General features: G+C 42.5%; 101 protein-coding genes (1 of these 101 running past the window's edge). 77 read left to right on the forward strand and 24 right to left on the reverse strand.

Annotated features, from left to right (window positions below):
• The 6 genes from ACYUCY_RS16555 to ACYUCY_RS16580 all read left to right on the forward strand — a co-directional run.
• On the forward strand, nucleotides 1-577 hold a 577-nt coding region (locus tag ACYUCY_RS16555; protein ID WP_460227638.1), incomplete at its 5' end, for an RHS repeat-associated core domain-containing protein.
• Between the two features lie 442 nt (nucleotides 578-1,019).
• Complete coding sequence (locus tag ACYUCY_RS16560; protein ID WP_460227639.1) at nucleotides 1,020-1,727, forward strand: transposase; 708 nt, start codon at nucleotides 1,020-1,022, stop codon at nucleotides 1,725-1,727.
• A gap of 465 nt (nucleotides 1,728-2,192) precedes the next feature.
• Entirely contained in the window at nucleotides 2,193-3,218 is a 1,026-nt protein-coding gene (locus tag ACYUCY_RS16565) for a hypothetical protein (RefSeq protein WP_460227640.1), read from the forward strand.
• Nucleotides 3,219-3,318: 100 nt separating this feature from the next.
• On the forward strand, nucleotides 3,319-3,960 hold the full coding sequence (locus ACYUCY_RS16570; protein WP_460227641.1) for an HD domain-containing protein: 642 nt from the start codon (nucleotides 3,319-3,321) through the stop codon (nucleotides 3,958-3,960).
• A gap of 37 nt (nucleotides 3,961-3,997) precedes the next feature.
• Complete coding sequence (locus ACYUCY_RS16575) at nucleotides 3,998-4,483, forward strand: GNAT family N-acetyltransferase (protein ID WP_460227642.1); 486 nt, start codon at nucleotides 3,998-4,000, stop codon at nucleotides 4,481-4,483.
• A 42-nt stretch (nucleotides 4,484-4,525) separates the two neighbouring features.
• A complete protein-coding gene (locus ACYUCY_RS16580) occupies nucleotides 4,526-4,993 on the forward strand; it encodes a Cif family virulence factor (protein WP_460227643.1) in 468 nt (155 codons plus the stop codon).
• A 131-nt stretch (nucleotides 4,994-5,124) separates the two neighbouring features.
• Here ACYUCY_RS16580 and ACYUCY_RS16585 read toward each other — a convergent pair whose 3' ends face one another.
• A complete protein-coding gene (locus ACYUCY_RS16585) occupies nucleotides 5,125-5,586 on the reverse strand; it encodes a hypothetical protein (RefSeq protein ID WP_460227644.1) in 462 nt (153 codons plus the stop codon).
• Between the two features lie 534 nt (nucleotides 5,587-6,120).
• On the opposite strand from ACYUCY_RS16585, the gene ACYUCY_RS16590 reads away from it, so the two are divergent.
• Nucleotides 6,121-7,119 (forward strand): hypothetical protein, encoded by a 999-nt coding sequence (locus ACYUCY_RS16590; RefSeq protein ID WP_460227645.1) that lies wholly within the window; start codon nucleotides 6,121-6,123, stop codon nucleotides 7,117-7,119.
• 46 nt (nucleotides 7,120-7,165) lie between these two features.
• Here the strand turns inward: ACYUCY_RS16590 and ACYUCY_RS16595 are convergent, their stop codons facing one another.
• Both ACYUCY_RS16595 and ACYUCY_RS16600 read right to left on the reverse strand, forming a co-directional pair.
• On the reverse strand, nucleotides 7,166-9,106 hold the full coding sequence (locus tag ACYUCY_RS16595) for a M56 family metallopeptidase (RefSeq protein WP_460227646.1): 1,941 nt from the start codon (nucleotides 9,104-9,106) through the stop codon (nucleotides 7,166-7,168).
• Nucleotides 9,107-9,211: 105 nt separating this feature from the next.
• Nucleotides 9,212-9,607 carry a BlaI/MecI/CopY family transcriptional regulator gene (locus tag ACYUCY_RS16600; RefSeq protein WP_460227647.1) on the reverse strand — a complete coding sequence of 132 codons (396 nt, stop codon included), beginning with the start codon at nucleotides 9,605-9,607 and terminating at the stop codon, nucleotides 9,212-9,214.
• Between the two features lie 526 nt (nucleotides 9,608-10,133).
• Between ACYUCY_RS16600 and ACYUCY_RS16605 the strand changes: the two genes are divergently transcribed.
• The 13 genes from ACYUCY_RS16605 to ACYUCY_RS16665 all read left to right on the forward strand — a co-directional run bounded on the left by ACYUCY_RS16605 (nucleotide 10,134) and on the right by ACYUCY_RS16665 (nucleotide 21,734).
• Complete coding sequence (locus tag ACYUCY_RS16605; protein WP_460227648.1) at nucleotides 10,134-10,931, forward strand: DUF3450 domain-containing protein; 798 nt, start codon at nucleotides 10,134-10,136, stop codon at nucleotides 10,929-10,931.
• Nucleotides 10,932-10,985: 54 nt separating this feature from the next.
• On the forward strand, nucleotides 10,986-12,371 hold the full coding sequence (locus ACYUCY_RS16610; RefSeq protein WP_460227649.1) for a MotA/TolQ/ExbB proton channel family protein: 1,386 nt from the start codon (nucleotides 10,986-10,988) through the stop codon (nucleotides 12,369-12,371).
• Between the two features lie 5 nt (nucleotides 12,372-12,376).
• Nucleotides 12,377-12,925: a MotA/TolQ/ExbB proton channel family protein gene (locus ACYUCY_RS16615; RefSeq protein WP_460227650.1), complete on the forward strand. Its 549-nt coding sequence runs from the start codon at nucleotides 12,377-12,379 to the stop codon at nucleotides 12,923-12,925.
• A complete protein-coding gene (locus ACYUCY_RS16620) occupies nucleotides 12,922-13,368 on the forward strand; it encodes an ExbD/TolR family protein (RefSeq protein WP_460227651.1) in 447 nt (148 codons plus the stop codon). Before ACYUCY_RS16615 ends, ACYUCY_RS16620 begins: the two co-directional genes overlap by 4 nt.
• Before the next feature lie 27 nt (nucleotides 13,369-13,395).
• On the forward strand, nucleotides 13,396-13,803 hold the full coding sequence (locus ACYUCY_RS16625; RefSeq protein WP_460227652.1) for an ExbD/TolR family protein: 408 nt from the start codon (nucleotides 13,396-13,398) through the stop codon (nucleotides 13,801-13,803).
• Nucleotides 13,800-14,402 (forward strand): energy transducer TonB, encoded by a 603-nt coding sequence (locus tag ACYUCY_RS16630; RefSeq protein WP_460227653.1) that lies wholly within the window; start codon nucleotides 13,800-13,802, stop codon nucleotides 14,400-14,402. The genes ACYUCY_RS16625 and ACYUCY_RS16630 overlap by 4 nt, the downstream gene beginning before the upstream one ends.
• Before the next feature lie 22 nt (nucleotides 14,403-14,424).
• A complete protein-coding gene (locus ACYUCY_RS16635; protein WP_460227654.1) occupies nucleotides 14,425-15,783 on the forward strand; it encodes a hypothetical protein in 1,359 nt (452 codons plus the stop codon).
• Nucleotides 15,784-15,868: 85 nt separating this feature from the next.
• Nucleotides 15,869-17,446, forward strand: a complete 1,578-nt coding sequence (locus ACYUCY_RS16640) for a methyl-accepting chemotaxis protein (RefSeq protein WP_460227655.1) — start codon at nucleotides 15,869-15,871, stop codon at nucleotides 17,444-17,446.
• Between the two features lie 317 nt (nucleotides 17,447-17,763).
• On the forward strand, nucleotides 17,764-18,093 hold the full coding sequence (locus ACYUCY_RS16645; RefSeq protein WP_460227656.1) for a hypothetical protein: 330 nt from the start codon (nucleotides 17,764-17,766) through the stop codon (nucleotides 18,091-18,093).
• 115 nt (nucleotides 18,094-18,208) lie between these two features.
• The gene (gene pdxH, locus ACYUCY_RS16650) at nucleotides 18,209-18,850 is read left to right on the forward strand and encodes a pyridoxamine 5'-phosphate oxidase (protein ID WP_460227657.1); all 642 of its coding nucleotides are present in this window, start codon (nucleotides 18,209-18,211) and stop codon (nucleotides 18,848-18,850) included.
• 94 nt (nucleotides 18,851-18,944) lie between these two features.
• Nucleotides 18,945-19,925 carry an NAD(P)H-quinone oxidoreductase gene (locus ACYUCY_RS16655; protein ID WP_460227658.1) on the forward strand — a complete coding sequence of 327 codons (981 nt, stop codon included), beginning with the start codon at nucleotides 18,945-18,947 and terminating at the stop codon, nucleotides 19,923-19,925.
• A gap of 49 nt (nucleotides 19,926-19,974) precedes the next feature.
• Nucleotides 19,975-21,186 (forward strand): CaiB/BaiF CoA transferase family protein, encoded by a 1,212-nt coding sequence (locus ACYUCY_RS16660; RefSeq protein WP_460227659.1) that lies wholly within the window; start codon nucleotides 19,975-19,977, stop codon nucleotides 21,184-21,186.
• 47 nt (nucleotides 21,187-21,233) lie between these two features.
• Nucleotides 21,234-21,734: a shikimate kinase gene (locus ACYUCY_RS16665; protein ID WP_460227660.1), complete on the forward strand. Its 501-nt coding sequence runs from the start codon at nucleotides 21,234-21,236 to the stop codon at nucleotides 21,732-21,734.
• A 120-nt stretch (nucleotides 21,735-21,854) separates the two neighbouring features.
• Here the strand turns inward: ACYUCY_RS16665 and ACYUCY_RS16670 are convergent, their stop codons facing one another.
• On the reverse strand, nucleotides 21,855-22,325 hold the full coding sequence (locus tag ACYUCY_RS16670; protein WP_460227661.1) for an Lrp/AsnC family transcriptional regulator: 471 nt from the start codon (nucleotides 22,323-22,325) through the stop codon (nucleotides 21,855-21,857).
• A 287-nt stretch (nucleotides 22,326-22,612) separates the two neighbouring features.
• On the opposite strand from ACYUCY_RS16670, the gene ACYUCY_RS16675 reads away from it, so the two are divergent.
• Entirely contained in the window at nucleotides 22,613-23,803 is a 1,191-nt protein-coding gene (locus tag ACYUCY_RS16675) for an amino acid aminotransferase (protein ID WP_460227662.1), read from the forward strand.
• A gap of 25 nt (nucleotides 23,804-23,828) precedes the next feature.
• On the opposite strand, the gene ACYUCY_RS16680 is transcribed toward ACYUCY_RS16675, so the two are convergent.
• The 3 genes from ACYUCY_RS16680 to ACYUCY_RS16690 form a co-directional block, all read right to left on the reverse strand.
• Nucleotides 23,829-25,667: a putative bifunctional diguanylate cyclase/phosphodiesterase gene (locus ACYUCY_RS16680; protein ID WP_460227663.1), complete on the reverse strand. Its 1,839-nt coding sequence runs from the start codon at nucleotides 25,665-25,667 to the stop codon at nucleotides 23,829-23,831.
• 267 nt (nucleotides 25,668-25,934) lie between these two features.
• Complete coding sequence (gene greB, locus ACYUCY_RS16685) at nucleotides 25,935-26,456, reverse strand: transcription elongation factor GreB (protein ID WP_460227664.1); 522 nt, start codon at nucleotides 26,454-26,456, stop codon at nucleotides 25,935-25,937.
• Nucleotides 26,457-26,468: 12 nt separating this feature from the next.
• On the reverse strand, nucleotides 26,469-28,520 hold the full coding sequence (locus tag ACYUCY_RS16690; RefSeq protein WP_460227665.1) for a S9 family peptidase: 2,052 nt from the start codon (nucleotides 28,518-28,520) through the stop codon (nucleotides 26,469-26,471).
• Between the two features lie 111 nt (nucleotides 28,521-28,631).
• On the opposite strand from ACYUCY_RS16690, the gene tilS reads away from it, so the two are divergent.
• The 12 genes from tilS (at nucleotide 28,632) to rpoS (ending at nucleotide 41,278) form a co-directional block, all read left to right on the forward strand.
• Complete coding sequence (gene tilS, locus ACYUCY_RS16695; protein WP_460227666.1) at nucleotides 28,632-29,948, forward strand: tRNA lysidine(34) synthetase TilS; 1,317 nt, start codon at nucleotides 28,632-28,634, stop codon at nucleotides 29,946-29,948.
• A 468-nt stretch (nucleotides 29,949-30,416) separates the two neighbouring features.
• Entirely contained in the window at nucleotides 30,417-32,039 is a 1,623-nt protein-coding gene (locus tag ACYUCY_RS16700; protein ID WP_460227667.1) for a CTP synthase, read from the forward strand.
• 36 nt (nucleotides 32,040-32,075) lie between these two features.
• Nucleotides 32,076-32,930 carry a 3-deoxy-8-phosphooctulonate synthase gene (gene kdsA, locus ACYUCY_RS16705; protein WP_460227668.1) on the forward strand — a complete coding sequence of 285 codons (855 nt, stop codon included), beginning with the start codon at nucleotides 32,076-32,078 and terminating at the stop codon, nucleotides 32,928-32,930.
• Between the two features lie 84 nt (nucleotides 32,931-33,014).
• Nucleotides 33,015-34,304 carry a phosphopyruvate hydratase gene (gene eno, locus ACYUCY_RS16710; protein WP_460227669.1) on the forward strand — a complete coding sequence of 430 codons (1,290 nt, stop codon included), beginning with the start codon at nucleotides 33,015-33,017 and terminating at the stop codon, nucleotides 34,302-34,304.
• A gap of 55 nt (nucleotides 34,305-34,359) precedes the next feature.
• The gene (locus ACYUCY_RS16715; RefSeq protein WP_460227670.1) at nucleotides 34,360-34,713 is read left to right on the forward strand and encodes a septum formation initiator family protein; all 354 of its coding nucleotides are present in this window, start codon (nucleotides 34,360-34,362) and stop codon (nucleotides 34,711-34,713) included.
• Nucleotides 34,713-35,423 (forward strand): 2-C-methyl-D-erythritol 4-phosphate cytidylyltransferase, encoded by a 711-nt coding sequence (ispD, locus tag ACYUCY_RS16720; RefSeq protein WP_460227671.1) that lies wholly within the window; start codon nucleotides 34,713-34,715, stop codon nucleotides 35,421-35,423. Before ACYUCY_RS16715 ends, ispD begins: the two co-directional genes overlap by 1 nt.
• A 79-nt stretch (nucleotides 35,424-35,502) precedes the next feature.
• A complete protein-coding gene (gene ispF, locus ACYUCY_RS16725) occupies nucleotides 35,503-35,982 on the forward strand; it encodes a 2-C-methyl-D-erythritol 2,4-cyclodiphosphate synthase (protein WP_460227672.1) in 480 nt (159 codons plus the stop codon).
• An 83-nt stretch (nucleotides 35,983-36,065) separates the two neighbouring features.
• Nucleotides 36,066-37,037, forward strand: a complete 972-nt coding sequence (gene truD / locus ACYUCY_RS16730) for a tRNA pseudouridine(13) synthase TruD (protein ID WP_460227673.1) — start codon at nucleotides 36,066-36,068, stop codon at nucleotides 37,035-37,037.
• Nucleotides 37,038-37,361: 324 nt separating this feature from the next.
• Nucleotides 37,362-38,003, forward strand: coding sequence for a protein-L-isoaspartate(D-aspartate) O-methyltransferase (locus ACYUCY_RS16735; protein WP_460227862.1), 642 nt, complete (start codon nucleotides 37,362-37,364; stop codon nucleotides 38,001-38,003).
• A gap of 157 nt (nucleotides 38,004-38,160) precedes the next feature.
• The gene (locus ACYUCY_RS16740) at nucleotides 38,161-39,096 is read left to right on the forward strand and encodes a DUF368 domain-containing protein (protein ID WP_460227674.1); all 936 of its coding nucleotides are present in this window, start codon (nucleotides 38,161-38,163) and stop codon (nucleotides 39,094-39,096) included.
• 203 nt (nucleotides 39,097-39,299) lie between these two features.
• Nucleotides 39,300-40,052, forward strand: coding sequence for a peptidoglycan DD-metalloendopeptidase family protein (locus ACYUCY_RS16745; RefSeq protein WP_460227675.1), 753 nt, complete (start codon nucleotides 39,300-39,302; stop codon nucleotides 40,050-40,052).
• Nucleotides 40,053-40,240: 188 nt separating this feature from the next.
• Nucleotides 40,241-41,278 carry an RNA polymerase sigma factor RpoS gene (gene rpoS / locus ACYUCY_RS16750; RefSeq protein WP_460227676.1) on the forward strand — a complete coding sequence of 346 codons (1,038 nt, stop codon included), beginning with the start codon at nucleotides 40,241-40,243 and terminating at the stop codon, nucleotides 41,276-41,278.
• Between the two features lie 180 nt (nucleotides 41,279-41,458).
• On the opposite strand, the gene fdxA is transcribed toward rpoS, so the two are convergent.
• Entirely contained in the window at nucleotides 41,459-41,782 is a 324-nt protein-coding gene (gene fdxA, locus ACYUCY_RS16755; protein WP_460227677.1) for a ferredoxin FdxA, read from the reverse strand.
• 204 nt (nucleotides 41,783-41,986) lie between these two features.
• Nucleotides 41,987-44,644 (reverse strand): DNA mismatch repair protein MutS, encoded by a 2,658-nt coding sequence (gene mutS / locus ACYUCY_RS16760; protein WP_460227678.1) that lies wholly within the window; start codon nucleotides 44,642-44,644, stop codon nucleotides 41,987-41,989.
• Between the two features lie 337 nt (nucleotides 44,645-44,981).
• Here mutS and ACYUCY_RS16765 point away from each other — a divergent pair, with 337 nt between their 5' ends.
• The 6 genes from ACYUCY_RS16765 (at nucleotide 44,982) to ACYUCY_RS16790 (ending at nucleotide 49,027) form a co-directional block, all read left to right on the forward strand.
• On the forward strand, nucleotides 44,982-45,176 hold the full coding sequence (locus ACYUCY_RS16765) for a hypothetical protein (RefSeq protein ID WP_460227679.1): 195 nt from the start codon (nucleotides 44,982-44,984) through the stop codon (nucleotides 45,174-45,176).
• Between the two features lie 294 nt (nucleotides 45,177-45,470).
• Nucleotides 45,471-46,319 carry a BLUF domain-containing protein gene (locus ACYUCY_RS16770; protein ID WP_460227680.1) on the forward strand — a complete coding sequence of 283 codons (849 nt, stop codon included), beginning with the start codon at nucleotides 45,471-45,473 and terminating at the stop codon, nucleotides 46,317-46,319.
• 9 nt (nucleotides 46,320-46,328) lie between these two features.
• Nucleotides 46,329-46,931, forward strand: coding sequence for a GTP-binding protein (locus ACYUCY_RS16775; RefSeq protein ID WP_460227681.1), 603 nt, complete (start codon nucleotides 46,329-46,331; stop codon nucleotides 46,929-46,931).
• Nucleotides 46,918-47,313, forward strand: a complete 396-nt coding sequence (locus ACYUCY_RS16780) for a roadblock/LC7 domain-containing protein (protein ID WP_460227682.1) — start codon at nucleotides 46,918-46,920, stop codon at nucleotides 47,311-47,313. Before ACYUCY_RS16775 ends, ACYUCY_RS16780 begins: the two co-directional genes overlap by 14 nt.
• Before the next feature lie 271 nt (nucleotides 47,314-47,584).
• A complete protein-coding gene (locus ACYUCY_RS16785) occupies nucleotides 47,585-47,947 on the forward strand; it encodes a hypothetical protein (protein ID WP_460227683.1) in 363 nt (120 codons plus the stop codon).
• 105 nt (nucleotides 47,948-48,052) lie between these two features.
• The gene (locus tag ACYUCY_RS16790) at nucleotides 48,053-49,027 is read left to right on the forward strand and encodes a hypothetical protein (protein WP_460227684.1); all 975 of its coding nucleotides are present in this window, start codon (nucleotides 48,053-48,055) and stop codon (nucleotides 49,025-49,027) included.
• Nucleotides 49,028-49,277: 250 nt separating this feature from the next.
• On the opposite strand, the gene ACYUCY_RS16795 is transcribed toward ACYUCY_RS16790, so the two are convergent.
• On the reverse strand, nucleotides 49,278-51,959 hold the full coding sequence (locus ACYUCY_RS16795) for an ATP-binding protein (protein ID WP_460227685.1): 2,682 nt from the start codon (nucleotides 51,957-51,959) through the stop codon (nucleotides 49,278-49,280).
• Between the two features lie 15 nt (nucleotides 51,960-51,974).
• The gene (locus tag ACYUCY_RS16800; RefSeq protein WP_460227686.1) at nucleotides 51,975-53,264 is read right to left on the reverse strand and encodes an ABC transporter substrate-binding protein; all 1,290 of its coding nucleotides are present in this window, start codon (nucleotides 53,262-53,264) and stop codon (nucleotides 51,975-51,977) included.
• Between the two features lie 524 nt (nucleotides 53,265-53,788).
• Between ACYUCY_RS16800 and ACYUCY_RS16805 the strand changes: the two genes are divergently transcribed.
• The 5 genes from ACYUCY_RS16805 (at nucleotide 53,789) to ACYUCY_RS16825 (ending at nucleotide 58,165) form a co-directional block, all read left to right on the forward strand.
• On the forward strand, nucleotides 53,789-54,292 hold the full coding sequence (locus ACYUCY_RS16805; protein WP_460227687.1) for a CinA family protein: 504 nt from the start codon (nucleotides 53,789-53,791) through the stop codon (nucleotides 54,290-54,292).
• Nucleotides 54,293-54,431: 139 nt separating this feature from the next.
• Nucleotides 54,432-55,487, forward strand: a complete 1,056-nt coding sequence (gene recA, locus ACYUCY_RS16810; RefSeq protein ID WP_460227688.1) for a recombinase RecA — start codon at nucleotides 54,432-54,434, stop codon at nucleotides 55,485-55,487.
• Between the two features lie 11 nt (nucleotides 55,488-55,498).
• Nucleotides 55,499-56,053 carry a regulatory protein RecX gene (locus ACYUCY_RS16815; protein WP_460227689.1) on the forward strand — a complete coding sequence of 185 codons (555 nt, stop codon included), beginning with the start codon at nucleotides 55,499-55,501 and terminating at the stop codon, nucleotides 56,051-56,053.
• A 457-nt stretch (nucleotides 56,054-56,510) separates the two neighbouring features.
• Complete coding sequence (locus ACYUCY_RS16820; RefSeq protein ID WP_460227690.1) at nucleotides 56,511-57,041, forward strand: hypothetical protein; 531 nt, start codon at nucleotides 56,511-56,513, stop codon at nucleotides 57,039-57,041.
• A gap of 197 nt (nucleotides 57,042-57,238) precedes the next feature.
• Complete coding sequence (locus ACYUCY_RS16825) at nucleotides 57,239-58,165, forward strand: Csu type fimbrial protein (RefSeq protein WP_460227691.1); 927 nt, start codon at nucleotides 57,239-57,241, stop codon at nucleotides 58,163-58,165.
• A 7-nt stretch (nucleotides 58,166-58,172) separates the two neighbouring features.
• Here ACYUCY_RS16825 and ACYUCY_RS16830 read toward each other — a convergent pair whose 3' ends face one another.
• Complete coding sequence (locus ACYUCY_RS16830) at nucleotides 58,173-61,247, reverse strand: hypothetical protein (RefSeq protein WP_460227692.1); 3,075 nt, start codon at nucleotides 61,245-61,247, stop codon at nucleotides 58,173-58,175.
• Nucleotides 61,248-61,532: 285 nt separating this feature from the next.
• Here ACYUCY_RS16830 and leuB point away from each other — a divergent pair, with 285 nt between their 5' ends.
• The 16 genes from leuB to ACYUCY_RS16910 all read left to right on the forward strand — a co-directional run bounded on the left by leuB (nucleotide 61,533) and on the right by ACYUCY_RS16910 (nucleotide 82,701).
• The gene (gene leuB, locus ACYUCY_RS16835) at nucleotides 61,533-62,606 is read left to right on the forward strand and encodes a 3-isopropylmalate dehydrogenase (RefSeq protein ID WP_460227693.1); all 1,074 of its coding nucleotides are present in this window, start codon (nucleotides 61,533-61,535) and stop codon (nucleotides 62,604-62,606) included.
• 103 nt (nucleotides 62,607-62,709) lie between these two features.
• Nucleotides 62,710-63,816, forward strand: a complete 1,107-nt coding sequence (asd, locus tag ACYUCY_RS16840) for an aspartate-semialdehyde dehydrogenase (RefSeq protein ID WP_460227694.1) — start codon at nucleotides 62,710-62,712, stop codon at nucleotides 63,814-63,816.
• A 110-nt stretch (nucleotides 63,817-63,926) separates the two neighbouring features.
• The gene (locus tag ACYUCY_RS16845) at nucleotides 63,927-64,946 is read left to right on the forward strand and encodes an Asd/ArgC dimerization domain-containing protein (protein ID WP_460227695.1); all 1,020 of its coding nucleotides are present in this window, start codon (nucleotides 63,927-63,929) and stop codon (nucleotides 64,944-64,946) included.
• Between the two features lie 423 nt (nucleotides 64,947-65,369).
• Nucleotides 65,370-68,534 (forward strand): FimV/HubP family polar landmark protein, encoded by a 3,165-nt coding sequence (locus tag ACYUCY_RS16850; protein WP_460227696.1) that lies wholly within the window; start codon nucleotides 65,370-65,372, stop codon nucleotides 68,532-68,534.
• A gap of 249 nt (nucleotides 68,535-68,783) precedes the next feature.
• Nucleotides 68,784-69,644, forward strand: a complete 861-nt coding sequence (gene truA, locus ACYUCY_RS16855) for a tRNA pseudouridine(38-40) synthase TruA (protein WP_460227697.1) — start codon at nucleotides 68,784-68,786, stop codon at nucleotides 69,642-69,644.
• Between the two features lie 163 nt (nucleotides 69,645-69,807).
• Nucleotides 69,808-70,500 (forward strand): phosphoribosylanthranilate isomerase, encoded by a 693-nt coding sequence (locus tag ACYUCY_RS16860; RefSeq protein ID WP_460227698.1) that lies wholly within the window; start codon nucleotides 69,808-69,810, stop codon nucleotides 70,498-70,500.
• A gap of 65 nt (nucleotides 70,501-70,565) precedes the next feature.
• The gene (gene trpB, locus ACYUCY_RS16865; RefSeq protein ID WP_460227699.1) at nucleotides 70,566-71,783 is read left to right on the forward strand and encodes a tryptophan synthase subunit beta; all 1,218 of its coding nucleotides are present in this window, start codon (nucleotides 70,566-70,568) and stop codon (nucleotides 71,781-71,783) included.
• A 38-nt stretch (nucleotides 71,784-71,821) separates the two neighbouring features.
• Entirely contained in the window at nucleotides 71,822-72,628 is an 807-nt protein-coding gene (trpA, locus tag ACYUCY_RS16870; RefSeq protein ID WP_460227700.1) for a tryptophan synthase subunit alpha, read from the forward strand.
• Nucleotides 72,629-72,648: 20 nt separating this feature from the next.
• Nucleotides 72,649-73,974 carry a bifunctional tetrahydrofolate synthase/dihydrofolate synthase gene (folC, locus tag ACYUCY_RS16875; protein WP_460227701.1) on the forward strand — a complete coding sequence of 442 codons (1,326 nt, stop codon included), beginning with the start codon at nucleotides 72,649-72,651 and terminating at the stop codon, nucleotides 73,972-73,974.
• Nucleotides 73,975-74,022: 48 nt separating this feature from the next.
• Complete coding sequence (locus ACYUCY_RS16880) at nucleotides 74,023-74,649, forward strand: SPOR domain-containing protein (RefSeq protein WP_460227702.1); 627 nt, start codon at nucleotides 74,023-74,025, stop codon at nucleotides 74,647-74,649.
• Between the two features lie 152 nt (nucleotides 74,650-74,801).
• A complete protein-coding gene (locus tag ACYUCY_RS16885) occupies nucleotides 74,802-75,296 on the forward strand; it encodes a CvpA family protein (RefSeq protein ID WP_460227703.1) in 495 nt (164 codons plus the stop codon).
• Between the two features lie 72 nt (nucleotides 75,297-75,368).
• A complete protein-coding gene (gene purF, locus ACYUCY_RS16890) occupies nucleotides 75,369-76,904 on the forward strand; it encodes an amidophosphoribosyltransferase (RefSeq protein WP_460227704.1) in 1,536 nt (511 codons plus the stop codon).
• 108 nt (nucleotides 76,905-77,012) lie between these two features.
• The gene (locus tag ACYUCY_RS16895) at nucleotides 77,013-77,933 is read left to right on the forward strand and encodes an AAA family ATPase (protein ID WP_460227705.1); all 921 of its coding nucleotides are present in this window, start codon (nucleotides 77,013-77,015) and stop codon (nucleotides 77,931-77,933) included.
• Nucleotides 77,934-78,027: 94 nt separating this feature from the next.
• The gene (locus tag ACYUCY_RS16900; RefSeq protein ID WP_460227706.1) at nucleotides 78,028-79,038 is read left to right on the forward strand and encodes a DUF58 domain-containing protein; all 1,011 of its coding nucleotides are present in this window, start codon (nucleotides 78,028-78,030) and stop codon (nucleotides 79,036-79,038) included.
• 43 nt (nucleotides 79,039-79,081) lie between these two features.
• A complete protein-coding gene (locus ACYUCY_RS16905; RefSeq protein ID WP_460227707.1) occupies nucleotides 79,082-81,079 on the forward strand; it encodes a transglutaminase TgpA family protein in 1,998 nt (665 codons plus the stop codon).
• Between the two features lie 317 nt (nucleotides 81,080-81,396).
• Nucleotides 81,397-82,701, forward strand: coding sequence for an ammonium transporter (locus tag ACYUCY_RS16910; protein WP_460227708.1), 1,305 nt, complete (start codon nucleotides 81,397-81,399; stop codon nucleotides 82,699-82,701).
• A gap of 82 nt (nucleotides 82,702-82,783) precedes the next feature.
• Here ACYUCY_RS16910 and ggt read toward each other — a convergent pair whose 3' ends face one another.
• Nucleotides 82,784-84,490 carry a gamma-glutamyltransferase gene (gene ggt / locus ACYUCY_RS16915; protein WP_460227709.1) on the reverse strand — a complete coding sequence of 569 codons (1,707 nt, stop codon included), beginning with the start codon at nucleotides 84,488-84,490 and terminating at the stop codon, nucleotides 82,784-82,786.
• Between the two features lie 335 nt (nucleotides 84,491-84,825).
• Between ggt and ACYUCY_RS16920 the strand changes: the two genes are divergently transcribed.
• The 4 genes from ACYUCY_RS16920 (at nucleotide 84,826) to ACYUCY_RS16935 (ending at nucleotide 89,000) form a co-directional block, all read left to right on the forward strand.
• Nucleotides 84,826-85,221 (forward strand): response regulator, encoded by a 396-nt coding sequence (locus ACYUCY_RS16920; RefSeq protein WP_460227710.1) that lies wholly within the window; start codon nucleotides 84,826-84,828, stop codon nucleotides 85,219-85,221.
• Nucleotides 85,222-85,509: 288 nt separating this feature from the next.
• Nucleotides 85,510-85,758 (forward strand): OadG family protein, encoded by a 249-nt coding sequence (locus ACYUCY_RS16925; protein ID WP_460227711.1) that lies wholly within the window; start codon nucleotides 85,510-85,512, stop codon nucleotides 85,756-85,758.
• Between the two features lie 98 nt (nucleotides 85,759-85,856).
• On the forward strand, nucleotides 85,857-87,644 hold the full coding sequence (oadA, locus tag ACYUCY_RS16930) for a sodium-extruding oxaloacetate decarboxylase subunit alpha (RefSeq protein ID WP_460227712.1): 1,788 nt from the start codon (nucleotides 85,857-85,859) through the stop codon (nucleotides 87,642-87,644).
• A gap of 45 nt (nucleotides 87,645-87,689) precedes the next feature.
• Nucleotides 87,690-89,000 (forward strand): sodium ion-translocating decarboxylase subunit beta, encoded by a 1,311-nt coding sequence (locus ACYUCY_RS16935; RefSeq protein WP_460227713.1) that lies wholly within the window; start codon nucleotides 87,690-87,692, stop codon nucleotides 88,998-89,000.
• Between the two features lie 54 nt (nucleotides 89,001-89,054).
• Here the strand turns inward: ACYUCY_RS16935 and ACYUCY_RS16940 are convergent, their stop codons facing one another.
• Nucleotides 89,055-91,214, reverse strand: a complete 2,160-nt coding sequence (locus ACYUCY_RS16940) for an FdhF/YdeP family oxidoreductase (protein WP_460227714.1) — start codon at nucleotides 91,212-91,214, stop codon at nucleotides 89,055-89,057.
• 173 nt (nucleotides 91,215-91,387) lie between these two features.
• A complete protein-coding gene (locus tag ACYUCY_RS16945; RefSeq protein WP_460227715.1) occupies nucleotides 91,388-92,161 on the reverse strand; it encodes a ferredoxin--NADP reductase in 774 nt (257 codons plus the stop codon).
• A gap of 166 nt (nucleotides 92,162-92,327) precedes the next feature.
• Between ACYUCY_RS16945 and ACYUCY_RS16950 the strand changes: the two genes are divergently transcribed.
• From ACYUCY_RS16950 to ACYUCY_RS16970, 5 genes are all read left to right on the forward strand, one after another.
• Nucleotides 92,328-93,221, forward strand: coding sequence for a LysR substrate-binding domain-containing protein (locus ACYUCY_RS16950; protein ID WP_460227716.1), 894 nt, complete (start codon nucleotides 92,328-92,330; stop codon nucleotides 93,219-93,221).
• Nucleotides 93,222-93,295: 74 nt separating this feature from the next.
• Nucleotides 93,296-93,715: a copper resistance CopC family protein gene (locus ACYUCY_RS16955; protein ID WP_460227717.1), complete on the forward strand. Its 420-nt coding sequence runs from the start codon at nucleotides 93,296-93,298 to the stop codon at nucleotides 93,713-93,715.
• A gap of 100 nt (nucleotides 93,716-93,815) precedes the next feature.
• The gene (locus tag ACYUCY_RS16960; RefSeq protein ID WP_460227718.1) at nucleotides 93,816-95,672 is read left to right on the forward strand and encodes a cation:proton antiporter; all 1,857 of its coding nucleotides are present in this window, start codon (nucleotides 93,816-93,818) and stop codon (nucleotides 95,670-95,672) included.
• A gap of 21 nt (nucleotides 95,673-95,693) precedes the next feature.
• Nucleotides 95,694-95,876 (forward strand): CPXCG motif-containing cysteine-rich protein, encoded by a 183-nt coding sequence (locus tag ACYUCY_RS16965; protein WP_460227719.1) that lies wholly within the window; start codon nucleotides 95,694-95,696, stop codon nucleotides 95,874-95,876.
• A 270-nt stretch (nucleotides 95,877-96,146) separates the two neighbouring features.
• A complete protein-coding gene (locus ACYUCY_RS16970; RefSeq protein WP_460227720.1) occupies nucleotides 96,147-96,506 on the forward strand; it encodes a hypothetical protein in 360 nt (119 codons plus the stop codon).
• A gap of 48 nt (nucleotides 96,507-96,554) precedes the next feature.
• On the opposite strand, the gene ACYUCY_RS16975 is transcribed toward ACYUCY_RS16970, so the two are convergent.
• The 3 genes from ACYUCY_RS16975 to cmoA all read right to left on the reverse strand — a co-directional run bounded on the left by ACYUCY_RS16975 (nucleotide 96,555) and on the right by cmoA (nucleotide 99,359).
• Entirely contained in the window at nucleotides 96,555-97,223 is a 669-nt protein-coding gene (locus ACYUCY_RS16975; protein WP_460227721.1) for a hypothetical protein, read from the reverse strand.
• A 415-nt stretch (nucleotides 97,224-97,638) separates the two neighbouring features.
• Complete coding sequence (cmoB, locus tag ACYUCY_RS16980) at nucleotides 97,639-98,634, reverse strand: tRNA 5-methoxyuridine(34)/uridine 5-oxyacetic acid(34) synthase CmoB (RefSeq protein WP_460227722.1); 996 nt, start codon at nucleotides 98,632-98,634, stop codon at nucleotides 97,639-97,641.
• Nucleotides 98,631-99,359: a carboxy-S-adenosyl-L-methionine synthase CmoA gene (gene cmoA, locus ACYUCY_RS16985; protein WP_460227723.1), complete on the reverse strand. Its 729-nt coding sequence runs from the start codon at nucleotides 99,357-99,359 to the stop codon at nucleotides 98,631-98,633. The genes cmoB and cmoA overlap by 4 nt, the downstream gene beginning before the upstream one ends.
• 189 nt (nucleotides 99,360-99,548) lie before the next feature.
• On the opposite strand from cmoA, the gene ACYUCY_RS16990 reads away from it, so the two are divergent.
• The gene (locus ACYUCY_RS16990) at nucleotides 99,549-101,177 is read left to right on the forward strand and encodes a response regulator (protein ID WP_460227724.1); all 1,629 of its coding nucleotides are present in this window, start codon (nucleotides 99,549-99,551) and stop codon (nucleotides 101,175-101,177) included.
• Between the two features lie 75 nt (nucleotides 101,178-101,252).
• Nucleotides 101,253-101,954, forward strand: a complete 702-nt coding sequence (locus tag ACYUCY_RS16995) for a sensor histidine kinase (RefSeq protein ID WP_460227725.1) — start codon at nucleotides 101,253-101,255, stop codon at nucleotides 101,952-101,954.
• Between the two features lie 118 nt (nucleotides 101,955-102,072).
• Here the strand turns inward: ACYUCY_RS16995 and ACYUCY_RS17000 are convergent, their stop codons facing one another.
• Entirely contained in the window at nucleotides 102,073-104,991 is a 2,919-nt protein-coding gene (locus ACYUCY_RS17000; RefSeq protein ID WP_460227726.1) for an insulinase family protein, read from the reverse strand.
• A 208-nt stretch (nucleotides 104,992-105,199) separates the two neighbouring features.
• On the reverse strand, nucleotides 105,200-105,544 hold the full coding sequence (locus tag ACYUCY_RS17005; protein ID WP_460227727.1) for a GIY-YIG nuclease family protein: 345 nt from the start codon (nucleotides 105,542-105,544) through the stop codon (nucleotides 105,200-105,202).
• Nucleotides 105,545-105,633: 89 nt separating this feature from the next.
• On the opposite strand from ACYUCY_RS17005, the gene ACYUCY_RS17010 reads away from it, so the two are divergent.
• Nucleotides 105,634-105,951 carry a nucleotide pyrophosphohydrolase gene (locus ACYUCY_RS17010; protein ID WP_460227728.1) on the forward strand — a complete coding sequence of 106 codons (318 nt, stop codon included), beginning with the start codon at nucleotides 105,634-105,636 and terminating at the stop codon, nucleotides 105,949-105,951.
• A gap of 4 nt (nucleotides 105,952-105,955) precedes the next feature.
• On the forward strand, nucleotides 105,956-106,729 hold the full coding sequence (locus ACYUCY_RS17015) for a methyltransferase domain-containing protein (protein WP_460227729.1): 774 nt from the start codon (nucleotides 105,956-105,958) through the stop codon (nucleotides 106,727-106,729).
• A gap of 20 nt (nucleotides 106,730-106,749) precedes the next feature.
• Here the strand turns inward: ACYUCY_RS17015 and ACYUCY_RS17020 are convergent, their stop codons facing one another.
• Both ACYUCY_RS17020 and ACYUCY_RS17025 read right to left on the reverse strand, forming a co-directional pair.
• Nucleotides 106,750-107,457 (reverse strand): J domain-containing protein, encoded by a 708-nt coding sequence (locus tag ACYUCY_RS17020; RefSeq protein WP_460227730.1) that lies wholly within the window; start codon nucleotides 107,455-107,457, stop codon nucleotides 106,750-106,752.
• A gap of 11 nt (nucleotides 107,458-107,468) precedes the next feature.
• Nucleotides 107,469-109,448 carry a sensor domain-containing diguanylate cyclase gene (locus tag ACYUCY_RS17025; protein WP_460227731.1) on the reverse strand — a complete coding sequence of 660 codons (1,980 nt, stop codon included), beginning with the start codon at nucleotides 109,446-109,448 and terminating at the stop codon, nucleotides 107,469-107,471.
• 1,486 nt (nucleotides 109,449-110,934) lie between these two features.
• On the opposite strand from ACYUCY_RS17025, the gene ACYUCY_RS17030 reads away from it, so the two are divergent.
• From ACYUCY_RS17030 to ACYUCY_RS17045, 4 genes are all read left to right on the forward strand, one after another.
• Nucleotides 110,935-112,398 carry a GAT domain-containing protein gene (locus tag ACYUCY_RS17030; protein ID WP_460227732.1) on the forward strand — a complete coding sequence of 488 codons (1,464 nt, stop codon included), beginning with the start codon at nucleotides 110,935-110,937 and terminating at the stop codon, nucleotides 112,396-112,398.
• Complete coding sequence (locus tag ACYUCY_RS17035; RefSeq protein ID WP_460227733.1) at nucleotides 112,395-113,042, forward strand: VWA domain-containing protein; 648 nt, start codon at nucleotides 112,395-112,397, stop codon at nucleotides 113,040-113,042. Before ACYUCY_RS17030 ends, ACYUCY_RS17035 begins: the two co-directional genes overlap by 4 nt.
• 347 nt (nucleotides 113,043-113,389) lie before the next feature.
• Nucleotides 113,390-114,016, forward strand: a complete 627-nt coding sequence (locus ACYUCY_RS17040; RefSeq protein ID WP_460227734.1) for a TetR/AcrR family transcriptional regulator — start codon at nucleotides 113,390-113,392, stop codon at nucleotides 114,014-114,016.
• Between the two features lie 86 nt (nucleotides 114,017-114,102).
• A complete protein-coding gene (locus ACYUCY_RS17045) occupies nucleotides 114,103-114,714 on the forward strand; it encodes a DUF4823 domain-containing protein (RefSeq protein ID WP_460227735.1) in 612 nt (203 codons plus the stop codon).
• Nucleotides 114,715-114,771: 57 nt separating this feature from the next.
• Here ACYUCY_RS17045 and tusB read toward each other — a convergent pair whose 3' ends face one another.
• Together tusB and ACYUCY_RS17055 are read right to left on the reverse strand one after the other, a co-directional pair.
• Nucleotides 114,772-115,077 (reverse strand): sulfurtransferase complex subunit TusB, encoded by a 306-nt coding sequence (tusB, locus tag ACYUCY_RS17050; RefSeq protein ID WP_460227736.1) that lies wholly within the window; start codon nucleotides 115,075-115,077, stop codon nucleotides 114,772-114,774.
• 1 nt (nucleotide 115,078) lies between these two features.
• Nucleotides 115,079-115,343, reverse strand: the 3' portion of a protein-coding gene (locus ACYUCY_RS17055) for a hypothetical protein (RefSeq protein ID WP_460227737.1). Its footprint extends 62 nt past the window's final position; only the last 265 of its 327 coding nucleotides appear in the window; its start codon lies off the right edge, out of view — the gene reads right to left on this strand; its stop codon occupies nucleotides 115,079-115,081.

Raw genomic sequence — 115,343 nt, forward strand, 5'->3', positions numbered from 1 at the left:
AACGGGGCTGCATTACAATTATTTTCGGGATTATGATCCGGGGTTGGGGAGGTATGTTGAGAGTGATCCGATTGGGTTGATGGGGGGGATTAATACTTATGGGTATGTGGGGGGGAATCCGGTTGGGTTTGTAGATCCGTATGGATTGGATCGCGAAGTGATCGTTTGGGAAAACTTAGGGGTGAGACATCCTGCGTCTTGGTTTGGCCATGTATCAACAAGAGGAAAAAATGACGAGAATTACTCTTATGGTCCTTCGGGGTGGGATAAGACCTATAAGACCGCTGATGAATATATAAAACGACAAACAGAAAAAGTTGGACGTGGCGGTACGGGTTATGTAGTGTCTTTGACGCCGGAACAAGATAAGGTTTTTGATAAATGTATGGAAAAAGCAAAAAATAATGTTGGCAGCGATAAATACGGGGGACTGCTAAACAATTGCTCTACAGGAGTTCAAGCCTGTTTAGCGGTTGCGGGTGCCGGTTCACTTGGTGTTTCAACATTGCCGTCCTCTTTAGAGCTTCAGCTTAAAGTGAGTCCACTAGTAAATAGGATTAACACATACACCCCTTAAAATGATTGAGAAGGTCTGCAAATGAAAGTCAAATTATCTATATTTCTAGTTGTAATAATTTTTCTTTTGGTGGGCATATTTTTGCCGTACACTCCCGGTTCCAATGTGTATAAGTTTTCCAGCGAACAGATGGATTTAAACCGAGATGGTAACGTTTCTTGGTTAGAGGCCTTTTTTATTTGGGATTTGATGGAGAGAGAGATAATAATTAATAGTGAACCATGTATAGAGTATTCTGATTCAAAATCAGGTGTTCCACTATTTTTTGAATGTTCAGGCAAGATCACAAAAACGAATAATAAAAATAATCAGAGTAACTAATCAAGACACCCACTTTAAGGACACCCGAAAACGACGAAAATCAAAGGGTCAGAGTAATTGATTTTTTTCAATAGATAATTTTATTTTTATTTTTTCGCAAACAGCTAAAGGAAAGGATTCCATGGCTAGACTCCCTCGCTTATATGCACCTGGGTGCGCCCAACATATTATTCAACGTGGTAGTAATCGACAGGCATGTTTTTTCGATACTGCTGATTACACCGTCTATCTTGATAAGCTGCACGAATTTAGTGAAAAATTTGAAGTCGCCATTCACGCCTACGTTCTAATGACAAATCATGTTCATTTATTAGCGACGCCAGCTGATGAATTTTGCGTATCAAAGATGATGCAGTCGTTAGGGCGTTATTACGTTCGTTACGTGAATACGGTGTATCGGCGAACGGGGACGTTGTGGGAAGGGCGATACAAATCCACAATAGTGGACACGGAAAATTATATATTGACTGTGTATCGTTATATCGAACTGAATCCAGTGCGGGCTAACATGGTTGATCATGCGTCTAGCTATCCTTGGTCGAGTTTTCAAGCAAACGGTGTGGGAAAGCAAATTAATTTAATTTCACCGCATGAAACCTATGTCGCGTTGGGTAAAACTGATGAGGAGCGGCGGGCAACATATGTGGAGATGTTTAAGGGAAGAATGCCTGAAGTGACACTGTCAACTATTCGTGATTCAACAAATAAAGGTTGGGTGCTTGGTGAAGGAAAGTTTAAAGCGCAAATCGCAACGGCTGTAAATCGACGAATTAAATCGTTAGGAAAAGGGGGCGACAGGAAATCAAAGTACTTTAAAGCAAGTCGTTAGAAATCAATTACTCTGACCCCATGATTCGCTGCGGTGAAAGCGGCACTATCAAATGGACATGGCGAAATCGTAGCGCTATTGAGAAAACACGGCGCGCAATAGTCTCTTTATAATAGTCTCTTTATTGGTGCTTAAACCCTGGCTATAAGGCGGAGCGATGATTAAAAAACTTCCACAACAGGGCTTTCTGTAACGAATTTATAGCGCTCTATTCAGAATGAAAATACCTGAAATTTGAGTACCGTAAGATTCTGTTTCTAACTTAGATAAAGATTATTTAAGTAGATTCGTCGATAAGTCAACTTTACTGTTTCCTAACAAAATTCCCTGCTTCTTGCTGGACTTCACTTTCGAATAAAACTATCCTCGCTTCCAATTGCTCAGAGCTTAAAAATACTTTTTAACAAGCTTAGCCTTGATTTTTAGCCAGAATTAAAAAAATCGCCTTCGAATTGGAGACATAGAATGGCATCTTTTCGCCTAACGTCCACACACTTTTTACCAACAATAATTGTATTCGTTGCTACTTTTACGGTTCCTCTATCAGTACAAGCGCAAAAACTTTATGGCGATTACGAAGCACCACGTACTGCCTTTGGTCAGCCGGATATTGGCGGATTTTGGACTAACGTTACGATAACGCCATTGACGCGGCCGCGAGCACTGGGTGATCAATTAGTTTATAGCGCCGAAGAAGCTTCAGTAATTGAAGCGCGTGTTGAAGTGGAGGAGGCCGAAGCTAATCAAGCAACGGACCCGAATGCGCCAGCGGATTTTCAGCATGAAAGAACCGTTGCGCTGCGACCAGAGTTCGCGGCGGCGGGTGGCGCAACAGGTTTTTATAATCGCTTTTGGTTAGATCCAGGTTCGCATTTGATGCGCGTGGGTGGCGAACCACGAACGTCGATTTTGACTACCGAAAATGGGCAAATTCCACCACGGATTAACGGAGCAGTTCCGACTAGACGACGATACCCAGGTGGCTCTTTTGATAGCTATGAAGCGCGTGGTTTCGGTGAGCGTTGCATAATTGGCTTTGGTCGCAACGGAGGGCCACCGATGTTTGCGAATGGTTTTTATAATAATAATTATCAAATTGTGCAGTCAGCCGATCACGTGTTGATTCTTGTTGAGATGATTCACGACGCGCGAATTATTCGCCTCAATAGTAAACATCGAGAAGATAATGTCCGGCCTTGGTTCGGTGATTCTATTGGTTGGTGGGAGGGTAATACCCTTGTTGTAGAAACAACTCATATTCCTGAGAGCCAAGCTTATTATGGAGCGTGGGAAACCTTAACGGTGACAGAGCGTTTTACTCGTGTAGCTGAAGATCGATTGCATTATAGATTTGTGATCGAAGATCCGGCAACGTGGAGCGAAGCTTGGGGTGGTGAATACGAATTCTCTCCTATGGATGGGCAGATATACGAATACGCATGCCATGAGGGTAATTATGCCTTGCCCGGGATCTTAAAAGGTGGACAATAATTAGCGCGTAAAATTTACTTTCATTCCTCGTTATATTCTTGTAGCTTTTGTCGTTTCGAAGTTGGGCAATTTTACACACGATAGAGGCAGCATTCAGGGGATGGAAAGTAGTATTCAGTCAAATCTATATGAAGAAATGCTGGGGCATTGGCTTGAGCTTTTCCCCGCAATACCATCTGACATTCTGCAATCTGAATTTTCTTCGCTATTTGAAAAATACAGTGAAACGCATCGTCACTATCACACCCTTAAACATATTCGCGCTTGTTTAAAAGCACTTGATACCCATAAAAACCAAATAAACGATTCGTATTCCTTGGCCTTAGCGCTTTGGTTTCATGACGTTATATATAATCCGAAGAAAAATAATAACGAGGAACTCAGCGCAGTCTATGCTTGCACTGTATTGATTAAATTGGGTGTATCTAAAGATGTCGTAAAAAAAGTTAATGATTTAATTTTGTTAACGATACACCCTTCGCGGCCCAGTTCGAACGATGAGAAAATGCTTATTGATATTGACCTCGGTATTCTCGGAGCGGAACAGACGCTTTATCAATTCTATAGCGAGTGGATACGTTTGGAATATGCACACGTCCCCTTTTTTTTGTATAAACGAGGTCGAAAAAAGTTGCTTCGAGCGTTTCTGGATTTGGATTATCTTTATCATTCAGATTACTATCGAGAGCATTTTGAAAACCAAGCGCGTAGCAATATTCAAAATGAATTAGCCAAATTATAAATTATTTTTTACTTAGTAACTCTACAAGACCTTATTCATGATAGGCCAAAGAACTATTCAACTTCGAGAAGCGGTTTTCCCAAAAGACGAACAGGCACTTCATGATTTAATCCGTGAATATGTCGCCTGGCTTGATATCGATCTTTCTTATCAAGATTTCGAGAGTGAAATGTTGACTTTAAGTTCGCTGTTTACCTTGCCAAAGGGGCAATATACTTTCGCAATTGTCGACGACAGTATCGCCGGTGGTGTTGGTTTTCGTAGCATGGACAACTCAACCGCGGAAGTAAAACGTCTGTATGTAAGAGATGCTTATAAAGGCTTGGGTTTAGGAAAGTTGTTGATGGAAAACTTGCTCAATCGCTTGAGAAATCTCAATTATGAGCGTGTTGTTCTAGATGCTGTACCGCCAACCCATTTTTCTCAAGGTTTGTATAAAGCAATGGGTTTTTACGAGATTAGCCCGTATTTTAATAACCCGGTTGCTGGAACGAAATTTTTTCAGTTTAATTTATCTCCTTAAAAAATTAAATAACCCTTAATTATTACCAAGAAGGATTGCTTTATGAAATTTTTGTCTACGGCACTTGGGCTGCTACTTATTTTATCGGCTTGCAGTAGTTCATCTGATTTTGAACTCAATCAAGAAAATGTAAAAGCATTGATCGATAGCGTTGAGTTAGCGACTAAGAATAGGAACGCTGAGGGCGTTGTTTCTCACTTTACTGATGATGCAGTGATAAGCATAAATATGCCTAGCGACATGGGAGGCAACCAAGTTTGGAATCTTAGCGAATATAAAACCATGCTGGAAAAAGGTTGGGCTGTACCGGTGAGCTATACTCATGAACTTAAAGATATTGAAATTACTATTCACGATGCGAACAATGCTTTTGTCACCGATACGGTGGTGGAAGAAATTATTATGAATGGCAGTGTAGTTATGTCGACGCGAACAGATGAAGAAACGGTCGTTGTTGTTGAAGATGGGCGCGCAAAAATCAAAAGTGTAACTGGAAGAATGTCAATGTAGTGATAGTATGGTTAGCGAATTATTTATGTAGTATTTTTTAAGGAAGCTACATTAACTTAATGTAGATATAAAAAAGCTAATGCAGCTATAAAAACAGTAAAATACCCGATAATTCCTTAAGCAGAATAGACTTATTCCGACTCATTTTGTATCGTAGATTCCACGGTGTTGTGCTCATGCGCATCCGTATTCTTGTGGTTCATGTGCTCATGGCTTTCGTTATTCTCTCCATGTTTCATACCTTGGTGTCCCTTTCCTGAGTGCATTTTAGAGCCCATAGGTGAGGGTAGCTCGGTGTCATAAATATATGCAGCGATCTTTCTAACGTGTTCTGTGGTAAATGTTTGCGGCGGCATAAGGCCGAATTTTTTTACTGCGCCGTGCATTAAGGCTCTATCTTCTGATGGGTTGGCGACCCACTCTACAACATGTTCTATGAAGCTATCTCGCTCCGGGAAATTTTTTAAGAGATGACGTTTAACTGCGAAGAGTGGGGGCGCTGTTCTCTGTTTTCCAGGAGCGGTATGGCAATTACCACAAGTGTTTTCCAGAGCTTCTTCTATAGACGGTTCTGCCAAGGTAGTATTTGCCAATAGCATGAGACCAACAGGAATAATAAGACGAAAGTTGTTTATAAAATTCATAAGAAGCATCCTCTGTGTTTCCCCATTGTCCCATGCCTTGATAAGTTTTTTTTGACTTCGATCAACAGTCTAGTGCATGGATAAGATAAGTATTGATAAGGAGCCACTACAAAGGTGGCGTCGTGGGTGTAAATCCCTCGAGAAAAATTGGATGCTTGATTGTTAACGGTTAAGTTATGTTTGCGGCCTCTTGCGGTGCATAGCCTTGGCTACCTAAACCTGTTATTTTAGTGCAACTTACAATCACCCGTTGTCCGGTTTATGGAGTTTTAGTTTCGACAAGATAAATTACTGATTGTTAGGTCTGTTTGAAGTGAATCTTAGGCGCAATATCTCATCGTCGTTATTTGTATCGCTGATGATATTTGAAAATAAATATAATAACTCCCGTCTAGATCTATCACGCTTTGTGAAGAGTTATACATTGTTGATGCCAACCAAAAATAATACTAATAGTTAATCAATATGCTTGGAGTTAATCCCATGATAACAACGAAAATAAACACGTTTCGAAAACCCTTAAGTTATTTATCGGCGAGTTTTTTATTTGTTCTGCTCAGCGCTTGTAGTGCTGTCGATGATTCAAGTACGGCGGCTATAGACGCTGGTCAAAAATATGTAATGGCCACTCATTCATTTAATGTTTTTATTGGTCCCACACGATCACGTGATCCTGATTTTGTACCGACGCCAGGCCCACTGGCCGCGATGGCTGAAGAGCGGAATAAGGCGGGTCATGAAGCGTTGGCGGTACAAATGATAGGTGGCTCAACGCCTATGCAGCATTGGCAGCAAGGTGGTGGTGATGATTCAAAAAATATTGCAAAGGTCGCATTGCGAAAAGGTGGCGTTGATGTTTTTACGATGTCCCCCAATGCGGTAATGCCTGAACCAGCAATTGATTTGTTTGGTGATCTTGTTATCGAAACCAACCCCAACGCACGAATCATGGTGCAAAGCTCTTGGTCTGCATGGGATGGAAACGGTTCGACCGTTAGAGTTAATGGCGAGCGGCCAACACGACCTACGTTTAGTAATGAAGATCATGATAAAGCTGACGTTGCGACCTTGGATAATTGGCTTGCCAGTTTAGAAGCCCCCGGTGGCTATTTGGAAAAATTGCGTGGGCAGCTTACTGGTATTAATGAGCGCTCTGGTTCACAAATGACTTATGTCGTACCTTCTTCGGTAGCGGTTTACAACCTGCGAAAAGAAATTATAAAAGGCAAGGTAGCTGGAATCGAAAAGCAAAGTGAAATTTTTCGTGATGGTTTAGGACATCTAACAACGCCAGGTGTGAATCTTGTTACATACGTTTGGTTTGCCGCGATGTACAGAGAAAGTCCTGTAGGGATACAAGCCTTGGTTGATGCGGACGATCCAAATTCCGCAGCACGTGAATTGCTTTTGCAAAAAATTGCTTGGAATGCCGTTGTCGCTGAGCCAATGAGTGGAGTGAAAGGGACGCCTATTAAGTTGTAGGAAACGCTTAGAATAAAAATGGGCAATTCAATTGCCCATTTTTAAATTAACTTTCAAGAACGAATCGATAAATTTCCTGAATCCCTTTAACAGATACTGCTTTCCCGTCGATCATTTTCGGTTGATATTCGGATTTCTCCAGGGCCTTGATTACGTGCCGATCAAAAATTCCACTGGGTGATGCAGCGATGATCGTCGCCTGCATAACTTTTCCGTCCTCATCTACATCAAACTCAACAGTAACTTCGCCTTCGATTCCTCTTTGTCTAGCGATGGTTGGATAGCGAGGTGTTACCAGGTTACGGGGCTTTAAGCTCCTTGGTATAGGGCTCTCTTCTACTTGATCGCTTTTGGCATCAGCTTCTTCGGGTTGCATACTGAATTGCTGGGCAAGTGTGAGCCAAGGATTTTGAGCGCGGAGTTCTTTGGGCGGTGAAGGTTGCGGTACGTCGACACCCTCATTGTTCTCCGCTTGTTTTTGGCTTGGGTTTTGTGCGAGGGTAGATGATGCGACCGCCGTGTTTTCAACTTGCTTTGGTTGATTCACGCCTTGTAATTTTGCAACAAATTTATCGCTGGCAATTTTAAACGCTTCGGCGCTAGAAATATCGACGATTACTTGCGGGTTGTCTATGTGAACAAAGTGTTCGCTAATAGGAGAATCATGCAATTGTTCTACATTCTTTGCATCTATTAAGGTTCTGGCGTTTGGCGTTCTATATTTAACATCGGCTAAAACGAAGCCTGATTGATTTGTATTCTCGATTTTTTCTTGTTTTGAATAAATCGGCGGAAGCATAGGGGGGGAGAGTGGAGAATCATCTATGGTTTGCAGATTCGATAGCCGAGAGATATGTAAACTGCCGGTGGCAATATATGTTTTGGTAGCATCATTTTGAATTGGCACATTTACTTTTTGTCGATAGTTCGCCTGAATGCTCGTAAGAGGCAATAAGAAAAATAAGATTAAGGTCAAGGTAAGAAATAATGGTTTACCACTAACCGGTGTATGAATTCCCTTAGGATTCAGAATTGCCGTTATCCTGTTGGCGAGCTCGCTGCTTTTGCCGGTGATCGATAAGCTTGCGTAGTTTGAATGTTTGAAGCGACATAAGCCTTTAGCAACATTTAATAAATTTTCCGCATAATGGATTTTTTTCAAACCGGTGCTTAGCGCCATGTCGTCTGCGGCCGTTTCCGCACTACAATGTAAATAATCTAGGGTCTTCCACGTTAAGGGGTTGATCCAATAAATAGCGCACACACACCAAGCAAGTTGTTGAGTAAGCCAATCTCTTCGTTTTATATGCGCTAACTCATGTAGAACCGTACTTTTTATTAACTCTTCATCCCAATTTAATGCGGAAGTCGGAATGAGAATGACTGGATTTATTATTCCCCACGTCATTGGCGAGCGGATATGGCGACTGTGACGAAGTTGCACATTATTGGGCATCCAAAAGCGTATGCGATGAAAATTGATAACGCTGCACCAATTATTTTGATAGCTGCGTTCTGCGCAGATTGTCGTTAAGCAGACTCTAAGATTACTGAATAACACCTTGAGTAAAATCATCGCGCTAATAAACACATAAGCAAGGACACAGGTGACGAGTATATTTTGAAGATTGTTAAATACCCACGTCGTGAAACTAAAGTTCTGCCGAGTGCTAATGGTCTGGGTAGCAACAGCCGTTATGTTGATTTGTTCGTCACTAATTAGACTGGCGCCTTTGGCCAACGAAGAGGGCATCTCAAAAACAATATCGATGGAGGGGGCAATACTAGATACAAGGGGTAATAAAAGAGTTGCCAGCATAGCAACAGAAATAAAAACGTGTCGATTCGCGGCGGAACCTTTCAAAAATTTTAAAATAACTAAACAACACAGCAGGAGTACAAACGCCCTGAAGTTGAGAGAAGCGATAAGGAGTAAAAAATCCACCGCTGCTTCACTTTTCATCGTTGCCCCGAAAAGGTTTTCCATGGGAGTTACCTCCAATTATTCTCAAAACCAGTTAAGGTAGTTATTAACAAAGTTTCGAATGGCTATGGTTTTTATTATTGCCTGGTTTAAAAAAACCTAATGTGTTTATAACCCTTCTTTTTTAGCTTTCTCAATAATATTGCCCAATTGAGTTAATTCTTCTTCAGATATTTGATCTGACTGCATCCCCAGCATCGCGTTTACAGCGGCAACTCGCGAGCCACCGAAAAACGTATTAATTAGCCGATCCATTGCGGTTTGCTGCGCTTTATCCTGTTCCATCGTCGCGGAATACACATAACGAAAATTCTCTTCTCGATGTTTTATGTGTCCCTTATCTTTCAGAGTTGCCAGCATTGCTCGAACAGCTGAATTGCTCGGAGGGTTTGGTAGTCGTTCGCGGATCTCTTCTGCGGTGCTATCACCGTGGCGAAACAATATATCCATGATTTGGCGTTGCCGGCGGCTAAGTTGAGTGATGTGGTTCTGGCTTTGTGTCATAGGAGAGAGTCTGCTTTTGCTAATTTTTCGACTTTTTAGAACAAAATGATGGATATCACCGTTTCATTCCCCGTTATATAAGTAGCGTTCTGTTATTTTTATAGCAGAAAAGCATTGATGTCAACAAAATACATGAAAAATTAAACTATCAGTAAATAATTCTAATAAAAACAATAGTATACAAACCTAATTTTCACTCCACTTAGCCATTTCAGCTTGAAACCCCTTAACACAAGCAAACACAACACTTGACTTCATTACGTTAGGTGTTATTTTTATAGCAATTGTTATAAAAATAACATTGTGTTAATTAAGTAACAGCCGGCGCCTAGATTGTTTGATTTGTTGTTGGTGAGACGGCCACTTGGTTTAGATAAAACAGTCGGGAAAAGTCAGGGGATCTTACGAAAAGGGAGGTGTGCTTACAGGGATGTATAAATTTTTATTGAGAAATCACCAATTACTGCAATGTAAAAACGCTTGGCGAGTTTTACAACTCAACATAGCTACTTTAGAGGGTACGAATATGGATAAGAAAAACAGAGTATTAACCGCATCAATTCAAAAAAAACCTGTGAGAGTGTTTGTTGGATTTTGCTTGTGTCTATTTGCAGCCTTAAGTCAGGCGCAAAACGCTACCTTGGAGCAAATTAAAAACGTTGAAATAAAAAAAATCGATGAAGGCGCCAGAACACAACGTGAAATCGATCGGGTTGATGATGAACGTTTACAAATGGCCAATGAATATCAGTCGGCCCTTACTCAAATCTCTACTTTGGAAAAGTATAACGAGAGTTTACGTCAAACAATTATTAGTCAACAAAACGAAAAGCAAGCTTTACGAGATCAGTTTGGTCAAATTGCCAATTTGGAACGCAATATTGTTCCTATGATGGCAGATATGTTAGATGCGCTTGAAAACTTTATAGCGCTTGATTTGCCTTTTTTATTGGCAGAGCGAACATCGCGAGTTGAAAACTTAAGGACCCTGTTAACCAACGGCAATATATCAAATTCAGAAAAGTATCGAAGAATATTAGAGGCGTATCAAATTGAAAATGATTACGGTCGAACTATCGAAACTTACGACGCAACTTTAGATGGCAGTGAAGACGGCCAGCTTGTCAGTTTTCTAAAAGTAGGCCGCGTTGCCTATCTATATCAAACCATTGATGCGTCTGAGTCTTATCGCTGGTCCGCAGTAAACCAACAATGGCAGATGTTAGATCCGAGCTTTGACGAGGATATTCGATTGGGGATACGAATGGCCAACGAACAGGTTCCCTCAAATCTCCTCTTTGTTCCCGTTGCCGTACCCAATTAATTCACTAAAACTAATTCTGATCTGTATTTAATTAATTAGATCGAGGGCTTCACGATGACTAAAAAAATATCTAAGAAAAAACCGCTTATAAAAGTTGCGATAGCAAGTGCATGGCTTCTGACTTCTCTAAGTGCTTTCTCGCAAGAGCTATCTCCGGCGAAGAATTTGGAGGATTTATTATCGCGAGTGGTGGAAGGTCGAACACTTGCCAGCGAAATTAACCAAGAGCGCATGGATGTTTTTCTTAAACAGCGAAACGAACAAGCCAGGCTTCTTGAGTCAGCAAAAAGGGACGTCGAAAATGCTGACGCGCTTGGTGTCTCGTTGAAAGAAAGTATTGTTGAGAACAAACGTGAAATTGATCAGTTAGATCTTGAGTTGAAAAACAGTTTAGGAAATTTTGAGGAGCTATTTGGTGTAACGAGGCAAGTTGCGGCTGATACTCGAGCACAAATAAAAGGCTCATTAGTCAGTGCTCAATTTCCAGGTCGTAGCCAGGCTCTTGATGAGATCACTTCAAGTAAAGGACTGCCAAGTATTGAGCAGCTCCGTGCGTTATGGATTGTTTTGTTGCAAGAGCAAACCGAGCAGGGAAAGGTGACGCGTTTCAATACCTTGATTAGTAACGATAACGGGACGCCGGTGGAGAAAGACGTTATCCGAATTGGCCCTTTTGTAGCGATGTCAGAGGGAAAATTCCTCGTCATTGACGAAAGTTCCAGTCGATTGAGTCCGCTGTCTCGACAACCCGGGCGGGACTTTGTGAAATCTATCCAGCATTTAGGTTCGTCACATGCGGGTGAGATTGTTCGCGCGACTATCGATCCTTCTCGAGGGACGATTCTAAATTTACTTGTTGATTCTCCCAGTCTCGCTGAGCGCTTTAAGCAAGGTGGCATACCGGGCTATATCGTTTCTTGCTTGGCGCTTATTGGTTTGCTCATCGGGTTTCAGCGTTTATTCAGTTTATGGCTTATCGGATCACGCGTTCGAAAACAGATGAATAGTAAAACCATTACCAATAACAACCCCTTAGGCCGAGTGCTGCAAGCCTACGAAGACAACCCGAGTGTTGATGTAGAAACCTTGGAGTTAAAACTCAACGACGCAGTACTTAAAGAAGTTCCTCGCTTAGATCGTGGTTTAAATATTCTCAAAGTGTTAGCAGCGGTGGCGCCGCTGATGGGATTGTTGGGAACTGTTGTTGGCATGATTGTTACATTCCAAACCATCACCATGTGGGGAACCGGTGAGCCGAAGTTGATGGCGGGAGGAATATCCCAAGCCCTGGTGACAACGGTGCAAGGCTTGGTTGCCGCTATTCCCTTGTTGTTACTTCATAGCGTTACTAGCGGTCGCGCTCGTTCGGTACAGCAGGTATTGGAAGAGCAAAGTGCGGGTCTAGTAGCGAAGCGTGCAGAGCAGAATCAACGGGGGTAATCGTTATGATGGAGTTCATTAGTGCTTTTCATCCACTGTTGTTGTTCAAGGAAATTGAACATTTCCTTGAACAAGGTGGGGCAGTGTTGATCGTTATTATGATGACAACCTTCTTGCTGTGGTTACTAATCATCGAACGTCACTTCTATCTATGGCAGCGACAAAAACGAGTGAGCGGTAAAATTGTTTCTATTTGGAAAAATCGCAGCGATAAACACTCTTGGTTCGCTCATCAAATACGAACACGTTTATTGTCTATCGCGAAAGGAAAAGCAGAACAAAATTTATCAACAATCAAAGCTGTAGTAGCTATAGCACCACTCTTGGGTTTGCTTGGAACTGTAACGGGAATGATAGATGTTTTTGATGTTATGGCTTTTACCGGATCGAGTAATTCCCGTGCGATGGCCGCTGGCGTTTCAAAGGCGACCATTCCAACCATGGCGGGAATGGTAGTTTCGCTTTCAGGTTTGTTGTTTAGCGTTAGCTTGCAACGCCGAGCGCAACGGAATATCGCTGAACTAGAAAACAAACTTGTTTTGGAGGATAAATGATGCGTAAAAGCAAACTAAAAAAGCAAGGCGATGCAGATGTCGATGTCACTCCTTTGTTGGATATTGTTTTTATCATGTTGATCTTCTTTATTGTTTCATCCACTTTTATTCGCGAAGAGGGGCTCGACGTAACTAAACATCAAGATGACAAAAAGAAGGAGGAGATGTTGACCAATGCGAAGGCGATAATTGTAAAAGTTTGTGCAAATAACGAAATCATCGTCGATCAACGCAAAATCGATATTCGCTCCGTCCGTGCCAACGTCGAACGTAAATTAGCAGAAGATATTAACACCGTGGTCATTGTAGAGACTGAGTACCGTGCGCCAACTGGGTCGTTGGTAAAAGTCATGGACCAAGCGAGAGCCGCAAAAGCGAATCTCTCAATATCGCCGGTTTATATCTTATGCGATCCAAAAGAACAGCAGATCGTTCAACATTAAATCCAAACTGATAACGAGGTTTTTAACATGAATAGATCGCATGAAGTAGAAGAAGATGTTGAAGTAAATATGACATCAATGCTTGATATCGTATTTATCATGCTGATTTTTTTTATCGTCACTGCTGTATTTGTAAAAGAGAGTGGCGCTGATGTGCTCAGGCCTGAAGCGGATACAGCAAAGAATATTAAACGAATATCAACCGTTATCGGTGTGAATGAAGAAAGTGAAATATGGGTGAACAAGCGTCAAGTCGAGATCGAAGAAATACGCGCGATTGTATTGAAAGTAAAACAAGAAAATCCAAAAGGCAAGATAGTGATTAAGGCCGATCGGCAATCGGACTCTGGTGTCGTGGTAGCAATCGTCGAGCAATTAAATTTAATCGGCGTTGCAGGCGTATCAATAGCAACAGAAACAGGAGAGGGATCATGATTAATAAAGTTATTTGGCCTATTTTGGCGGCATCTTTCACCGCAGCATTGTTTTTGCTGATGAGTTACTTAATAACCCCATCAGGTGAAATTCCAACGACCGATGTCGATAACGTTATTGTTGAGATAACACGTAAACCACGCGACCTAATTCTCACTAATGAGCCGCCACCTTTGCCGGAAAAGCCGAGCCTGGAAAAGCTTCCGCCACCGCCGCCGATCATCAGAACGCAACCAACCTTAGATGACTATAAAAATAAATATATTGCAGAGATTCCTACGATAGGTGTTGGCGAACTGCCTACAGATGCAGGAGCAGGAGATCGGCATGCGACGCCGATAGTACGAATTCCCCCGCAGTACCCTCCAAACGCGTTAGAGAGAGGTATCGAAGGTTGGGTTCTGGTTGAATTTACAATAAGCATCGGCGGCACGGTAGAAGATATCGTTGTCGTTGATGGCGAGCCTCAAGGGGTTTTTGATAGAGAGGCAAAGCGGGCGCTAAAGCGTTGGAAATACCAGCCTAAAGTCATTGATGGTAAAGCAATGTCGCAATTGAATATGCGCGAAATTTTTAGATTTGAGATAAGCAACAGCTAAGTGACTTGAAAAGGACATAAATATGAAAACAAATAAACTGATGAAAAATAGTTTTTCTGAAAGACAAAGCTATTTATTTATTTTTACGTTTTTCTTGTTCCTGATGAGTTTTTCTGCGCAATCAGTGTCGCAGGTCTTATCAAATTCCGCCGTTAAGCCAATTACTAAAGCGCAAGAGATGATGAGTGAAGGAGAGTATTTTTTAGCCGCGGAAAGTTTGTCCGCTTTTTTGGCGAAAAATAGGCTAAAAGATTTCGATAGGGCGAAGGCCTTACAATTATTGGCAATTGTCTACATGAATTTAGATGACAATAAGAATGCGGTAGAAAAAATTGAACAAGCGCTGAGTCTGAATGCCTTGGAAAAAATATCCGCTTCACAGCTTAGACAGAACCTTTTTAGTTTGTACGCGATAATGGAAAATTATGAAGCAGCGGTTAAGCATCTTGATATTTGGTTCGCCGATCAAGAGATGCCTTCAACAGAGAACTATTTTTTAGCTGGCAGGATCTATGGTTTAAGCGAGGATTGGATAAAAGCATCCGAATTTGTAGAAAAGGGTTATGTGCTTTTAAAAAAAGATCAAAAAACTTCGTTAGAAAGATCTTGGTTAGAGTTAACGTTAACTGTGCGAATGCAACTGAATAAGCTCGAAATGGCAAGAATGCTGTTAGAAGAAATGATTTCTTACTGGCCTGGTCATTATTCATATTATCAACAGCTGAGTGGCATCTACCATAGCTTAAAGCAAGAGAAAGAAGCCTTCGCGATAATGAATATTGCCAAGCAGAACGGGCTAGTTAATAGTAAAAATGATCTTGAGCGTTTGGTGCAACTGCATCGGTATTTTGAAAATCCCTATACTGCCGCAAACATACTTCAAAAAACTATGCTTAGTGATGATTTCGAAGGAAATGAATCTTTTTTCGAAAGTCTCGCCAACACATGGATGCAAGCCAGAGAGTGGTCCGAGGCGGAATCAGCGCTTTTTCAAGCGGCAACATTATCCAATAAAGGCGAACACTGGTTGCGCTTGTGTCAAACCAACTTTCAACGAGCCAGTTTTGAAAATGCTTTGCAATATTGTGATGAAGCAATTGCCAAAGGCGGTTTGAAAAAGGAAGAATCTGTTGCTTGGTATCTGTTGGCGTTATCTAAGCAACATCTTGACGATAAAGATGGAGCGCATTATGCCTTTACAGAATGTGCCGCGTTGGAAACGACCAATTCGCCATGCAAAAATTGGTTGGACATCTATGCCAAGAATCAAGAAAAGCGTAAGCGCCAAGAAAAATTATTGCTCGAAGCGGAGATTGGCTCGAAGCGAGGTCAGCAAGATCAGAATGAACGGATCGAGAGCGCACTGAAAACAATGATCTAAAAACTTAGATAGCACGGCCTTATTCCAAAACTCCCTCGTTATACTAGGCGCTTTATAATAATGATGAATGAGAAAACTGGTTGTTTTGGCTAATAGCAGTCTATTCTTAGTTAAGGAGTATTCATTACTAATATGTGGAGCAGCTATTCTGAAACGAGTAAACGGTGATAATTTAGTTGATTTGGTCCTAAATTTCCGTAGTTACATTAATACGATATTGATGTGGGTAACCGTGGGCGCGTGGCTGATGTCTTTTGCCTACGCGACGGTTTACGGTACCTGGGGCCTGGCTGCTTTGTTAGGAGGTTTTTTAACACTGACGAGCTTTGTCGCAATACGATTGATAGATCGGCCCTTTTTAACGCCTTGTATACTTTCTGTTGTTTTTATGATGTTTGTTTCTTTGCACGTCCATCAATTACACGGAATGATTGAGGCACATTTTGGGTACTTTGTTTTATTAGCAGCTCTGTTTACTTATTTTTCTTGGCAACCTTTGGTTTGTGGTGCGGCGACCGCTGCCGTATTACATGTCGTGATTCACATGACGCAAAGTGCTGGGTACCCGGTTTATCTTTTCCCTGATCATATGCATTCCTGGACAATTGTCGCTTTGCACGCTTTCTATGTTGTCGTCGAAACCACGGTGTTAATTATCATGGTGAATTTGGCGAGAAAGTTATTAATTGTTGCTTCTGAAGTCGTTAAAGTGACCGAAAAAATGAAATCTAATGACGACCATATTGATTTATCAGTGCGTGCAAAATATCGAGGTAATGAAATTCTTGAGCATTTTAATTGGCTACTAGATAGGATTGAAAACGCGGTAAAAACCGCGGTCTCTGCGCAAAAAGAAGCTGATACGACGATGAATGATTTGGCCAGTAACAGCACGGAACTTATGCAGATATCTGATCAAACTCGCTCATCAATCGACGTTATTCATAGTTCGATGGATAACATTCATGACTCGTTTTTAGATGTTGCTAAACAAACGCAACGAGCGGCGGAATTAGCGAGCGAAACGGCTACTGCGCAAAGGCAAGGCGAAGTCGCGGTAAGAACCTCGCTAGAAGGTATTAACGATTTATCCCGGGTCTTGGGCGATACGGCGATAGCGATAGATGGGCTCGCGAAAGATTGTGAAGCGGTCACCGTAACACTGGTTGAGATTCAGGGGATTGCAGAACAAACTAATTTATTGGCGCTGAATGCTGCCATCGAGGCTGCACGAGCGGGCGAGCAGGGTAGAGGTTTTGCGGTGGTGGCGGATGAGGTGAGAGCTTTGTCGAAGCGTACTCATGATTCTACTGAGAATATAAAGTCCATTGTCGATCGCCTGGTATCTGGGTCGCTGAATACTGTCGATACGATGGGTGACTGTCGAGCGCGAGTTTTAGAAAACGTATCTCATTCTGAATCTGTGGAGCAGGTTTTTTCTCAAATTGCTTTGGCTATCGATGAAATAAATTCAATTAGCCATCAAATCGCCTCGGCTACCGAAGAGCAGACACGCACCTCAGAGTCCATAACCAGCCAAGCGTCAGGCGTAAACGAGCGAAGTCAGGCCGCCGTAACCATAGTTGGCAAAAATAACGATATGACGGAAAACCTTCAGAGTGCTTTTAACCGCTTGAAAGAGGCCTTAAGGCGATTTGCATAGTCTATTTTTTCTCTAAATAGTATGTTTTTACTCTAAAATGATGAGCGAATAAAACACTAGTCAGGGATATTTATTGGTATCACTATTCTTGAGTTCATAAAATAATCAAACTTTATGTTTTCAATTCCACGCTATTTTGCCTCTTAGAATCCCTCCGATATCACACATTGAAAAAAACCGACATCAATCCGCTTCACAGCTCACAATCCTGCTAATTCCATGTTATCCTCGGCGCTCGTTGGCTGTCACCAGCTCGTAAAAAAAACATCATAATAACCGAACATAAAATCAGTTCTTTTGAGACGTGGAGATTTAGAATGAAAACTTTTATCAAGGCATGTAGCTTATTTGCAGTCGCTTTATTATTCACCGCTTGTTCGAGCGCGCCTACTTTGCAAGAGCAGCTCATTGGCGCTTGGGAAGCCGATTTTCCTGGCGTTGGCCCAATTACTTTAATTTATAGCGAAACAGAAATTACCGCTGAAGGTTTTGGGATTTCCTTTCCTTACACTTTAGAAGGCGACAAGGTAAGTTTTGAAGCGCCGGGCCAGGGTTTAACCGTTTCAACAATCGTTATTGATGGCGATACCATGACACAAACAAACGAAGCTGATGGCCAAGCAGTTGAATTGAAGCGAAAAAATTAAGTAAAAAACATTACGAGATAAATTCGCTATCTCATTCGTTAATATGAAAGCGACAGTGCTTATAACACTGTCGCTTTTCTGCTTCTGGGCTTTTTTCAATGCGGCTTAGTTACTCATGAATATTGATCAATTAAGAAGAGAATACCAGCGCACGGGCTTGAGTGAAGATGATCTGGCTTCCGATCCTTTTGTACAGTTTAAAACATGGTTGCAGCAGGCCGTAGATTCTGGAATCCCAGATCCCACCGCTATGACCGTGGCTACTGTTGCAGAGAACGGACAACCTTCTCAACGAATTGTTTTGCTTAAGCAATTCGATGAAGCAGGGTTTGTGTTTTATACAAATTACGAAAGTCGTAAAGCATCTGAGTTATCTTTTAATCCGAAAGTGAGTTTGCACTTTCCTTGGCATGGAATTGATCGTCAAGTAAAACTCTGTGGTACGGCTGCAAAATTGTCAGCATTAGAGTCTTTAAAATATTTCACATCACGGCCTCGCGATAGTCAAATTGCGGCATCAATCTCTGCGCAAAGTAGACCGGTATCTTCCCGGCAAATTTTATTGCAGCAATTTAATGCGATGAAGGAAAAGTTAGCGGATAAAAAAATCCCGTTGCCGGATTTTTGGGGCGGTTATCGTGTTGTGCCTCATGAGATTGAATTTTGGCAGGGCAGGGAAAATCGTTTACATGATCGTTTTGTTTACAAACTTGGTGAAACCGAGGCGGTTTGGAAGATTCTGAGATTGTCTCCTTAGAATAAAGAACAGCTAACGCGATTTATCAGTATTAGTTTTTTTTACGTATAAATAAATTTCAAAAAACAATTTAATTTTTGGGAGTAGATAGGCCATGCGATTTGTTGACTTACCGTCCTACGGCGATCCGCAAGTGATGAAACTTGCGGAGTCGGACCGGCCTGTACCTGAAGCTGGCGAAGTTCTTGTTAAAGTTACGGCATGTGGTGTTAATCGGCCGGACATCGCACAGCGACGAGGAATTTATCCACCGCCACCGGGCGCAAGTCCCGTGATGGGATTAGAGTTGTCGGGTAAAGTCGTTGAATTAGGCGAAGGCGTAGACGGGAAATTGCTTGATCAACATGTTTGCGCTTTAGCGAATGGCGGTGCTTATGCCGAGTATGCCGTCGTACCCGCTTCGCAAACCATGCCGATTCCCAGCGGGCTTTCTATGATTGAAGCGGCCGCCTTGCCAGAAACATTTTTTACGGTATGGACAAATGTTTTTGATCGAGCTCGGCTTAAAGCCGGTGAGTCGATTCTCATTCATGGTGGTTCAAGCGGTATTGGTAGTACGGCAATACAGTTGGCAAAAGTTTTCGGTGCGAAGGTTTTTACCACAGCGGGTAGTGAAGAAAAGTGTGATTTTTGTAGAGAGATCGGTGCTGATCTCGCGATTAATTACCGAACTCAGGATTTTGAAAAAGAAATTCTGGCTGCAACTGATTCCAAAGGCGTGGACGTTGTTTTGGATATGGTTGGTGGTGATTATATCCAAAAGAACATTCAAGTCGCTGCAATTGATGGCAGAGTGGTGAGCATCGCTTTTTTAAATGGTTCTAAAAGTGAATTAAATTTGTTACCAATGATGTTAAAACGATTAACGATCACTGGGTCAACTTTGCGACCGCGATCAAAAGAAGATAAAGCGGCTATTGCCGACAGTTTAGTTAAGCAGGTTTGGCCGTTGATCGAAGCCGGAAAAATTTCCCCAAAAATCGATGCGGTATTTCCTATTGATCAAGTAATCGAAGCCCATACTTTGATGGAGTCGAGTCGTCATATGGGGAAAATTGTTTTAAGTTTCGAATAGTATGCGTTATTTAAAATTCGGGTAGAAAAATGATTGGAGATTATTAGGAATGTCGTCAGTTGCGAAACGACCTTTAGAAGGTATTCGAGTAATAGAATTAGGTCAATTATTGGCTGGCCCTTTTGCCGGATGTGTATTGGGGTATTTTGGTGCCGAAGTTATTAAGATTGAACCACCTAAAAGTGGTGATCCAATTCGAAATTGGCGGATACTAGAAGAAGGCGGGACATCTTTATGGTGGCGCAGTATTTCTCGAAACAAAAAATCAGTGACGCTAGATTTGCGCCAAGAGGAAGGCCGAGAATTAGTTAAAAAAATGTACGGCAACGCCGATGTTATTATCGAAAACTTTCGACCTGGCGTTGTTGAAAAGTGGGGACTGGGGCCAGAGGATGCAAAGAAAATAAACCCTGATATCGTTTTCGCTAGAATTTCTGGATACGGACAAACCGGCCCGTATAGTCAAAAACCAGGCTTTGCTTCAGTGTGCGAAGCTATTAGTGGTTTTCGATTCGTTACTGGTTTTCCTGGTGAAGCACCGGTGCGTTCGAATTTAAGTATCGGTGACACTATTGCTGGAATCCACGCAGCCTTGGGTGTCGTAATGGCACTTTATGCGCGGAAAGCGGGCAACACAGATACGGGGCAGGTAGTTGATGTCGCACTCTACGAATCAATGTTTAATTTATTAGAAGCCATCGTGCCGGAATACAGCGGCGCCGGGGTAGTTCGTCAGCCTTCTGGAACGACAATAACTGGTATTGTTCCTACGAATACCTATCGTTGTTCTGATGGAAAGTTTGTCGTCATTGGCGGTAATGGCGATTCGATTTTTCAGCGATTAATGGAAGCTGCTGGTCGATCGGATATGGGAACAGATTCTCGGATGGTAAATAATGCCGGCCGTGTTAAACATGAAGCGGAAATTGATGAAGTATTAGCTGAGTGGTGCGGACGATTTACTTCTCAGGAAATTATTTCTTTGTTGGAAGAAAAACGCGTACCCGTAGGACCTATCTATAGTGCGGAAGATATGTTTGCTGACCCGCATTTTAATGCCCGTGGTTTGTTCGAGCAGGTTGAAATCAACGGTAAGCCATTAAAAATTCCAGCTATCATGCCGAAGCTTGGCGATACGCCAGGGCGTACCGAATGGCCAGGTGGTGAGTTAGGAAGCCATAATGACGAAGTATTTTCTGGGCTGCTAAATTTAAGTGAAACCGAATTAAAAGATTTAAGAGATAAAGGTGTTATTGATTAGCGAGGGTTTGGAGGTGGGCTACAATTTAACGAGAAATCGAGTTCGCTATGCACCCTAACAATATTGTTTTAATTGGCATGCCTGGAGCCGGAAAAAGCACATTGGGTGTATTGCTGGCAAAAAAAACGAGTAAAAATTTTGTCGACACAGATTTACTTATCCAGCTAAAAAGTCAATCAAGCCTACAAGACATCGTCAATGATCTTGGCTACCTGAAGTTACGCGAGATAGAGGAGAGGGTTTTATTGTCCTTGGATTGTAATAATCATGTCATCGCAACTGGTGGTAGTGCTGTATACAGCGAAAAAGCGATGCAGCATCTTAGAAAAAATTCCCTCGTTGTTTATTTAAAAATATCTTTGCACGAATTAAAAATGCGTGTCCAAGATTATTCAACGCGAGGGATAGCGTGCAAACCTGGCGAAAATTTACAGGCACTATATCTTGAACGGCAAGGGCTCTACGAAAAATTTGCCGACATTACAATTTCTTGTGATAACAAAACCCCGGAGCAAGTGTTGATGGATATTGAGGCTGAAATAAATTAGGGCGTAAGTCTTTTGTTCAGTTTTTTTCTCTATTTATTGTTCGGCACTTATTGCTCGGCATTGAACGCCCTTCAAGTTATCGCCAATCAATTATCCCCCTTGCTTTTTACAGATTGAAATTTATAGAGGCAGTTGGGTTGTGTACTTAACCTGTTTCAATGCAAAAGTAGAATTTACTGAGGCGACATTGGGCAAGTGAACCAAGGTTTGTTTGAGAAACTTTTCATAGTGTTCTACATTTTCAACGACTATTTTCAGTAGATAATCTTTCTCGCCACTGGTGGCATAACATTCGACGATTTCAGGAACGTCCGCAACGGCGGTTTCAAAAGCGTTAAGCGAAGCTTCGTCATGGTGCTTGATGACGAGATAGGCATGTACCGTTACACCTAAATTGAGTATTTGCGGGTTCAGTAAAGTAACGCGGCTACGAATAACCCCCTCAGTCTCCAAACGTTTAATTCGTCTCCAGCAAGGTGTATGAGAAAGACCTACTTTTGCGCCGAGCTCAGCCATCGAAAAATCAGCATTCTCTTGCAAGGTTCGAAGAATATTAAGATCGTGATCGTCGAGATCAATATAAGGGGTCATGGATTAGTACTCGATATAAAATTTAGCGTCGCTGAAAAGTGCGAATAATGAGCAAGAACGCTGAGGCTGAAAGGGCTCAAGTCTTACAATTTTGGGATAGTGGCTTCGGTTTGATCCTAACAAAGCCTATGAATCGGAAAAATTGTCCTAATGTTAGGGCCTGAATGGGCTAACTTCAAGTTATCAGCCTGGGATCTTTCAAACTAATTGCTTTCGTATATAATCCGCCACCATTTTGGGCGGAAATTGCTCTCTGGCAGATTAATTCGACTCGTTTTGGAGAATCCATGTTTAATAATGCAAAGCCATTACCGGCAGATCCCATCTTGGGTGTCATGGCAGCTTGTGCGCGGGATACGAACCCTAAGAAGGTTGATCTCGGTGTTGGTGTATATAAAGAAAACTCTGGAAGCACCCCGATTTTCGCCAGCGTTAAAAGAGCCGAAGCTAATCTAATTGCCGAGCAACAGAGCAAAGCCTATATCGGTCCTGCAGGTTCGGCTGAATATAATCGTCTAATGACAACTTTTGTGTTTGGCGATCAACATACTGCAGTTAATGAAAACCGCATTGCTTCAGTACAAACTCCTGGCGGATGCGGGGCGTTGCGAGTTGGCGCTGAGCTGTTAAAGAGAATGCGACCCAGTTGTAAAGTCTGGTTGAGTAACCCTACCTGGGCTAACCACAATCCTCTGCTCGGCGATACGGGGATAGCTTTAGATACCTATCCTTATTACGATAAAGAAAATAATAGCGTGTTATTTGAAGACATGATTACTTGCTTGAAGACGATTCCGGCTGACGATGTGGTGTTGATCCATGGCTGTTGTCATAACCCTTCAGGCGCTGATCTGTCAGGTGAGCAATGGCAGGTGGTCGCGGATATCGCTAAGCAACAGGGGTTTCTAGTTTATATTGATTTAGCTTATCAAGGTTTCGGTAATGGTATTGAGGAAGACGCTTACGGAGTGAGACTGTTAGCTGAACAACTGCCAGAACTTATGGTTGCGAATTCTTGCTCGAAAAATTTTGGTTTGTACCGCGAGAGAACCGGTACATTATTTGTGATGACTGAGGATGAGACTCAGGCGCAAGCGGTTGCTTCATACATGCATAAAATTGCACGGGGTATCTATTCAATGCCCCCTGCACATGGCGCAGGAATAGTTGAGACTTTATTATCAGATCAGGAGTTGGTAACGGCGTGGCATCAAGAATTGGTTGATGTGCGACAACGTATAAAATCGTTACGGAAGTTATTGGCGGACGCCATCCAGAAAAATTCGGGCAATGATAGTTTTCGTTTTATCGAGAAACAGTGCGGTATGTTTTCTTACCTGGGTTTGACCACGGAGCAAGTGGTAACTCTACGAGAAAAATTTAGCATTTATATGACTAACGATAGTCGTGTGAATATCGCTGGACTTAAACCGGATAATATTGAATACGTCGCCGAGGCAATCGCATCAGTTATTTAGTGCGGATTAATTTATTTCGAGTGGGTTAGTTTCTGTAAGAGCTCGCTGTACTAGCGGGAGCGTTTTCATTTTTTTCGGGATCATTTTCGCTAAAAGACGCGTAAGTGTTTGAGCGAAATTGGCCAGAAAAGTTATTGTCTTTTTTTTGCGAAGCATTTGTTTCGAAATTGAAAAGGTATGACATTGCTTGCTCAGCAGGCAAAGGCTCACTAAAAAATAGCCCCTGAGCTAGGTCACACTGGTTGGCTTTCAAAAAATCAAGCTGTTGCTCCGTTTCGACTCCTTCAGCCACCACTATAAACTCTAGTTGTTTCGCTAGAAAGATAATGACCGAAGATATTTGCATGTCGCTTTCACTATCGGGAATATCTTTAATAAACTCTCTATCTATTTTAATGGTATCTACCGGGAGGTTTTTCAAATAACTTAATGAAGAGTATCCTGTTCCAAAATCATCGATTGCGATACTAACACCCAATTGCTTGATCTGATTAATGACTTCCATTCCCGCATTTAAATTTTCCATTAATAATGTTTCAGTGATTTCCAGCTCTAATCGACTTGGGTCAAAAGTGTATTTCTGTAAACAGGTTTTTAGAAAAGCCAGGAAGCTTGCATTAGAAAAGTGACTCAGCGATATGTTGACGGCAATACTAATGTCGGGGTTTTGGTCTTGAAGTAAGACTAATTGTTGACAGCTTTCTTCTAGAATATATTTGTCGAGCTGTTTGATTAGGCCGAGCTCTTCCATTGCTGGTATGAATTCTGCTGGTTCGACGATACCGCGCTCCGGATGCTGCCAACGAGCTAAGGATTCGAAGCCTCTGACTTGATTGTGCATATTTAATTTTGGTTGTAAAAAAAGTGTGAATTCTTTTTTTAGTAGGGCTCGCCGTATATCAGCTTCCATTGACAGGTTCGCATGTGCAGCATTTGCCATCGCGTTATCGAATAACTTGAATGTATTGCCGACATGAGATTTGGCAGCATACATCGCAATTTCAGCATTTTTAAGTACATCATTAAATGATTGGCTTTTAGTCGCGATGGCGACCCCAAGGCTACAACTAACCACGACTTGCTGACCATTTAAATCAATGGGCTTCAGAATAAGTTTAAGAATTTTTTGGCAGTGAAATTCAATTTCGGCCGGCGTTTTCATCCCGCGAAGAATTAATGCGAATTCGTCGCCGCCTAAGCGTGCGATTAAACCGAGATTGCGTGTTGCACTTTTTATTCTTAAGGCAATCTTTCCGAGTAACACATCCCCTAAGTGGTGTCCGACGCTGTCGTTTATACGTTTGAAATTATCTAAATCTAATATTGCTATTGCAAGTAAGCCATTTCGCAAATGCAAGTTTTCAAGATCTGTTTCAACTTCGTATTGAAATAAGTTTCTATTCGCCAAACCTGTTAATGAATCGAAAAGAGACAAGCGTTCCATTTCTCGTGTTCTTAGGGCAACATTCTTTTCAAGTGATTCGAGTTGGTAGCTGAGTGAAGTAATGACGTCGTCGAGGTGACCAATTTCATCAGGTAGGAAAGAACGTTTATTGCCTTTTAGTAACGACCGTGCTTCGGTGAATTGTTGCTGCCCTAAGAGCGGGAGAATTTGACTGATTCGTGCAATTTGTCGTGAGTGATAAAACGAAGCGGCTAAAAATACGAAGCTAAATACCACAACCATAACGGTGGCAGGGATCGCTAATTCGAGGCTATTGTCGAACAGCCACAGGAATATGGCAGCCACTAGTAAAAGTGACGTTACGATTGCTAAGAAGGACTTCCATTTAATACTTAGAAACGAGCTCGATCTAACTTGATCGGTCATGAGGTCTTTTAAACCAGGGCTCACGCCCTTCATTATCTTTTCTGGGAAATAAAATTTCGTGGCTTATCGTGACAGGGCTAGTCGCACAGCTAGGCACATTTCACTCCAACGATATTTTAATGATTATGTTTTTAATAAGTGTAGTTGAATATACGCGATTATTGATCATTTTTGAGCACTTGGTACCCATTTCTTACGCCATTCTTATCGGATATTCTTATAAGACCTTAGCAACTTATGCGCCTAGGTTTGAATGCTATAAAAAGCGCACTTGTTGAAGGCTTCGCTGGCAGCATGTAGTTAGTATTTGTAATCAATTTTTCGAATTTCAAATACGTTTTCGCCTTCAGGGGTTTTGATCACGACTTCGTCATCTATTTGTTTTCCGAGAAGAGCCTTGGCTAGGGGCGAATCCATACTGATTTTGCTTTCCTTAAGGTCAAACTCATCGGGGCCAACGATTTGATATTGCAGGGTTTTATTGGAATTGTTGTTTGTAGAACTGGGTATTTCTTCAATCGTTACATGCGCGCCAAAGAACACTTTTTCACGATTCCGAGGCAGATCCGACACAACCGTGAGTTCATCAAGTCGTTTGTTGAGGTAGCGAACCCGCCTATCAATTTCCGCGAGTCGCCTTTTGCCATAGATATAATCACCGTTCTCTGAGCGATCGCCATTTTTAGCGGCCTCGTGTACGGTCGCCGTTACCGTGGGCCTTTCAACCTTCCAGAGATGAACAAGCTCCGCTTGTAGCCGATCGGCACCGGCTTTGGTAATGTATTTTGAGCCGCGTGCCTGCGGTGGTCGCCATCGTCCCATATTTACTTCCCCTTACTGAGCCTTAAGGACTTCACTATGGGCAATGGGTATTTTTTCAATCGAGCCATCGACATCATAGCCAAATACTTGCGAGTAAAAATAGTACTCAGCTTCGATGGCGCGCTTAATATTTTCCGCCTGACGAAAACCATGTCCTTCTGTTTCAAATTGAATATAAGCATGGGGGATTTTTTTCTCGTCTAAAGCTGCAACCATTGTTTCCGCTTGATTCGGCGGAACCACTTTATCCTGCAAACCTTGTAAAAAAATAATTGGGCAATTTAATTTTTCAACAAAATTAATGGGTGAGCGTTCAAAATATGTTGTTTTGTCTTTTGGGTAGAGGCCCACAAGTGAGTCCATATATCGGCTTTCAAATTTATGGGTATCCATCGCTAAAGTTTCGAGATTGCCAATGCCGTAGTAACTGGCACCGGCTTTGAAAACGTCGTGAAATGTTAGAGCAGCTAATACTGTGTAACCACCCGCGCTCCCGCCTTTAATCGCGACCTTGTTACGGTCAATTTTATTTTCCTGAACTAAATAATTAACACACGCGACGGCATCTTCTACATCAACGATACCCCACTGGCCAATTAGTCGCTCGCGGTAATCTCGGCCATATCCGGTACTGCCGCCATAGTTGATGTCTACGATTGCGAAGCCGCGATTAGTCCAATATTGAATTTTTAAATTTAATGCGGAGCGTGTAGCGGTCGTTGGCCCACCATGACAAAGTACGATACAGGGTGGTAATTCATTCTCTGTCGCAGAATAATGTTGGTTTATAGGAGGATAGTAGAAGGCATAGCCGACCTTGCCGACATCTTCGTTTAGGTTCTTCACGGCAGCCGTAAGAGGAAACTGTATGCGTTCTGCAATCGATAATTCTTTCGCGTCAATTTCCAATTCGCTAGATTTATGAATTGTCGAAATTTTATTTTCTGTATCGATTTGATAGAGGGCGGGAAATTTCGTCGCAGAAGCAGCGACAAAAACCCCACCGAGGTCATTGGCTTGAACATAACTGATGTCATTAAAATCAGTATCGATAGTTTGAAAATCTACGTCACCGTTTTCGCCCAGCTCAATTGTCCCTAAGTGCCAAATACCCAAATGCGAGTAAGTGCAAATTATTTTATGTGCACTGATAAATCCAAAAGTTGATAAACCAAATACCCATTGCGGTGTCGCGAACTCGAGGTTTTTGTCTAAGACACAAGTAACGATGTTGTTCTGGAAACGATATAAATTTGTCCAATTATTTTTATCTGATAAAAAATACAGCGTTCCGTCTGGTGACCAGGTGGGTTGAAAAATAGATTCTTTAGTTCCACCAGCAACGAGTGTTGTTTCGCTAAGTTTACTTTCGGAATTAATGTTTGCTGTCCAGCATTCGCTGCCATCCCAAGGCATGTTTGGGTGATTCCAGGATATCCAACTAAGTTGCTTTCCGTTTGGCGAAAGCCGGGGGCTAGCATAAAAGTCGGCACCCTTACATAAAATTAATGGGGCGCAAAGCTCATCCGATTTGTTTGATGCATCGATTGAGACTAAATAGCTCGAAGGTTCTTGGGTTTCGCGATTGTCAGTATTTTCGTTTTCATTAGGTGATTCATGGTGTTCTTCACAGACCGCTATCACTCTTTCCCGCTGCTCGTCGTAGGTTAAATCCCCGTATCTGCATTTGGACACGGGAGTGAGAGCATGTGGGTATGGAGATTGACTGTCGAGGTCGATCCGGTATACACGTTGATCATCGGCTAAGACGAAATAAATTGTATTGTTGGCAACACAGTAACTGCCGCCACCGTATTCGTTTACCCGTGAGCGAACGTTAAGTGTTTGCGGTAGAATGTCGCACTTACTGCCGTCGGCTTTCAGCTGCACGATGGCGCTACGCCCTTTTTCGTGAGGGCGATTTTCTAGCCAATAGAGGTTGCTCCCGTCTTTGCGCGGTTCACTTAAGCTGACATTGTTGTCACTTAATAAGTCCGCGGTAATCGTTGATGGCCAGCTGCCATAGGGTTTTAAGGTCTTGATGTGGTTTGATGAGTCAGGCATGGGTGAAAATAGTGACCGTTATGAAATTGTTTGAATGTAGCTCGGCCACCTAGAATACGTAAAATCGAATTATATTCAATAAGAATTAGTAAACAGTACTTGGGTTAACAAGTGAATCTAGAAAAAAAATTCAAACAGAAAATAGAAAATCTGAACGCAGCACAACGTTTTTTAGTGGGTTTTAGCGGGGGCTTGGATTCTTCTGTTTTATTGTATTTGCTGAGTGCTTTGAAGTTATCGACACCTATTATTGCGATTCATGTTAATCACCAGCTATCGCCAAAGGCCGCTAGTTGGCAATTACACTGTGAGGAAGTTTGTGCAAAATTGGGTGTAGAGTTGATAACAGAGTCGGTGCAAGTCGAGTCCACAGGCGAAGGTTTGGAATCGGCAGCCAGACTGCAGCGTTATGGTGTTTTTGAAACATACATAGAGAGAGGCGATGTGTTAGTTCTAGGGCATCACTTAGATGATCAAATCGAAACGATGTTGTTTCGACTCATGCGTGGTACTGGCCCGAAAGGTTTAGCGGGTATCGCTGAACACCGATCTTTGGGAGATGGGCTGGTTGTCAGGCCGCTGCTCTCCGTTGCTAAAAATGAATTGCAGATTTACGCCAAACAAAATCAAATTACTTGGATTGAAGATGATAGTAACGATGAAAGTAAATTTGATCGAAATTATTTGCGCAACGAAGTTATTCCACTGTTAGAGAAACGCTGGCCTAATTTTTCTAAACGTTGGTTACAAACCGCAGAATTCTGTCGTGAAGAACATGCACTGTGCCGCACCATGGCAGAAGAGGATTTGGTTCGCGCAAATGAGTTGCAAGAGCGTTGGGGTTGCAGTATTCGTTTGCAGTCGCTAAATGAGATGAGTAAAGAGAGGCGTAACAATATCTTAAGAGCTTGGGTTGACAAGCACGGCTACCCACAATTAGAAGTTAAACATCTCGACGAGATTGATAAACAATTTTTTAATGCGGAATCAACCAAGGCTGAATTCACTTGGGGTAAGGCTAGTTTGCGTCGCTACAAACAAAAGTTGTACCTGACGCCGCCCGACTCGGAAGAAGCTCAGGCGAGAATAGGTAAACAGCCTTTAACGTGGAATTTAAGTGAAACGCTTTGTTTGCCGGATGGAAGCAAGTTGAATGCAAAGTTTGATGATGATTCTCCCGCAGACGATATCTTGGTAACTGTTCGTTGGCGCCGAGGCGGCGAGCGATGTAAGCCGCGGGGTAGAGGGCACTCGCAATCGATTAAAAAGCTACTCCAAGAATACGGGCTTGAACCGTGGCTACGTGAACGCGTTCCCCTAATTTACAGAGGAGAGGATTTAATCGCCGTGGGAGATTTATGGCTTTGTGATCTGGGTTTAGCGCCAATGGAAGCTAAAAATCTCAATTTTACCTGGCAGCTATTCTGAAAGATGGTCGAATGCGGCAGTGGCTGACATCGAAAACGCTTTGAATCTTTATCTGCCTTCTTTTTGTACACCTGTGAATTCTCCCTCCATGTCAGTTACTCCCCCAAATAGCACGACAATTAGCAATTCAACGCGTGGTGGCGGCATTAAAAGGTTTCTTTTTAGTGGTAATTACGCTGCTAAATCTGAGTATTAGAAGTAAGTTTCTAATTGAGGCGAACGAGGCTTTCTGGTACCCTGACGTCCCATCTTGAGGACACAAAAGCGGCGAAGAAATTTCGCAGTTATCCGTCGGATGATTCCGGATCTTACTTTCAGATTTTACCTCCGGGTTTGTAAGGCCGGGGTTGTAAGGATAGCTACTTCGAATCAGCGCTTTTCCACTCCAGTCAAATTAATGAATTGCATCGCCTATTTTGCATGTCGATTGTTCGGCTATTTTAATAATTTTTTGAATTAAGGGTCCAAATGACAAGGTATATTTTTGTGACTGGAGGAGTTGTTTCTTCGTTGGGGAAGGGCATAGCTTCAGCATCTTTGGGCGCTATTCTTGAAGCGCGCGGTCTGAATATCACCATTCTTAAATTAGATCCTTATATCAATGTTGATCCCGGTACGATGAGTCCGTTTCAGCACGGTGAAGTGTTTGTCACTCACGATGGTGCGGAGACAGATTTGGATCTTGGACATTACGAACGTTTTGTTCGAACTAAAATGACGCGGAGGAATAATTTTACAACCGGCCGTGTTTACGAAACAGTGTTAAGAAAAGAACGCCGTGGCGACTATTTAGGTGGCACCGTTCAAGTTATTCCGCATATTACCGATGAAATCAAACGACGGATTATTGAAGGTGGAAAAGATTTTGATGTCGCCTTAGTTGAAATTGGCGGCACGGTAGGGGATATTGAGTCGCAACCATTCCTGGAAGCAGTCCGGCAATTAAGAGTCGAACTAGGTGCTGGAAGAACGCAATTAATCCACCTCACCTTAGTCCCCTATATTTCCACGGCGGGGGAAACAAAAACTAAGCCTACGCAACACTCGGTAAAAGAGCTCCGCTCAATCGGCTTGCAGCCAGATATACTACTTTGCCGTTCCGAACAAACAATCGACGACGATTCCCGTAAGAAAATCGCCTCCTTCACCAACGTTGCCTATCGATCTGTTGTACCTCTTGCCGATGCGGGAACCATCTACGCAATTCCAAAATTATTAAATGAATATCATCTCGATGAAATTGTATTGGAAAACTTTGGCCTAGAAGCACCACCAGCAGATTTACATGAGTGGGATGAAGTTGTTGAAAGTAAATTGAATCCAAAGAACGAAGTGACTATCGCGATGGTCGGAAAATATATGGATTTATTGGATGCATATAAGTCGCTTAACGAAGCCTTAGAGCACGCCGGGATTCATACAAGGACAAAAGTTAATATTATTTATCTAAATGCAGAAGATGTTGAGCAGCAAGGTGTTGAAATTCTAAAAGGCGTTAATGGAATTCTCGTTCCTGGTGGTTTTGGTGAGCGCGGTTTGGACGGAAAATTAATGGCGGTCCGTTACGCTCGTGAAAATGGCGTTCCTTATCTCGGTATTTGTTTAGGCATGCAGGTTGCGGTCATTGAGTTTGCCCGGCACGTAATGAATTTAGATAAAGCTAACAGTACCGAATTTGATAAGAAAACGCCTGACCCAGTTATTGGCTTGATTACTGAGTGGATTGAGAAAGACGGCAGAGTTGAGTCTCGTGATGAAGCTTCTGATCTTGGTGGGACTATGCGATTGGGCGGCCAAGAGTGCCGATTGGTTTCTGGCGCCAAGGTTCAAAAGATATATGGAGATGATGTGATTGTCGAGAGGCATCGCCATCGTTATGAAGTCAATAATAATTATGTTGATCGATTGCAACAGGCAGGATTGAAAGTGGGTGGCTGGTCGGCTGACGATACCTTAGTTGAGGTTGTTGAAATAGAAGATCACCCCTGGTTCGTAGCTTGCCAGTTTCATCCAGAATTTACTTCCACACCGCGGGATGGGCATCCTTTGTTCACAAGTTTTGTGGAAGCGATGCTTAAAAACGCAGAGTAGTGTAATGATTTACCAACCATAACTGATTAATATTTAATGAATGATGCTAAAGAAATAAAAATTGGGAGCATAGCGACTTCCAATAAGTTGCCGTTTGTCCTCTATGGTGGAGTCAATGTACTCGAATCAAAAGAGTTCGCGCTCGAAGTCGCTGACCATTTTGTAAAAGTGTGTAGCGAGTTATCTATCCCTTATGTGTTTAAGGCTTCTTTTGATAAAGCCAATCGTTCTTCTGTACATTCATATCGCGGACCGGGTATGGAAAAAGGTTTGCAAATTTTGGCTGATGTGAAATCTACATACGGTGTTCCAATTATTACCGATGTCCATGAGCCCTGGCAGGCGCAGCCCACTGCAGAAATCTGTGATGTTATTCAGTTGCCGGCATTTTTAGCACGTCAAACTGATCTAGTGAAAGCAATGGCAGTGACCAATGCAGTTATTAATATTAAAAAGCCCCAGTTTATTAGCCCATCACAAACTGCCAACATCATCGAAAAATTCTTGGAGTGCGGTAACGATAAAGTGATGTTATGTGAACGAGGTAGCTGTTTTGGTTACGACAATTTGATTGTTGATATGCTCGGTTTTCGGGTGATGCAAGAAGCGAGTAAAGGTGCCCCGTTAATTTTCGACGTAACGCACGCGTTACAGTGTAGAGATCCTGGCGGTGCGGCTTCGGGTGGCCGTCGTCGGCAAACAGGTGACTTAGCGAAAGCCGCAATGGCCGTTGGTGTTGCAGGATTGTTTTTGGAAGCGCATCCAGATCCAGATAACGCTAAGTGTGATGGTCCTAGTGCGTTACCTTTGGAAAAATTAAAACCATTGCTGGAACAAGTTAAAGCGATAGATGATCTGACTAAGAAATTTGCTGATTTGGATATTGTTTAGTCGCGAATTTTTTGGAAGATTTATCAGCGTAAATTTTTTATTATTTTTTGTTTTCGATAAAGAAATATAGTTGGAGTAGATTAAATGACAAAGATTGTTGAAATTAAAGCTTTTGAAGTGCTTGATAGTCGTGGCAATCCGACAGTGAGCGCAGAAGTTATTTTAGAATCCGGGGCAATGGGTTCAGCATGTGCGCCATCAGGGGCTTCAACTGGATCGCGCGAGGCACTGGAGCTAAGAGACGGAGACAAATCTCGTTATTTAGGCAAAGGCGTTCTCACCGCGGTAAATAATATAAACACGACTATCAACGACCTACTTAAAGGGCAGGATGCATCTGATCAACGAACTATCGATAATCTGATGTTAAAAGCCGATGGTACAGAAAATAAGTCGTCCTTTGGTGCGAATGCTATTCTTGCCGTTTCGTTGGCAACGGCAAAGGCCGCCGCTATCGACAAAGGTATTCCACTTTATCAGCACATCGCTGAATTAAACGGCACGTCAGGGCAATATTCTCTTCCTGTGCCGATGATGAATATTATTAACGGCGGTGAACATGCTGATAATAATGTCGATATTCAAGAATTCATGATTCAACCCGTAAACGTTACCAGCTTTTCGGAAGCTTTGAGACAAGGCGCTGAAATTTTTCATCAGTTAAAGAAAGTATTGTCTGGTCGTGGTTTAAGTACTGCGGTTGGCGATGAAGGTGGTTTCGCACCTAATTTGCCGTCAAATGAAAGTGCGCTAGAAGTCATAGCCGAAGCCGTTGAGCTTGCTGGTTATAAACTTGGAACGGATATAACGCTTGCATTAGATTGCGCTGCGTCTGAGTTTTATAAAGAAGGAAAATATGATTTGGCTGGAGAAGGTAAAGTCTATTCGGCAGAACAGTTTTCAGATTATTTAGCAGGATTGGCCGAGAGTTATCCGATTTTATCCATTGAAGATGGCATGGATGAAAGTGATTGGGAAGGTTGGGCAACTCTAACTAAAAAAATTGGCGAAAGTGTTCAGCTGGTTGGTGATGATCTTTTCGTTACGAATACAAAAATATTGAAGCGCGGCATTGATGAAAAAATTGGAAATTCAATTTTGATTAAATTCAATCAGATCGGTTCTTTAAGTGAAACATTAGATGCGATTAAAATGGCAAAAGATGCTGGCTATACTGCAGTTATTTCACATCGATCTGGTGAAACCGAAGATACAACGATTGCCGATCTTGCAGTAGCGACCGCCGCGGGACAAATTAAAACCGGTTCGCTTTGTCGTTCTGATCGTGTGGCTAAATATAATCGTTTATTGCGTATTGAAGCAGAGTTGGGTGATAAAGCCATTTATCGCGGTCGCGCTGAATTTAAGGCGTAAACATTCGCGATAATTAGTTAGCAGAAAACGTTAAAAAGGAAACCGAGGCCTTCAGATGAAGTGGATAATCATAGCTCTAGTGATTTGTTTCGGTTTCCTGCAGTATCGTTTATGGGTTGGCGAAGGCAGCATCGCAGAGGTCGTAAACCTCAACCAGCAAATCACTCTACAACAATCTGAAATTGAACGATTGCAAGAGCAAAATAGAGTGTTGGCACTCGAAGTTAGCGAGTTAAAGACGGGGGTTCGAACCCTGGAAAGCCGCGCTCGAACCGAAATGGGTATGATCAAAGAGGGCGAAACGTTTATTTTGGTTCTCGACGACGAACAAAAACCTCGTAATTCAAAGTCCAAGATCGACCCCCAAAATCCCAATAAACTAACGCCCTCAAGCACTGCTAGTGAATAATGAATAAATCTCAACGGGTTTGGGCGATTGTACCCGCGGCAGGTATCGGCAGTAGGATGAAGGCCGACAAACCTAAACAATATTTAGAAATTGATAATAAAACAGTGCTCGAACACACTTTGTCTCGTTTGCTTCTCGTTCCATCCCTAGAAAAAATTTTTGTTGCTCTACAAGCCGACGATGTGATTTGGCCGTCCCTAGATATTAGCCGTCATCCAAAAATCGAGTCCGTTGCCGGAGGGGAAAGCCGACACCAGTCCGTGGCCAATTGTTTAAAGCAATGCCAAGGCCAGGCTTCAAGTAATGATTGGATTTTAGTTCATGATGCTGCGAGACCTTGCGTTAGTGGATTAAAAATCAAGGAACTTTTAAAACGCATAAAGGATCATCCTGTCGGCGGTATTCTCGCTTCACCGGCTAGTGATACCTTGAAACGAATTAACGCTGATTTCGAAATTATAGAAACCGTAGATCGCAGTTCTTTATATCGTGCACACACACCGCAAATCTTTCGTTACCAAATCCTTGTCGATGCTTTTGTGAATTTACAGCACAAAAAAATAACTCCAACTGATGAAGCTATGGCGGTAGAAGCGGATGGAAAAAAACCATTTGTCCTGGAAGACAGTAAAACCAATATTAAGATCACGGAATCCGAAGATTTGTATCTAGCGCAATTAATAATGGCTATGCAGCGCCAAGTTCACTGAGCTATGAATTTTTAAAAATTTCTAAGGCTCAATTTTTTATTGGACGAATGAATAAATAAATTAAAAAAAGCGAGTTCAAATGAGAGTAGGTCAAGGTTTTGATGTTCATAAATTCGGCCCAGGCGATAAGATTGTTATCGGAGGCGTGGTTATTCCTTTTGAAAAAGGTCTAATTGCCCACTCTGATGGTGATGTATTGCTTCATGCCATTTGTGATGCGTTGTTAGGTGCTGCAGGGCTTGGTGATATCGGCCAACATTTTCCCGATACCGACCCTCAGTTTCGCGACGTGAACAGCCGGACTTTATTGAGACTCGTTGTCGCTAAAATAAGGGCAGAAGGCTGGACTCCAGTGAATTGTGATAGCACGATCATTGCAGAAAAACCTTACATGGCTAGGCACATTCCTTTTATGCGCGAAAATTTGGCGGCGGATTTAAATTTAGAACTGAATGCCGTCAACGTGAAAGCCACGACTAGTGAAGGTCTAGGGTTTACCGGGCGGCAGGAAGGAATAGCCGCACAAGCTAGTGTCTTATTGACGGTCTTATCAACCTGAAATCGTTGAGCCGAAACCTCCCATCAAAATGTTTTCTCTATTTACAGAATAAAACTAATTTTAAATATTAATTTCGAGTTTAGATGACCCTCCCTATACGATTTCCTTTGAATTTTAATTTCGCTTACGGCGAGCCTGGTTGTTGTGCAGATTTTAGATCGAGTAATGCAGATTTTATTGTTGTTGAAGATCTAGGTTTTGCTCCTTTGGGCGAAGGCGAACATGTCTTTATTCAGGTGAGAAAGTCTGGTCAAAATACTCATTGGTTGGCAAGTCAGCTTGCTAGTTTTGCAAAGGTCTCTAGTAACGATATCGGCTATGCCGGTCGTAAAGATCGCCATGCAATAACAACGCAATGGTTTAGTGTTTATTTTCCCAAAAAACAGGTGCCAGATTGGACCCAGTTCAATATTGAAGGTGTGGAGTTGTTGCAAGCCACACGACATCAAAAAAAACTCAGACCGGGAGATCACGGCAACAATCGTTTTTCAATTACACTTCGAAATATATCTGATATAGATGAAGTAAAAGAACGATTGTTGAGAATAGAAAATGGCGTACCAAATTATTTTGGTGAGCAACGATTTGGTCGCGGTGGATCAAATTTGCAGATGGCTGAAAGTTTGTTAGTTGAACGTAAAGCTATAAAGCAAAGGAAACAAAGGGGTCTCGTTATTTCAGCGGCACGTTCTTACTTATTTAATCGAGTACTGTCGCAAAGGATAAGTGAGCACAATTGGGAATTATTACTGCCGGGTGAAGTAGAGTCGGAACCAAGCGGTCCATTATGGGGGAGGGGGCGTCCCCTCGTTACTGATGCGCAGTTCGACCTCGAATCTGATGCTTTGAAAAAACATTCCATTTGGTGTGAGGGCTTAGAGCATGTCGGTCTTCAGCAAGAAAGGCGTATTTTGAAGTGTTTGCCCAAAGACATAAATTTTGCTTGTAATGATCGATCGCTAGAGCTGTCTTTCACTCTGTTACCTGGCCAGTATGCAACCGCCGTTTTGCGAGAGCTTTGTAATCTGGAGGATAAATCTCTCGTGAATTTATAATAATGTCCTTGGTGGTAGCGCGGCGTGTGCTGGTGTGAGACGGATTGAGATTGTTTCGGCTTGCTAATGTATTAGTAAAGCCTGTGGTATAGTGGCGGCTTTGTTGAGTGCGTAGTTTTAATAAGGCATGGTGGAACTGGTAGTTCTAGTTGTTACTGAACTTGCGCAATTTAATTGTCGATTATATTAATAATACGTAACACTTTGTGTTAGAAAACTTTTTGTTCGGTTGTGTATGGTCGCTTTCGATGTAGTTATAGCGACTGTTTGAAAATATTTTGGGGAGTGAATCGCGTGAGCCAAATAAATATTGCCGGCGTCGGTATGACGTCAGAGCGAACTAGACTCCGCCTAATTAATCGCTTGCGGGAACAGGGCATAAGCAACAGTCAAGTTCTGGATATCATTCGAGAGACACCAAGACATATGTTTCTCGATGAAGCTTTGGCTCATCGCGCCTATGAAGATAGCGCCTTACCCATTGGCTACGGACAAACCTTATCTCAACCCTACATTGTCGCCAGGATGACAGAAGTGATTCTAGCGGCGACGAATAGTCCTAAAAAAGTTCTCGAAGTTGGTACCGGGTCCGGTTACCAAACCGCAATATTGGCGCAACTTCTTCCCGAGGTGTATAGCGTCGAACGAATTAAACCCCTGCAGGAAAAAGCGCGATCTCGTTTGCGTAAACTCGGCTTAAGAAATGTCTATTTAAATCACGCGGATGGTGGTTTTGGCTGGGCGGAAAAGGGGCCTTTTTCTGCGATAATTAGTACTGCTGCTCCGCGAGAAGTACCGGAAGAATTGTTAAAGCAGTTAGCGCCGGATGGAGCGCTGGTGATTCCTGTCGGTGATGTCACTCAGCAGTTAACCTTAGTTATTCGCGAAGGCGATAGTGATAATTTCATCTCAAAAATTTTGGAGCCAGTTAAGTTTGTACCATTATTATCTGGCCTAAGCCGTTAAACAAAATGCCACACTGTTATTTTAATAACTGGTTTTAACTGTCTATTTTATGATTGAATTTTTCGGCTCCTATTAAACCAATCCAATTCCGCAAAAATATTCTATTCGTAATGTTACGTGAGACCAGTTCAAATCTAAATTCAAGCCAAGGAAGCCTATGCTTGCCAATAAATTCCGTAAAACTATCCTCCTTTTTTTAAAGGGCATGGCTATGGGTGCAGCAGATTCTGTACCTGGCGTATCAGGTGGCACCATAGCGCTTATCTCAGGTATCTATCAGGAATTTCTCGACTCCCTGCGCAATATTAATTTTGTTGCACTAGGGCTGCTTTTTAAAAGCGGGCCTAAAGCGGCGTGGGCTCACATTAACGGAAATTTCTTGCTTACGCTGTTTGGAGGAATTCTTTTTAGTATTGTCAGTTTTTCTAAGTTGATTTTGTATTGCTTGGATCATTATCCAATATTGGTCTGGGCTTTTTTCTTTGGCTTGGTGTGCGCGTCGATTGTCTACATCCTTCGTCAAGTAAGTCACTGGCGCTGGCAAGAGATAATAGCTTTGTGTTGCGGCGTGTTAGTCGCTGTAGGTGTGACGCTAATAAGGCCGCCATCTTTACCCGGTGAGTGGTGGATTCTGATGATTGCGGCCTCGGTAGCCATTTGTGCGATGATCCTGCCTGGTATTTCGGGGATGTTTATATTGTTTCTATTCGGCTTGCACACGGTGATGTACCAAGCGATCGCGGAATTTAACTGGTTGTTGCTCGGAAGTTTCGCAGTTGGAGCGGGGGTGGGTCTACTGCTGTTCTCTCACCTCTTATCTTGGCTTCTACACCATTATTACAATTCGACGCTTGCAGTGTTGATTGGCTTTTTAATTGGATCCTTAAAGCTTCTTTGGCCTTGGCAGCATACTATTGTCAGTTCAGTCGATCGTCATGGCGACACAGTGCCACTGGTTAAAGAGTTGGTGTCTCCGTATGACTATGTAAGCCTGGTAGGGCAGGAACCGCAGATAATGTTTGCAGTCATAGCCGCTGTGTTTGGCTTTGTAATCGTCTTCATTTTGGAACTTTCTGCCGAAAAAAGTCAGTGATCCTTGGTGGACAAATCCAGAATTGTCAAAAATAAATTGGGTAAAGTCGGTAAAAGCGTTATTTGCGTCAAATTTTTGGACAAGTCGGAAAAAAACATTAGACGAATATTTCATATAAAAACATTACTTATTTATATATAAATATATCATTGGTTAAATATTCTACTTGTCGATAGCTGACTGATCAGGCATACGAAGAAAATATGAGCTTTAAGCGAACGAATAACGTGTTCAAGATCTTAACCACTTTTTGCTTGGTCAGTTGTGGTAGCCCACCCTACACAGCACCTCTAAGTAAGCTTGATCAACCCCCTAGTTACCGCATTCAAACCCACACGGTTGCGAGTGGCGAAACCCTTTATTCAATAGCCTGGCGATACAATTTAGACGCTAAAAAGCTAGCGCTAGTGAATAATATCGGTGAATCATTCACCATACACCCGGGGCAGCGTTTGAACCTTGATTTAACTCAAGTTCCAAGCCCTAAAATTCAGTCGACCGCGGTTAATAGCCCAGTCATTAATCGTTCAAGTAATCCTCCAAAAAAACCACCAGTCCCAATAAAACCACGTATTCAAAAAACTCGATTGGAATGGCAGTGGCCTGTTAATGGCACACTTCTCGCAACTTTCTCGGGGCCGCAGTCCTTAAATAACGGTATTGATATCGGCGCAAAAAAGGGGGAACCTGTTTTTGCTGCCGCTGCAGGTACCGTAGTTTATGCAGGAGACGGACTACGCGGCTACGGCAATTTATTAATACTGAAACATAACGATAACTACCTAAGTGCCTATGCGCATAATCAGCGACTTACTGTTGCTGAAGGGGATAGCGTTAAAGCTGGACAGAAAATTGCCGAAATAGGATCCAGTGGTACCAATAACGATAAGCTGCACTTTGAAATACGTCATGACGGTAAACCGGTCGATCCACTGCGGTTTCTACCTCGTCGATGAGAAAGCTAAGCTTGACTGCCATGAGTTTTTTTTGCGTTGCTGGAATTCGTGAAATTCCGGACAAGGGTTCGTGAAACCCTCAGTGTCATGAAAAATGCATGGACAGAGTCGAAATTGTAATTAGTTAGGTCGGATCAAAGTGATTCCCACCTCATACAAATAAACAGATTACTCACAGGGCTAACACCATGACAGTTCAAATGAGAGAAGCGCAAAGCTTTCAAGACGAAGATATTTGTATATTGCAAGAAATAGACGCAAGCGAAATTGAAGATATAAGCACAGATACAACGATCGAAACGAAGAAAACAGCAAGTATCAAAGACGAAGCGGACTCTCCGGAACCGGATACACGCTTTGTTGAAACAGAAGAAAAATTCCAGAAAAACCTCGACGCTACTCAGCTCTATCTAAACGAAATCGGATTCTCCCCTTTATTGAGTGCTGAAGAAGAAGTTTACTTCGCGCGCAGAGCTCTGAAAGGTGAAGAGGCTTCCCGTAAACGAATGATCGAGAGTAACTTACGTTTGGTAGTCAAGATTGCTCGACGTTACGTTAATCGTGGTTTGGCTTTGCTGGATCTTATTGAAGAAGGAAACCTCGGATTGATTCGCGCGGTTGAAAAATATGATCCAGAGCGAGGATTTAGATTTTCTACCTACGCAACCTGGTGGATTAGACAAACTGTTGAACGTGCGATCATGAATCAAACGCGAACGATTCGTTTACCTATTCATGTTGTAAAAGAGTTAAATGTTTATCTACGTGCTGCGCGAGAATTAACACAAAAGCTTGATCATGAGCCTAGCCCAGAAGAAATCGCAGATTTACTTGATAAACCTGTCGATGATGTAAAGCGGATGTTGGGTTTGAATGAAAGAGTTACCTCGGTTGATGTACCCATTGGTTCTTCATCCGATAAATCTTTAGTTGATACCATTCCAGACCGAAATGCTTCTGATCCAGAAACTTTATTGCAAGACAGCGATTTGAGCGAAAGCATTGATGGTTGGTTAGGTGAGTTATCTGAAAAGCAACGGGAAGTTGTGGCTAGACGATTTGGTCTGCGTGGATATGAGATGAGCACGTTGGAAGAAGTGGGCCGAGAAATTGGCTTAACTCGTGAACGAGTTCGTCAGATTCAAGTTGAAGCATTGAAACGTTTACGGGATATATTAGAGAAGCAAGGATTAAACGGTGAGTCTTTATTTGGCGTAATGTCATAACTAAAGGCTTAATAATAGTTTTGTTTGATTGAAGCTCACAAATTAAAGTCCAAGCTGCACCTGTAGAAGTAAAAAAGAGTTACGATTTAATATATTGTTTTATTTAATAAAATCGCTACAAATAAAAAAGCCGCATTTAAATGCGGCTTTTTTATTTTGTATTGGAGAATCGGAACGCGCTTATCTTTCTAAATACTGTAGTTTGTTTTCAACGCCATCCCATTCTTCAGCATCTGCGGGTGCTTCTTTTTTCTCTGTAATGTTTGGCCAAACCTCAGCTAATTCAGCATTTAATTCTAAGAATTCCGCTTGGTCGCTTGGTAACTCGTCTTCGGAAAAAATTGCGTTGGCAGGACACTCAGGTTCGCAAAGCGCACAATCAATGCACTCATCCGGATGAATAACTAAAAAGTTGGGGCCTTCATAAAAACAATCAACAGGGCAAACTTCCACGCAATCGGTGTGTTTGCACTTGATACAGTTATCTCCCACTACAAAGGTCATGTCTAAGGCTCCAATTTTTAAAGCGGACTAATCAAATTGCCGATCGAGTGATGACGAAACTACTTAATGGTAGGGCCGCGTTCGAATTGGCATGTCGAAAAATAGGGCCGCATTCTAGCAGAAATTTTTCCCGGTTAAAGGGCTACGCGCTTATATGCTTATAGCTGGAGTCTATTTTGACGATTTCCAAGGTTTGGGCCCGCCCTAGGGTTTGCTTTTCTTGAGAATGGCTTTCAGCTCGTAGAGCTTTTCCAGGGCCTGTTTTGGGCTCAGTTCGTCTGCATCTAGTGTCTCAAGAATTGAAACAGCTGGATGTGGAGCTGGCGCGGTAAACAGTTCGGACTGCTGTGGTGCTTGCGGGGAAGGCATTGTAGCTGGGCTAGGAGCGATCTTAGCGTTACGCTCTTCGTTGCCTTGGTTTTGACTTAGTTCTCGCCTGGAGAAGTCTTTGGCGCTCTCAGATTCCAGAATATGGAGTTGCTCTTGTGCTTTGGCTAGTACTCCAGAAGGAATTCCGGCGAGTTTGGCGACTTGGAGCCCGTAGCTTTGGTTCGCAGGGCCGTCGTTGACCTGGTGCAAGAAGACAATGTTGTCGTTATGTTCGGTCGCATCAAGATGGATATTAGCGATCCCAGGTATGCTGTCAGCTAAGCTGGTAATTTCGAAATAATGCGTGGCGAATAGAGTAAGCGCTTTGATTTCTTTGGCTAAGTAGTCTGCACAGGCCCAAGCAAGGGAAAGACCGTCGAAAGTGCTGGTGCCGCGGCCAATTTCATCGAGCAAAACTAAACTACGATCCGTTGCGTTATGTAATATATTTGCGGTTTCCGTCATTTCCACCATGAAGGTCGAGCGGCCACCAGCGAGATCATCTGAAGAACCAATACGCGTAAAAATTCTATCGACCATTCCAATAGTGGCCTTGCTCGCAGGAATATCGCTGCCGATATGTGCGAGTAAGGTCAGCAAGGCTGCTTGTCGCATATAGGTCGATTTACCGCCCATATTAGGACCGGTGATAATGAGCATGCGCCGCTCGGTGTCGAAAACCAAATCATTGGGTATGAACGCACTGTCAATGACTTGTTCGACAACGGGGTGGCGTCCCGCTTCGATAGTGATACCCGGTGCTTCGCTCAAGGTGGGTTGGCAAAACTTCATCGTGTAGGAGCGCTCTGCCAGATTTGTTAGTACATCAAGCTCTGAAACCGCTGCCGCAGAATCTTGTAAAACAACTAGATATTCGTTGAGTTTTTCAAGCAGTTCTTCGTAGAGCGCTTTTTCTCTCGATAGGGCACGGCTTTTCGCGGACAAAGCCTTGTCTTCAAATTCTTTTAATTCAGGCGTGATGTAGCGTTCCGAATTTTTAATGGTTTGTCGACGGATATATTCCACCGGTGCTTGAGCGGATTGTGCGCGAGAAATTTCAATATAATATCCGTGCACACGGTTGTAACCTACCTTTAAAGTTGAAATCCCCGTACGTTCTTTTTCTCGTGTTTCTAAATCAATTAGATACTGTCCGGCGTTCGAACTAATGTTGCGAAGTTCATCGAGTTCTGAATCATAACCTTCGGCAATAACGCCGCCATCGCGAATTAACACTGGTGGGGCTTCTATGATCGCTTTTTGTAATAAATCGACAAGCTCAGGAAAAGTCGAAATACTTTTCGCTAGCGTGTTGGACAAATTAGTATTTAACTCGGCGAGTAAATTCTGTAGTTGAGGATAAACCGCAATGGATGAGCACAAGCGCGATAAATCACGAGGTCGCGCCGAACGCAGAGCGAGACGACCAAGAATTCGTTCAAGATCACCAATATTTTTTAGTGCTTCATGAAAGGGTTCGAAGCGGTAGTTGTGTTTCAAATTCGAAATTATTTCTTGGCGATCTTGAAGTGTCGTTAGTTCCCTCAGTGGGCGATGTAGCCAACGTCGTAATAAGCGGCTGCCCATCACTGTGGCGCAATTATTCAGCACAGAAAATAAGGTGTTGTCTTCCTCTCCGGAAAGATTGGTATCTATTTCCAAATTTTTTCGCGTCGCCGCATCGAGGGTGACAGTTTGTGAGCGGTTTTCGTGAATTAATTTTCTAATGTGAGGCAGCTGAGCGCGCTGTGTTTCTTGCGTGTAGGCAAGTAGGCAACCTGCCGCACAAATTGCTACGGTTAAATGTTCGCAACCGAATCCTGATAAGTCTTTTGTTTGAAATTGTTGCGTGAGTAACTTGTTCGCCGTGTCTTTATCGTAATTCCATAGGGCTTGCTTACGAATTCCGCGACGCTTCAACAGTGGTTCAGTGGTTTGCCATTCGTCTGGGACCAAAATTTCGGCGGGATCCAGGCGCTGTATTTCCGCCATTAGACCATCATGCCCCTGGGTTTCTAGTACTTGAAAGCGACCACTGCCGACATCTAAGTGTGCTATGCCGTAAATATCATCATGACTGAAAATCGCGACCAGTAAATTGTCTTTACTTGCGTCGAGTAAAGCTTCATCGGTAAGTGTTCCCGGTGTAACAATGCGCATAACCTGCCGTTCGACGGGTCCCTTACTGCTTGCTGGGTCGCCAACTTGTTCACAGATCGCAATCGATTCACCTAAGCGTACTAGCTTAGCAAGATAGCCTTCAGCGGCGTGATAGGGGATCCCAGCCATTGGGATGGGTTCACCGTTCGATTTCCCTCTCGCGGTTAGCGTAATATCGAGAAGACGCGCCGCTTTTTTGGCATCGTCAAAAAATAATTCGTAAAAATCCCCCATACGATAAAAAAGGAGCTCATTAGGGTGCTCAGATTTTATGCGCAGGAACTGCTGCATCATTGGCGTGTGAGTTTCGGGAGATTTAACTTTTTGATTCATAACATTTTATTGTTTTGCTAACGGTGAAAAGGCAGCGGGGTATTCTACGGGAAGATGAGTTGAGACCCAAATAAATCACCAGCCTTAAAGATAAAAGTTTAACTCGAATGACTGGACCAGCACCTGACGGATATCGGCATTTTCTCCACCGAATCAGCCAGTGAGACTCCGCGACTAGCCTATTGAGAACACCCTTATGTACTGTGTTTATCTACCTAATTTTTAATATATTTTTAGATTTATCATTGTTGGGATATCCCCAGCGAACCCTCCACTATGCAAATTTCCCTTGACGGAGAATAGGCCCAGGCTGATGTTAAATTGCGCTGAGCCTTAAATGCAGATTGGGTTTCAAAAAAATGAGCTGGACGACAAAGCTATATGCGATCTTCCCGTTGGCGGCAATGAAATTGTGTTTCTCAAAAATCTCCAGTGTTGCACCAAAGGTAGAAAGTTTTGTCGAGAAGAGTTTTTGGCGTTAATTATTTTATTTACTTTTAGAATCGAAATCCTAGTCGATAAAACTGAATGAATGGATAAACAAGGTTGTTTTTTAATTTCGTGATTTTTACATTCAAAAAATAATAAAATTTTTATCTCCGTCTACCACTTAGTTATATCGCAGCTTAAAATTTATTTTTCGTTAGCGAGAAAATTTATAATTTCAATAACCAAACCGAATCATTATGTCGTTGAACCATTAAAAATAATCTTGAACATAAGCATGTCAAATTATTATTTACGCTATAGTGAATTAATAATTCCTGAAAAGCAGCCATTTATAAGCCAGTGGCATACAGAAATATTACTTCCAAGTTGTTAAATAATGAAAAGAGTTGCTTGTTTAAGTACCATTTTGCCCTCTGCGGATGAGTCCTCAGCTTCCTCAAATGTTATTGATATATATAATTTAACCGTCAACTATAACAGTGACCACAAAATTACTGGCTCTTTTTTAGTGTCAAATAATTTTGTTCTGCTGGTTATGGAGGGAGATTCGATTGAGGTTGGTCAAATAGTTTTCAAGATTCGCCAAGATAAACGGCTTAACGACTTTAGTTTTATTCACAAAAGTGAAATCTCCGAGCCTAAATTTAGTAGCTGGGGAATAAAAGTGTTACGAGAGGACTTAAAAGGGCAGTTGACATTTTTGAGAAAACTAAAATCGATTTTGAGAAGCGATCTTGATTTGAAATCAGAGTTAGACAGAGAGAGGATGAAGTGTTTCCTTCCTCCAAGTCAAACAAGCACAAAATCAGCAGAAGTTACATTGAAAAAAAAGCCTGTAAAAACAGAACCAACAGTGACGCTATCTGATGACACTTCAACACAGACATCGGAGTTTTCGGGTTATGCAATGTCGCTTAACAGTTGGCCCACACCAGGTTTGATCAAGCTTAACGGAGAGCTCATAAAAATTTGCGCGCGCCTCGTCCGGCGTCCACAGCCCTATGAGGAACTTTTGGCCTTGGGAATCTTTAGTTCAAACGGGATGCTCGATAAATATTTGAATGATCTGAATAAGTTGGGAATTCTTAAGAAACACCGAACCATAAGTAAACCAAATTTAGTTGGAATCAAGGGTGGCCCACCAAAACCAAAGCAATCTGCTGGTGTAGACCGTTTTAGCACGGTGTTAAAGAATTTCTTAAAAGCGTCAAAACATAGAAGTTAAAGGGTACTAATGGATCCTATTTATAAAAAGCTCGCAATTGTCGGTGAAGTCGGCGCAGGTAAGACTGAATTCATTCGTGTCATCAGTGAAATATCCCCGTTTGCAACCGAGGCGAGATCTTCTGTCGACATAGGGAAGGAATTTACCACAGTGGGAATTGACTACGGGAGATTGTCATTAGATAGCGATGTCGCTCTGGGCCTATATGGGTTACCTGGACAAAAACGCTTTTCAATGCTGTGGGAAATGGTCAAGAACGGTTTGTGGGGCCTGTTAATCCTAGTTAAGTACGGTGAAGATCTTAATGCCGATGCGATAGATACACTGCTTAACTTTTTTAAACCGATAGAAAATGATTTACCTGTAGTTGTTGGAATTAGCCACTGTGAAGAAGCTCCAGACGAAATTTTAGATGCTTTGTGTGGAAATGTGCAAACCATATTGTTCGAGCATGAGGTGATGGCGCCGGTTATTCCTGTAGATCCGAGAAATATTGAATCTTCGTTGGTGTTGTTGGACCTATTCAACGCCCTTAATAATTGTCCATGTAATGACGCAGAATTTTACGATCATCTAGCTTTTGAGGAAGAGGAAATCAATGGAAGACAATGAGTTACTCGTTCAAGGCTTGGTTGAGTTGTTCGATAGGTGGGCGGAAGAAGGCACTGGCATTGAAGTAATTTCTTTGTCGACTGCTGACGGTTTCCCTATCCATAATTATTCGCGCAATAAAAAATCATTTGACCCAGACACTATGGCAGCAGCGGCCAGTACCTTGTGTTCGGTTAGTAGCGCGATAACGCAACAAATTCTTTCGAAGGAGTTTAAAAGTACCTTCATCGAGGCTGATGAAGGAAATGTCTGTTTTGTACTTTTTAATATGAATAACAATGATTTTGTTCTGGCTATGTCGGCAGACAAAACTATAAATATTGCGAGTTTGCGCATTTCGATAAGCCGTTTGTCAGAAACGATAAAAGATATTGATTGTTGAATCGAAAAAGTACTATCAAATTTCAGATAGAAAAATATCGGTTTTTATTTTTTATTTTATTGGTATTCGTTTGTATAGATATTTAGGTTTTTAGACTATTTCATAATTTGTTAAAAAATAATTTATGATGTTTGACAATAGCTTCTAGACTAAATTGTGATGATCAGAAAAATCTGAACACTGCGTCTCGACTGATCTATTTGTTAGCCGTTATCGTTTGAGTCAGCAAACTAATTTCATCTTTTACAACTAATTTAAAAAGGGTAACATCATGACAATTAAACTTGAAAATCTTCAAAATATAGATGGATTTATTGGAGCTGCGGTGGTCGATTCCGAAAGTGGGATGTGCCTGGGTACCATCGGCGGTGGTTCCGGTATGAACCTCGAAATAGCCGCAGCGGGGAACTGTGAAGTAGTGCGAGCTAAACGCAAAACCATGACGAGTTTGAAGCTCAAAGATAGAATTGAAGACATTCTTATTACTTTAGGTAAGCATTATCACCTTATTCGTCCTTTGGAAACTAACGACGGGGTTTTCATTTATCTTGCCTTAAATCGCTCGCAAGCAAATCTAGCAATGGCACGTGCGCAGTTAAAAGAGTACGAAAAAACTGTTGATATTGCCGCTTAATTTAACCAAAGGCAGTAAAACCGCCTGCGTCGAGAAGGTGTTTTGTGTGTACCTGATCGGCGCAGGACTTTCCAGAAAACTGTTTTAAAGCGGAAGCTAGAGCGCATGTTAGCCGCGGTTGTAAGCGATTATAAAAATATTCACGAAGTCGTTAGTGCCTTTCAGTTAATCGGATTTCCTTTGCATAAAACATTAGTTTCGATGTTGAACGAGGATCCAGAGCATCAAAGACCGCGACGTGGTTGCGGGTTCACCCAAGCTGGTCGCTTTTTAGCGAAATTTATAAATAGTTCGCGCGGTCTAGGCGTTGACCAAGACCTGGCTTTGTTTTCGGAGGCTGGTCAAAATAATATTCTGGCGCTGATGAATGAAGCTCAAATCATATCGGGCCGCTCACCGCGAAGTATCAGTGAAATCCGGTGTGTACTGGGGCAAGCACCAATTCACAACTCTCTAAACCGAGCTTTGTTTTCTCAACTTTGCGCGCTCGAGAACTTGCCTCAAGAGTTGAGACTGGAAGAAAGCCGTCTTATTGTGAATTTGATACTGTCTATTCTAGGAAGTACGAAAATTCTTCAGGAGTCTCCAGCGCTACCATTTACTCCTGCGGATATTGCCGTCGGAACCTGTCCAGAAGCGGAACGATATTTCTTGGAATTTGCGGGAAATTACTTACGAAGGCAAGGACTTATTAATGTGCTTACGGATAACGCCGGCCAAGTTCTAATGGTGGAGAAAATAAACATCGGCGATTCACATTCGTGTATTACCGTTCGTGACCTAGTGATCAACAAGGTCGTCATTCCCGCCGGTAGTTTAGTGGGTGCTAAATACTCCTCAATGCCAATTTCGACAGAACTCTGCGCAGAATTAAAAGGCGCATGGGCACCAATCTCTATTTGTGATGGCTTTAAGTTTTTAAGGTTGACTACTTTATCGGTATCTCCGGCAAACAGATCTAGGGCCTTCAAAAACCATCTCTTAAGGCAGTTGGAGGGTAGCCCGTTCTTCGATCCTCTAAATACTAGGCTTTCTGATCTTGTCGATGTTGCTGAACTACAACGGCCAGCCAAAAACTAACATAAAATGTATGTGTTGAACGGTTGCGAGCTAAGTTATTAGAAAAAATTTGCCCAATATGTCTCAAATATAATTAGATAAATCGTTATGCAAGGCAGTTGTGTAGTAGTGAATAGTGTGTCGTAGGTTAGTATTAAATTCGAGTATTAAAAGAAATTACTCGGTTATGATATAGCGATGGTGTCGTCGCTATTGTGAAGTTTTTCGTTCCCATTTTAAAAATTGAGATTAAGTAGGCATTGATAAAGACCTACGAGTTTACATTTTCAGTTTTAGGTAAGTACTTATCCAAGCGGTTTATCAACTCACCTTCGTCGATAGGCTTGGTGAGATAATCATTCATCCCGGCTTGACCTGCTTTTTCATAGTCCTCTTTCATCGCGTTCGCACTCAGACCACAAATAGCGATATCAGTATAGCCAGCTGACCGAAGCTTTATTGTTGCCTCATAACCATCCATCACCGGCATTTGGATATCCATAAGGATTAAATCATAGTCTTGAAATTCAATAAATTTATCGACGGCTTGTTTTCCATCTTCTGCTAGATGGACTTCTATTCCAAAATCTTCCAGCATCGTACTAGCTACTAATTGATTTATTTCATTGTCTTCGACGAGTAATACGCGACCGGAGAATCGATTTTGATTGTTATTACATGCCCCAATATCCAACTTCGTATTTGTATTCTCATCTGTGTATGGAATATCAATTATATTTTTGAGAAAGTTATCTAATTCTTGTGGGGTATATGGATAGTATAAAGTTTTTTCATCACCTAGCAATTTGTTTTCGTCGATAGAATTCTTTTCGGATCTTGGAAGGATTACGCCAATATTTTTTTCAAATTTATTTAGTTTTTCTATAATAGATAGATAAATTTCTTTGGGTTTTTGATGAGGGGTATCTATTAATATCGTTTCTCGATTATTTAATATATTACTGTTTATATAGATTTCCGGCTCTATAATATCAGCGATTATTGCTTTCTCGCGCAATACATTGTTGTTAATCAAGCTGCTATCTACTTTTGAGAGATACTTGATTGCCACGGGCTGTGGAGAAATTGGCTTATGCAGTTTTTCTTTTTCAGTATTTTCAATCCTAAAGCGAACTTCAAATCGACTCCCGACATCTGGCTCGGAATCGACGGTGATCGAGCCACCCATTAATTCCGTTAGTTGTTTTACTATCGCCAAGCCCAAGCCGGTACCACCATACTTTCTACTGGTCGAGCCATCTGCTTGAGCAAAAGCATCAAATATCGTGTTGAGTTTGGTTTTGCTCATCCCGATACCCGTATCGCTCACCACAATTGTCAGATATTGATTTTTATCTTCAGTAGAATTGGAGTAATCGATAACAACTTTTACGCTCCCGAGCTCGGTAAATTTAATCGCATTGCTGCACAAATTAAGCATTACTTGGTTGATGCGCAAAGGATCTGAAATTATACGAGCTGGTACTTGGTCCATAACGTCAACGCGAAAGTCTAGTTTTTTGTCTTCGATATGTGTGTGCATTAACGCGATAAAACTACCAACTAGTTCGTCGATTTCGAACTCGATACTTTCGATATCGAGTTTTCCAGCTTCTATCTTTGAAAAATCTAGAATGTCGTTGATTACGCCCATGAGAATTTGACTAGAATAGGACACTTTTTCTAGGTAGCCGCGTTGTAAGGTATCTAGGTTTGTTTTCAGTGCGAGGTTTATCAACCCAACTATCCCGTTCATTGGTGTACGAATTTCGTGACTCATGTTAGCTAAAAACATACTTTTCGATTCTGCTGCAAGTTCGGCCCTGTCTTTTTCTTTCGCGAGTTCTTTGTTGAGCAGTTCTTGCTGTTTGAACATTGCGGTAGACTCTTCTAGCAAGCGAGTTGTTTGTTGGTTTTTAGCATGAAAAATACTTGCTGCTTTAGACAATTCTCCAATTTCATCATTTCGATTTCGTTCTGGAATCTTATCAATTTCCTCTTCATTTGAAAGACGATTAAATACATCGGTGATTTTTCTAATAGGTAAGATCACTCGACGTATTACGACAATCGCAATGAAAATTGCAATCAACATACATACCATGGCGACAATGTCGGTTAATTTTTGCGAGGTTTTAGCTGCTGACAATGAATCGAGAATTTGATCGTTCTGAATTTTCGAAACCCGCTGAGATAGTTCTTGGGTAAGATAGAAAAATTCGTTGGCTGATCCCGCCATAACGACATTAACTAGAAATATATAGCCCCGAGTTATCTGAGATAGTTTGATAACCTGCGACTGTAAATCGTTCGCCATAGGCAGCAATTCCGTATTTAGTCCTTCGTCGAAACTAATAACCTCAGCAAATTTCGAATGCCACTGATTAAATTCATTGATATTGAAATGGTCCGGTTGTATTAAATAGTTTTGATAGCTATTTTTTGCCTCACTTAAATAATATTTTGCTTCTAGCCAATCCCTAGAAGCGTTTTCTAAAATATTTTGGATCGTGGTGAAATTGTCGGCGATAAGGTGCTCTGTCAGTTGTCGCGTTTGGCTGCGGCCTGCTACCACACTTTCAAAATTACTTTTGTAATCCTTAAGGTGACCCCGCATACTTTTTATAATCGTTTGAAAATCGCTTGAATTATTCTCTAGTAGTGAGAGGTCAAATAGAGAAATTTTTTCTTCAACGCCGCGCATTAACTCTTGAAACTTAAGCCGTGCAGATTCGCTAGCGGTATCTTTATAAATCAATACATTCCGCTGTAAATCAAGAACGTCACGTTCAAGTTCATGAACTAAACGAACTTCGATTAAAGCGCTACTGGATTTTTGATAGCTAGCTACGATGGTTTGTTGACTGCTTCTTGTTAACGAAGTTTGAATGATCAGAATAATGACCATCGCCCCCATGACAACAAGTATCTGCGTTTTTAATGATTTAAACATTCTATAATTCTGTTGCTAACTGCTTATGAATTCATACCACTTTTGCAAGCTGTACTCGTAGGTTGGCATGACGGTATTCCAGACTGCGACATTACTAAAGCGCTTTTCGTAACTTCCACCGGTACGGATTTCTCCAGGTTTAACAGATATCTTTCCATCTGTTCCATGCAAGGCTTTCGTAGCAGCTTTTCCTTGGTACCAATAATCCCATTCTTCGGAGCTGAGATAATTCGCTGATCGTTCAGGGTTAGAGATGTAGTATCCCTGACGGGCAATAAATGCACCGGGCCAACCTGATAACCACCAATTCATATAGTCGTAAGCGGCGTCTTTTACACTGCCTTCGGTGGCCGAGGACATGCACATTACGCCATGCCAGCCTCGGTAACCCTCTTTCGGCGCAGCATAAACGACTGGGATATTTTCACCATTTAACGCTGATACCGCTGGTGAAAACATACTTTCGATCACCACGCGTTTTGATGACATAAAGCGGACTGATTCGGGCACAGATGTCCAAAATCCACTAAAGTGCCCAGCACTTTTAAACTCAGTTAATATTTTGAACAGCTTGTCTAGTTCGGCACGAGTTAATGAGCCGATATCTTCATACTCGACAAGGCCAAGAGTTTGCGTTGCAAGCACTAAGTCAAACAGCCCGATAGTCGGAGCGTTGACGACGGCGACCCGACCTGAATATTCTTTATTCAGTAACCATCCCCAGGATTCAGTTTGATATGGAATTCCTTTCTCAATTACATTGGAGTTGTAGCCGAACGAATCGACATTATGCACGTAGGGTAGAAAACTTATTTGTTCGGTCTCATCCGGGCCTAGTTCACCATTGGGCTGCACATTTAATAATTTGTATGGAGCATCTCCGGCGCCCAGTTTTGCGTTCGGGGTTAGTTTTCCAGTTTTTGTAAGAGAATTGATTTCCCCCCAATTTTGAATTCGGGATTTGTCTATCGCTTGAATTGAGCCAGATCGCCACAATACGTTGATACTGTTTGACCACTGCTCATAAAGATCAAATGAGGTCGGCGCCACCGACGCTTTCTGCAAAACCGCAGCGCTGCCGCCTGGCTCAAAAATCAACTCAATACCTAGATCTTGCATTGCTTGAGTGCGCAACTCTTCTTGCAGGGTGACATGAGTCCCAAGAACTCGAACTCGTGTTTTATTTCGTGCAAACACAAAGGGTGCCTTTACGGCGGCAGCTGCGCTAATCGCACTAATCGACAACGTTCTTAGTGTTTCTCGTTTTTGGGTATTAATCACGTTATTTTCTGGTGATTTCGGCATATAAAACTCTCACGAAGTAGCAATTCTTTATAAAAGTGTAGCGAATTGGGAATTTGCTCTAGGAACATTACGAGATAAGTTGAGGGGGTTGATAGAAGAGGGTGAATGGAAAAGATAGAAAAGCTTGAATTTCGTACAGACTCAATGGACAACGTCGAGATCTATTTCTGGGTCGACCGCCCGATGTCATTTGAGATGAAAGTGCTTAGTTGTCAGACCTAATGTTTTAGAAAATTGACCTTGAAAAAAGTGAGAATCCTATAGCAGAGAAGTGAGATTTAGGACTAAAGATGACGAAACCACATCGATCTAGAAATTGTTCAAAACAATAGGAGCTCGCATTTAAAGCACATGTCGCTAAAAATCCATGTAGCCAAATCGAGTAGAAATATTTCCCTCTTATTGCAGGTAACTCTATTTACACTAACGCTCTTCAAGCCATCACAAAAAATCGTTTGTAACTTACCTTGGTACCGCCTTAATGCTCTTGCACTTACCGGTTTGCTCGAATACCTTATAGCACCATGTCCTCCCCTCAAAAGATCCTTCATCTTGTTGAACAACTAAGCCAGCTTTTGCGCGCCCGTAAATGGACTGTAACCGCGGCAGAATCCTGTACGGGTGGTGGGGTGGCCTATGCCTTTACGACTTTATCTGGAAGCTCTGATTGGTTTGAGGCGGGCTTTGTTACTTATAGCAACGCTCTAAAGATGAAGTTGCTATCGGTTTCTGAAAGAACACTTGATGAGTGGGGAGCGGTAAGTGAAGAAGTTGTTCGGCAGATGGCACAAGGGGCGTTGGTTGGCGCTAATGCCAATGTAGCAGTTGCGATCAGTGGTATCGCGGGACCGGATGGTGGTACAGACGCAAAACCTGTAGGGACCGTATGGATGAGTTGGGCGATTAAAGATGGTGAAATTGTAACCAGGAGATTCCAATTCTCTGGAGACCGAGAAGAGATTCGGCACAGTGCTGTTGCTGAGGCCGTAATGGGTCTAATCGAGTTAATTTCAAAAAGTCCTGTATAAAACAATAGTACTGTTTGCGCATACAGGAAAACTCATGTAAGCTCTCGAAAAATCGAAAATCAACGCACAGCTTTTCAATAATTAATAATTCTTCGAAACGAATAGTATTTAACAAATTTTAAGACAATAGAGGTGACCCATGGATCAGAATAAGGAAAAAGCATTAGAAGCTGCACTTGGCCAAATTGAGCGCCAATTCGGTAAAGGTACGGTAATGCGTATGGGAGACAAGGAACACGTCAAGATCCCTGCGATTTCTACGGGTTCTTTAGGTCTCGATGTCGCTTTGGGTATTGGTGGCTTACCAAGAGGGCGAATTGTTGAAATATATGGGCCTGAATCTTCTGGTAAAACAACGCTGACCTTGCAAGTTATTGCGGAAGCGCAGAAGAGTGGAGGCACTTGTGCTTTTGTTGATGCGGAGCATGCTCTAGATCCTCTTTACGCAGAAAAATTAGGCGTCAATGTTGACGACCTTATCGTATCTCAGCCTGATACCGGCGAGCAGGCACTGGAAGTGACTGATATGCTGGTACGTTCAAACGCCGTTGATGTATTGGTTATTGATTCGGTTGCGGCTTTAACGCCGAAGGCAGAAATTGAAGGAGATATGGGAGATCATCACGTTGGTTTACAAGCGCGTTTGATGTCGCAAGCCTTACGTAAAATTACCGGCAATATTAAAAATGCTAATTGTTTAGTTATTTTTATTAATCAGATCCGAATGAAAATTGGCGTCATGTTTGGCAATCCTGAAACAACTACTGGGGGTAACGCTTTAAAATTTTACTCTTCCGTACGTTTGGATATCCGCCGCATTGGCGCTGTTAAAGATGGCGACGAAGTAATTGGCAATGAAACACGCGTTAAAGTTGTGAAAAACAAAGTCGCACCTCCATTTAAGCAAACCGAGTTTCAAATACTTTACGGAAACGGAATTAACCTTTTGGGTGAGTTGATAGATTTTGGCGTGCAGCAGGGTTTAATCGAAAAATCAGGTGCTTGGTATAGTTATCAAGGAAACAAAATTGGTCAAGGCAAAAATAATGTTGTGAAATTTCTGACTGAAAACCCTGATATCGCAACAGCTGTTGAAAATAAACTGCGCGCTGAGTTATTAGGCGATAAAAGTAAAGACGCCGGTCAGGAAGATGCCGATACAGATAGCAACGTTGTTGAATTAGAGGCTAAATAAAAGACGTAATTATGTTTGTTGCTGAAGATTCCAAATTAAATAGTGCTCATTCAGTAAATGGAATGGATACGGATGATGAAATATTTGTTGATCGTTCTTTCGAGTCTCGGTCAAGAAAAAATGAAGTATCCGTTACTATAAGCACTGTGCGGTTTGCGGCGATGTCTTTTTTAGCTGCGCGAGAACACACACGTTTGGAGCTTCGGCAAAAGTTAACTCGACGTTTTCCAATGTCTTCAGAATTGATTTTAACTGCCGTTCAGCAGTTGGCTGATGAAGCGCTGCAATGCGATGAACGATTTACTGAAGCCTTCGTAGGAATGCGAAAGAGGAAAGGGCAAGGCCCTATACGCATTTTAAACGAACTTAAACAGCGTGGAGTTGAAGCTGATTACGTCCCCCGTTATGTGGATCAGCACAACCCCGAATGGGTGTCTTTGGCTAAGTCTGCCGCACTAAAAAAGTTTGGTGAACTTGGAGACGATATCGCATTTCGAGCGCGGCAGATGCGCTTCTTACAATATCGAGGTTTTACTACGGAGCAAATCCGATCTTTGTGGAAATAAAATTACCAGAACAATTTAATTGCCACTTCGTTTTACAAAAACTGTGTTTGCTTATTTCTAATTAACTACATGAATTTAACTTACCTTTCAAAACTTCATATGTAATTAGATTTTGGTTTTGCGCATGATGAAGGCTTAATGACTGATGAAACATTAATGTTTACATCAGAATAAAAAATAATATTTCACGTCTAAACAGCCCTTACAAATTACGTTCAGTAGGGTATTTGGGTAATTTTTCCCTTCTTTCCAATCTATCTGCTGGCGTACAACTTCTGAACACCTCTCTTTTGTCTACATCATTTGACTGAAAATTGACGCATTTCCACTTCTTACGGATTGAAACCGTCCGTTTGTCATGGAGTTGACAGCTAGGGCTTGTTCTTTAGGTATTAGACGCTAATCTAGCGATATACGAATTAAGTACTAGATTTTATATTCTTGTTCAGGAGCTGTTATGAAATTACGCTATCTTATTCTTCCACTAGCCATTGCTAGCGCATCCAGCTCGTGGGCCGCTACTGATGGAACTTTGGGTGCCACCTCAGCAGGAACCACGGTGGTTTCAGTCGATGTGCCCGACACAGTTCAGGTTAGTGTTGAGCAAAATGTGAACATGACCTATAACCAAGGAGTCGATAGTACGGGTTCGACGGGTATTTGTATCTACCATAGAGCAGTTGCGACGGCGGCTTTAACTCTAAGCTCGTCTAACCAAAATAGTGTCGGTGGAACGAATCCAACCCTTTTCAATATGCTTTTTGGTGGTAACTTACTGCCATACACCGTTGCGCTATCAGGGGCATCGGTTGTGGGTTCGGTTACCAGTGGCGCGAAGATGAGTAGTATTGCCGCTGATTCCGCGCAGGTAACCTGCAATGGCGCATTCCCAATTTCAATAGATGTAAATGTGTCGACAGGCGATCTGGAATCAACGCCTGCAGGTACTTACACTGATACGGTTACAGTTTTGGTTGAGCCTACATAAATTACCCCTCTGTTGTTAGGTGCACTTTGCAATCGTGGTGAGAAACCTCGATTGCATTTTTTGTTTTTAGGGCGTGAAAAAATATATCATTGAGAATGCTTATTACCGTTAAATTTATTTTGTTCTCGGGTTGACTCGTGACTATTAGAAAAACATGTTGCTCCCTTTGCTTGCTCTCGTTTTTATTGTGTTATTCGGTGCGGAGTTTTTCTGCCCTAGAAATTAGAAACGAGTTTAGTGATTTTGATTTGGGCTTATGGAATGGACAGGGTGATGTAACGCTGTCGCAACAAGCTTGCATAATTTCTTATTCGGGTTTTTTTCGAGCAAACGATTATCGTATTTCCGCAAGAATGAATGCACCAGCGGCTTCAAGCGCAGCTCCGTTTCAACTCTTCAGCATCTCTAACTCAAATGTTTCTATTCCATTTAATGCGGAATTACGCGATCTTTTCACCAATCAACAACAAACTCTAAGCCCTGATGTTTTTTCAAATAACATGACTTATCAGATTGGAACCTGCACTTTTGGGGGCAATAGTGCGGAGTTGCGTTTTGATTTGTTAGCCTCAGACCTTTATCAAGTTCCCGCCGGTGACTATAGAGTAAGTTTGGATATCGAAGCTAGAAGAGTAAACAATGGTGGGAATTTAACCGGACAGTCCGATACGCAACAAAATTTAAGAGGGCGTATTCAAATTCCTTCGTTAATTCAAATTAGCGGACTAAACGATATAAATTTGGGTACATACGATGGATTGTCTCCGAGTTTATTTCAAAACGAATCATTTTGTATTTATACCAACACCGCTAATTATACGATTACGACAATGGGCAGTAACAATATTGGAAGTCCAAATACATACAGCCTGGTGAGCGGCAGCAATAATATTGATTATCGAGTGAAAGTTCACAACTCATCGGACGCTAGCAACGAAAGCTATTTATTAAACGGAGCGACAACAACTTCTTTGGCTGCGAACCAGTCGCAACCTTTAAGCAGAAATTGTAGTGTTGCTGGCGATAATGCAGCAGTGTATGTTGAAATCCAGGGTGCGGATTTAAGTGCTGTTCCGGCAGGAAGTTATTCAGATGTGCTCACCTTGCGTGTAGCACCAATTTAAATGGACCTCACAGTTTTTTTACCGTTTCAATTCCATAGAGATTTTCTGACTTTGTGGCTAAATTCGCTGCGATTTCACTAGTGTGTTGAAAAGCAGTAGAAACGGTAGACAAGGTAACTTTGGCTCTATCTATGCAAAGTTGATTCGCACTATGCTCGGAGAATGGAAGCATTCTATCCGTAATAATTTCGTCAATGCTTAATTTTTTCTTATCGTAATAGTTAAACAAACAATCAGATAGTTTTCTCTGTACTAACTTACAATTCCCATTAATACGCTCTGTAAGCTCACGAATATGCAATTGGTAATGCTGTGGCATTTGTTTCGGTTTGTAGTTATTTAATATGCTGAGTTCCTCTGCATCTCTCGCTATGATGTTTAATTTTTCGCAAACGGCGTGAAGCTTGGTAAGCGATGTGTATAAAACCGTGCTTAATTTTTCGCTGTCTTTGTTGAGTAATAGACCCAGTGCAATACGTTCTCCCATAACGCAATTTTGTAGATTAATATCATCTGCGTATTCTTTAAGTTTAGTCTCTCTGCTTCTTATTTCTCGGTCTAGATTATTGCTGGGATCTGAACAGTACTGAAAACGAAATGAGTTGCCAGAGGACTTTATTTTCTTTGCCGCTTTTAATTCGGTGAGCTGTTTTAGGAGTTTATAGTAATAATCTAAGGCTGGGGCTCGGTCTGGCGATAAATACCGAATCTTTTCTATGCAATTGTTAAGTTTGGTGATTTTGCTATTTTCATCTATATCTTTAATCGATGTTTCTTTGGGCAACTTCCAAAACTGCAAGCCGTGCGGCCAGTTGCTTAGATACTCTTTAGCGATTTTTTCTTGCTTGTTGTCTGTTTTATTGCGTTTAAATAGTTCGGCAACACTTAGTAGTGACTCTGAAGAAACTACGATGTTTTCTCTCTCATAAAAGTTTAAAGTGAGTTTTTCTGAAACGGGATCCAAGTTTTTGATAAGTGCTTTAAGGGGTCCGTTGTTACTGATTAAATCTGATTGAGCGCTTCTATTTTGTTCTGTGTTCGCTTTATTTTTTTGATAAAAATGCGCGCTCAACTCACTTATATTTTTCACAAATCGACGATTTTCTATGTTAGCTACCATTTCGTCGATACTTCTTTGGGTGGCATCTTCTATGTCGGTAATGCGGTTGCGTGAAGTCGCGGCATCTTGAGCGTTAAGGATCTTTTCCCCGTAACGCGCGGCGGTGGATTTCTCGGTATTGCCCAGAAATAGGAGTTTTTGTTCGCAGTGACCAAAGAAAAACGATTCAATAGATTCTAGGTTTTTGATTCGATTTGTTAGATGCAGCGCCGCGTCGTTGAGCTTTTCATTGGCAATTAATCCAATTTTTCTCTCTAAGTATTCGGATAACTTGAACTCGCGATTATTTAAATCGTTCAGCCAGTTCAATATGGCCTGAGAGATATACTGCGATCTTCTGGTGGTGGGATCTGCGAATCGGCCACATTCCTTTGCGCAGAAATAACTGAAATCTTTAATCGATAAATTTTCTAATAGTGGCGCTCCAATACGAATCGAAGTGCGTTCAGGAAGTTCTTGAGAAAAAGTAAAAAAATCTTTGAGCTTAGCCGACATGCCACTGCGGATATTTGCTTCTAAGCCAACTTGGATTTTCTCAGGCGTTGGGACATTAATAATTTTACATAAAGCGGTGACAAGCATAAATAACTTAGGCTCATCTTGTATTTTTATGTCGACATAGCGCGAATCAGTTTTGGTTTTGATCCATAAAGGAATGCTTAGTATCGACATGATGCTCAATACTAAGAGGCTCGGGATTAGTAAAAGTATAATTGCTAACATTGGTGATAGTTTGGCAACCAATCCGAAAACAAATCCAATGATACTGAAGGTAATTACGCCCGAGATGATAAGTCCCGCGGCGTACGTGACGGGAGCTAGGATGCTCAGTACGGCTAAGCCATAAGGCTTGGTTCTATTGAATCTTGGCGTTTCAATCGCCATGTTTTTTGCATTGGCAAGATTAAACAGCGCCTTAATTTCCTCCGCCGATTTGTTTAGTGGTGATTCCGCCGGTGTTTTCTTTGGCTGTTTATTTGCAACACTATTTTGTTTCTTTGAAGCAACACCTTCACTACTTGGTGCCTGTGTTAATAGTGGCTTGCGTGCGGCTAAATTGTTTGTTGGAGTGATAGGTACGACGTTTGTTGTATTCGATCCACTATTTTTCAGATCTGTTTTGTCTTCGGTTTTGGCTAATACAGCACTGACAGAATATTTTTTTTCAGTATTGTCATTATCTTTAGATTTTATGATTGGCTCTACATTGGCACAGGGCTTTACGTTTGATTTAGTATTCTTTTGCTCTATTTTTTTCGAGTCGTCGATATTGTTAGGGGTAGACGTAGTTACAGTATCGGTCTTTGGCTTTTGTGAGTTGATTGTTTTTGGCGCGCTTGGCTTTTGTTCTTGGTTTGGACGTTCTTTTTTTTGAGCGCCTTGCACAGAGGCCTGCTTGTTTTCGATCTGAGATGTTTTATCGGATTTTTCAACTGCGATTACTGGTGCTGTATTTTTAGCTTGCGGAATGTCTTCTTTTCTTGTGTTGATCGATGCTTGGTTTTTATCTTTGCGGTTTGCACTTGTTGCCACTTCTTTTTTAATGGGCGTGGCAATAACAGGCTCTGGTGTTTTTGCCTCAGCAGTTTTGGTCGGTGTTTGGGCCGATTTGCTCGTACCTTCATTGCTAGGGGAGATGTGTTGTTGCGTATGTGGAGAAGGTTTTACGACATTCTTAGTTGCTACATTCGTTTGCGAGAATGATGTGGCGGATTTTGAATCTGTTTTGCTCGGTGGATCGATGACACTATCTAAGCCAAATTCCATGAGGCGGTCACTGATGACTTCTGCTTGTTTATAGGTAAGGTTTTCTTTAACGACCTGTGGGGTGCCGGATTTTAATTGCTCTATAAACTCAGGGGAGCGCTTCAGAGATTTCAAGTAACGCTCTAATTCAGACAAAGACTCTTCTGAAGGTGTAGCGCGGCTTATCGGGCCCTCAATAATGACACTGAATTGCATCCTGTTCTTACCTCGGTTTTCGGTCTTTGAATTTCCTTAGAAACACTCATTTGCAAACGTCAATAGCATAGACTTTAACCAATTAAACGGAGTGAACGAAATCACACTTGTGTGTAAAGGAAAGTAGAATCAGAAAGTTAGTGAGCGCTCGAAGCGCCTATTCAGGGATTTAAATAGGTCAAAATCTCGCTAATACCTAAGTGAAACAATTGATTTCCATAGAGACCGATATTCATTCGGTCTATAATCCCGCGCTTTTAGTAATCGGTGGACAGAGAGAATCAAGTGAGTAAAAAAGTTTTAGTATTGCCAGGTGATGGTATTGGTCCCGAAATTATCGCCGAAGCGGTAAAAGTCCTAGAATGCGTTAATGCAAAAGAAGATCTCGGCCTTCAGTTTGAAACTGCGTTGTTGGGAGGGTGCGGGGTTGACGCTTTTGGCGAGCCATTGCCGAGGGAAACACTTGAAAAAGCCCAGTCTGCGGACTCGATTTTGATGGGGGCGGTTGGTGGCCCCAAGTGGGACACGATCGAACGATCAATCAGGCCTGAGCAGGGTTTATTACAGCTTAGGTCAGGATTGTCATTATTCGCGAATTTACGACCCGCGATTTTGTACCCTCAGTTAGCGGATGCTTCATCCTTAAAGCCTGAAATTGTTGCAGGTTTGGACATCATGATAGTCAGAGAGTTAACAGGTGGCATTTATTTTGGGCAACCGAGGGGTATTCGTACGCTGGAAAATGGCGAGCGAGAGGGCTTCAACACCTATAAGTACGCTGAACATGAAATTGATCGGATTGGACGAGTAGCGTTTGAACTCGCACAAAAAAGAAACAAGCGATTGTGCTCTGTTGATAAAGCGAATGTGCTTGAAGCGACGGTACTTTGGCGCGAAGTGCTAACTAATCTGGCGAAAGATTACCCAGATGTTGAGCTTTCGCATATGTATGTTGATAATGCCGCAATGCAACTGGTACGCGCTCCGAAACAATTTGATGTGGTCGTCACGGGGAATATGTTCGGCGATATTTTGTCCGATGCCGCGGCAATGTTAACCGGTTCAATCGGAATGTTGCCTTCTGCTTCACTGGATAAGAATGGCAAAGGTCTATACGAGCCATGCCATGGTTCCGCTCCTGATATAGCTGGCAAAGGTATAGCCAATCCGTTAGCAACAATCTTATCTGCAGCAATGATGCTCCGGTACTCTTTGGCGATGCCTGCCTCGGCAGAGCGAATAGAACTCGCGGTTGGTAAAGTGTTGGATGCTGGTTTGCGGACTGCTGATATACACTCCAAAGGTATGAGCGAAGTATCTACTTCGACTATGGGAGATGCCGTTGTTGAGGCTTTATAGGGTTAGCGTGTGCTTCTGAGGTTTGTTTGATTTGAAGCTAAACAACATAGCTGAGTAAGGTTATTTTTCAGGTTTTTTTTAGATTAGAGCGAGTTTTAATGTCATGAGAGTAGGGTTTGTAGGTTGGCGCGGTATGGTGGGTTCTGTTTTGATGGAGCGGATGAACGCAGAGTCTGATTTCGATGGGATTGATCCGACATTTTTCACTACATCTAATGTTGGCGGAACCGGTCCAGCTATTGGAAAAGAGATTCCTACTTTAAAGGACGCTAAGTCAATTGATGACCTTTCAGAAATGGAAGCCATTGTTTCCTGTCAAGGTGGGGAATACACCCAAGAAGTATATCCAGAACTTCGCAAATCCGGCTGGAAGGGTTATTGGATAGATGCTGCATCTACATTAAGAATGGCGAGTGACTCAATTATCGTTCTAGATCCGGTTAATCTAAATGTAATTGAGCACGGCCTTAAAAACGGTGTTAAAGATTTCATCGGCGGAAATTGTACGGTGAGTTTGATGTTGATGGGCTTGTGCGGTTTGTTTAGGGAAAATTTAGTTGAATGGACAAGCGCTATGACTTACCAAGCCGCCAGTGGGTCGGGGGCACAGGCGATGCGTGAGTTGATAAGCCAAATGGGCGCCATCCATCAAGGTGTTGAAACCGAGCTAAAAGACCCCGCGAGCGCTATTTTACGAATTGATAAACAAGTCGCTGACATCATGCGTAGTGACAGTATGCCCATTGAGCATACTATCGCGACATTGGCCGGTAGCGTCTTGCCTTATATCGACAAAGAGTTGGAAAGTGGTCAAAGCAAAGAGGAGTGGAAGGCTCAGGCTGAGGCAAACAAGATTTTAGGTACACAAAGCACGATTCCGGTCGATGGGATTTGCGTCCGTGTCGGGGCGATGCGCTGCCACAGCCAAGCTCTTACCCTTAAGTTAAAGCGAGATGTGGCAATGGATGAAATTGAAGACATCATCGCGCGGGGCAATGAGTGGGTTAAAGTGATTCCTAACCATAAAGAGCAGACTCTTAAGGAGCTCACACCTACGGCTGTGACCGGTACAATGAGTATTCCGGTGGGTCGCCTGCGAAAAATGAATATGGGTGCGGAGTATTTGTCCGCGTTTACCGTTGGCGATCAGCTGTTATGGGGTGCCGCAGAGCCATTGAGACGTATGCTAAATATTATCCGGCAGCAATAAACATAATTTTCTTGTAGGTGATTCACTGCCAACAAGAACTATCCGAATAAAACGCTTGAGCGAAATACGTTCAGGCGTTTTTTAATTAACCGCCTAAGAAATGAACATTCATGAAGAATATTAAATTGGCCTTACTTGGGGTTGGCAATCCCATTGCTGACTCATTGTTAGAGGTGTTATCTGAAAGGCAATTTGCCGCCGCGAATATTTGTACGTTGTCAGCCAATCCTTACGATGATGAGCCCGCAGCGCTTGGCTCTACAACACTAGAGATGAAAGCCTTAGAAGGATTGGACATTGCTAGTATTGATATTATTTTTATTACAGGCGAACAAGAAGAGACCGTCAGCGCCCTAAAAACGGCAGTTGATGCTGCGAATTCAAAGGTATTTTGCATCGATTGCAGGAATCAAAATACCATCGATAATTCGATCACCGTCGCCGCGAAAGTAAATCCAAATCTGCTAAAAGACCTCGACGGCGGCGCTTGGATTCGTTGCGCCCACCCAAGTGCTCTAGTGTTGTCCACCATAGCTATGGAGCTGGGGCGGAAGCACGCGCTAACAGAAGCTGAAATGGTGAGCTTGCGACCAGTTTCTAGTGCCGGTAAAGCGGGTGTAGAAGCGCTGGCGAGCCAAACTGGAAAAATGTTGAACGGCTTAAAAGTTGAACATGGGCCTTTTAGCGATCAAATGGCATTTAACGTGTTAGCGCAAACGTCACCAATTCTTGAATCTGGCAGTAGCGCGGAAGAAGTGTTGATCAGCACGCAAGTTAAAGACCTGATGGGTGATGGAGCTTTCCCCCTCGATGTTACTTGTATCCAAGTGCCAGTGTTCTATGCTCAGTCAGAGGTGCTTACTCTTAGGTTCGAGCACCCTGTATCTGCAGCCGAAGTGACTACTATTTTGTCGAAAATCCCGGATGTTAAAATAGCTAAAGCCGGAAAAACGGAACCAAGCCCAGCATACCGAAAGCTAGCGCGAGATTTCATCAATGTAGGTCGAGTCCGAGTGGCGAGTGATAACGATCGCAAGGTTAATATGTGGTGTGTCACCGATAACCTGCGGAAAGGGATCGCAATCAGTGCGATGGATATTGCAGAAATATTGATAAAAAGCTATTTATAATGAATACTTAGAGCAATTATTGGAGAGATATTCGAGGTTATCGCGTTTTTCATTGAGTGCATTAACCGACTACAGCCGCCTTTGGTGGCTTTTTAATAACCAATTTTTGTTTTGAGTCTGGAAACAATGCCGTTTAGCCGAACAAACAGTGATGTTAGCGGTGAAACTAGCCATTATTAGTGTTGATTTGTTTACCAGTTGAAATCTTTATTTTTATTGGCAAATCAAAATCATATGAGTGAAGGCGTTAGTGGATACTTAAAACGCTTTTGATTGCTCTGCATTATCGAGTCCAGAACTGATAAATAAGATCGGGCAAAGCAATATTTCAACATTATTAGATTTTTTAATTTAGGCCAGAGATTCCTCAGACGACATTGGCGGCAAACCCCGGGGACGGGGAGACAACGAAAGGATCATCCCATGCATCTTCGCAAGTTAACGATTTTAACTGGATTCCTTGGGGCATTTTTTGCCAGCTGGGCTTTTGGTTTGGGTTTAGGCGAGATAAAGCTTAATTCTTCGCTAAACCAACCGCTAGACGCTGACATTAAGCTGCTGCAAGTTAGGGGTCTGGTGGCCGAAGACATATTGATTGAATTGGCTTCTGCTGAAGACTTCGAGCGGGCCGGGGTTGAGCGTCCATTCTTTCTGCAGGATTTGAAGTTTGAGATTCGCATCAATGGAGCGAATGGTCCTTCCGTCAAAGTCACATCTGAATTGCCAGTGCGAGAGCCCTTTGTCAATTTTCTAATTGAAGCAAGATGGCCAAGTGGGCGTTTGTTGCGCGAATATACAGTGTTACCCGATTTACCCGTTTTCTCTGAAAGACCTGCACAGCCGGTTCAAGCGCCTACGACTCAAGCGCAACCAGCACCAGCTCCGACAGTTCAAGCTCAGCCTCAGCAACCAGTTAGACCTGCACCTGTCACACGGCCAGCACCAGCTCCTGTTGTGTCTCAGCCTGCGCCAGCTCCTCGACCTCAAGTTGCAGAACCAGCGCCGCAGCAGTCTAGCCAACCTCAACCCGCTCCAGCGCCAGTTCGAGCGCCAGACCCAGTAAGAACGGTTAGTACCGGTGCAAGCGGGTCGCAAGATTATTCTGTGAATGAGGGTGATACCCTGTGGGAAATCGCACTTGAAGTGCGTCCTAACCGTGGATCATCGGTACAGCAAACGATGTTGGCTATACAGCGATTAAACCCCGACGCCTTCATCAACGGAAATATTAATTTACTAAAACGCGGGCAAGTTCTGCGCGTTCCCACCCAGAACGAAATACAGGTACTCGATCAAGTCGCCGCTATTGATGAAGTTAAATTCCAAAATAATCAATGGAGAAGTGGTCAAGGCTCATCTTCTGCGGCAGAGCTAGAAGGTTCTAGCACCCGTAGTGTTGCATCGGACATTGATCAGGAGCCGAGAGGCCAATTGAGTCTAGCTGCTCCAGGTAGCCAAACGAGTTCATCTGGTCGCAGTGGCGCTGGTGATACCTCAGCAAATACCGAAGCTTTAGAAAATGAATTGGCGATTTCCCTGGAAGAGCTTGATAGCGTTCGTCGGGAGAATACCGAGCTGAATGATCGTATCGCCGATCTTGAAGAGCAAATCGACACCTTGGACCGTTTGATTGAAGTGAGCAATGAAGAAATGCGCACCTTGGAGCTCGCGATAGAAATGGGTGAAGCGGCGTCAAATGAATTGACTGATACTGATTCGGAGCAAGTTGAACAAGGTATCGAGAGTCAGTCTGAGCTAACGGCAGAAGTCGATACTAACTTGACAGAAGATGCCTCTGGCGTAGTGGGCACTATCGCTGGGGGCAACACAGTTACAGAAGACCCAGTTAGTGAACCAGTAACTGCACCAATAACTGCCCCCGCTGCGGTGAATCCGCAGCCATCGATTGTAGACACCTTAATGGGCTACATGTGGTACATCGTTGCTGGTCTGGCAATCATAATTCTTGCTGGCGTCGCTTTTGTTATGCATCGTCGAACACAGGCGCAAATGGCAGAGTTTGATGATTTTGATGAGGACGATTTTTACGATGAGTCTGAAAACACTGGTGAGCAATCGACTTATGAAGAGCTAGAAGAAGATGTGAGCCTCGACGATAACTTTGATATTGGCGATGAGTTAGAAGAGCCGACAGAAGAAGTTGAAGCACCTGCGCCTACGGAAGCAGAAACGGGCGATGCTGTTGGTGAAGCAGATATCTATATTGCTTATGGGAAATATGACCAAGCGGAAGAGCTGCTGCAAAAAGCGATTATTTCTGAACCCAACAACATTGCGGCTCGCGGCAAATTGTTAGAAGTGTATTCAGAAACGAAAGACATCGAAAAATTTGATCGTGAATATGCGCAGTTATTATCGTTTGAAGACAGCGCAGCGAACGACAGGGCGGCAGAACTTCGCGCGTTAATTCCAGGTGTTGCTGCGTTCGCCGGTAATACCGAAGAAGGCGGAGCGAGTGAATCTCTAGACTTAGGCGATGATAATTTTGGTCTTGGTGATCCGGAGACGTCCGTAGCAAGCGCGCCCAGCACAGAACCTGGCGATGATGATCTAGGTGATCTCTCCTTCGATCTTGACGACGATGGTGACACCGCGACAGAAAGCAGTTCAGAGGTCGATAGCAGTCTGGATTTCGATTTAGATCTGGATTCTGATGAAGACAGTTTGTTAAGTGGTGAGTCTGAGCAAGTTAGCGCCGATTTTGCTTCTCTCGATGATGAGCTATCTGAAGATGGCGATGGTTTTAGTCTTGATCTTGAGTCAGGCCTCGATACCGAGCTGGATCTAGGTGGTGAAGAAACCGAGAGTGTAGATGACGATATGGAATTGAGTCTCGATCTCGATTTGGGAGATGGGGGTGATACAGAACTGAACCTTGATCTCGACGAAGATGATCTCAATATATCTTTGGAAGATACAAGTGTTGCGGAGCAAGAAGAAGTTTCGTCTGATGACATATTGTCAGATTTAGAATTTAGTGCCGCCGCAATCACGCCAGAAGCGACTAAGCCAGAAACATTGGAAACGGCTTCGACAGCGGGTGCAGACTCGGATGATGAGTTCGACATGGACATGGACAGCGATGTCGATCTCGCTGCTCTTGATGCCGAGATGAATGCTTTGGTAGGCGATCTGGACGACCTCGATGATGAAGAGATCCCGGTTGCTCCCCTTGTTTCAGAAGCGGCAGCGGAAGTTAAGGAAGACTTGGGTTCTTTAGATCTTGATAGTATTTCGGAAAGTATTAACGAAGGCGCGAACGATACGTCACTGGAGCTAGATTCTAGTGCATCAACATCAGATGAAGTGGATCTGGATATTGATTCTACGCTGATGGAAAACGATGAAGTGGAGTTGGGGCAAGATGGTGGTTTAGGAGATGACTTAAACAGTGAGCTAGATTTCTTAGCGGACACAGATGAAGTTGCGACTAAACTAGATCTCGCCCGCGCATATATCGATATGGGCGACAGTGAAGGCGCTAAAGATATACTTGATGAAGTCAATGCCGAAGGCAACGAAGAGCAGAAAAAAGAGGCGGCGGAGTTGCTGGGTAAAATTGGTTAAATTTAGTTTCGATTAAATTTCGGTGGTTTAGCCTGAATTTTTCTGGTGAACAGCAGCTTTACTGGTAAAGCTCAGTAGCCATCCAATCAAAAGCCTTGTGTAGACCACAGGGCTTTTTTGTTTTTAATGTGTTCCAATTCTGCCCTCGCTGGATGCTGTCTTACATATAGATTGGGGGATGCTACAGAGGGTTTTGAGCAGTTCTGGCAAATTAATGCGTTGATAAAATGAAGTAAAGTGAACGAATAAATGTATACGAGAAACTGTGAGCTAAAACCTGGGATGGAATTTCCCGAAGGAATGCGGAGAATGTGTTTAAGCCTTGAATATAACGGGGCGGGTTTCCACGGTTTTCAAGCACAAAAATCCAAGGTGAAAACGATTCAATCTAGCTTGGAAGAGGCCTTGAGCAGTATTGCCGATGAGCCGATTAAGCTTGTTTGCGCTGGCCGAACAGACGCAGGCGTACATGCAACCTCGCAAATTATACATTTCGATACTCTTGCTAGTCGGCCGGATAAGGCGTGGACTCTAGGCGCCAATGCGCGTCTTGATAGGGGTGTCAGTATCAAATGGGCGAAGCAGGTAACACCGAACTTTCATGCGCGGTTTAGTGCTAAGGCGCGCACCTATCGTTATTTGATATTTAATCATCCTACTCGGCCAGCCTTACTTTCTGATCAAATTACCTGGCAGAAGAGGCCCTTAGATTTTTCAAAAATTATCGCTGCCTCAAACAGTTTATTAGGTGAGAAAGATTTTAGTTCGTTTCGCTCTGCTCAATGCCAGGCACGTAATCCGGTTCGCACGATCCATCACATTAAATTCGCACGATCGGGGGACATTGCTGTTATGGAGGTAAGGGCAAATGCGTTCCTTCATCACATGATACGCAATATCATCGGTGTTCTATTCGCCGTCGGCGCCGGTGATAAGCCGCCGAATTGGGTTGAGTGGGTATTGGACGCTCGGGACCGCACCAAGGCAGGAGTAACCGGCCCTCCTCATGGACTGTATTTGACGGAAGTGGAATACGATCATGAGTTCGGTTTGCCAAATAATGATCCGGGCCCTTATTTTCTACCTGCCGAACTTGATTGGATCAGTTAAACATATGCACAGTTGTGCAGCAATTGACGCCAGATTCTGTTAAAATCCGCTGCCTTAGCAATATCACCAATTCCTGCTCTCGTCTCGACCACTGGTATTCCCGCGACCTTCGATATGCGGATGTTATTTACGTTTTTCGAGAGAAATTTAGCGATACATTTTCATGAAAGCACCCACCCAAATTAAAATTTGCGGATTAACGTCTATTGATGTGGCGAAAGCGACAGCGGACCTAGGTGTTGATGCTATTGGCTTAGTGTTTCACGAAGCTAGTCCAAGAAATGTAGACATAAAACTTGCGGTGGAAATTGCTAGAGCAGTGGGACCATTTGTTTCGATTGTGGGTTTGTTTGTTAATCGAGAAAAACAATTCGTCGACAATATTTTAAAAGAAGTACCTTTGCATATTTTGCAATTCCATGGCAAAGAAACACCAAGCTATTGTGAGCAATTTAACCGGCCGTATTTAAAAGCGATAAAAGTCGCGATGAAATCTGATGTGGAGTCGATTGAGTCTGTTCAAAACTCAATTTTGGAATCATCTAAAATTTATCAACAAAGTTCCGGAATTTTGTTAGATGTCGATAGCAGTAAAGGCGAAGGTGGCACCGGCGAATTGTTTGATTGGGCTTGTATTCCCCCGGAGTTAACCAGTGCTAAAAATAGCGCCGCGCCTACAAGCGCGTCGAAATGGGTATTGGCAGGCGGTCTGAATCCAGACAATGTTTTGTCTGCAATCGAGCAAACTCAACCATTCGCAGTTGATGTAAGCAGTGGCGTTGAGTCGTCCCCGGGTCAAAAAGATATTCGAAAAATAGAATCGTTTGTCGCAAATGTTCGAAAATCTGAGTTGTAAGCATGGCGCACCGCTAAAATATTTAGATTTGTGTTAATTGAAATTAATCTTATTCTGAGGAATCGATGACAAAAGAGAAAAGTATTTATAGACGTTTGCCGGATACGGATGGCCATTTTGGAAAATTTGGTGGCCGCTTTGTTTCTGAAACGTTAATCGAGGCGCTTGATAATTTAACTGCCTTATATGAGCGACTTAAAAATGATCCGGAATTTCAAGCTGAAATTGATAGTGATTTGTCTCACTACGTGGGCCGGCCTTCGCCTCTTTATTTCGCAAAACGTTTAACCGAGCAATTTGGGGGTGCCCAAGTTTATTTAAAACGTGAAGATCTGAACCACACAGGCGCGCACAAAGTAAACAATACAATTGGTCAGGCATTGTTAGCGAAGCATACCGGAAAAAAACGGGTTATCGCAGAAACCGGCGCTGGCCAACATGGTGTGGCGACCGCAACGATTGCGGCACGCTTAGGTTTGGAGTGTCATGTTTACATGGGCGCAGAGGATGTTAAGCGTCAAGCACAAAACGTTTATCGAATGAAATTATTAGGCGCAGAAGTTATTCCGGTAACATCGGGATCGCAAACCTTAAAAGATTCTATGAACGAAGCGATGCGTGATTGGGTGACTAATGTTGACGATACATTTTATATAATCGGCACGGTCGCCGGGCCTCATCCATATCCCCAAATAGTTCGAGATTTTCAGGCCGTAATTGGCAGAGAAGCAAAGCAGCAATGTTTCGATCAAACGGGTCGATTGCCTGATGCGCTTGTTGCATGTGTCGGCGGTGGCTCAAATGCGATCGGATTGTTTTATCCATTTTTAGAAGACGAGTCTGTAGTTATGTATGGTGTTGAAGCGGGCGGACTTGGCGTCGACACGGGTAAACATGCAGCTCCTTTAACCGTCGGTATCCCCGGAGTACTGCATGGTAATCGTACCTATCTGATGGAAGATGAAAATGGTCAGATCATTGAAACCCATTCAATTTCCGCTGGTTTGGATTATCCAGGCGTAGGCCCAGAACATTCTTGGTTGAAAGACATGGAGAGGGTTAATTACGTGGCTATTAATGATGACGAAGCGCTGGAAGCATTTAGAAATACCACTCGGGTAGAAGGCATTATTCCCGCGCTAGAATCAAGTCATGCTATGGCTTATGTTAAAAAGCTCGCGCCAACAATGGATAAAGACAAAATTATCATCGTTAATTTGTCGGGTAGAGGAGACAAGGATCTTCTCACGGTTGCCAATATCGATGGTGTGAAAATTTCTTAATTTATTAGTAAACGAATTAAACGTAGAGAAAATATTTAATGAGTCGACTCACTCAATGTTTTGAAAATTTAAAAAAAGAAAACAGCAAAGCTCTCGTGACCTATGTGGTTAGCGGAGATCCTTCGGCTGAAGCAACGTTGAAAACAATGCATGCGATGGTGAAAGGTGGCGCTAATATTATTGAGCTAGGTGTCCCATTTTCTGATCCAATGGCCGATGGGCCGACGATACAATCGGGGCATGAGCGTGCGTTAAAAAATAAGATGAGTTTAAAAAAGACCATCGATTTAGTTGCTACATTTCGAGAAAGCGACAAGGAAACGCCGATTGTACTGATGGGCTATCAAAACCCCATCGAAAGGATGGGTGTTGATACCTTTGTTGCGGCGGCAGCGAAGGCGGGTGTCGATGGGTTAATTTGCGTTGATCTACCACCGGAAGAATCTTCAGAGTTGCAAGAAGCCTTAAACGGGTCAGAAATCGACAGCGTTTACTTGTTAGCACCAACCACTACTCTAGAGCGGGCCAAAAAAATTGTCGCCTGCGCGAGCGGTTTTTTGTATTACGTTTCTTTCAAGGGTGTAACTGGCGCAGCGCATTTAGATGTGAATGCAGTTAAGAAAAAACTTGACGAAATCCGTAGCGTTTCTTCCTTACCGATATGTGTGGGGTTTGGCATTAAAGATGGTGAAACCGCGAGGGCAGTCACAGAGTTTGCCGATGGTGCAGTAGTCGGCAGTTTGCTGGTCGATGCTATGGGGAAAAACGCGGAAAGAGATTCTGATGAAATTTCTCGTGCCGTTGAAAATTTGGTGGCGCCAATCCGCTCCGCGATGGATAAATAACTTAATTAAGTGCGATGTGAATGGAAGGTAGCGTGGTCAATCACAATCATGAAACCCTCGGAGATTGGCTAGCCTGGTTAGAAACCCTCCATCCGAAGAATATTGAACTTGGTTTGAGTCGGATTCAAAAGGTTGCGGATAGGCTCCAACTTAGCGAACAGATCGCTGCGAATAATTGTTCTATTACAACGGTGGCGGGTACGAATGGTAAAGGTTCTTTTGTAAGGACGCTGGAAAGCTTGTTAATAGATTCAGGTGAAACTGTTGGTGGATTTACCTCTCCTCATTTTCTTCACTATAACGAACGTATTAGAGTAAATGGAAAAGATGCGTCGGACCGCATTATTGTTGATGCATTTCAAGAAATAAATGAAGCGCGACAAGATACATCGCTTACATATTTTGAATTCGGAGCATTGGCTGCAGTCTTGGTGTTCCTTAAAGAAAAAGTTAAACATATTGTCTTAGAGGTTGGTTTAGGAGGTCGACTGGATGCGGTCAATATTTTCGACGCTGATATCACAGCCATAACATCTATTGATCTCGATCATCAAGATTGGCTAGGAAGCACCCGAGAGCTTATTGGTTTTGAAAAAGCAGGGATTTTTCGGCCCCGTAAACCAGCAATTGTTGTCGATGAGGATATACCCAAATCGATTTTGACTCACGCCAAAGCAGTCGGCGCAAACTTATTCATAAAAAATAAAAACCTGGATTGGGTTATTAATTCAGATACTTGGACATGGAAAGGGCAAAACCTTAGCGAGCGTTCAGCTGAAATAGATAAAGATCAATTCATAGTCTTAAAAAATTTGCCTCTACCTCAACTACCGTTGCCTAGCGTGGCTGCTGCTCTTCAAGCTTTCGTATTGTTAGGTGGGAACGTAGAATATGCAACGATCGCAAAAAGTTTATCGTCTCTTTCGTTAATGGGTCGATTTCAACAGCGGCAAATTAAAGGGCGAAATTTTGCCCTCGACGTTGCACATAATCCTGCAGCGGCGAAATACCTGGCGAATAAACTAGAGTCGTTGGCAGTAGGAAAAGTCATCGCTGTTTTTGCGGTAATGAATGACAAGGATTATTTGCAAATAATGGGAACCTTGTCGAAAGCGGTTGATTATTGGATGGTTTGTGGTTTACAAGATATCCCGAGGGCAGCGACCAGCGATGATTTAAAAAAGGCCCTCAAGGCCTTGGGTCTAGCAGGGGAGTCGTTTTCGACAGTAAAAGATGGAGTTGCCGCCGCCCTAGATCACGCGACGAGAAAAGATTTAATTTTAGTACTGGGGTCTTTTTTTACTGTTGCTGAAGTGTTGTCTGAAGAAGGCTTTACGAGTGCTTAATATTTTATTTAAGATTTTAAATGTTTATACCAAGCGAGGTAAAACAGTATGGATGATGGATTAAAGCAACGTTTGATCGGGGCGATTGTATTGATTGCCATCGCAGTTTTATTCGTACCATCCTTGTTTGAAAAAAGCAGTCAACGAACTGTTGATTTAAGTACTCAAATCCCCGAAAAACCAGATCTGGTGACAGAAATCCTTGAGCTCCCTGAACCCGTTCGCCCGGCGAACGTTCCCCCCGCGCCTACTATCGAGCGGGTGGTGGATAGTGAACCGTCGCCATTGCGTTCGAGTGAAGCAGGCTCTTCTAACACTTCTGAAAATGAACGTGAAAATGAAAATGAGGAACAGCTTGCACAAGAAAGTCCAAGTAAGCCAATTGCTGAAGGAAATACTGCACCAGCTGATAGCGTATTAGATAGCGATGGTGTGCCCATCTCCTGGTCTATTCAGGTTGCCAGCTTCAAGTCAAAAGAGCGGGCGCTAGCCTTGATCGATAAGCTACAAGCAGATGGTCATAGAAGTTATCAGCGAGAATTTACCAGTGCTCAAGGACTCGTATATCGGGTTTATGTGGGCCCTAAAATAGATAAGCAGCTTATTTTGGATGCTAAAGCGAAGATAGATAAAAAATATAATACATCGGCGATTGTCTTAGAGTTTAAGTCCTAGCTATGTTGATAACGCCAATATGAGTATTTTCTCGCAGCCGTTGATTCTACATTCTTTTCCCTTTAGCATACCCGCTCCTATGGCCCAGGGTCCTTATGTCCGAATATGCTTTCGTACCAGCGACCGTAACGTGGTAGTCCATTAATTCGACTATGAATTGGGCAGATTTAGCCATTCTCGGTATCCTTCTAGTTTCGAGCCTTATTAGCTTAAAGCGGGGCTTTGTGAAGGAGGCCTTGTCACTTGCAGCTTGGGTTGCGGCATTTGCCATCGCACTGTTTTTTCGCGGTCCCCTCGCGACACTTTTTGAAACCTCAATACAAACTCCCTCTATCCGTGAAATGGTGGCATTTGCGATTTTGTTCGCGACGACATTAATCGTGGCCGCTATGGTTAATTATTTAATTGGTGAAATCGTTAAAATGACGGGGCTGAGCGGTACTGACCGATTGTTTGGCATGATGTTCGGGGTGGTTCGGGGGGTTATTGTTGTTATGGCGATCTTACTTTTGTTGCCACCAATAATATCCATCGATCAAGATAGTTGGTGGCGTGAATCGATACTTATCCCACATTTTCTTTCAATGGAAAATTGGTGTCGGGAAATAACTAGCATTATTGTGGATTTTGTACTTGGCTTATTTTAAACGCCGAGGTTTTTAATGGTATGCGTCCACAAAGACGACAAATTTAATGATAGCAGTGAGGAAATTTAAACGATGTGTGGCTTAGTCGGTATTGTTGGAACGAGTGATGTCAATGTGCGTTTATATGACGCTTTGACCGTACTACAACATCGGGGCCAAGATGCCGCAGGAATTGTCACCTGTGCTGGTGGCAAAATTGCCCAGCAAAAAGCAAATGGTTTAGTAAAAGATGTTTTTAATTCCCGACACATGCAGCGGCTAGCGGGTAAATTTGGTATCGGCCATGTGCGTTATCCTACTGCTGGTGGCTCCGGCCCAGCCTTTGCTCAGCCATTCTACGTGAATTCACCTTACGGTATTGCTTTAGGGCATAACGGTAATCTCACTAACATGAAAGAGGTGAGCGAAGAGCTTTTTAAAACGGATTTGCGACATTTAAATACAGGTTCGGATTCTGAAGTTTTGCTTAATGTTTTCGCTCACGAATTACAGTCGCTTGGCAAGCTAAAACCGACTGAACAAGATATTTTTACGGCGATTACGAATTTACATAAACGTGTGCTTGGCGGCTATGCCGTGATTGCCTTGGTGGCAAATTATGGAATTGTCGCCTTTCGAGATCCAAACGGTATTCGTCCTTTAGTGTTTGGAAAAAGAAAAAGTGACAAGGGTACAGAGTATATGGTGGCATCTGAAAGTGTCGCACTCGATGTACTTGGTTTTGAACTAATGCGTGACGTTCACCCTGGCGAGGCGATTTTTATAAGTACAGAAGGTCAGCTCTACACTCAACAATGTGCAAAAAGTTCAGCTCAGCACCCTTGTATTTTCGAGCACGTATATTTTGCTCGGCCCGATTCCATTATGGATGGTGTATCAGTTTATAAAGCGCGGTTGCGACAAGGAGAGCGCCTAGCAGCTAAGATTTTACGTTTACGTCCTGATCACGATATCGATGTTGTCGTGCCCATTCCCGATAGCAGTCGGGTCGCTGGCCAAGCTTTAGCTTATGAGCTCGGCGTTAAATTTCGCGAAGGCTTAGTTAAAAATCGTTACATTGGTAGAACTTTTATTATGCCCGGCCAGCAACAGCGTAAAAAATCTGTTCGTCAAAAACTTAATGCGATTGATTTGGAATTTAGAGGCAAAAATGTTTTGTTGGTCGATGATTCTATTGTGAGAGGAACGACTTGTCAGCAAATCATTCAGATGGCGCGAGAAGCTGGAGCCGCAAAAGTGTATTTTGCATCTGCTGCGCCAGCGGTTAAATATCCAAATGTTTATGGGATAGATATGCCCTCCGCCAATGAATTGATTGCACACAATCGTAGCGATGAAGAAGTTTGTAAAGAGATTGGCGCCGATTGGCTTATCTATCAAGATTTAGAAGACCTTATACAGGCATCTAAAGAGGGTAATCCTGAAATCACCGAGTTTGAGTGCTCCGTGTTTACTGGAAAATATATTACCGGCGACGTTAATTCACGATATTTGGCAAACTTAGATGCTGAACGAAACGATCAAATGAAAGCAGTAAAAGATTTGGATTTGGACAGCGATGATAGCGGCGTTGTTGGTTTGTATAATGATTCGGCAAGTGCAGGTTGAAAAAAATCTAAATACATGATGAGACCTAACATATAATAAATAGTATGCGCGATGTAAAAACGTTCAATCGGGAATAGAGAAACAATAGAAGTAGATCAAGGCAAATTTATGGAATCTGTTTTAGAACGTATCGTTAATCAAGTCGGTACGGTGTTATTGGGAAAAGAAGATTCAGTAAAATTATCACTTGCGTGTTTGTTATCTCGGGGACATTTACTGATTGAAGATTTACCGGGAATGGGCAAAACGACTTTAGCCCATGCTTTAGCAAGTACGCTTGGCTTGTCTTACCGGCGAGTTCAATTTACCAGCGACATGCTTCCCGCGGATATTCTCGGCTTTTCGACATTCGATCGTGAAAGCAATCAATTTAATTTTCATCAAGGTCCTATATTTACTCAGATATTGCTGGCTGATGAAATTAATCGCACCACACCAAAAACTCAGAGTGCTTTGTTAGAAGCGATGGAGGAAAGGCAGGTTACCATCGAAGGTGAAACGCGAATATTGCCAAGCCCATTTTTTGTCATCGCTACACAAAATCCAAACACCCAGTCTGGTACATTTCCCTTACCTGAGTCTCAGCTCGATCGGTTTTTAATGCGGATTGAATTAGGATATCCAGATGTCAGTGCAGAACGCGCTTTGTTGGAAGGATCGAATCCAAGAAAAGTTTTAGAGTCGATGACAGCCTGCACAAGTCTGGAAGAGTTTTCCAAATTGCAAATAGAGGCAGAGCAGGTGGCGGCTTCAGCTAGCGTTCTAGATTACCTCCAACGTTTGGTTAAGTTTACTCGAAGTTCGCCTGAGTTCGCTTTTGGTTTATCTCCACGTGGTGCGCTAGCACTGCTGAGTACCGCGAAAGCATGGGCCTTGATCGATGGAAGACGTCATGTGATTCCCGAAGATGTTCAAGCTGTTACTCCAGCTGTAGTAGGGCATCGTGTTGCACAATCCGGTGATACAACTGATCACAATGGACTAGCGCTTGTTGATCGACTGCTCAATCAAGTCGACGTGTTGGCTTAGTAGTAAATGAAATAAAAGAAATTTAATTCTTTGTTTTCAATTTTTGGCCCTATCACGAATGCATATTCTGCTAAAGGTGTAATTAGAGCATCGAATGAAAAGTGTTTCGGAAGGCCAGAATAAAACGACAGTATTCCCACAAAAATTTCGACGTGGTATTCCTAAACGCCTGCAACAACGATTTTGGGCGTGGATTGACGCTCGTCGTCCTGCATCAAAAACCCACTGCTTAGATCGCAACTCCCTGTTTATTTTCCCTTCTCGACAAGGATTTTGGTTTTTAGCGCTTGACGTGATGTTGTGGCTAGTTGGGACAAATTACGAAAATAATTTGGTTCTAGCCTTGGCATTTTTACTGCTCACACTTTTTATCGTCTCGATTTTACATACCTTCGCGAATCTATCTGGAATCACAATTCAGTTGCAAGGCGCAAAACCTGTATTTTCTGGTGAAACAGCTGAGGTTTCGCTATTTGTTTCTAGAGAAGGTAGTCGAGGTCGAGACAATATCCAATTTCGCTGGTCACAAGGCGATACGGTTTTAATGAGTTTGCTAGATAATACAGAAGAAAAAATTCAAGTATTTTCTCCGACACAGGGACGAGGTTGGTTTAATCCGGGAAAGTTGGTTGTCGAAACTTATTTCCCATTGGGAATAATCCGATGTTGGACCGTACTCAATATGGACTGCAGTATTTTGGTTTATCCACAACCTCATAAGGCGAGTATGCTCCCTAAAACCGTTTCAAATTTGGAGGAGGGTGAGATCTCTTGTTCCCAAGGAAGTGATGAATTTTCAGGTTACAGAGAATACCAGCAAGGTGATTCGCTAAAAAATGTTGCGTGGAAACATTACGCTAGAGGGTTAGGGATACATAGCAAAGAATACTCGGCGTATGTAGACCACCGAGTATGGTTGGAATGGGATTCTCTGGGAAATATTGGCGTAGAAGAAAAGCTGTCTCGTTTGTGCTATTGGGTCTTAGAGATATCGAAAACCGACAAAGAGTTTGGCTTGCGGTTGCCAGGCATCGAAATACCACCAGCGGCAGGTAAGGAACACGAGCTACGCCTACTGAAAACCTTAGCATTGTTTCAAAAATAATAAATTGTAACGACTATTTGAAATAATCATTGGAGCCTTTTAATTGACAATACTTTATCAGATCCCGAGAAATAGTCTCGTTTGGTTGCTGCTTTCTCAGGTCTTGTTGATTATTCCCCACATCCAAAGATTGCCACCTTGGTTGATCTTCGCATGGATGATCACTGTTGCCTGGCGAATACAAATACATCGCGGTTTGTGGTCCTACCCGAACCGCTGGGTAAAAATAATAATTATATTAATCTGTCTTGTAGGTTTAATTAGCGAATACGGTCGTTTATTTGGGCTTGAGCCGATGATCGGATTGTTGGTCACCGCATTTATTTTAAAATTATTGGAGATGCAAAGAAAACGCGATGCGTTAACGCTGATTTATTTAGGTTACTTTGTTGCCGCGACGCAATTTCTATTTTCACAAACTATTTTCACCACTGCTTATATTTTTATTGTTGTCATTATTAATACCACGGCGTTGATAGGACTGTATCAAAGTGGTGGCCATAAATATCCTTGGCGCGGTTTAAAGTTGGCGAGCACATTAATACTGCAGAGTGTACCGTTAATGTTCGTTTTGTTTTTGGTTATTCCAAGGTTTGGGTCGCTTTGGGCAGTTCCTCAACCAACGGATACGGGTCAAACGGGGGTCAGTGATTCTATGTCTCCCGGTGATTTCAGCCGCTTGACGAAAAGTGATGCGATGGCTTTTCGTGTTAAATTTAAAGGTCAAACACCGCCAAACGCTTCTCTCTACTGGAGGGGATTAGTTTTTTCTGAGTTCGATGGGCGGAGTTGGTCTCAAGGTGGTTTTCAAGGTTGGAGAGGCGGCGCACCGATTAACTGGCTGCAAGATGAAAAAGCCGCTTGGCGAAATAGGATTGTGCTAATTGGTCAAGGTGTAGAGTATGAAATTATTCTGGAACCTACGCAGCAAAGTTGGCTTTATGCATTGGCTTCCGCAGAAAGTCAGAATTCTTTTATAGGCTTAACTCGAGACAACCGATTGGTTAGTCGAACTCCAATTAGAGTCAGGACTCAATACACAGTTAATTCGTTTTTACGCTATGAGTTTGAAAAAGATTCCCTTTCAGTTTCAAGAAAATTAAACGTACTAGAATTACCGCAAGGGTTTAACCCCGTGTCTATAGGGCGCGCAAAAGAAATGAGAATGGCGGTAACGAGTGATCGCGCTTTTATCGAAGACGTATTACATTATTTTAACCAAGAGTTTACTTATACCTTGGAACCTCCGCTACTGGGTAATCATAGTGTTGATGAGTTTCTATGGGAAACTAAGAAAGGATTTTGTGAGCATTTTGCCAGCAGTTTTGTGGTGATGATGCGAGCGGCAGGAATTCCTGCTCGTGTTGTCGTTGGTTATCAAGGAGGGGAGCTTAATCCTATTCAAGATTTTTTAGTGGTTAGGCAATTAGATGCACATGCATGGGCTGAGGTGTGGTTGGAAGGTGAGGGCTGGGTACGGGTTGATCCTACTGCGGCGGTGGCGCCTGAACGCATCGAGTCTGGGCTGAGCGCATTGAGCTCAGATGAGTTTGGAAGGTTTGGCGGTATTCTTTCACTGAACAATTACCGACATATTAATTTACTGAATTCCTTAAGGTTGCGATTAGAAGTCTTGGAATACAATTGGCACAGCTTGGTGATGGGCTATGACCAAGAATCTCAAGCCGACGTACTTAGGAAGCTGCTTGGGGAAATAACAGCGCTACGTATTGCCATTCTGCTTTTGGGGGGTGGAGGCTTGATGTTACTGGTTATCGGTCTGATATTTTTTCTCAATGGCGGGAGAGCGGTAGTAAAAGTGGAGGATAAGATTTACCGGAGTTTTCTAAAGAAGCTGGCGTCGAAAGGTATCAAGAGAAATATTGGTGAGGGCCCGAGGGCTTTTGCGCAGAGAGTTTCAAAGGAGTATCCAGAGTTGTCCAACCAGCTTGGGCAGGTAACTCGTTTTTATGAGGCGGTGAGTTATCAAGGGGATACCAAGCAAGTCAAAATGCTGAAGTTGGCAGTGAAAGAGAGTTAATAAAAAACATTATAATTCACGCTTAATTGATTGAAATACAAGGATAAAAATTCAATAGGTGTTCTTTTTATGAGATTGCAATTGTTTTTAGCTGATATTCATCGAAGGTTTGGATATCATGCAGTTTGAATGCCCCCAAGAGGGGCATTATTTTTAACTATGGACTTGTTGGCGTATAAATCAATGTACCCTCGCGACTAGTCAGCTGTTTTACCCGTGGTTCAACCTTGACCTTAAATAAGCAAACACCCGGGTCTCAGCAGCGTTCAAAAAACAATAAAAATGAGTATTTTTCAGATTGGCTTGGAGATCCCTGAATGAATAAAAAACCAATGAAATATATTGGGCTAGCGCCGTTGTTGGTCCTGTTTCCGTCGCTCGCTTTTGCGCAAGAATTAGATTCTGGTAACACCGCTTGGATCTTGACTGCGACGGCACTTGTTTTGTTTATGACCCTTCCCGGGCTTTCGCTTTTTTATGGCGGATTGGTTCGGCGAAAAAATGTGTTGTCGGTATTGATGCAATGTTTTGCCATAGCTTGTCTTGTTTCCATTCTATGGATAATCGGCGTGTACAGTTTGAGTTTTTCTGGCGGCGGAGCTTGGGTTGGGAATATGGCCAAAAGCTTTATGTCGGGAGTGGGTGAGGGTAGTTTGAATGGAGATATTCCAGAGTCATTGTTTTCCATGTTTCAGCTCACTTTTGCAATTATTACACCCGCATTGATCGTAGGTGCTTTTGCTGAGCGCATGAAGTTTTCTTCTTTATTATTATTCAGTGCCCTTTGGGTCGTTTTAGTCTATGCACCTATTTGTCATTGGGTTTGGGGCGGTGGTTGGCTTGGTGAAAAAGGTGTGATGGATTTTGCTGGCGGAATTGTTGTTCACATTACGGCTGGTGTTGCGGCGCTAGTGTGTGCCTTGGTGATCGGTAATCGCGAAGGCTTCCCTAACACGGCGATGCCTCCTCATAACATGACCATGGCGGTTACCGGCGCAGGAATGTTATGGGTTGGTTGGTTTGGGTTTAATGCTGGTAGTGCTTTAGCTGCAAATGGTGATGCGGCAATGGCAATGTTGGTGACACATATTTCGGCGGCGGCAGGGTCGCTCTCTTGGATCTTAATGGAGAAAATTAAATTTGGTAAGCCCAGTGTCTTGGGTATCGTAACCGGAATGGTTGCGGGTTTAGGAACGATAACGCCCTGTTCGGGTTTTGTTGGACCCGCCGGGGCACTAGTCATTGGTTTATCAGCTGGTGTTATTTGTTTCTTTGCGACACAGTTTATTAAAAGAAAATTAATTATTGATGATTCCTTAGATGTTTTTCCGGTACATGGCGTGGGTGGAATTCTAGGTAGTTTGCTTGTCGCGGTATTTGCTTCAACAGAAATCGGTATCTTTAGCGGCCAAGGGTTTTTAGATGATGGCATTACCAGTATTGGCCAGCAATTTGGTGTTCAGGCGATTGCTGTTGTTACGACCATTGTATACACGGCAGTTGTGACATTTATTATTTTAAAAGTCACGGGCTTTGTCACCAGCGGAATTCGCGTGACCAAAGAAGAAGAAACGCAAGGTTTGGATATTACATTGCATGAAGAGTCAGGTTATAACTTGTAATAAATAATCAATTACTTGTTTAAAAAAAGGGAGCAGTTGCTCCCTTTTTATTATTTCGCGTTACAGTAAAAAATCAAAAACCTTAATAGGCGATCGCTCCGCCTTCATTTCTCGGATCTTTTGTACCACTTATTACTTTGTTTTCTGCGTCATACATAATGCTATTGGCATCGCCAATGCCGCCTCTGAAGCGTCCGTTTATGCCGATATGCCCCATTTTTTCAAGCGCTTCTTTTGCATCCGAAGAAATTGCAGAAGGCCCGTGTAAAATAGCGTCGGGCATCCATTGGTGGTGAAAACGCGGTGCGGCAACGGCATCAGCGACGTTCATGTCGTGATCAATTGCATTGATAATAACTTGGAATACGGTTGTGATTATTGTTGAGCCACCCGGTGATCCAGTTACCAAAAAGGGTTTGTCATTTTTGGTTACGATTGTCGGAGACATGGAGCTCAGCATTCTTTTTCCTGGCTCAATAGCATTTGCACTTTTTCCAAGTAAACCAAATTGATTTGCTTCGTTTTCTTTTGAAGAAAAGTCATCCATTTCGTTGTTCAATAAAATTCCAGTACCTTCAGCAACAATTTTATTTCCGTAACTACTATTTAAGGTTGTGGTTAAGGCAACGGCATTACCTTTGCCGTCCATGACGGAAAAGTGAGTTGTTTGTGGGCTTTCTTCGGGGAGGCTACCAGCGCCAATTTCTGTACTTAAGCTCGCCTTGTTGGGATCAAAATCTTGGAATCTTGTTTTCGCATATTCTTTTGAAGTCAGCATCGCGAGTGGCACATTGTAAAAGTCAGGATCACCAAGATGTTGGGCGCGGTCGGCGTAAGCGCGACGTTCTGCTTCGACCATTAAGTGAATTGTTTCCGCGCTTCCCCAGCCCATTTTTTTAATGTCGTAAGGTTCGAGAAAATTTAACATCTGAACGATGAGGGCGCCTGAAGAGGGCGGAGCCATGCTCCACACTTCATACCCTCTGTACGTACCTTGGACGGGTTCACGCCACACCGATTTGTAATCCTGCAAATCTTTTTCAGTAATTATGCCGGCACCGCGATTCATTTCAGCAACAATTTTTCTCGCGACATCGCCACTATAAAAACCATCTCGTCCGTGGTCGTCAATTGCGCGTAGAGTTTTAGCTAGATCGGGTTGCTTCCAAATGTCTCCAGCATCATATGCTTTGCCATCTTTCGAAAATTTTGCGAGTGAGCCGGGGTAATCACCCATGGAACTCAATACCCTTGAAAATTGACTCGCCAAATCAACATCTAAGGGAAAACCTTTTTCGGCGAGTTCTATTGCTGGCGCCAATACTTGATGACGATCCATTGTTCCATAAGTGTTAAGCAACAATAACAAACCATCGACACTGCCAGGAACCCCCGTCGCTTTTCGAGTTCGTGTAGAAAGTCCGCGAATAATATTGCGGTCTTCATCTAAATACATGTCGCGATGCGCTGCCGCCGGTGCTCGTTCTCGACTATCCAACGTGACGACTTTTCCATTCGCTAGATGTACAACGGCGAATCCACCACCGCCTACGTTCCCAGCAGAAGGATAGGTAACGGCCAGTGCAAATCCAGTAGCGACTGCAGCATCAATTGCGTTTCCACCTTGTTTAAGTATATCGATTCCAACCTGTGAGGCTATTTCCGAGCGGGAAGTAACAACGCCATTTTTGCCGGACGCTATGCTGCCAGTAAAAGGTTTCTCAGTTTGTGTAAATCCAACGCAAGAAAAGCTTACTAAAAAAAAGGTTATCAATATTTGTCGCAGCATCTTTTAATCTCACAGGTTCAAAAAAATCAAGGGGTTAATTGAGCGCTAAAGTCTAGCATGGAATTTATTAAATCGATTCAGCAGGCCTATTGATTGAATCAGAACCTAGTTGTAACACGCTATGACGCCCGCTTAGTTCGTGGATCTGACTTTGTCTCCCAAAAGCTAGAAAGATTCCTTTTGATGAGCATTAACTGTAGCGCCGAGAACTAACAATTGTGACTAAAATTCTGTATGGAGTGCCAAATAGTAGCGAATTCACATTCCGCGGGCTATGCTTTGCCCAATGTTATTAATACGGTAACGAGTACGAAACTGCGTAAATTGGTATAAATATGCGACGAATTTTGGTGATTGATGACGAAGAGTTACTTAGAGAAAACCTCGCTGCTTATTTGGAGGATGACGGTTACCAAGTGCTCACGACGGGGTCGGCAGAATCTGGATTGGTTAAATTGTCAGCTTTTAACCCCGATTTAGTTCTAGTGGATTTACGTCTGGGCGGTGTCGATGGAGAGCGTTTTGTTAAAACTGCCTTGGGATTAAAGCCTGGGACGAAGTTTATTATTCATACAGGCTCCCAAGAATATCGAGTTTCTGAGATGCTTGAGAACCTGGGGATCTCGGCAGGCAATGTACTATACAAACCGATTACCGATCTTGGAATCTTGGCTGATAAAATAAGCGAGTTACTTCACTCTCCTGGGCCTTCGTTACGGTATTCTCAGTAACGTTTCCTTACTAAATTCTACATTGAAGCATCGTCCCTATGGTTGCCAGTTTAGTGCAATCCAGTTACATTAACGGCCATAACTACTAGGGTATTGGGCATTTTAGGCACTCTGTTGTCGATCGAGTTATAAATCTTCTGATTTATCTTTAAATTGTCGTGCGGTTTAAACCTGCGTGATAATGTCCGCTTTTATAATTAGTCAACTGTATTAAACCGAGACTGGCGAACTTGCTTGCATATGATCTTGTCTTGGTTTGGCGATTACTGAAATTGGAGCCTTTTTAATATGAGTAACGATTTGCTTTCCGAAGGCCTCAATTTGATGTTGTTGGGTATGGGTACGGTATTCGTGTTTTTGGCGATGCTAATTATTATGATGTCATTTATGTCGGCGTCGATACAAAAATACTTTCCTGACTTAGCTGCGCCCACTGAGACTTTAGCGGCGACTACTGAAACTTCTAGCGACATACCTGATGAAAAAACATTGGCTATTATTAAATTGGCTATTGAACAACATCGAAACCGTTCTTAAAAAACTAAATCCATAAAACTCAAAAAATATTGATTCGTACTAGTCGATTTAATTAAGTAATTTTGTGATACGAATATATTCTGCAAAGGCATTTTATTATGACCGAAACAAAAAAATCACTTGGTATCACCGACGTAGTTTTGCGTGATGCACACCAATCTCTTTTTGCTACCCGCATGCGACTTGATGACATGCTTCCGATTGCAGAAAAATTGGATCAGGTAGGTTTTTGGTCTCTTGAGACATGGGGTGGAGCTACCTTCGATGCATGCATTCGATACCTTGGAGAAGATCCCTGGCATCGAATTCGAGAGCTAAAAAAAGCGATGCCTAACACGCCCATGCAAATGTTATTTCGCGGGCAAAATATATTAGGTTATCGTCATTATGCCGATGACGTAGTAGAAAAATTCGTCGAAAGGGCAGCGGTAAATGGTGTTGACGTTTTTCGTGTGTTTGATGCGATGAATGACATGCGAAATATTAAGACAGCCTTAGCAGCAGTTAAAAAAGTAGGTAAGCACGCGCAAGGAACAATTTCTTACACCTTAAGTCCTGTGCACACGATTGATGCTTGGGTAGAGCAGGGCAAAGTGATCGAAGACATGGGGGCGGACTCCATCGCTATTAAAGACATGGCGGGTTTGTTGCGTCCTTACGATGGTTTTGAATTAGTGTCGCGATTAAAGGCAGCGTGTGATATTCCAATTCACATGCAGTGTCACGCAACAACCGGTTTATCGACCGCGACTTATTTAAAATGCATCGAGGCGGGGATTGATAATGTTGATACCGCTATCTCTTCAATGTCGATGACTTACGGTCATAGCCCAACCGAAACAATAGTGGCGGCATTACAGGGTACTGAGCGTGACACCGGTTTAAACATCGAATTATTAGAGTCTATCGCAGCTTACTTTAGAGAAGTACGAAAAAAATACGCAAAATTTGAAGGTTCATTGCGAGGAACAGACTCGCGCATTTTAGTCGCTCAAGTTCCTGGCGGTATGTTGACCAACATGGAAAACCAATTAAAAGAACAAGGAGCCGGGGATCGTCTCGACGAAGTGCTGTCAGAAATTCCTATCGTCAGAAAAGATTTAGGGTTCATTCCTTTGGTGACGCCGACCTCGCAGATTGTTGGAACGCAATCTGTCATTAATGTCTTGTCTGGAGAGCGTTACAAATCTATTACCAAAGAAACCGCAGCGGTCCTTAAAGGTGAATACGGTTTAACACCCGCTCCGGTCAATAAAGAACTTCAAGATAGAGTGTTGGAAGGTGGTGAAGCGATAACGTGCCGACCCGCAGACCTTATTGAAGACGAAATGGATACCTTAACTAACGAGTTGGTATCAAAAGCAAAAGAGGACAACATAGAATTATCCTCTGGTGAAAATCAAATAGACGATGTATTAACTTACGCTTTGTTTCAACAAATCGGTTTAAAATTTCTTAAAAATCGAAACAACCCTTCTGCATTTGAACCTGTACCTTCAGGGAATGAGCGTGCAGTGGTTAAGAATGAAGAAGGTGAAGAAATTTACACGGTTAACCTTGACGGTAAAAGTTATACCGTCACGGTTAATGAAGGCGGTGATTTAACAGGTATTGTGAGCTTGTCAGGTTCTGGAGAACCGACGAGCACACCTTCTGGTCAGTCTTCGACACACGCGCAAGCAGTTCCCGCTCCCCTGGCGGGCAATATTATTAAAATTTTGGTTAAGACTGGCCAAACCGTAGCTGCCGGTGAGCGCCTGATAGTTCTCGAAGCGATGAAAATGGAAACAGATGTTTGCGCCTCTAATGCCGGTGTTATTCGATCCATTAACGTTCGTGAGGGTGACTCGGTCGCGGTTGGGGATTTGTTATTAGCGATTGAATAATTAAATTTATTCAATTTTTTTTGTACTTAATTTAGGAACTGTCGAATGACAGATAATTTACTGCAATTGTGGCATGACACCGGCTTGTATCAAGTAAGCGGTGGCCAGTTAGCCATGATAGTCATTGGTTTAGCCTTGCTGTTTTTAGCGATTCGTAAAAATTTTGAACCTCTTTTACTCGTTCCAATCGGCTTTGGTGGCATCCTCGCCAATATTCCTGGTGCAGGCCTCGGTTATTCAGCGCTTGAAAACGCGTTGTTGAGTGGCGACTTGGACATCCAGGTCGCGATTGCTACAAGCTTAGGTTTTATGAACTCTGAAGCGCCGAAAGTGTTGCTTGATGCGATTCACACTGCAGACCCTAGTATCCAAGCATCTATACAACATTTAGTTGAAGCGGCAGGGTATTCCGATGGAATGCTCTACACATTTTATACCGCTGCTATTGCAAGCGGTGTCGCACCACTTGTCATCTTTATGGGTGTTGGGGCGATGACTGATTTTGGGCCGCTATTGGCGAACCCTAAAACGTTATTTTTAGGTGCCGCTGCACAGTTTGGAATTTTCGCAACGGTATTAGGTGCGGTAGGTTTATCTGCGGCAGGGATAATGGATTTTTCAATTGCTGACGCCGCAGCAATCGGTATTATCGGCGGTGCTGATGGCCCAACGGCGATTTATGTATCGAGTATTTTGGCGCCGGATTTGTTGGGAGCTATTGCAGTTGCCGCTTATTCATATATGGCTCTGGTTCCTCTCATTCAGCCACCCATCATGAAATTACTCACCACAGAAAAAGAAAGAAAAATAACAATGGTTCAGTTACGAACCGTAGCGAAGCGAGAGAAAATTGTATTCCCGCTTTTATTGTTAATATTAGTCGCATTGTTGTTACCTGCCGCCGCACCTTTGTTAGGTATGTTTTGCTTCGGTAATTTGATGAAAGAATGTGGCGTTGTTGAACGATTGAGTAGCACAGCGCAAAACGCCTTGATAAATATTACAACTATTTTTCTCGGTCTTTCGGTAGGTTCGAAATTAGCTGCAGATAAGTTTTTAGACCCAAAAACAATTGGAATTTTAGTTCTCGGTGTTGTCGCTTTCGCAATTGGTACAGCAATGGGTGTACTGATGGCGAAGTTAATGAATGTGTTGAGCAAACAAAAAATTAACCCTCTCATTGGTTCTGCGGGTGTATCAGCAGTTCCGATGGCGGCAAGGGTTTCGAATAAGATTGGTTTGGAATCTAATCCGCAAAATTTCTTGTTGATGCATGCGATGGGTCCAAACGTTGCGGGTGTAATTGGTTCTGCCGTTGCAGCCGGCGTAATGATTTCGATGGTTGCTGGGTCATAGCAAATCTTCGTAAGTTTATTGTTTGGCTAGCGAATATTGCTTGTGTTAAAAACCCTAAGCGATTTGGATGTCTACAGCTAAAGCTTTGAAAGCGGGAGTCTGACTTTTGCTATCAACCTCTCGCGACGTTAACACGTTTGCTTCCGGGTAGTAGGTCATTACGTTACCGCGACGAATATCGAAAGGCTTGATCGTCAGATTATTTAGTTGTCCTGTTTTACTTCGTAAATTTACTTTTTGATTTTTTCTAAAACCAAATTCAATCATGTCTTCGGGATTCATCATTAGTACATCTCTTGATGTTTGTCCCCGATAGACATCCTGCTCATCATAAATAATAGAGTTAAATTGCCCTTCGCTGCGCACAGTAGTTAATCGAAATTCAGTATTCTCCCTGTTAGGTAGTGAGTTGAATTTGAAAACTGCTTTGCCATTCGTTGTTGGAAAGACAGGTTGGTGAAGTGTGCGACCTTCGATGTGAAACTCTTCCTTGCTAGCGTCTATATTCGAGAGCTGTCTGAAACCTGGCACAATGTCGCCGACAAATTGTCGTATTGAATGATGGCTTGAGAATATCGAAAAATCAAAAATACTTTTACTTATTAGCTTTTCTCCGATTTCACGAATCAAATCGACTTCTGAACGCAGTTGTGGAAATCGTTTTATGCCGCCGTCACTCATGCGAACAAAATTAAACATGGATTCTTGAGTAGTTGATTGAGTTTCTTCGTCGCGAACTTTAATCGGAAGAATGACAACTTCATCATTTACTCCGTTTAAATGGCTTTGATTGAGCGTAGAGCTAAGGAAGCACTTAAAAGGAATGTTACCTAAGGCTTTGGTAGCGAAATCAGTGTCGGGGTTGGCGGCGAGTAAATTCCCACCAAGAATGAAAGCCAAATCCATTTCATTCTTCGCACTGGCGAGCATGCAGCTCATGGTGTCTTTCCCGAGGCTCCTGGGCAGCATGCTGCCGAGTTTCGCTTCTAGCTTTTTTTCTATCGCTGTTTTTAATTGCGGAGTAAAGCCCATTGAGCCCATGCCTTGAATGTTGCTGTGCCCGCGAAGCGGCAATAAACCAGCACCAGGTTTTCCAATCATTGCACGTAACAGTGCTAAGGACGCGATTGCTTCGATATTGCTTACGCCGTGAAGATGATGCGTCAATCCCATGCTCCAACTAAACACTACGTGTTTAGCCTGACAGTAGAGTTGGGCTATTTTTTCTATTTCTTCAAAGCTTACGCCGGAGTTCGAAATTATTTCTTGCCAGGGTAGCCCTGTAATATTTGTAGTGTATTCACTGAAACCATCGGTGCAGTTTTGAATAAATTCTTGATCATGGTGATTGTTCTCTATTATCCATTTGGCGATGCCTTGTATTAAAGCCAAATCGCCACCTAGGTGCGGTTGAATATAGGTCGATGCAATTTCTTCACCGCCTTTTAGCATGGATAATAAATCACTGGGTGATGCAAACTTAACTAAACCCGGTTCTTTGGCGGGGTTGACGATGATGACCTTTCCACCTCGGCGTCGACATTGAATTAATGTTTTCAAGTATCGCGGATGATTTGACGCGGGGTTTGCACCAAAGACAAAAATACAATCGGCTTTATTTAAATCGTCGTATTGAATCGTGGCGGTACCGGTGCCAATGGTTGAGTGTAAACCGACACCAGATGCCTGGTGACAGTAGTAAGAACAATTGTTGATATTGTTTGTGCCGTAGAGCCTTGCAAGTAGTTGCAGAGTAAATGCCGCTTCGTTGGAGGAGCGCCCAGAAGCGTAAAAAAAACTGCGATCGGGTTCAGTTTGTTTTAAGCGCGTTACGATTTTATCGAGTGCGTCTTCGTAAGATATCGGAGAGTAATGCTGTTGGTTTTGCTTTTTGTAAAGAGGGGTTGCGAGCCTACCCAAATCTTCGAGTTTTTTGCCGCTCAATTGACTAAGTTCGTGAATCGATTTTTCAAAGAATAAAGTATTGGCTATTCCTTCGCGGATGTCGCTGAGGTGTGCTTGAATATTTTTGTTACAAAATTCGATACCCTTGTTACTTTCGTTTCGAATTCCACCATTCTGCCCTCCAGTACCAAAAGAGCAGGCTTTACAAGCGTTCTTAGACTTCAAGGTTTCTAAGAGCTTCAGCGGGCCGATCTTTAATGAGTAGCGGGCAACACTCTTAACCGCCTTAAAACCACCGCCAATCGCCATTGCTCAATTCCTCGAACTAAAAAGTTTGGAGTTGTTGTTGGCATGCAAAACAGGCCAATCTGCAAGCGATGATAAGCGATAGGGATCAAGAACGAAACAATGGAAAGGCAAATGGAATCTATAAGAAAAATCGCACCCTGGCTAATGATAGACAGAGTGTGATGAGTCAGATTTTATTTTTCGACGAATGCGCGTTCGATTACATAGTGCCCGGCGATTCCTTGGCGTGTTTCTTTAAACCCTCTTTCGTCGAGAATCGCGCAGGTGTCTTTGAGCATCGCTGGGCTGCCACAAATCATAAAGCGGTCATCATTCAAATTGGGGCGCGGGAGCTCAATATCGCTAAATAGTTTTCCGGTTTTTATCAGGTCGGTTAAGCGACCTGTGTTTTGAAAAGCTTCGCGGGTAACCGTCGGATAGTAAATAAGTTTGTTCCTAATCACGTCACCGAAGTATTCGTTGTTTGGCAGTTCGGTACAGATGATATCTGCATAAGCGAGCTCATCAATTTCCCGTACTCCGTGTACCAAAACAACCTTATCAAAATTTTCATAAATCTCTGGGTCTTTAATAATGCTGATAAATGGCGCTAAACCCGTTCCGGTGCTGAGTAGGTAGAGGTGTTTGCCCGGCAATAGATTATCGAGAATTAAGGTGCCAGTAGGTTTGTTGTTGACCAAAACTGAATCGCCCACTTTCAAATGCTGCAATTTGGAGGTTAGTGGGCCGTTTTCAACTTTAATACTGAAGAACTCGAGTTCCTCCTCATAATTGGCGCTAGCAATACTGTAGGCTCGAAGTAGGGGTTTATTTTCATCTCGCAGACCAATCATAGTGAAGTGACCATTTTTGAAGCGAAAGCTAGGATCTCTTGTCGTCGTAAAGCTGAATAGGTTTTCGTTCCAGTGGTGAACGCTGGTGACGGTTTCTTCTCTCAATTGGCTCATTTTTCGACTCGTGGTAATAAATAAAAGATTGCAGAACTATACCCCCAAGTATTAATATCGGTAAAATGGATAATTTAGATTATTATATTCGGAATAACCGATAACCCGTGATAACAGGTCTGAATGATAGCCTTTGTGCGTTCTCAATCTATAGGAGGGCATCGTCATGAGATACACTCTGCGGCAACTCGAAATATTCTTAGCAACCGCGCAGCAAGAAAACCTGACAAAGGCGGCGGAAAGCTTAGCGATGTCGCAAAGTGCGGCCAGTGGTGCACTTAAAGAGCTTGAATCGCAGTTTGATCTCAGCTTGTTTGACCGTGTAGGTAAACGCCTGCAATTGAATGATGTTGGTCGCTCCTTACAGGCAAAGGCAGAAGCTTTAGTGGAGCGAGCACAGGAGCTAGAGAATTTACTGGCGAATAAATCCAATTCGATATCCCTCAAACTCGGTGCCACGCTCAGTATTGGTAACTATTTAACGGTGCCAATGATAAGACAGTTCTTGGACGACAACCCAGATGCGAGGGTAAATGTCGAGGTCGCCAATACAGAGACCATTGCTCATAAAATTGCGCATTTTGAACTTGATGTTGGTTTGATCGAAGGTGAAATAAACAATCCGGATTTGGAAGTGAGTCCGTGGTTGAGAGATGAACTGTGTGTCTTTTGTTCGCCTTCCCATCCGATTGCAAAGAAGAAGACGATCACCGACGATGATTTACTAGAGGCTTCTTGGGTATTACGGGAGTCAGGGTCAGGTACCAGGCAAACCTTTAATCGTGCAATGCACGATTTACTACCAAAATTGAATGTTTTATTGGAGCTACAGCACACAGAGGCAATTCAGCGAGCTGTTGAACAAGGGCTTGGTATTGGCTGTCTTTCGAAAATCACTTTAAAAGATGCGTTTGAGCGAGGTAGTTTGATTCCTATTACAGTTAAGAACCGAGATTTTAAACGTTGGCTATATATAATAATTCATAAACGAAAATATAAGAGCGAAGGTATTAAGCAGTGGCTCGCACTCTGCGCTGATCAGGAGTTGCTGGATTTTTAAAGGAGAGTGTGATTCCATCATTCACAATCTAAAAATAATGACAATTGACTGAGAATAAATAGGAGAGGTACGAGATGAAGTATTATTCATCGTTTATCAGCAAAATATTTTTTTCATTAATACTGTCCGTTAGTTTTCTACAAATTGCGTGTAGTAAGGCTGAGGAACAAAAGGTAGTTGAAGAAAGTAGCCCAGTATATTTACGTTCCGAACCAGCGGCAGGTGAAGTTTTAGAGCGTCACCCGCGAACACTACGAGTTTACCTAAGTGCTTTGCCTGATATTGAGAAAAGCAGTTTGACTTTGACAGGCGAAAATGGCGAAGTATCCCTGAGCCGTTTTCACACGATGGGAGCAGATGACTTAATGATTGAAATAGATGATCACCCGTTACCAAATGGAAATTATTCGGTCAGCTGGTCCGCTGTCATCGAAGGCGATAACAGTGTTCATTCTGGGGGTTTTGCATTTACAGTTGCAGTACCCGAGGAGTAAATCCGCTGAGTTTAATAATATAAGTATAAAGATATTGTGACTAAGAGTTGAAAAGGGCCGTTTTAAAAAACGGAATATTTTAGTTTTACAGAGTTTTGTTATGTCTGAATCTACAATGATGACTATCGCCGTCATCGGAATCGTTGCTTTTGGCTGTCAATGGTTAGCTTGGCGGGTCAAGTTGCCAGCCATTTTGTTTCTTTTGGCGTCGGGAATTATATTGGGGCCAACTACTCAGTTACTGCACCCCGATTTATTATTTGGTGACCTGTTGTTTCCTTTAATCTCGCTTTCAGTAGCGGTTATTTTATTTGAAGGGAGTTTAACGTTAAATTTCGAAGAAATAAGAACTCAACGTAAAGTTGTCTGGCGCTTGGTAGTTGTGGGAGCGGCGATTACTTGGTGTGTGGTAGCGGTAGCGGCACATTATTTATTTGATCTACGCTGGGGTTTAAGTATTTTATTTGGTGCGCTCACCGTTGTAACGGGGCCAACGGTAATTGTTCCTATGCTAAGGACGGTTAGACCAAATTCTTCAATTGCAAATATTTTGCGTTGGGAAGGTATTTTAATAGACCCAATAGGCGCTTTGTTGGTCGTTGTTGTTTACGAAGTTATCGTCGCCCAAAGTAACGCCGCAGGTTTTTTACACGGTAGTCTGGCGTTTTTTGAAGTTGTTGGCGTTGGCGTCTTGCTTGGCATATTAGGGGGCTGGTTTTTAAGCGTTATTTTACGAAATCGCTGGATTCCAGAATACTTACAAAATTTAGCGACCTTATCTCTGGTTTTTTCTGTATTTAGTTTTTCGGATTATTTGGCCCATGAATCAGGACTGTTGGCGGTGACGCTAATGGGAATGTGGTTGGCTAACCAAAAAGATTTGCATATCGATGAAATTCTTAATTTTAAAGAAAATTTGACCGTTGTTTTAATTTCCGGATTATTTATTTTATTAGCTGCCAGATTAACGTTCGATGATATTTTGGTTTTGGGCGTAGCGCCGTTAATCCTATTATTGATTATGCAATTTATCGCTAGGCCGCTTTCGGTAATTGCTTCAACATTTGGTTCGTCATTAAAGTGGCAAGAGAAAGCTTTGCTCTCCTGGATAGCTCCTCGCGGAATTGTAGCAGCGGCGGTGTCGGCCCTGTTTGCAATTCGATTGGAAAAAGCGGGTGAAGAACAGGCAGCGATTTTAGTACCTTTAACATTCATCGTTATTATTGGAACCGTTGTTCTTCAAAGCGCAACGTCACGTAGTTTGGCTAAGGCCTTGAAAGTAGCGGAACCTTCACCTAAGGGATTTTTGATCGTTGGCGCTAACCCTGTCGCGCGAGCAATCGGCGCGGCGCTGATGAAAAATGGTTTTCGTGTGTTGTTAACGGATTCAAGTTGGGAAAATATTCGTGCGGCGAGAATGGAAGGTTTAGAAACTTTTTATGGAAACCCAGTATCGGAATATGCGGATCAACATCTGGATTTGGTTGGAATCGGCAAGCTTCTAGCATTGTCACCTCGCCACCCCTTGAATGTAATGGCGGGAATGCGGTACCGAAGTGAATTTGGTTTGCAAAATATTTACACATTAGCAGTTTCAAATTCGGCAAGCAGTGCGGTCGAGGAACGGCATCAGGCTGCAAGCGAACACAGGGGTTATACACTTTTTGACAAGGAGCTGACTTTTAGTAAATTCGCAAGCTTGTTAAGTAAAGATGTGGAGATCCGCACGACGAAGTTGTCTGAAGAGTTTTCTTTTTCACAACTATTGGAAAACGCGGACGATTTGTTGATTCCTCTCTTCGCAATCGGTCCAAATGGTTGGATTCAAATTTTTGTCGAAAATGGAGAATTTGTTCCTGGACCCGGCTGGAGCGTGATTAGCCTTTGTAGTCTAAAAGAAAAACGTACGCCGGAACCTAAAAATAATCCTAATGATGAAAATGCCGAGGCTGTGTAATTCGGTCAAGTCAGGTTTCTATTGAACATTGTTGAAGAAAAATCTATCCAGTGTCCTTCATGTGGCGAGCAAATATCGTTGTTGGTCGATTGTTCTCAAGGGGATCACAGTTATACAGAAGATTGTGAAGTATGTTGTCGGCCGCTCGTGGTCACGGTTCATCTAGATGGCGAGCTAATTAATCTCGATGTTATTACAGAATAATACCGACAGTTTTGTGATAAGTAATAGCTAAATTCAGTTGGCAATTCCACTCTGCTTATCAGATGTTAAAAATTTCTCTGTAAAATTGTAGGAAGGGTTAATTCTCCGTAAGTGATAGCACTTCTTTCTGATGCACCATTCGCATCTTTTTCAAATTAACTTTTTCTGTCTTGTTGCTCTAATTGTTATCCAGTATAAATCTCAGCTCGGAGCGGCTCGCGCGAAAGCGTGGAGGCGTAGGGATGAAGTCGAGCAAATGAGAGCATGTATATGTTTGAGTTTTTATTTCGGAAAAGGGGAAGCAAAAGGACCTTAGGAAGTATCAAACGCGCACCCAAGAAAAATGATTCTTCAGTGAGTCCCTATCAAGCAGTGCGTATCCATGCTAGGCGAGATTCTTGTGAAGCGGCTCGTTCTTTAGCCGGCCAAGCGTTCTTGTGTGCTCAGGCGCCGATGATACCTTTGCCAGATTGTCAGCAGAGCGTGCGATGCCGCTGTGTCTATGAGCATATTCCAGATCGTCGCAGAGACGCCCGGAGAGATTCGGATGTTGGGTTGATGGGCCAACGGGTCGACGTCGACCGTCGAACTCGACGGGATCGGAGGCAAGAAGAGTTATTGAGTCTGTAAAACAGTATCTGCTGTTTCGCAGTGATAGCGCGGGCAGGGTTGCCTTGCCTAAACGTTAAATTTTTTCTCAAGTTCAGTCTGGGCTTGTTCTTCTTTTAGTTCTGTATCAATAAACGACTGTGCGTATTTGATGATCTCCTCGCTGACACCATTTCTTCGAAAATGGGCGTTAATTGTGAGATTAGACATCCCATCCTTTAACTTCTTTTCCCAGATCGAGGCTACTTCGAGTAGCTTCATCAAGGCTTTCCAGCGTTTTTCATCTTCTTCACTGGGCAGGTTTTCCAAGCCAAGCATTAAGCCGTGAATATAGTTGAGGGTCCACTCAGGAGGCTGGAGATCATTTTCTTTACAGAATTTAATAGCATCTCGGATAGCGCATGGATTATTGGCATATTTGGCAATCCGGCCTTTGGTACCAAAATATCCAGCGTAGAGTAGTTTAAGTGTTAATAGTTTTGATTCAATGTGACGATCGCGTTCGTGATCGATCAAACCCTTAAGCCAGCCCAATCCAGTCGAGAGCTCCTTTAAGCGCTTATACTCTTTTTTATCGCTAAGGAGTTCAGTCTTAACCGCTTCGTGGATAAATTCTAGGGGCGGAGCGTCATCAGTCATTGATTGCGGCTCTTCACTCTCTAACTCGGTCTTGGATTCGGTATCTTCTTTTTGTTGGCTTGGCTCTTGCGGCCAATCTTTCATTTCTTTTGCTAACATTTTTGTCGCTCTCCGCCACATCATTTGCGCGCATTGAGGTCAATAATCCTCTTCGCCGCGTTTGAATCGTCGTGATTCAAAATAAATGGGTGTTGAAACTAACAATCCACCCAAAAAGGATCACACAAAACTACTCCGCCAAGTTAGATGAACTTGTGAACAATGGCAGATAATCCATTGTAGAGTAACGATATTTTTACGTTTAAAGTCGTAGGGCAGTCACTTGTGGTTCGATCTTCCTATTCCCCCAGACGCTGGCGCGGCCATATAGATCGCGAAGATCAGCACAAGTTGCCGTTGATAATACACATACTTTGCGGAAAAGCCGAACAAAAAATGAGTAAAGATAAGGTTATGTTTAGGAATTGCGAATGAGTTACTTGACGTTCCAGTCAGAATTAAGAGTGGAATACTTTCACTCTACTTCTGCGAGAATAATTCCCCTCACCGGTGCAGGGTGACCTTCGCAGGTTAGCCGCGTATTGTCAGGGTCTAAAAAATCACTTAAGGAATGAAAATGCATCCAATCAGTTTTTCTTTGTTCTTTTGTTGAAGTTTGATTGATGTCGACAATACGTGGATTCTTAAACCCCAATTTTTTTAACCAGCTGACAAGTGTCAGGGCGCTGGGAATAAACCACACATTGTTCATCATTGCGTAGCGTTTTTCTGGAACAAGGATTTCACCAAGCTCACCTTCAATTACCAAAGTTTCCAGTATTAATTGACCCCCAGGTTTGAGTAAAGATTTCAGTTGTTTTAAATGATCAATCGGGGATGGGCGATGATAAAGAACACCCATCGAAAAAACGCTGTCAAAAACCGGCATTGGCAAGCTTAAATCGTCAAGTGTTGCAGGGATTACATCAATTGGAGGGATAGAGTTCTTCCGCGGGTAATTAGTAACAAAGTGTTTTGTTGCGAGAAATTGCAGAACGAATCGGGGTGAGGGGTCGACGCCAATCACGCGAGAGGCCCCTTCACCTAGCATGCGCCAGCAGTGGTAGCCGTTTCCACAGCCAACATCGAGCACTAATTTCCCTGTCAAATCATTAATATGAGGTTTTAGCCTTTGCCATTTCCAATCCGATCGCCATTCAGAATCAATATGCGTTCCGTGAATGTCGATGGGTCCTTTTCGCCAAGGAATCAGATCTTGTAGAAGTTTACGAATTTCATCTTTTAGATTTACATCCGTTTCTTCATCGCTCCCTATTCGTACTTGCGTTCGAAAATCATAAGAATCACTGTTGACGGCGGGAAGGTTTTCTAAAACGTTCCGCCAGGCGGGAAGGTCGCCAAAACGCTGAGGGTTCAAGCCGTTGGCGACAATATTTTCTAGCTGCTTACCCCAGCTGAGTAACTCGCTTTCTAATAAATATTTTTGTAGCGATTGAAAATATTTGATCATGATTTGATGGCGATCAGCGAACAAAAATTTAAGCATTGAAACCAGACATCGCTGCTAGCGAAGCCTGCGTTTTTAAAACGGTTGATATGATCTGAAATTGATTCAGGAATCAATACGTTTTCTATAGCACTTCTCTTTTGTGCTATTTCTAAATCAGAATACCCGTTCGATTTTTTAAAATTATGATGTAAATCTGTCATCAATGATTGGTGTTCTTTATCGGTAAAACAAATTTTTTCTGAAAGAATTAAAATTCCGTTTGGTCTTAAACCAGAGTAAATTTTCTGAATCAGAGCGCTTCGTTGATTCAGTGGGATAAATTGTAATGTAAAATTTAATACCACGACGGAAGCGTTGTTAATTTCACACGCACTAATATCATCGCAGCGAAACTCCAAAGACTGTGAGGGAGGAATTATTTCCCCGCAGCGCTTAATCATTTCAGGTGAATTGTCGATCGCAATTATTTTTACTTGCTTGGCGTCAATCGCCTCATACATAGACAGTGTTGAGGCGCCTAACGAGCATCCCAGATCATAGCAATGACTGTTTTCTTGGGCATATCTTCCCGCGATTTCGCCAATCATTTTAACGATGGCTTCATATCCTGGTACAGACCGGGAAATCATATCGGGAAATACATCGACTACAGATTGATCAAATTTGAAGCCGCTGATGCTCGACAGAGGGGAGGAGAATAGGGTGTCTACAGATTTATGACTCACAAGCACTCACTGTCATTTCAAAACATGGTTGGGGGGCGGATTTTAGTCGCTGTTAAGCGGTAGGTAAACAAGCGCTAGACGATTAATCTGCAGTCATGATCGATTCCATAGTCTATGCTGATTAGATCGAAGCCAAAAAATCGTTAATGAATAATTGTCGTAAAATCAATAGGTTAAGGAAAGTGGTCGATGTCGTATAGGAATTATCACAAGTTGAAGGCACTGGTGATAGATGACTTTGATAACTTCCGAAAAACTTTGATGAAAATGTTGGAAAGTTTTGGGGTTAAAGAAATACTTTCCTCTGTTTCTGGTCCCGACACCATACAACTTTGTCGAGAAAACGATTTTGATCTTATATTGTGTGACTACAATCTTGGAAATGGTCAGAATGGCCAGCAAATACTGGAAGAGCTACGTTACCGCAAAATACTCAGTAGGAAAACGCTGTTCCTAATCGTATCCGCAGAGTCCAGTCGTTCTATCATTATGGCCGCATATGATTACGAGCCGGATTCCTATCTCACCAAACCCATAAGCGGTCGTTCCTTACAGCAACGTTTAGATCACTTGTTAAAGCAACGCGACATCATGTTGCCAATCTACAAAGCTATCGACAAGAATGAAAATAACTTTGCGATTTCCCAGCTTAATAAGCAGATATTGGCGAACAATAGATCTAGTTCGCTTTGCCAGAAAGTACTTGGAGAGTTGTATTTGAGTAACGGCGAGTGGGATTTAGCTAGCGTTGTGTACAAGGAGGTTCTGGAAGAACGCGAGTTAGAGTGGGCAAGAGTAGGGATGGCGAGGGTTATGTCAGCTAAAAATGACAGTGAAACCGCAAAGCAAATATTAAAAGATGTTCTCGAAAAAAATCCTTTTTGTATGCAAGCCTATGATGTTCTCGCAGAAATTTATTCATCTAGAGATGAGTTCGAAGCATTGGAAGGCGTGTTGCGAGATGCGGTAACTCAATCGCCAATAGCAATCCTTCGTCAAGAGAGACTTGCCAATGTCGCACAGGAAATTAATGATATTGAAACTGCAGTGTTGGCTTTTAGACAAACGGTAAAGCTGGGTAATCACTCGTGCCATAACAAGGTAGAGAACCATCTTAATTTTGGCCGTGTTGCGTCAAGTTTGGTTTCGCAGAATAAGAATGTAGATGAATCGATCCCACAAGAGGCCTTCCAAACGCTAAAAAATATTGGAAAAATATTTAAATTAGACGATGCGAAATCTTTACAAGCGCTTCTCGTGAAAACGCAATTGTTTGCCTCTACAGGCAATAAAAATGCGGCCGATGAACTGTTAGAAAGCGCACGCGAAAGTTTGGATAACGCTGCACTGTCCGACGATGTTGACACTCACCTTGATCTGGTTGCTGCGCTACGAGCGACTGGGCAACACGAAAATGCAAGTGCACTTCTGGAAAAGCTCGTTAAAAAATATAAAGACAATCAATCCGCGCTTCAAAAAATCGACCATTATTTAGATGAACCGGTTAGCGACCGAAATGTCGCCAAGGTGGGCGCAATAAACAAAGAAGGTATTGGACACTATGAGCAACGGCGTTTTTCCGAAGCGGTGGATTGTTTTGCTAGTGCCGAGAGAATGTTTCCTAGGCACGTTGGTATTAAATTAAATTTTGTGCAGGCGATAGAAGGTTCGTTAAATAGCGGTGTTGAAAGTGATTCTCTACTAAAAAATGCTCAAGATGCATTGTTGAAAGTGAAAAAGTATATCTCAAATGAACATAGCGAATACTCTAGATTTTTACAGTTACAGGAAATGCTAAAAGCGAGAAGTGTGAGTTAACGCCGGTATTTTATTAAACCAGTGATTAATAGGAAAGCGGCTAATTTTTCATAAAGCTTAATAAAGGAAGTTATTGTGTTAGGTGATAAGAAAACTAATTTGAGTGATGATTTTAGTTTAATCTTGGCGAGTAGTGTTCACGACATGAAAAATTCGGTGGGAATGTTGTTGGCGTCCCTGGAAGAGTTTATCTCGGAGTCCTCTGGTTACAATCTAGATCAGAAACGTCAGCTCAGTGTACTTCAGTATGAGTCCTCCCGTATTAGCAGTGAACTCATACAGCTGTTATCGATTTATCGAATGCAGGGTGATCGTTTACCGGTAAATTTAGATAAGCACTATGTAATTGACATGCTCAGCGAACAGGTTGCGCGCAACGATATGTTGTTTCATACGCAAAATATTACTGTCGATATCGATTGTAGTGATGATTGTTATTGGTATTACGATGAGAGCCTGGTGGCTGGTGTGATTCACAATGTGCTAGTAAATTGTGCCAGATACACCCGAAGTAAAATTGATATCAGTGTTCAAGTTCAAGACGACTATCTAGAAATCAAAGTATCTGACGATGGCAGTGGTTTTCCCGCGGCGATGTTGTCAGAACCTGAAAAGTTTTGCAAGCCAATCAATTTCACTACTGGCGGTACTGACCTGGGTTTGTTTTTTGCTTACAAAGTGGCATCCTTACATCAAAAAAAATCACTTAAAGGTTATATCTCTCTAGAAAATGGCGGCCCTTTGGGTGGCGGGCGATTCAGTTTGTTTCTACCCTGATACGTTCAATCGCTACAACAGTTAAAAAAGCAAATATTTTTCTTTTCGTCAAAAAAAATCTATCAAAAATTTTTCAGGTCGAAAACTTTGCGTCTCGACGGCTTTACCTCTCAAAAAATTAAAGTTTAACCACCTCAAGGTTTATTTTTTCTGCTAATTCCTGATTGTTTTTGTTGGTAATTACGACAACGTTCTCATTCTCGGTTTTTAAGTATTTTTCGCCAACTCGTTGTAGATCTTTCGCGCTGACTTTAAGTATTTCGCTTCTGAATGCTTTACGTTTGGCGAAGCTTCTACCGTTCAGTTCTGCATGAAAAGCCTTTTTAGCTTCACCCGCGGGACTTGCGGGTTTGTCGATACTACTAATTACGCCTAAAATTGCTTCCTCAACTGCCTGCCACTGGTGTTCTGTTGATAGCAACCAGTCGAGAGACCTATCAAAATCATTGAGTGTCTCCTCGAGTCTAGGGTCTCGATAAGAAAAAAACTTGAATGCACCGCAATTGCTATCTTGTTGCGCGCCAGATCCATATGCGCCGCCTCGTTCTCGAATTGCACCATGCAAATAACCGTTGCGTAGGAACCCACCAAGAACACTCAAGGGAGCCGCATCAACATGTGTCATTGAAACGGTAGGAAATGCTTTTGCGCAGAAGTTGACTTGCGTGCCTGTAACCCATACTTGCTTAGTAATATTTTGCGGTGCGAAGGGCAGTACTAGACTATCTGAATTGCCGAGCCTTGCGGCTTTAACATCGTCTAATTTTCCCCAGGTTTTAATTAAATTATCGACTTGACTGCTCAAATTGGGTTTGTCAGCGATAAGCAAGAATTGAAGTTCTTGTCTGCAGATCTTGTTATGGAGGAGTTGTAAGCGTTCGCAAAATAATTTGAGTTGCTCTAGGTTTTTCAAAGAATCGTCGAGAGTCTTAATAGATTGGATACCGGCAAGGCCAGATAAATTATGACTTAATTGGTTCGATGGTGTTAGACCAGCGACGGCTGCCGCCATAGCAAGACCGTGGCCATTTCCGGTAACGCTTTGCTCTTTGCGCGCGCGCACTTGAGAAATCAATTCTTTAATACGATTGGTTTCGTCGAATCGTACGGAATAGATAGTCTCTGCGATGAGCTCGGTCATCGCTTGATGATTGCTACTTAATGCTTTTGCGGAAACGATGAAGTGGCCGAGGGATTCTTGAACGTCGTCGGCTTGAGAACGAATAGAAGAAAACGAATTGAGTGAACCAACAATTTGCGATTGGCGACGTTGTGCCCCGAGATAATCTGTCGAGCTATTCCCCAATTCGGTTAAGCAAATACTGTAAAGCGGTAACAAATTTAATTCTTCAAGTGTTAATTCGGGAAGATTAAATATAGCTTGTTGATAAGTTAAGCCGTTGGTTCCCGCGCCATAACTTGTGCCCACAATCTGTTTTTCAGAAAATTTAGTGCCGGTTATTTGCCGAATATTTTCTGGGATGTCTTCGAGCCCCACCTTCGGGAGGATGGAGTCATCATCAACTTGAGTTTGCCGCAAACCGAGTTCAGCAGTTTTTTCTACTATTGATAACTGTTCTTCTGCATTAAGCTTTTGTTTAATGTTTGCTAATCGTGTTTTTTCGGCAAGTAATTTTCTCTCAGAAATGGATGGGTCAGGAATAAAGGTTAGGCGAACACGGTGTTGATTTTCTAATAAGAGTTCGTTAACAAGCGTTTTTATAAAGTTTGGATCTTTAATCTCTTCGCGTAAGTGTTTTAATACTGGGTCTATGTCTATGAGCGCAATTGGATCTCCGTAATGCGTCGCAGCAGTTAGACCTGTCATTAACAATTGAAGGCCATAGGGGTAGCTATCGCCACCTATTTCACGCTGCTGTAATTCTAACTGGTGTAACGAGGCCTCGATATCTTCTGCTGGCACTCCATCTTTCGCAATTTTTTCTAAAGTGCTTATTATTAACTTTTCCACTGCGTCCTGGTGTTCAGCATCGCTGCCTTCAAGGCCGCAGGCAAAAACTAATTCATATTGAGAGTCGTCGAGGCCGCAAAGAGGTGAGGGCGCGGTACCTAGCTTTGTGGTTTCTAGGGCGTGTTGTAGTGGAGACGCGCTATTGTCAAACAGAACGCCTGCTAGCAATTGCGCTTTCATGCTGGCTGCTAAATCAGTACTTTTCCCAAGAAGCCAGCCCATGACTATGTGAGTTTTTCCTAAAATTGCTTCAAGAGCCGAGCCTTCAGCGTTTAGTTGATCCTCGTCATAGGCGTAAGACTCTTGAACTCGGATCGGAGCGTGGTAACGCTTCTCCTCAGGAACAGATATTTTTTCAGGACTTTTTTCGAATCGATTCAACACTTGAGACTGAAATCGGTTTTGTAAATCTGCCGCGGGGATGTTGCCAAAAGTCATGAAAATTGCGTTGCTAGGATGGTAGTGAGTTTTATAAAAATGGACTAATTCTTCGTAGCTTAAATCCGTAATTGACTCTGGGTCACCACCGCTGTTGAAATGGTAGGTCGTGGTGGGATATAGATATTTACATAATGTCTGCCAAAGCTGAGCCGGCACCGAGCTCATAGCGCCTTTCATTTCATTGAAAACAACGCCTTTGTAAAGTAAAGGGGATTCAGTATCGTCTTTGGTTTCAAACTCAATTCGGTGTCCTTCTTGAGAAAAATCTAAAGGGTCGATTCGAGAGAAAAATACGGCGTCCAAATAAACGTCGAGAAGATTGTCAAAGTCCTTTCTGTTTTGACTCGCAAATGGGTACGCTGTCCAATCCGAGCTGGTCATGGCATTCATAAAGGTGTTTAGCGAACGCCTTATCATCATAAAGAAAGGGTCGCGAACAGGATATTTTTCGCTACCGCACAAGACCGTGTGTTCCAACATATGTGCCACGCCGGTAGAATCTTCGGGTACCGTTCGTAGCGCGACTAAGAATACATTCTCATCATTGTCTGCGGCGATATGAATATGAGCGGCGCCAGTAATGGTATGTTCATATTCCTCGATTTTGATATTCAACGACGGCATTTCATGCGTTCGTATTAGCCTAAAAGTTGGCGATGCTTCAGATGTATTTTTAGACTGGCTTGACTTTACTACCTTGTCGCTCGTTGAGGTCATTGAATATATCGTTCCTGTTGAAGATTATTTTGCCAATGGCAGGGGAATAAAAGTTGCTCGCTATTGTACTCGTTTGCTAATTTGATTCACAGACTTCCTCGGGGGATCAAAAAAATTAGCTTGCTGAGGTGTCCGAAAAATAAAGGGGAGATTGAAGCCGAATTAGGCTTAATTTTTGACTTCTGTCGAGTTTTTTGATTTCCGCTTCTCGGATGCTGGCGGTACTGCGATTGAATCCTCTCTCTACTAGAACTAAGGCTTCAGCTTTGTCACTTCTAAAAAACTTGGCACCCTTGCTATTGCTATTTTGATGCTCAGATAGGCGCCGCTGTACGTCTGTGGTGATACCAGTATATAGTCTTCCTTTTTTTGTACGAAGGATGTATACAAACCATTTCGCAATATCATTCAATTGCGCTTGGCTTGAAACATTATCTTGGCTTTTTGTGGATGATTGCATTGCGTTTTTTAGGTGCTTAGAAATTAAATGCGTTTTCTATATAGTGCTAGATAAAATTAGACTAATTTTTCGTACCATCGAGGCTGCCAGTGACAAAGGAACAAATTCTTCAGAGCTTTTATAAAATTGCCGATGCCAAAGATTGGCATTCCAATCACTCGACCAAAAATCTAGCGTCGGCGATTTCAGTTGAGGCAGCCGAGCTCTTAGCATTATTTATGTGGGATGATACACCAAAGCAGATAAGCCAGAAACATAAAGAGAGAATTTCCGAAGAAATCTCAGACATCTATATTTATCTTTTAGTGTTGGCCGATAAGTTAGATATTGATTTTGATAAATCCATTGAAGATAAGGTTAAGAAAAACACGTTTCGTTTTTTGGGCAAATACGAGCAGGATTTATAAGGCGATGAATGACAGGAATTTCGATGATTTGGTCTATCGTTTTGAAAAGAACGTTTACTCTGGGCTAAAAGGCGAGATACGATTAAGAATCCTACAGAGAGACCTTGAGGAGTTTGTTCCAGAAATCTTTAAAGAAGAACCCTTAAATATTTTGGATGCGGGTGGCGGTGGCGGACAGGTCGCTTGCTACCTGGCTAGCCGAGGACATAGGGTGATTTTATGTGATATTTCGGCTGCCATGTTGGAAAAGTCGAGACAATTAATTGCAGAAAAAAATCTTACTTCGTTAGTTGAAACCAAACATCAAAGTATCCAATCTTACTGTGAAGAATCGCGAGATGCATTCGACGTAATTACTTGTCATGCCGTATTAGAGTGGACGGAGCAGCCTCAGGAAATATTAACCGCGTTGTTGGGTCGCCTAAAAACAGGCGGCGCCATGTCACTCAGCTACTATAATATACACGGTTTGGTTTTTAAGAACTTACTTCGTACAAATTACAAAAAGTTACGAAATAAAACTTGGGCTGGCCGTAAGGGCAGTTTAACGCCTCCATCGCCACTAGATCCCGTTGTGGTAAATAAGTGGCTATCCGCATTACCAGTCGAAAATGTTTGTGAGAGTGGAATTCGTGTGTTTCAAGATTACGTGTTTGACGTAGAGAATCGGTCTAGAGATAGTGAAAGCCTAATCGAGATGGAACTGGAGTATTCGCGACTTGAACCGTATAAATATTTAGGGCGTTATATACATGTATTGAGTCGCAAAGTTGGTTAGTTGGCTTTCAAATAGGCGGCCTATCTGTTCAAAATATCTTTTGCCTGATTAACTTTCGCCGCTAAGTAAGTGCTGCCCCCGCGGTCTGGGTGTAATCGTTGTATAAGTTTTTTGTGTGCTATGTTTATTTCTTCCCGCGTTGCGGATTCATCCAAACCCAAAATTTCCAACGCTTCTTTTTTTGAAATCTCGGTTGGCGAATGTTCTTGATAGCTTTGATCGTGATTGTTCTCAGAGAATTTTGATCCAGTATTTTTTTGCTGGATATATGCGTGTAGTAGTAATAAAGATTCCTTATCTTCTCGCTTATAAAACTCGCTTAGCTGCCCGAAGTCGTCCTTTGTTAGCTCGTCAATACTCTTTCCTTTATGTAAACCTTCAATAATTTCTCCGTACAACAGCCCTTTAATTATTTGAACTTTTAGGTACTTAGTTCGTATTGTGGGAGAAAAATTTGGATTTCTGGCGGCCAGTTGGAATAGCAGAGGAGCGAATTTCTTTAATAAAAATAGGTTTCGCCAGATCAGCAAGGCCACACTGCCAATTGCACCGAGAACAATATTTAATTTTCCACTTGCAATCAATAGTAGAAGTAGACCAATAGCTAATAAGGAGCCGTAGTTTCTTAAAAATTGAGTTCGAAGGTTTTTTGGTGTTTTATTGTATTTGGCGAGAAATGCACTTAGTAAGAAAAATACGATGATGGCGAGAGCTATGCGAAGTACCACAATCGAACCTATTAAGCTTCTGCAAGATTTGCTGTAATGGATGCTAGGCCAACGTTATTGCGACCAGTATTTTTAACTTTGTAAAGCGCTTTATCGGTAGCACTGATCATTTCAATTGGATGGTGATGGGCATCAGGAACCATGCCGCTTACTCCAATGCTGATGGTCATTGAAATTTCCAAATCTAGATATTTTACTTGAGTATTTTTAACGAGCTGACGTAAGGTTTCAGCGGCCATCATGGCTTGGTCTGGTGGGGTGTTGGGGAGTAAGACTGCAAATTCTTCACCACCATAGCGGCAAACTAAATCATTTGAACGTTTGAAAAGATCTACTAGCCAGTCAGACATTTGACGTAAGCACTGATCGCCTGCGAGATGCCCATATTTATCGTTAATAATTTTAAAATGATCGATATCTAAAAGAATTAAGGAAAAAGGTTCTTTTTCTCTTCGAGATCGTTGCCATTCAACTTGGAATTGGTGATCAAAGTAGAGCCGATTATAGGTACCCGTTAGGCCATCAGTGATAGATAGCATTTTCAACTCACTATTAGTTTTTCTTAGCTCATTTTGAACCATTAATAGTTGCCGATTTTTTTCTTCTAGTATTTCGGTTTGTTTTTCAACTTCGAGAGAAAGTGATTCCGATTTCTTTGCGCTCTCTTCCAGAAGTATTGATAAGCGTTTGCTCTGAATTATGCAATGCATAAACATAAAAAATACCCAAGCATATTGGCTAACTGGATTGCCGCGTAAGACTTGTTGTTGAAATATTACATCTATCGAGAGGGCGACAAATAAAGGCAAGATACTCAGTAGTAGTAAAAATGAATTCGCTTTGCGATCGAGTACTGCGCGAGAAATGACATAGAGAATCCCAAATAATTGCAGCGCGGTGTAAAAGAAAATAAACCAAAGATATTTTGAAGTGAAATTGAAGTCGAAGGCGGCGATGGCAACACACAAGAGTCCCGCGAAGATAAAATTGGCTTTTAGCAGTGCTCGCCCTAGATAAAATTTGTCGTAGCTATATTGATAAAATTGAATTCCTAGGGGGCCTATTAACGCTAAGGCAATATATTCAATTTTATAATGTGCGGATTGAGTTAGTTGAAGCCAGTCACCAAACCCTATTTCCCATAAACTTGCTCGCGTCCAAAGATAGACGCTGCCGGCAAGCGCCCAAAGCCCTAGCCAAAGATTGCTCGGGCTTGAGTGAGATTGAAAATACATGCCGAATGCGTACAAGGCGATGCTAAAAATTACTGCGATGATTAAGCCTTGGCTGACTAATCGTTGATCTCGTAATTCACTAAGTTGGCCGACGGTGCCAATTTCTAGGTTGTTACATGTAGCACTACGTATTTCAGAAGGGTTTACATTGTGGATTAGTATGGAATGATTTTGGCCAGTCAGAGGCCCGATACTCGCTATCATTGGCTGAATTTTGGCGGAAATATAACCAGCTCCCACATTTGAAGACGTATTACCCGCAGAGATTATGGGTTCAAAAGTTGAAGCACCTAGATCATTGCTGATGATATAGATATCACTCGCACCACACTGCGGAGCAATAGATAGAGCGGTGTTCTTGTTGGTCTGTAAGCCAGTAATGCTGAGGAGGTAGCTCGTCGCCGCATGACTCACTCTTTTCCCAATAGGAGGGCGATCTGATGAGAGAGCGGGTATACCAGCTTGGTCGGAAGAATACTCTTTAGCAGGATAATCATCGAGTGAGCGAATCTTAGAAGCCTCTAGCAAGCCTGGAAAACTTCGCCATTGCCCTTGCAGGCTTACAGGTCCTTGTTCCTCGAAGTCCCAGCCTTCGAGACTAAGTCTCCCTTCTTCGATAGGAAGCAGTGTTGCGCTGGGGGAGGTAAGCCCTAACCCCAATAATAGAACGATAGCGGACGCAATGAGCAGCCAGTTGCTATGTAGCCATTTCCCAGTCTGGCTTGATTGAATTCGAGCTAAGTGTCGATCCGACATGACGAGTAATCCTAAGTCGTTCCCAATTCGCCATATCCATGATCAAAGATCAGCGAAAACATCTCCGATCCGCTGATGCTCATAAAATGCGCGGTGGATGTGATTTTTATTGTCGATGTGTAAATAATTGGCTGGAAACGAGTTGGACTGCAATAAATAATTTCGCCGATGAATAATAAGCAGGCTAGATTTATAGTTTTATATGAATCCCAAGACCGAGACCGAGCCCCCCAGAGGCTCAAAAATGGTGTCATGAAAAGTAATTTCATTCAAGTCAATTAACGACCAGTGGCTAACAATTTCCAAATAATGCTTAGAACTGTGACAGGAATATTAATCAAAAAATGGGTAGGGTAAATTCGCGGATTCGAGTTAAAAAATTGTTATCAGCTAATTTTAAATCTACAGCGATTCTCTTTGCTCTATAGCACTGGTTTTACTATTCAACTTTGATCAAATTTTTTAGAAGAAATATGTCTGAAAATTAGCGCGAGCATGTGCTTCGTCAATAGCCCCCGATATTAATAAGAGTCTTCGAATGAAAGGACCTACACACAAAGCGAAAGCTAACTTTAGGACACCGCAAATAGCGAGTTAAATTTTAAATCCCTATACCTTGCGAATAATTAAGCGTAAAACAATCCAACTACTTAGAATTTACGAGCGTGTTCGTTTTGTCAGGGCCTTGGGCAATTCTCGCAAATATTATTTTTCGTTATCTAAGCAGGTTCGTAGAACCAATTTAATTTGTTTGATCTTATTGGAAAATTAACGGCACTAAAAAATCGAATTGACTCGCTGACGAACTAAGGTTTAGTGACTTTTAAATGTATAAGCGTACACTAACAGCCCCTAGCTGAATCGCCGGTAAGCCGAGCACGACGATTGAAACGCTAGTCTAGTAAGCTTTCGAAACTGTCTTGGGTAAACGCAGACAAAAAAAACCCGACGATCTGGGGGGAGAGCATCGGGTCAAGACCATTAGGAGTGAAACATTGAGGACATCGTCCTCAATTCTTGGATCATTTTCATGATCCGCTGGTGTCTACGCAAACTTGGGGGAGGGATTCGAGACACCAGTTAATTCTAAGTATTGACCAATTTGTAGAGAGTGCCAGTTATGTAGATTAGATTTTTAAACCGTTTGGCAATAGTGACGCCGATATACTGGCGATAACGGCATATCGTGTGGATAATCAGCCTGATTTTGATCCTTTGAAAGGTCAATATTCGTTGGTTAGTGGGTGCTCATCGATATTACTCCCCGAATATGTCCCGAGTGGTATCTCCGATCCTAGACAGCGTGGGGTGAAATTCATATGCTGCCGCCAAGCGTGAGATTTCGCACATCTAATTCTTTTGCGTTCTGCTAAAGTTGCGCGTTATTTGTTCAGTACGCTAATTTTGTCCAGCAGAAAGAAGTCAAACGTATTTCATCCAGTTTTCAATCTACCGACTAGCTATCTATTGAAAAGGATCAAGCATTATGGGAAGTATCTTAGAACAACTATCAGATCCCAAAAATTGGATGGTCACAGTTGGTCTTGTCATTGCTGGAATTATTGTTCTTTATATTGCCCGGGCAAGTGCGCACGGTGTAATCGAAAGTTTTTTTCGATTGTTAACCTCAGCACTTAGATTAAGCGCTCGGTCACTTTCTTTGAGTGAAGTGAAATTAAAAGCGCGGAATCGCGAAGTTCTAATTGCTCTCGGAATGGACCAAGCAGAACGAGAGTTAAATCGAGAATTTTTTAGAATTAATAAATTTGTTGAGCGCGATCTCGGCGGATATCCAAAATTACAAAGAAAAATTCAAGAACAAATTACTCAGATAAACGAAGACTACCAAGAAAGCGGAGAAGTCCCACCACCATCGCCCGAGTGGGTGAACGCAGTAGAGTCAGTATCACAACTACAGATAAAAGAAAAAAATAATACTCTGGTCGATAAAATATTCCAGGCGGTTGAAGAGCAGCAGTACGATGTAATGAAAACTTACCGGCAAAGTATTGCGGAGCGACATTCGATATTGAAAAAAATGGCGCCGTATTGGAGGAAGTTATCAAATAGTACAGACCAAGTGGGAACTCACTTGGGGGAGTTAATGAAGCGAACCCAAAATGTCGACCAGCAAATGGAAAAGTACGAAGAAATATCTAGTCGAACAGATAAAGCTGAAAGAATGTTAAAAGCTTCGGCGATTACGCAATTTAGTATCGCGCTAATAGTTGTCTGTATCGCAATGGCAGGCGCATTTTTTAATTTTCACTTAATTGCGTTCCCAATGTCTGAAATGGTGGATGGCAGCAATCGCATTGCAGGGTTCAGAGTTTCTGATATCGCAGCTATGGTTCTCATTTTTGTTGAAATTACCATGGGAATTTTCTTGTTAGAAGCTTTGCATGTCACTCGCTTGTTTCCAATAATTGGCGCTATGGAAGATCGAATGCGCGTGCGTGGTATTTGGTTCGTTGGCATTATTTTGCTCTCCATGGCCTGTATGGAGTCTGGGCTAGCATTTATGCGAGACTATTTAGCGGCGGAACAAAGAGTCATAGATTCGAGTCTAGTCGACAGTCTTAACGTGGCGGAAGGAGCTTCTTGGATTACCCTTCTCGTTAATATGGGTATGGGTTTTGTTTTACCCTTGGCGCTAATGGTGGTCGCAATACCTTTGGAATATCTTTTTAATACGGGCAGAACTGTAGTCGGTATGATATTGGAACTACTCTTAAGGGTATTGGCCGTGACCTTGCGAATACTATCGAATATTTGCCGAAATGCTGGTAGGTTAGTCACCCACCTTTACGACATCATAATTATGTTTCCTTTATGGATTGAATCGTTAATTCGAAAACCGTCCGATGATGTCGCGAGACCTTTCGAGGTGGTGAAGTCTCAACAAGAAAATTTGGAATCAGAAATATTTTCTAAAGAGGCGGTAAAATGAAAAAATATTTCTTATTTTTAATGAGTTTTTTGCTTATTTCCTGTGAATTAGGAGATGGAAATCAGAACTACAAACGCGGTGTATTTTTACTTCTTGATACGTCTGGGACTTACACAGAGGAGTTGGAAAATGTGAAGTCGGTAGTGAATCGATTGCTCGTGAACTTGGAAGCCGACGACACATTTTTTGTCGCGAAAATTGATAGCGACAGTTTTAGCGAGAAAGATATAGTTGCGAAAATTACTCTTGACTCGAGACCCTCTGTAGCAAACCGACAAAAAAGGGAGTTCGCTGCGACTATCGATAAATTTATTTCTGAAGTGAAGAGCAGTGAATTTACTGATATATCGGGCGGTCTACTCCAAGCAATTGATTATTTAAATGAAGCTGGCGTGGGTAGTAAGTTTATTTATATTTTTTCGGATTTGAAAGAAGATTTACCAGAAGAGTTCAAGCGAGATTTTGCTTTGCCATTAGATGGCTTTTCAGTTAAGGCGCTCAATGTTACTAAGCTTCGCTCTGATAACCTTGATCCAACCGAATACTTGGCACGAGTAGAGGCATGGCAAAAACGGGTTAAGGATGGTGGAGGCGTCTGGGGTGTAATCAACGATTTTGATAGGCCTGATGCACTAGAATTCTAAAAACCATTCATTTAAAGCTCGAGTTTAGAAGCTAAGTTAGACGTTCACACCTGGGTGATTTAAGCCTGCTATGACCCGTTCGTCTCCTAGGTCATTGATCATTTATGCGCCAAGTGGTAAGTTTCCGTACCATAATCAGGCAATTGGTCATTTTTTAGTTGTTTTTGTTTTTGTATTTAGAGTAACTAACTGATTTTGTTGTCTTTTGTGCTTAATACTCAAAATTAGCCCGTATAGTCAAAAATCCGGTAGAACTTGTAAATAGCGACTAGAATGTACGTATTATTCTATAACCGCGTTTGATTGTCGTAAAAGAATGCAAATCTCTATCATTCAAGAGGCAAAAAATGGAAAAAACACAGCGTAAGATTGAAAAGTTTAAGCAGCGTGAGCAGAAAATATTAGATGCCGCTTTAGAGCTTTTATTGGAGCATGGAGAAGAAACTGTAACTGTTGAGCAGATCGCAAACCATGTAGATATCGGAAAAGGGACGATCTACAAACATTTCACTTCTAAGATCGAGATCTATATGAAGTTGCTGTTTAACTACGAACAGCAGCTAGCAGAGCGCCTAAAAGCAGCGATTTCTAAGGCAGAACAAGGCGATGTGGCAGCGCCAGCACGCGCTTATTTTGAGTCGAGAATGTCCAATCCGGTGAAGGACCGCCTGTTTCAGCGTTTAGAAGAAAAGATCATCAGTTTAAAGCAAGCGCCAGAGCTGATTGCGGAATTACATAAGATGCGTGATGACATCATTGAAACGCAAAATGATATTTTCAATAGACGCATCCAAGAAGGGCTGCTGCAAGATGTTCCACCATATTATTACTACTACACATACTGGGCACTGACTCAGGGTGCCGTAGAGCTATTTCACTCCAAGGCGTTTTCGAAAGTTGACGAAAACAAAGAAGGCCTGATGAAGTTCATCATGGATGTTGGCGTGCACATGGGTAATAAAAAGCTCCCATAGCCGAAGTTAGTCAAGGCCCTATCTCATACCCCCCTAATACTAAACTCTTCCAACCTGCTGCCGATAGCAGGTTTAGGAGATGTTTAATGACTCACAACACCTTATTTGGAATTACGCTTTTTCTCTTTGTCGCGAGTGGCTGTACTTATCAATACGCCCAGGAAGCGACGCATTCTCTTGCTAAGCAGGCTGGCTTTAGCCAAAGCAGTTATATTGAGCGCAGTAGAAACATCGCATTCGATTCGAAAAATTCATTTCACATTACTGGGATCGCTAATGACTCCGAATTAAAGGAGTTTCCCGAAATAGCGGAAAAGTTAGATGATGCGCTGTCTCGTTATGCTCAAGCAGTATCTGTTGAAGATCAGCCGGGTAGATTTGAAGACTCTATGGCTTATGCGCGCAGTAACAGTATTGATTTTCTGATTGTTCTGAAATTGATTGAGTTCCATAGCGGTGTATCGAGCATTATTGAAATTGATCAGCGTTTTCGTGACAAACGATCTTTCGGCTTTGATCGCATAAAAATGCAAATTCAAATTTGGGATGTCAATGAAGAAAATATTATTGACTCAACATATATCTCTAGTAAAACACCATTCTTTCAGTTTACTCGCTTTGATGCAGTAGATTTACTCAGTACGATGTTCGACGACTATAGCCAAACCTTGTTCCACTATCAGTCTGCAGCAAACTGATACGACGTAGAAAAATAGCAACTCTGAATTCTTCTCTCGCAATAAAGAATAAAGAAGTTAATACCAGCTTTGACAGGTACCGCTATTTGCCGCAAGTTCGACGAATACAGCATAGTTTATAACTGTAATCTCATCGTGAAGTGAATGTGTAAGTTTTCTTGCGTTGACATGATCTTGTAATACATAAAATTCGATATTTAATTTAGAATTTGAAACCAAGGTTTCAAATAGATCCGTATCTTTTTTTGCAAGTTCTACTGCATCTCCCAATAAAATTACTTTATCCCCGTCTTCAAGCACCGAACAACACTGAATAAATAGTTTGTTAGCCTGCGAAGATTTATTTATCGTATGTAATATCATTTCAAAAGCTCAAAATTTTATTGGCTGTATGTAGCAGGGAAGCTGTTTCTGTATCTGAAAGCGAAGTAATGGAAAGCCCTGAGTCTAAATAATTTTGTTCTGTGTTATTTGGCGCGAGCTGGCTGGCATACACTTTGTTCAAGCCTAACTCCGTGAGTTGAATAAACTTTTCTTTGAAAGCTGGTTGTTCGAGTTGTTCGATGCCCGCGCCAATAAATAACACGCAGGGATCTTGATCAAAAAGAACGGCGGTCATGACCGCATCT

It is taken from the genome of Aurantivibrio infirmus (assembly GCF_054767315.1).

Excerpts from the sequence above, each read along its gene's own strand:
- ACYUCY_RS16560 (WP_460227639.1), top strand. The coding sequence starts at position 1,020 with ATGGCTAGACTCCCTCGCTTATATGCACCTGGGTGCGCCCAACATATT.
- ACYUCY_RS16565 (WP_460227640.1), top strand. The coding sequence starts at position 2,193 with ATGGCATCTTTTCGCCTAACGTCCACACACTTTTTACCAACAATAATT.
- ACYUCY_RS16570 (WP_460227641.1), top strand. The coding sequence starts at position 3,319 with ATGGAAAGTAGTATTCAGTCAAATCTATATGAAGAAATGCTGGGGCAT.
- ACYUCY_RS16575 (WP_460227642.1), top strand. The coding sequence starts at position 3,998 with ATGATAGGCCAAAGAACTATTCAACTTCGAGAAGCGGTTTTCCCAAAA.
- ACYUCY_RS16580 (WP_460227643.1), top strand. The coding sequence starts at position 4,526 with ATGAAATTTTTGTCTACGGCACTTGGGCTGCTACTTATTTTATCGGCT.
- ACYUCY_RS16590 (WP_460227645.1), top strand. The coding sequence starts at position 6,121 with ATGATAACAACGAAAATAAACACGTTTCGAAAACCCTTAAGTTATTTA.
- ACYUCY_RS16595 (WP_460227646.1), bottom strand. The coding sequence starts at position 9,106 with ATGGAAAACCTTTTCGGGGCAACGATGAAAAGTGAAGCAGCGGTGGAT.
- ACYUCY_RS16600 (WP_460227647.1), bottom strand. The coding sequence starts at position 9,607 with ATGACACAAAGCCAGAACCACATCACTCAACTTAGCCGCCGGCAACGC.
- ACYUCY_RS16605 (WP_460227648.1), top strand. The coding sequence starts at position 10,134 with ATGGATAAGAAAAACAGAGTATTAACCGCATCAATTCAAAAAAAACCT.
- ACYUCY_RS16610 (WP_460227649.1), top strand. The coding sequence starts at position 10,986 with ATGACTAAAAAAATATCTAAGAAAAAACCGCTTATAAAAGTTGCGATA.
- ACYUCY_RS16615 (WP_460227650.1), top strand. The coding sequence starts at position 12,377 with ATGATGGAGTTCATTAGTGCTTTTCATCCACTGTTGTTGTTCAAGGAA.
- ACYUCY_RS16620 (WP_460227651.1), top strand. The coding sequence starts at position 12,922 with ATGATGCGTAAAAGCAAACTAAAAAAGCAAGGCGATGCAGATGTCGAT.
- ACYUCY_RS16625 (WP_460227652.1), top strand. The coding sequence starts at position 13,396 with ATGAATAGATCGCATGAAGTAGAAGAAGATGTTGAAGTAAATATGACA.
- ACYUCY_RS16630 (WP_460227653.1), top strand. The coding sequence starts at position 13,800 with ATGATTAATAAAGTTATTTGGCCTATTTTGGCGGCATCTTTCACCGCA.
- ACYUCY_RS16635 (WP_460227654.1), top strand. The coding sequence starts at position 14,425 with ATGAAAACAAATAAACTGATGAAAAATAGTTTTTCTGAAAGACAAAGC.
- ACYUCY_RS16645 (WP_460227656.1), top strand. The coding sequence starts at position 17,764 with ATGAAAACTTTTATCAAGGCATGTAGCTTATTTGCAGTCGCTTTATTA.
- pdxH (WP_460227657.1), top strand. The coding sequence starts at position 18,209 with ATGAATATTGATCAATTAAGAAGAGAATACCAGCGCACGGGCTTGAGT.
- ACYUCY_RS16655 (WP_460227658.1), top strand. The coding sequence starts at position 18,945 with ATGCGATTTGTTGACTTACCGTCCTACGGCGATCCGCAAGTGATGAAA.
- ACYUCY_RS16660 (WP_460227659.1), top strand. The coding sequence starts at position 19,975 with ATGTCGTCAGTTGCGAAACGACCTTTAGAAGGTATTCGAGTAATAGAA.
- ACYUCY_RS16665 (WP_460227660.1), top strand. The coding sequence starts at position 21,234 with ATGCACCCTAACAATATTGTTTTAATTGGCATGCCTGGAGCCGGAAAA.
- ACYUCY_RS16670 (WP_460227661.1), bottom strand. The coding sequence starts at position 22,325 with ATGACCCCTTATATTGATCTCGACGATCACGATCTTAATATTCTTCGA.
- ACYUCY_RS16675 (WP_460227662.1), top strand. The coding sequence starts at position 22,613 with ATGTTTAATAATGCAAAGCCATTACCGGCAGATCCCATCTTGGGTGTC.
- ACYUCY_RS16680 (WP_460227663.1), bottom strand. The coding sequence starts at position 25,667 with ATGAAGGGCGTGAGCCCTGGTTTAAAAGACCTCATGACCGATCAAGTT.
- greB (WP_460227664.1), bottom strand. The coding sequence starts at position 26,456 with ATGGGACGATGGCGACCACCGCAGGCACGCGGCTCAAAATACATTACC.
- ACYUCY_RS16690 (WP_460227665.1), bottom strand. The coding sequence starts at position 28,520 with ATGCCTGACTCATCAAACCACATCAAGACCTTAAAACCCTATGGCAGC.
- ACYUCY_RS16700 (WP_460227667.1), top strand. The coding sequence starts at position 30,417 with ATGACAAGGTATATTTTTGTGACTGGAGGAGTTGTTTCTTCGTTGGGG.
- kdsA (WP_460227668.1), top strand. The coding sequence starts at position 32,076 with ATGAATGATGCTAAAGAAATAAAAATTGGGAGCATAGCGACTTCCAAT.
- eno (WP_460227669.1), top strand. The coding sequence starts at position 33,015 with ATGACAAAGATTGTTGAAATTAAAGCTTTTGAAGTGCTTGATAGTCGT.
- ACYUCY_RS16715 (WP_460227670.1), top strand. The coding sequence starts at position 34,360 with ATGAAGTGGATAATCATAGCTCTAGTGATTTGTTTCGGTTTCCTGCAG.
- ispD (WP_460227671.1), top strand. The coding sequence starts at position 34,713 with ATGAATAAATCTCAACGGGTTTGGGCGATTGTACCCGCGGCAGGTATC.
- ispF (WP_460227672.1), top strand. The coding sequence starts at position 35,503 with ATGAGAGTAGGTCAAGGTTTTGATGTTCATAAATTCGGCCCAGGCGAT.
- truD (WP_460227673.1), top strand. The coding sequence starts at position 36,066 with ATGACCCTCCCTATACGATTTCCTTTGAATTTTAATTTCGCTTACGGC.
- ACYUCY_RS16735 (WP_460227862.1), top strand. The coding sequence starts at position 37,362 with ATGACGTCAGAGCGAACTAGACTCCGCCTAATTAATCGCTTGCGGGAA.
- ACYUCY_RS16740 (WP_460227674.1), top strand. The coding sequence starts at position 38,161 with ATGCTTGCCAATAAATTCCGTAAAACTATCCTCCTTTTTTTAAAGGGC.
- ACYUCY_RS16745 (WP_460227675.1), top strand. The coding sequence starts at position 39,300 with ATGAGCTTTAAGCGAACGAATAACGTGTTCAAGATCTTAACCACTTTT.
- rpoS (WP_460227676.1), top strand. The coding sequence starts at position 40,241 with ATGACAGTTCAAATGAGAGAAGCGCAAAGCTTTCAAGACGAAGATATT.
- fdxA (WP_460227677.1), bottom strand. The coding sequence starts at position 41,782 with ATGACCTTTGTAGTGGGAGATAACTGTATCAAGTGCAAACACACCGAT.
- mutS (WP_460227678.1), bottom strand. The coding sequence starts at position 44,644 with ATGAATCAAAAAGTTAAATCTCCCGAAACTCACACGCCAATGATGCAG.
- ACYUCY_RS16765 (WP_460227679.1), top strand. The coding sequence starts at position 44,982 with ATGCAGATTGGGTTTCAAAAAAATGAGCTGGACGACAAAGCTATATGC.
- ACYUCY_RS16770 (WP_460227680.1), top strand. The coding sequence starts at position 45,471 with ATGAAAAGAGTTGCTTGTTTAAGTACCATTTTGCCCTCTGCGGATGAG.
- ACYUCY_RS16775 (WP_460227681.1), top strand. The coding sequence starts at position 46,329 with ATGGATCCTATTTATAAAAAGCTCGCAATTGTCGGTGAAGTCGGCGCA.
- ACYUCY_RS16780 (WP_460227682.1), top strand. The coding sequence starts at position 46,918 with ATGGAAGACAATGAGTTACTCGTTCAAGGCTTGGTTGAGTTGTTCGAT.
- ACYUCY_RS16785 (WP_460227683.1), top strand. The coding sequence starts at position 47,585 with ATGACAATTAAACTTGAAAATCTTCAAAATATAGATGGATTTATTGGA.
- ACYUCY_RS16790 (WP_460227684.1), top strand. The coding sequence starts at position 48,053 with ATGTTAGCCGCGGTTGTAAGCGATTATAAAAATATTCACGAAGTCGTT.
- ACYUCY_RS16795 (WP_460227685.1), bottom strand. The coding sequence starts at position 51,959 with ATGTTTAAATCATTAAAAACGCAGATACTTGTTGTCATGGGGGCGATG.
- ACYUCY_RS16800 (WP_460227686.1), bottom strand. The coding sequence starts at position 53,264 with ATGCCGAAATCACCAGAAAATAACGTGATTAATACCCAAAAACGAGAA.
- ACYUCY_RS16805 (WP_460227687.1), top strand. The coding sequence starts at position 53,789 with ATGTCCTCCCCTCAAAAGATCCTTCATCTTGTTGAACAACTAAGCCAG.
- recA (WP_460227688.1), top strand. The coding sequence starts at position 54,432 with ATGGATCAGAATAAGGAAAAAGCATTAGAAGCTGCACTTGGCCAAATT.
- ACYUCY_RS16815 (WP_460227689.1), top strand. The coding sequence starts at position 55,499 with ATGTTTGTTGCTGAAGATTCCAAATTAAATAGTGCTCATTCAGTAAAT.
- ACYUCY_RS16820 (WP_460227690.1), top strand. The coding sequence starts at position 56,511 with ATGAAATTACGCTATCTTATTCTTCCACTAGCCATTGCTAGCGCATCC.
- ACYUCY_RS16830 (WP_460227692.1), bottom strand. The coding sequence starts at position 61,247 with ATGCAATTCAGTGTCATTATTGAGGGCCCGATAAGCCGCGCTACACCT.
- asd (WP_460227694.1), top strand. The coding sequence starts at position 62,710 with ATGAGAGTAGGGTTTGTAGGTTGGCGCGGTATGGTGGGTTCTGTTTTG.
- ACYUCY_RS16845 (WP_460227695.1), top strand. The coding sequence starts at position 63,927 with ATGAAGAATATTAAATTGGCCTTACTTGGGGTTGGCAATCCCATTGCT.
- ACYUCY_RS16850 (WP_460227696.1), top strand. The coding sequence starts at position 65,370 with ATGCATCTTCGCAAGTTAACGATTTTAACTGGATTCCTTGGGGCATTT.
- truA (WP_460227697.1), top strand. The coding sequence starts at position 68,784 with ATGTATACGAGAAACTGTGAGCTAAAACCTGGGATGGAATTTCCCGAA.
- ACYUCY_RS16860 (WP_460227698.1), top strand. The coding sequence starts at position 69,808 with ATGAAAGCACCCACCCAAATTAAAATTTGCGGATTAACGTCTATTGAT.
- trpB (WP_460227699.1), top strand. The coding sequence starts at position 70,566 with ATGACAAAAGAGAAAAGTATTTATAGACGTTTGCCGGATACGGATGGC.
- trpA (WP_460227700.1), top strand. The coding sequence starts at position 71,822 with ATGAGTCGACTCACTCAATGTTTTGAAAATTTAAAAAAAGAAAACAGC.
- folC (WP_460227701.1), top strand. The coding sequence starts at position 72,649 with ATGGAAGGTAGCGTGGTCAATCACAATCATGAAACCCTCGGAGATTGG.
- ACYUCY_RS16880 (WP_460227702.1), top strand. The coding sequence starts at position 74,023 with ATGGATGATGGATTAAAGCAACGTTTGATCGGGGCGATTGTATTGATT.
- ACYUCY_RS16885 (WP_460227703.1), top strand. The coding sequence starts at position 74,802 with ATGAATTGGGCAGATTTAGCCATTCTCGGTATCCTTCTAGTTTCGAGC.
- purF (WP_460227704.1), top strand. The coding sequence starts at position 75,369 with ATGTGTGGCTTAGTCGGTATTGTTGGAACGAGTGATGTCAATGTGCGT.
- ACYUCY_RS16895 (WP_460227705.1), top strand. The coding sequence starts at position 77,013 with ATGGAATCTGTTTTAGAACGTATCGTTAATCAAGTCGGTACGGTGTTA.
- ACYUCY_RS16900 (WP_460227706.1), top strand. The coding sequence starts at position 78,028 with ATGAAAAGTGTTTCGGAAGGCCAGAATAAAACGACAGTATTCCCACAA.
- ACYUCY_RS16910 (WP_460227708.1), top strand. The coding sequence starts at position 81,397 with ATGAATAAAAAACCAATGAAATATATTGGGCTAGCGCCGTTGTTGGTC.
- ggt (WP_460227709.1), bottom strand. The coding sequence starts at position 84,490 with ATGCTGCGACAAATATTGATAACCTTTTTTTTAGTAAGCTTTTCTTGC.
- ACYUCY_RS16920 (WP_460227710.1), top strand. The coding sequence starts at position 84,826 with ATGCGACGAATTTTGGTGATTGATGACGAAGAGTTACTTAGAGAAAAC.
- ACYUCY_RS16925 (WP_460227711.1), top strand. The coding sequence starts at position 85,510 with ATGAGTAACGATTTGCTTTCCGAAGGCCTCAATTTGATGTTGTTGGGT.
- oadA (WP_460227712.1), top strand. The coding sequence starts at position 85,857 with ATGACCGAAACAAAAAAATCACTTGGTATCACCGACGTAGTTTTGCGT.
- ACYUCY_RS16935 (WP_460227713.1), top strand. The coding sequence starts at position 87,690 with ATGACAGATAATTTACTGCAATTGTGGCATGACACCGGCTTGTATCAA.
- ACYUCY_RS16940 (WP_460227714.1), bottom strand. The coding sequence starts at position 91,214 with ATGGCGATTGGCGGTGGTTTTAAGGCGGTTAAGAGTGTTGCCCGCTAC.
- ACYUCY_RS16945 (WP_460227715.1), bottom strand. The coding sequence starts at position 92,161 with ATGAGCCAATTGAGAGAAGAAACCGTCACCAGCGTTCACCACTGGAAC.
- ACYUCY_RS16950 (WP_460227716.1), top strand. The coding sequence starts at position 92,328 with ATGAGATACACTCTGCGGCAACTCGAAATATTCTTAGCAACCGCGCAG.
- ACYUCY_RS16955 (WP_460227717.1), top strand. The coding sequence starts at position 93,296 with ATGAAGTATTATTCATCGTTTATCAGCAAAATATTTTTTTCATTAATA.
- ACYUCY_RS16960 (WP_460227718.1), top strand. The coding sequence starts at position 93,816 with ATGTCTGAATCTACAATGATGACTATCGCCGTCATCGGAATCGTTGCT.
- ACYUCY_RS16970 (WP_460227720.1), top strand. The coding sequence starts at position 96,147 with ATGTTTGAGTTTTTATTTCGGAAAAGGGGAAGCAAAAGGACCTTAGGA.
- ACYUCY_RS16975 (WP_460227721.1), bottom strand. The coding sequence starts at position 97,223 with ATGTTAGCAAAAGAAATGAAAGATTGGCCGCAAGAGCCAAGCCAACAA.
- cmoB (WP_460227722.1), bottom strand. The coding sequence starts at position 98,634 with ATGATCAAATATTTTCAATCGCTACAAAAATATTTATTAGAAAGCGAG.
- ACYUCY_RS16990 (WP_460227724.1), top strand. The coding sequence starts at position 99,549 with ATGTCGTATAGGAATTATCACAAGTTGAAGGCACTGGTGATAGATGAC.
- ACYUCY_RS17000 (WP_460227726.1), bottom strand. The coding sequence starts at position 104,991 with ATGCCGTCGTTGAATATCAAAATCGAGGAATATGAACATACCATTACT.
- ACYUCY_RS17005 (WP_460227727.1), bottom strand. The coding sequence starts at position 105,544 with ATGCAATCATCCACAAAAAGCCAAGATAATGTTTCAAGCCAAGCGCAA.
- ACYUCY_RS17015 (WP_460227729.1), top strand. The coding sequence starts at position 105,956 with ATGAATGACAGGAATTTCGATGATTTGGTCTATCGTTTTGAAAAGAAC.
- ACYUCY_RS17025 (WP_460227731.1), bottom strand. The coding sequence starts at position 109,448 with ATGTCGGATCGACACTTAGCTCGAATTCAATCAAGCCAGACTGGGAAA.
- ACYUCY_RS17030 (WP_460227732.1), top strand. The coding sequence starts at position 110,935 with ATGGGAAGTATCTTAGAACAACTATCAGATCCCAAAAATTGGATGGTC.
- ACYUCY_RS17035 (WP_460227733.1), top strand. The coding sequence starts at position 112,395 with ATGAAAAAATATTTCTTATTTTTAATGAGTTTTTTGCTTATTTCCTGT.
- ACYUCY_RS17040 (WP_460227734.1), top strand. The coding sequence starts at position 113,390 with ATGGAAAAAACACAGCGTAAGATTGAAAAGTTTAAGCAGCGTGAGCAG.
- ACYUCY_RS17045 (WP_460227735.1), top strand. The coding sequence starts at position 114,103 with ATGACTCACAACACCTTATTTGGAATTACGCTTTTTCTCTTTGTCGCG.
- tusB (WP_460227736.1), bottom strand. The coding sequence starts at position 115,077 with ATGATATTACATACGATAAATAAATCTTCGCAGGCTAACAAACTATTT.